This is a genomic window from Pedobacter sp. SYSU D00535, from assembly GCF_017355855.1.
Taxonomy (GTDB): domain Bacteria; phylum Bacteroidota; class Bacteroidia; order Sphingobacteriales; family Sphingobacteriaceae; genus Desertivirga.
This window is the reverse complement of record NZ_JAFEWD010000001.1, coordinates 230,686-346,028: the sequence shown is the minus strand read 5'-3', so window position 1 is coordinate 346,028 and position 115,343 is coordinate 230,686. Positions and strand designations below refer to the sequence as shown.

The window sequence follows — 115,343 nt, the reverse complement described above, 5'->3', positions numbered from 1 at the left end:
TTTCCTGCTGGGCAGGCCTTGTTTATCACGTCAGTAAAAACGGAAAAATTGAATTATTGTTAGATACCCAAGCGCAGGGTATGAATACGGCTGATATTGGAATCAAAGCTGATGAAAATATTGTGTATGTACCTACGTTTAATAAGAGGTCTGTTATTGCTTATAAATTAATCAACACCAACTAACGACAAATGAAAAAGTTCTTTATTTTAACCCTGATTTCAGCGGTATTTCTCAGTTTCAACTCTTTTGCTCAACAAGATAAAAGCAAAAGGGTAAGTCCCCCGGATAGCGTGTCGCAAAAGATTAAAAGCGGCGCTACCATCACTATCAACTATAGCAAACCTTCTGTTAAAGGCAGAAAGATAGGAACTGAGATAGCCCAGTACGGAAAAGTATGGCGTACCGGAGCCAATGAGGCAACTACATTTCAGGTGACCAAAGATGTAAAAGTAGAGGGAAAAGCACTTCCGGCGGGCAAATACAGTCTATATACTATCCCCGGGGAAAAAGAATGGGTAGTGATTTTTAATAAAAACTGGAAACAATGGGGTACTCAGTATAAGGAAGCTGACGACCAGCTTCGGGTTACTGTAGCACCTGAGAAGGCTGAGTCATTCAACGAGCAGATGCAATTCAAGATCGCGAAGCACGGAGAAGTTTCTCTGAGCTGGGGGGACGTCGAAGTGGAATTCGAAGTAAAATAAACGGATGTTCCGTGATAGAAAGGGTGCTATTATTAGTGCCCTTTTTTGTTTTTAGGGAGGTGTCCGAGGTCCTCCAGCTCCGTTTTAAGGGCCTCTGCCGAAATAATAATCTCCCACACCGATAAGGCCAGCGCCGACAGCAAGAACAGCAGACTCAGACTGAAAACGATCGCGGCTACCTGAATGTATCCTCCGAAAAGCAGCAGCATACACATCACACTACAAGCAAAGCTAGCGATACCCAATGCCTGCATGCTGCGTATCAGGTAAATCCGTCTCCGGATGTTTAATAATTGGGAAAGGATATTGGGGCTTTTGTTTTTCTGATATTGATTCTTCAGATTTCTAACCAGTCCCCCTAAATGAATAAACTTAGTGGTGTATGCAAGCAGAATAAGTGATATCGCGGGAAAAAGAATAGCCGGAGTCGTAATGGTGAACATACCTCTCCTATTTCTTTCGCTCGCTTTCGCGGATATACTCCTCTACATCACTCAACTCAAGTTCTAAGGCTTTCACAGAAATCTGAATTTCCCGGAGTGAAATAAATAGTGAAATCATTAGCAGCAACAAACTTAGACCGAATAGGTATTTTGCAATGAGTTGCTCGCCGTTATAGAGTAGCCACATGGTGAGTACACACATAAAGAAGCTTAAGATAGCACAAGCTTGCATGTTCCTCACCTGAAAAATGCGCGTACGAATATTACTTATCTGTCCCAGCAGATTCGGGTTTTGATTTTCTACGTACTGCGATTTCAGGTTCCTGATTAAACTTGCCAGGGCCAGGAACCTGTTGGTGTAAGCTAACAGCAATAACGAAATTGCCGGAAAAAGTAAGGCTGGCGTAGTAAGTGTTAGCTCCATTGGATCAGGCTATTACTACCTCTATCAATTCGGTATAAAAGTCTTCGATCGTTCTACCTATCGCCCTCACCTGTTGTGGAATCAGACTGTTCTCCGTCTGTCCGGGCACCGTGTTTACTTCTATAAAGTAAAATTTGCCTGTTTCTTCTTCCAGGATATAATCGATACGTACTACTCCCCGACAATTTAGCTTCAGATAAGCCGCTTCTACAACACGCTCTATCCGTGCTTTTTCTTCGTCACTCATTCTCCCTGGCGTAATTTCTTCGGTAACGCCGGTTGTATATTTCGCTTCAAAATCAAAAAACTCTTTTGAGCTCACAATCTCGGTAGCTGGTAGAACTTTAATGCCTTCCTTTCCCTTGTATACCCCAATGGTAAATTCACGGCCTTTCACAAATTCCTCCACTAATACCTGTGTGTCTTCTTTAAAAGCTTTTTCCAATGCTTCGGGAAGTTCTCCGGCCGACTTTACTTTGCTCATACCGATGCTGCTGCCTCCGTTATTGGGTTTTACGAAAAGAGGTAAATGAAGTGCCTGTAATACCTTTTCAGCAGTATCGGCTTCGTTGTTAAATAGTTGCATCGAGCGGGCTACATATAAGTCGGTAATGCCATCCACGATCGCTTTTGTGTATCCCTTGTTCATAGTGATAGCAGAGGTCAACGCATCGCAGGTAGTATAAGGAATACCCAGCATATCGAAGTAGCCCTGCAATTTGCCATCTTCACCCGGAGAACCGTGAAGCCCGATAAACACTGCGTTGAAGGAAACTTTCTGCCCGTTTAGGTTCAGTGAAAAGTCGTTTTTGTCCACTTCTACTTTTACCCCGGCATCATTAATGTAGTACCAGCTTTGTCTGGTGATGATGATTTTGTAGACGTCGAACTTACTACGGTCGATGTTTTGACTGATTACTTCTGCACTCTTCAATGATATAACTGATTCGCCGGTAAAACCTCCGGTTACAAGAGCTATGGTTTTCTTCATGCGGCCAAAGATAATTTATATTAAAAGTCATTTATATCTATTTGATCGATCTTTTTAAAATTCCCCTTCAGAACTCTCTCGAACTCTCCTTCACAGAGCCATTGAGCTATTGGTTCTTATATGTCGCCCCGATCAGGTTCGTAGGAAATAACTGCCCGGAATGATGAATTAAAAGCAGCAAGAATATAATGAAATGATGTTTTTTTCAGTTAAGTTTGAGGCTGATTTTGCAGAAGGGCACCATTAATGAATAAGTTTTTAGCGTACCTGCGGACAGAGACCTTCAGGAAAAACCTGATTATTGCCATTGTTTCTATCGCGGCTTTTATACTCATAATTTTCTTTAGCTTAAGATTTTATACTCGTCATGGTGAAGGAATACCTGTGCCAAAACTGAAAGGGCTGTCCGTAGAGGAAGCCATAGAAGTACTGGAGTCTGCAGGTTTACGTTACGAAATTGACTCGGTTTACCAGATGGACAAAAAGCCGGGATTGGTGATCGAACAAGATCCGGATGCCAGAACGAATGTAAAGATGGATCGTACTATCTATTTAACGATAATTACTACCAACGCTCCTGAAGTAGGTTTCCCGGACGTTTTTGAAATGACGTTTCTGGAAGCGCGAGCTGTGCTGGGAAACTATGGAATAAAAATTGGTGATACATCGTATACATCAGACATCGTAAGAGACCGGGTTCTGGAAGTAATACATCGTGGAAAACGCTTAAGTCAGGGAGATCCTATCCCGAAAGGCTCGACTATAAGCCTGGTGTTGGGTGACGGTAAAGGGGCAAGTGAGGTGGATCTGCCAAATTTGATGGGCTTAACTTTACCAGAAGCGATCTTTGCACTCAGAGGTTCTTCTCTGAAACCCGGCAGTATTAACTATGAAGGCGACATTACCGACAGTTCTACCGTTCGCGTAGTGAAACAGTATCCATCGCTTGACTCCCTAAATAAAGTGAGTATTGGCACCCCGGTCGACCTAATTCTTTCTAATGAAGCCCCTATCGAATGATATATCAGCCAGCGAGCTAAAAGAAAAATTATCAAATGGCGTTCAAGTACATATTATTGATGTGCGCGAACAGCTTGAGTTTCATACCTATAATATTGGTGGTCTGAATATACCATTGGGTACACTCGGTCAGGAACTGGAAGAGTTGGAATTCGAGAAAGAGGAAGAAATTGTAATGGTGTGCCAGCGCGGACTTCGTAGCGAAACAGCAAGACGACTGATGGCTGCGAATGGATTTATAAACGTAAGAAATCTGACAGGAGGCTTACTGGCTTACAGAAGAACAGATCTATAAAAACATTCTACATACAAAATGACTGAAAATAAAACTTCGGGACTGAGCAAGAAAACTAAATTTATCATTGCGCTGGCAGGCGTGCTTGTCATTGCTCTTGGGATTACAGCATTCAATTATTATTTAAGATATTTTGGTCCAAGTGTAACCGACAACGAAGAGTACCTGTACATTCGGACCGGTTCTACCTTTGACGACGTTTATCAAACCATCAGAGAAAAAGAGATGGTGAAGGATACGAGTGTGTTTCTATGGGCAGCGCTCAACATGGATTACCCTAAAGCTGTAAAACCGGGAAAATATAAGTTGAATCCGGGAATGAGTAACCGAAGGTTCATCAACATGTTGAAAGCGGGTAATCAGGAACCCGTACAGTTGAAGTTCAAGAACCATCGCTTGAAAGAGAATTTCGCTGGTTATATCTCTACCTTGATCGAAGCAGACTCGACTTCAATTATCAACTTGTTGGACTCGTCCGCATTTGTAAGCAAGTATGGATTTACCCCAGACAACGTGTATGCGATGTTCATCCCGAATTCTTACGAGATGTACTGGAATACTTCGGCAGAGAAGTTTTTCAAGCGGATGCATGAAGAATATGAGAAGTTTTGGACTTCTGCCCGACTGGAAAAAGCAAAAGCAATTGGGATGGAACCTACTCAGGTAAGCATTTTGGCAGCCATAGTAGATGCAGAAGCACTGCATGATGATGAGATGCCAACTATCGCGGGCTTGTATATGAACCGCTACAAACGGGGTATCAAATTACAGGCGGATCCAACCGTTATCTTTGCAAATAAAGATTTTACGATTCGCCGGGTTCTTAATCGTCATCTTACCAAAGACTCGCCTTATAATACTTATGTTTATGCCGGCTTGCCTCCGGGGCCTATCATGATGCCGAGTATCAATGCTATTGATGCTGTGCTTAACCATAAAAAGCACAACTTTATCTATATGTGCGCCAAGGAAGATTTTTCGGGATACCACAATTTTGCAGTCACTGTTAGCGAACACCAGGCAAATGCTCGCAGATTCCAACAAGCACTGAACCAACGTAATATCCGACGATAAGATGTTTAGTCACGAAACTAAAATAAGAGTCAGGTACGGTGAAACAGACCAGATGGGGTATATGTATTACGGCAACTATGCTGAGTTCTATGAAGTAGCCCGGGTGGAAATGTTGAGGAGTATTGGGATGACGTATAAAGGAATGGAGGAACAGGGGGTGATGATGCCTGTGCTGGAGATGCATTGCAAATATCTCAAACCAGCCTTGTACGACGAGGAAATTACGATTAAAACCACAATAGAAAAGAAACCGGGTGTTAGGATTCATTTCAGGTACCAGTTTTTTAATGAAAAGAATGAGTATATTCACGAAGGAGAAACTACATTGGTGTTTATTGATATGCAGAAGAACAGACCCTGCATGCCGCCGCAACAGTTTCAAGATCGCCTGAATCCTTATTTTGATTAACAAATGCTGTGGCTGCACAAACTCCTACTTAAAACTAAGCCTTATTCCATGTTTATCGACTGGAGTAAGACTGTTGTATTTCCCGGCTTCAGCCCACTCCCGCTCTATACCGTGGGGACTTTCTTTTTTCAAGAGATAAGCAAAGATTCACTGGTTAATAAAGCATCCTCTTTGGCTTATACCTGGATGTTAGCGATCTTCCCGGCCATCATCTTTATCTTTACGCTAATCCCTTACATCCCCATCGATGGCTTTCAGGATAAGCTGATGTCGATTTTGCAAATGGTGCTGCCGCATAACGCATATTTGGCGGTTGAGAGTACTTTCGAGGAGATCATCAAGAAACAAAATGGCGGATTGCTCTCCTTCGGTTTTTTCGCGGCCCTGTTTTTTGCTACCAACGGTATCAGTAATTTGATGGCTGCTTTCAATAAGTCGTCTTTAATTATTGAATCCCGCGGATGGGTGAAGCAGCGACTCGTAGCCGTTGCCTTAACCCTGGTATTGTTCTTCGCCCTTGTAACGGGCCTTGGTATCATCACCGTCGGCGAGTATGTGATCGGCCAGTTGCGAGAAGGTTTCGAGTTTAAAGACACCTTTTGGGTGGTGCTGATCAACTTCGTACGCTGGTTTATCTTGACAGCGGTTTATTTTGTTACCATCTCCGTTTTGTACCGCTATGGCCCCTCTCATGCTAAAAAGTGGAAACTATTTAGTCCGGGTGCCTGGTTGGCTACCGTACTTGCTTTGCTTACCTTTTGGGGATTTGCTTTCTACATCAACAACTTTAGTAATTTTAATAAGCTTTACGGATCTATCGGTACGCTTATCGTCATCATGATCTGGCTTTACGTTAATTCGCTTATTATCCTGATCGGATTTGAGCTTAACGCCAGTGTTGACCTTTCGAAACGAAGCATTAAGATTGTGAGGCCCCGTTTTAACTCATTCAAAAATGAAGAAACGCCCGAAAAAACACAGAAAACTATTTTTAATAAAAAAATATAACGCTGAGTTCCAGTTAGCTAAAGGCTGATTACAAAAAAATAATACACCTTTTTTGCAGAATTAAAGAGAGTTTGTACTTTTGCCCCCGGAGAGATGGCAGAGTGGTCGATTGCGGCGGTCTTGAAAACCGTTGACTGTTAAAGGTCCGGGGGTTCGAATCCCTCTCTCTCCGCTAAAAGAAAGGCGTCCTGAGAAAGGATGCCTTTCTTGCTTTGAGGCGTTCAGAAGGTTACGCTCCTGACCTTTTTGCTGATCCCAAACCTTGTATTTAATTCTACCTCTAATTGTTTCTTCATACCAAGCTTCTATATCCTCTCGAGTAGTCAAAGAATTATGAGATGTTCGTCTAAATCAGGTGTTGTTCATTTTAGTTATTTTAGTAAAATTTCGGCACCTAAACGCGATAAGATCATGGAGGAAAAAAACACGTCGTTACAAATGCACAATGTTGGTATTGTGGTAGAATCCCTTGATAACGCTATCTCTTTTTTTTCTGACATTGGTTTAAGACTCGAAGGTCGGGGAAAAGTCGAAGGAGAATGGGCAGGTCGCGTTACTGGCCTCGGCTCTCAATCAGTTGAGGTTGCTATGATGGCCACCCCCGATGGTCACAACAGACTGGAGCTTTGCCAATTTTTAAGTCCACTCACCGTCTCTGACCACCGGACTGCTCCGGTAAACGCTCTGGGTTATCTACGGGGTGATGTTCAATGTTGAAGATGTTGACGAAATGGTATCCAGGTTGAGTAAGCGTGGTGCCGAGCTTGTTGGTGAAGTTGTTCAGTACGAAGACTCGTATCGACTCTGCTACATCCGTGGAGTTGAAGGGCTTTTGATCGGCCTGGCAGAGGAACTTGGCTGATATTCAATTATTATATGTATTCAATCTGACCTTTAATGAAAATTACTTACAAATCTGACTTCATTCCTGGTACATACGATATTATCGATTTATATAGAAGTTCCGGGATTAACCGACCCGTTGATGATGTTGAACGCATCGCTAAAATGTACGCTAATTCTAACCTGATTATCACAGCCTGGCAGGATGAGAAGCTGGTAGGCGTTGCCCGTTCCCTAACAGACTTTTGCTACTGTTGTTATCTTTCTGATCTGGCAGTACGATCAGAATATCAGAAAGAAGGTATTGGGAAGCGTTTAATAACGCTTACGAAAGAGAAAATTGGAGAAGGTGCTGCCCTGATATTGTTATCAGCACCTACTGCCATGGAATATTATCCGAAAGTTGGCTTCGAGAAAATTGAGAATGGATTTATTATCAAACGAAAGAAGTAGGTCAGTGAGCTGTCTTGCCAGAGCCAGAATTTTCTCTGGATTTTACTCTGGTGCAAACAAAATCGGTAGGGTTACCTTTTTTACCCGAAGGGTATAAAAAATTAAACAACCCTTAAAATTAAACACCATGAAAAAATTATTTCAATTCGCACTTATTGCATCAGCAATCTCAATTTCAGTTAGCTCTTGTGGTTCTTCAACTAATTCTGGCAATAATACGACCGATTCGTTGGCTGCAGAAATAGATTCAGCCGCAGAGTCAAATGCCCAGGCTTTCGAGGCTCAGGCTGATACGATCGATTCGGTTGCTGATGCGAAAATAGACTCTTTGAAAGAGGGTAACTAAATTTAACAGAGTCCGGATAGAGGTTCTTTATCCGGACTTTTTAATGTCGATAATCTTCATCATGCCGCGGGTATCGACTGAAGTGCATCGCAGAATTGGAGGTGCTATTTTATAAGTTTTCTTTGATCTTATTAATTACCTCTGCATACTCTTCCTCAGTCAGGTAAACCTTTTCGTCGGGCTGCATATCAAAAGTACTCCCCCATTTTGGTGCATCTTCGTACTTCGGTACAATGTGGAAGTGGATGTGAGGCATCTTGTCTCCATACGCACCGTAATTGATCTTGCCTGGACCAAATGCAGTTTTGATGGCTTTGGCTGTCTTAGCAACATCTTTCATAAATAAATTCATTTCCTCTTCCGGCAGCTCAAAAATTTCTTCTTTGTGTGCTTTCTTATAGGCCAGCACGCTCCGACCCTTATAGCTCTGCTCTTTAAACAGGTATAGAATGGAAGCGTCTAATTCACAAATTTCAATCATTAAGTCGGTGAGGCGCTGATCCTTTGCGCAATACATACATGGATTTCCTGTACTCATAGATTCGTTTTTTAGCTAATAATTCCTTCGATTTTATCTTCACGGAAAATATCGCGTTTTCTTCCCAATTTAAAATGAGTTCAGCCATATATCTTTGTTTTTAAAAATATCTAAGCTAAAGAGGAGTTGTAGCGGGCTTAATCAATGCCGGTGAGGGGCTCGAGCGTCCCCTTTCGCTTTATGAGGTTTTTATAATCCCATTGTATTCGTCTTGATTTCTCCAGCCAGCGACGCAAATCCTCAGCATTGAGCTGTTCCAGCGACCGGTACCTTGCCTCTGCCGCCTTAAATGATCCTTCCTTTTGTAAGCCCTCCTCGCCAAAGGACTGCCCACTCCAAAACAGCAAGCGGACAGCATCTTTTAATTTGCTATAACCAACTATCGGATTCCCCTCCAAAAACCAAACTGGATGACGGTGCCAGATCTTATTTTCAGCTTCCGGTAAGCTTTGACTGATTTCATTTGCGAGCAAATCGCAAATAACCTTATCCTCCGCGGATAAGCTATTGTTGTAAGCCCTTATTTCGTTGTTCATTATACCTCTGACTAAGTTTGGTGCCCCTAAGTTACTAAGCAATAGTTCAGAATAACCGGTATAAAAGCGACAAGTTGAGGTGTGGATAGTGACAATGGAATAAAATTGCCTCCTAAAATTCAACGCTCTTAAATATATCAATCAATTAGCTGGTGCGACAGCAGCCGACTAATTTCCCAAAAATGACCTTGCCTTATCTCAAGGCGAAGCTATCGCGGGTTTTCCTGATATTATTTAAAGCCCTATCCGAAAAGATAGGCCAAATCTTCCGGCATCTACATCTGCTGTGGGGGACAAGTAAAAGTTCGGTCTCCAGTCGAACGCCAGCTCTACTTTCGTTTGCGGAATTTTGTACTCCAACCCGGTTACCGGTACAAGTGCTACAGCATCCGGCCCCTCTCCCGCAAAGAACTGAGGCCCCAATCCTATGTATAGGTTCAGACCGGGATCTGACCTGACCGCAAAATGCCGCTGTACTTGAGCGCCTAAACTCAACAGGTCGCCTTCGTAAAATACAAGAGCTGCGTCAATCGCATACTTTCGATTGAAACGATGCTTGAAATTTGGACCTACTCCGATAGGTTGTTTCCCAAGATCTACACGGAGACCAATACTGTTGGCTGAAGCAGGAGCTCTCTCCGCTCGCGCAACTGAGGCGGACTGGGGTCGTTTGGCTGGAGTCCGGGGAGCCGTTTTAGCAACAGCTCGCTTCTTAGCGGCTGCAGACGAGGTGGACGGCTTGGTTCCTGCTTTTTTTGCCGGGCTAGCTGCGATTTTTTGAGGTGTCGCCGGGCTCTTTGCTGTCCGGGGTGTTGGGGCAGCTTTCTTTTCTGTTGGATTTTTGGAGGCGACCAAAGCCGCGGGCCCGCTGGCGACTCCGCTAGTCCGACTGCTTTTTTCACTTGTAGCCACACCGGCTTTAACTTTATCTGTTTGCGCGTTCATCCTGCTGATCGCACTTAATTTAGTGGATACGCTGCCCAGTACATCATGTCTGTACTTTACCTTGAAGTTGTAGGTTGCAGCAGCGTTAGGACTAGCATTTGAACCACTACCTGCTGTAACTATTACTCTGGCTGATGGCTTAAGTGGTATCCACCGGCCCGCTTGCTGATAATAAAAAGTATTTGAGCTTTGATTGTGGAAAGTAACATGCCTTCCATTGCAAGAAACGTTTCCGGCAGCGTCACTTACCTGTGCCACCACACCGGCTTGGATATAAAGCTGTGGGTTTACATAACAACTAATAGAAACGGATTTTTCTGTCTCCTGAGCAAAAACTGTCTGCCATAGAAGAGGTAGCAGTACCAAATAAACTTTCATAAGTGTGTGTGGGTGTGTGATGCTTATTACACCGATTTAGCGAAATTGTTTGGCCACTATTTGTCGAAGTCTTCCCTTGGTCCCAGGGACAAAAGGAGAAATAACAAATTAGGTGTTGCTTTTAAACCTGACCGGAACGCACCTGTTTTTTGTCTTGCGCGGCACCGTCTTCTTACTACCTAAATTTGGATTTTTGATGTAAGAAATACCTACTACCTATACCTGATTTGAAAACTCAATCAACAACAGAAATACCCTAAAAACTTTAAGACAATGGAAACAGTAAAAAATCCGATTGGTTGGTCAGAAATCTATGTAGAAGACATGGCAAGAGCCCAAAGATTCTACGAAACAGTCCTTAATATTAAAATGGAGCCAGCACCAGTTCCACAAGGTATGGAGGCGGAAGAGGGCACGGATGAGTATTTTGAGATGGTATTCTTCCCCGGAAACATGAGCACCTTCGGTTCAAGTGGATCGCTCGTGAAATCGAACATGTTTAAGCCAGGACCGGGTGGAACTTTAAACTATTTTTCGTGTGATGACTGTGCCGAAGAAATTTCGAGAGTAGTAGCTGCCGGCGGAAAAGTGCTACAAGATAAGATGTCTATTGGAGAGTATGGATTCTGTGGAATCTGTACGGATACTGAAGGTAACCCTATAGGTTTTCATTCAATGAAATAGACCAGAACCTTGCCCTCTCCTGCTCCTTAGTAGCACGTGAGGGCAGGTACTACCCACTAGTGTTAAAAATTAAAAATACTCTTAAAATCGATTTTTGGGCGTTTCTTATCCTCCCGGATGATCTTGTTATTGCTAAGCGTAATAATGAATTTTTGGATACCGGCGCGATCTGTCTTTACCTGAAAAGTTAAATTCAAGTTTCCTTTTGTATAACTAGAATTCTCATTAAGCCCCGATTTGTCGTTCCGGGCGAACTGTAGGTCCACCATCTGCCTGCGCAGTCGCTCAAACTCAGAACGTTCCAGAGTAACGTATTGTAAGAAGGATTTTAAGGGATCATGATTGTTCACCGCTTTGGAAACCGTTTTTTGTTCCGGAGCTTTTTTACGATTCGAGAAACTGTAGATCTGGCCACCCTGTACTGGTATAGAATCTTTACCAATGAAAGAATACCCCATCAGGAACAGATTTTCCTCTGCTGTATTCATACTGGCATTTAGAGCTGCTTCCAATTGTTCGAGGGTTAGTCTTTGAGCGTTGACATGATTAAAAAGGAAGAGTGAGATCAGAAGGACTAAAAGTCTTTTCATCATAATACTTAGCTGCTACCCGGATTTATCCGAATATAGTCAGTATTCGCGTTTACGAAGAAAAGGTTACAGGCAGAAGTATTTAGGTGTTATGCTGCCTTACCTTTTCAGCCTCTTCCCTTAAAGGGAGGTAAAGATGTCTTACCATCCCGTACCCGGCTCATGGTTGGCGCCAAATGACCGATAGTTAGAGCGGCCGTGGTTGGAATGGTGCGGTACGAAACTACGGTGATGACTAACGTGTCCTTTAGTTTCGTCATGTCCTGTTGGTAGCTCGGCTTCGGTCTGATTCAAAGTCTCTTTGTTTGTTACAGCCTCTTTTTCTGTAAACTGCAACTGGTTTTTTTCTGGTGCTTCCATGGTAAATGTGTTTATGGTTACCCGCGGTGAATTAGTATAAATTTACTTAAAAACAATCGCAATAACGAGGGTTGAAAATATTTAAATAATTGAAATACAGTCCTATTTAGATATCTACATATCGTCTGCGAACATCACCTACGAGAAAAGCAGGAGAATAGACGCTTCTTTCAATATTGACGCTTTTTGCCCCTTAAATTGTCGCCTGCATACCCCTTGATTTCGTCAAAACAGTCATATGTTTGCTATGAACAATTAGTAAATGTAGCGCTATGAACAACTCGATCTATCCATGTTTAACTATCAGGAACCGGATGCAGGAAGCAGCCGATTTTTACCTCTCAACTTTTGGAGAAGGAGCTATCGCACAGACGTCTCCCTGGGCGGTCCAGTTGGAACTAAGCGGTCAAAAGTTTCTTATTCTTAATGACGGTCCTACTAGTCTTCCCAATCCCTCTGTCTCGTTCATGGTAATTTTGGAAAACCAAGAAGAAACGGAACGCTGCTGGCATAAATTGATAGAAGGAGGTTCGTCGTTGATGCCCCTCGGTAGTTATGATTGGAGCGAAAAATACGGTTGGTTGCAGGATAAATATGGCGTATCCTGGCAGCTATACACAGGAAGCAGTAGCGATGCTGTACAAAAATTCTCACCCACCTTTATGTTCTCAGGTGATGTTGCAGGAAAGGCAGCGGAAGCCGTAGACTTTTATACCGGTCTTTTCCCGAATTCAAAAGTAGTGGGTCTTTTAAATTATACTAAAGCAGATGGAGAAAATCCAGCTTTCGTAAAACACGGGCAATTTGAGCTGAATGGGTATACGATGATGGCGATGGATAGCTCGATGTCACATGGCTTCAGCTTCAACGATGCTGTTTCAATGGTAATAGAGTGTGCCAGTCAGAGTGAAATAGACCAATATTGGGAAAGTTTGAGTGCGAATGGCGGAAAAGAGGTTGCCTGTGGATGGCTTACTGATAAGTATGGAATTAGCTGGCAGGTAGTACCAAAGGTATTAGGGAAGCTGCTAAGCGATCCGCAACGTGCTCAACGGATAATGGAGCCGCTGTTGAAAATGAAAAAACTGGTTATAGCTGACCTGGAGAATGCTTGATCTGGCCGACACCTAAAGATGGCTGATTTGAACGAAGTCAGCCAGCCCCTTTTGTTCTGATTTTCTGCTGCCTCACACGTGCTATTGGTCGTTGTGTTACAACCTCCCCTGAACTGGCAGGTATTACTCATCGCCCCCACACTATGGAAGAAAACAGGCAGCAGGGCTCGAAGTTGAAATGACTTAACCCGCCAAGAGCGAAGGATATAGTATTCCGAGAATTACACCTGCAAATTCAATTGTGTTTGTTTAAGAAACTCGTCGATCTCCCTAACAATAAGCGGCTGCCTGTTTCCATCTGCAAGTTTCCTAAATTCCGATAGTATGGATATGGCTGTCCTGATATCCCGGCTCCGCTGCTGCTGTTCTTCGTCATCCAGGGAGGAAAGGTAGTTGAGCTGGTCCTTCAAAAAGCCCAACGCATCCTGTACAAGGAAGACAGCCTGCTTAGTATCGTTAGTATTAAAACTGGTAGCCGCTGCCCTGTATTTACTCACGGTATCGATTATGCCATAATTTCTCATTGGAAGTTCCAGTATCGCTTTGCGTACCACCTCCCTGGCCTCTGACGTCCGTTTTTCCTGCACCAGATTTTCAGCAAGTGTATTTAGGAGGTTCCAGCTCTGCCGCCCAATTCTTCTCGACTCAGGATCAAGATATGCCGCTTTATTGAAAGAGTTGAGTTTCAATTTGCTTTTGAAATTGGAATAGAAGACATCGGTGTTAGTTAATTCCGATTTGTCCCGCAGATCTTGCTCCTTCCGTTTAATAGGCAGGAGGCGATAAGTGTAACCCTCCAGGTAAAGATACTGGTGCAGACCTAAGTAGCTATCAGAAGATAAACCGTTGCTGAAATAGATAGGCCGCTTCCAGTTGTTATGTGCGAGAATATCTATAGCAGCCAAATCGGCCCGGGTCACGTAGTCCTTTTCCCAGGCCCACTTCATCTTGTCAGCAATCTTTGATCTGTCTTTGATCATGCCACTTGCCAGTACCTTTTCTTTGTCTACCGTTAGCTGGAAATTTTTGCTGGGAAGAAAGTTCGCTCGGCGACCGTCGTTCATTTCCACCTGATCTGCCGGGTTATCCGAGGTAAGTACTTCAAAAATGTCCTTTAGCTCGACAGAGTCAGGAATTCCGTAGTTCAGATAATAAAGCACGTCTCTTTTCCCAGCCTGATATTTCTCCTCAGGCATGGTTATAGGAAGGGGGGCAGCCGAATCCAGTTCCTTTTTTAGAGCGGTAATATAATCCGGGTCAAAGAGTAGCTGAAGATTCACCAGGCGCACATCCGTTCGAATGCCTTCCACTTGCTGAGCATACCAAAGCGGATAGGTGTCGTTGTCCGCATTGCAGAAGAGAATGGCATTGGGCGCACAGGATTGCAGGTAATTGACAGCCATATCGTGAGCAATGTAATTTCCCGAACGATCATGATCATCCCAGCCTTCCCATCCCATTACCAGTGGAACTGAAAGGCTGCTGGCTATAGCAAGTGAAATACTGGCTTTAGTCATCTTTAGTCGAGTAACTAGAGCATTTAAGGCCAGCACTCCCAAGCCGATCCAGATAGCGAAGGCATAGAACGAACCGACGTAGGCATAATCGCGTTCCCGAACTTGCAAAGGACTTTGATTAAGATATAAGACAATCGCCAGCCCAGTACAGAAGAAAAAGGCTGTTACTACCAGCGCTTCCTCTTTTCTTCTCCTAAACTGATAAATCAATCCTGCCAAGCCAAGTAAGAGCGGCAAAGCAAAAAAACTATTGTTTCCTTCGTTTTCGATAGCTGCCTGCGGCAGATTGTCATGACTCCCCAGCCTAAGTTCATCGATAGCTTTAATGCCTGTTTTCCAGTTCCCATCCGTGCCATCTCCCATTCCCTGTTCGTCGTTCTGCTTGCCAGCGAAGTTCCAGAGGAAGTATCGGAAATACATAAAGCCCATTTGATAGGTGCTGAAAAACCTGATGTTATCGCTAAAGTTAGCCTTCTCTCCTTCCGGAATATTCAACCAGTTTCTGTAGAAGTTGACATGAGCGGCATCCTCACTGTAGATCCTCGGAAAGATTGTATTGCGGTCGTAGTGATAGCTGGTCCTCTCGCCTGCTTCTTCGTACGCGGCTTTCCCCTTTCTATACAAAGTTCGTTTGTCTTTTACTTCTGTAGGCTGCGAGTCGAAGTAAGGGCCATAAAGCAATGGCGTTTCCCCGTACTGAAGCCTTCCCAGATAGCTGAACAAGGAAAAAGCGTTGTCGGGATTGCTGATGTTGATGGCCGTTTTGGCTTCTGCCCGTATCACGATCATAGCATAGGAACTGTAACCGAGTAACAGGAACGACAGGCATAGGAGGCTCAGGTTTAAACCAGGCAGCTTCCTGCGATGTGAATACAGAAGCCCGATGGTGACAGCAACTACCAGCAGCAGGATGAAAAAGAGTGCCCCGCTATGGAAGCCGAGATGCAGGGTGTTTACAAAGAAATAGTCGGACTTGAATGAAAGGAGTACCAAGTACTGAACGATACCATATTGTACGAAAGCAAGTACGAGGCATCCCAACCCAAAAGCAGCTATTGTCCCTACTGTGCTGATCTTTTTAGATCTTTTGAAATAGATGAGCAGGAAGATGGCGGGAATACTAAGTAAACTTAAGAGGTGTAGCCCTATGGAAAGTCCAATAAGGTAGGCAATAACTAAGAGCCATTTATTGGCTGAGGGTTGATCCGATACTGCATCCCATTTTAGTGCCGCCCAAAAAACGACGGCAGTACAAAGTGAAGATAAGGCATAGACTTCTGCCTCTACTGCGGAGAACCAAAAGGAGTCGGAAAAAGTGTAAGCCAGGGCCCCGGTTACGCCGGCTCCTAAAATTAGTAACTGCTCGCTACAGGAAAATGATTGCTTCTGCAGGAGCTTTCGGGCAAGTGCCGTAATAGTCCAGAAAAGAAAAAGGATGGTAAGGGCGCTGGCTAGAGCAGAAAGGAGATTCAGGAAAAAAGCTGTGCTTCTTGCATCCGCGGCAAGCAGGGAAAATAGCTTACCGATTAAAATGAACAGAGGTGCCCCGGGCTGATGCCCTACTTGAAGGCGATACGCTGCTGCAATAAACTCCCCACAATCCCAGAAACTTACACTGGGCTGAAGTGTCAAAAGGTAAACGCTAAAAGCGCAGGCGAAACAAAACCAACCGGTAAGGTTATTTAGCAGGCGAAATCTTTCCATATCCTAAATAAAAAACCAAGATAGTGGAAGGTGCTTTTCTGCTTAAGACTTTTAACGTTCGTTTAACAATTTTAACTTTTATTAAGACTTCTACTTCAACTAGTTGTAATGATGTGATGGAACAGGAGCTGTGGTTGGGCAGAGTAAAGATGAAGTAAATGTCAGCCAAATTAAGTAGCTGACACTTTTGATGGTGCTATCCTTCTAGGCGTTAAACAGATTTCCGGATAAATTTGGTAAGAATAACGATGGTATCGCCGTTAATTTTTCCTTCTACCTGTTCTGCGTTGTCGGCAACCAGTTTTATTTTCCGGACGATCGTTCCCTTAGGAGCAATGTAGTTGGTTCCTTTCACATTGAGATTTTGTGTAAGCACTACGGTGTCTCCGGATGCTAACACTACCCCGTAACTGTCTTTGTGAATTACCTTTCCTGCTTCCAGTTCTTTTTCCGCATTTGCCCAGGTAAGAAAGGATTCATCAAGGGCTGCAGCTTCCATAGCGTCCCTCGCCCATTCTTCATTAGAGAGATTGCTTAACAATTTGTAAGATAATACTTTAACTGCCGGTACCTCACTCCAGATACTACCTTCCAGGCAACGCCAGTGATGAACATCCGAATAGTCTGCTGCCTGGATTTGCGTAAAACAGGTGCTGCAAAGTACTACCTGATCTTCTATCCGGTCGTCAGTTTTAGGTGGAACTGCATAAGCGCTTAAATTTCCCTGATTGCCGCAAAGTTCGCAGGTGTTGTTGCTTCTTTCCTGAAGTTGTGTATGTAATGCCATGTACCGCAAAAATAGGGTTAATCAGGAAGGAAAACTTTCTTCTCCAATTTTTCTGTTTAAGCATCCTTCAGCTCGATCCAGACAGGAGCATGGTCACTTGTTTTTTCCCATCCCCGCACCTCTTTGTCCACTCCTGCTGCTAACAAGCGGTCTTCTAATTGAGGACTTAGTAGAAAATGATCTATTCGTAAGCCTGCATTTCGCTGGTAAGCATTTCGGAAATAATCCCAGAAGGTATAAATGGTCTCTTCAGGATAGAGCTTACGAAGAGCATCGGTCCATCCCTGATCGGTTAGTTCCTTAAATGCAGCTCTTACTTCCGGCCGGAACAGCGCATCTTCTCCCCAACGCTCGGGTTTGTACACATCCTTTTCTGTAGGCATTACATTAAAATCACCGGTTAGGATAACAGGCTCATTCAGCGAAAGTAATTCTTTTGCATGAGCTTGTAATCTACTAAACCAGCTCATCTTATAGTCGAACTTTGGTCCGGGAGCTGGGTTACCGTTTGGAAGATATAATCCGGCGATACGGATCCCATTCACATTTGCTTCAATATATCTGCTTTGTTCATCCTCATCGTCGCCGGGCAAGCCTCTCCTCACCTCCTCTATTTCCAGATTGCGGGTCAGGATAGCCACTCCGTTCCAGCTCTTCTGACCATGCCAGATGGCCTGATACCCTATTTCCCGGATTGCCTGTTCAGGGAACTTCTCCTGCGGAGCTTTCAGTTCCTGAAGGCAAACTACGTCAGGACTTGTTTCCTGTAACCAGCGAAGTAATACCGGTAAACGACCATTGATTCCATTAACGTTGTAGGTAGCTATCTTCATTTTGCTAAATCTTTTATTGTTTAATAAGCACTATTGAAGTGGCAATAGTTTTAACTGCAGTTTAAAGAAAAGCAAAAAGGAAAGATTAACCTATTTTTTTATTAGAAATGCTATTCTAATTCGCGGCATGATATTATGTCCCTCTGTTTTTTCTTATCCCGGTCCTAATCAGTTACTTGAAAAATCCTTCCTGTATTTTTTTACACATCCTATAAATGCTAATATTTTTAGCATTATTTTTGTGCTTTCTAGGGTATGGAACAGCGTAATTCAAAAAAGGAAATTATTTCAAAACTGCAACAGGAAATTCTTCATCTGGAAGGGTTTAAGCCAGCGCCAGCAGGTGTTAATAGTGTAGCAGGATTGGGGCCTGTTGAATCTGCTTTTCCCAATAAAGTCTTCCCCACAGGCGCCCTGCATGAATTCTTGAATCTGATCCCTGAGCAAAGTGCTGCTTCTGGGGGCTTTATTGCTGGCTTGCTGAAAACACTTATGCAACAAGGTAGCCTTTGTATATGGATCAGCAGCCGGCGCGTACTTTTCCCTCCCGCTTTAAAAGCCTTTGGCGTGGAACCCGATCGCATCATTTTTGTAGATCTGGCGGCCGACCGGGACGTGCTTTGGGCTATGGAGGAAGCATTGAAATGTGAAGGTTTATCCGCGGTGATCGGGGAAGTTCGGGAACTGACCTTTACACAATCGCGGCGTTTGCAGTTGGCTATAGAAAAGAGCCAGGTGACGGGTTTTGTACTCCGGAGCGATGAACGTAAGCTGGGTGCAAATGCCTGTGTTGCACGATGGAAGATTAGCCCTATATCCAGTGTATTGGAAGAGGGTATGCCCGGAGTGGGTTTTCCGCGTTGGAATGTAGAATTGCTGAAGGTTCGTAATGGTAATCCAGGGATATGGCAGATAGAATGGTCTCCGGAAGGATTTAAGCTGATCACTCAAGAGCAGGTAAGGGTTGAGCTGCCACTACAAGAACGAAAAACGGGATAATATGCAAAAGCGCTTTGTTTCAATATGGTTTCGTCATCTGCTTACAGATTGGTTTAGCCTGCGCCAGCCTGAACTGGCTCAGCTGCCTCTGGTTTTTGTTCGTCCGGAGCGTGGCAGAAAGATTATTACTGCTGTAAATGTTTCCGCCGCAGCGGAAGGAATAAGCAAAGGAATGGTGTTGGCAGATGCTAAAGCGATGGTTCCTGAGATCCAGGTGTTTGACGAGAAGCCAGGGCGGGAAGCTAAATTATTGGAGGCTTTGGGCGAATGGTGCATCCGCTATACCCCGGTGGTAGCGGTAGATCTTCCTGATGGTTTGATTCTCGACGTATCCGGCTGTGCACACCTTTGGGGAGGAGAAAAGAGCTACTTAAAAGAGATCATTAACCGACTAGGCAGTAAAGGATATCATGTACGGGTAGCTATAGCAGATACGATCGGTGCTGCCTGGGCGGTTGCGCGATTTGGGAAAGTAAGTCCTTTGGTAGAAAGCGGCAAACAAACCGAAGCACTGCTTCCCCTACCTCCTGCTGCTTTACGACTGGAGCAGGACGTGTTGCAGCGCTTGCATAAGCTGGGATTTTATCAAATCAGCAGCTTTATAGGCATCCCCCGCTCTGCTTTGCGGCGGCGCTTTGGCGAGCACTTACTGTTAAGATTAAATCAGGCGCTGGGACAGGAAGCTGAATACATAAGTCCGCTGCAGGTAGTGGAACCATACCAGGAGCGATTGCCCTGTCTGGAGCCTATTCGTACCGCTACAGGGATTGAAATTGCAGTACAGACCCTTTTGGAAACGCTCTGCAAGCGACTGCATCAAGAAGGCAAAGGTTTGAGAACGGCAGTTTTGAAATGTTACCGTGTGGATGGGCAGATCCAGCAGGTAGCTATTGGTACCAATGAGCCCAGTCATCATATCCCTCACTTGTTCAAGTTGTTTCAACTTAAAATAGCTGATATTGAACCTGCTCTTGGGATAGAACTATTTGTGATGGAAGCTCCCAAGGTAGAAGATGTATCGGTAGCGCAGGAAGCTTTGTGGGCCAGCAATACTACTGTAAATGAGCTGGAAGTAACGGAATTGCTGGATCGGCTAGCGGCTCGCATTGGTCCTGATACCATTCATAAATATTTACCTGATGAGCATTACTGGCCGGAGCGCTCTCTAAAAACAGCATCCTCCATCACTGCAAAACCCGCTATTGAATGGCGAAGCGACCGGCCCCGGCCCATGTTATTGCTAGCGCGACCCGGCCGCATTGAAGTAACTGCACCGGTTCCCGATTATCCGCCCATGTCTTTCCGCTATAAAGGGCAGCTACATTATATTAAGAAAGCCGACGGTCCTGAACGGATAGAGCGAGAATGGTGGCTGGAGGCAGGCGTGCATCGCGACTATTACCAGGTAGAGGACGAAGAAGGTCGGCGGTACTGGCTGTTCCGCTCTGGTCATTATAGTAGTGATGCCCCTGCTGAATGGTTTATTCATGGATTTTTTGCCTGAGGAAGAGAACAAATATGAGCTATGCAGAATTACAGGTCACCAGCAACTTCAGTTTTCTGAGAGGAGCTTCTCATCCCGAAGAATTGGTAGAACAGGCCCTTATTTATGGATATAAAACCATTGCCATCACCGACCGCAATACGCTGGCTGGCATTGTTCGCGCCCACGCAGCAGCAAAGGGAAAAGAGATTCGACTTATCCCGGCCTGTCGCCTTGATTTATTGGATGGCCCCAGTTTGCTGGCTTATCCTACTGATAAGAATGCGTATTCCAGGCTTTCTGCCTTGCTTAGTACAGGAAATCTGAGGGCGGAGAAAGGGGAATGTCACCTCTATAAAGCAGATGTCTATGAGTATAGTAAAGGACTGAAACTAATAGCCTTACCCCCATCCGGTTTAACCGCTGCTTTTGATTTTGAAGCGAATTTTAAACAACAATTGCAGGAGTACCGGGAGGCCTTTGGTGACAATCTTTATCTGGCAGCATGTCGCAGCTATCAGGGTGATGATCATAAAAAGCTTTATCGCTTAGCGCAGCTGGCCGGGCAGTTACAAATTCCACTGGTCGCTACCAATGATGTGCATTATCACGAACCTAATCGCCGGGAGTTGCAGGATATACTCACCTGTGTCAGAGAGAAGTGCACCATTCATACTGCAGGATTTAAACTGCATCAGAATGCCGAGCGGCACCTGAAACCGATAGATGAAATGTTACGCCTGTTCCGGCAATACCCTGATACTATTGAGCGTACCCTTGAAATTTCGGAGGCCTGCCAGTTTTCATTGGCGGAGTTGAAATATGTGTATCCCGAAGAAATTATTACCGAGGGACGTACCCCCCAGGAAGAGCTCGTTTACCTGGCCTGGAAAGGTGCTAAAGAACGCTTTGGAGATCCGATACCTGAAAAGATGGTGAAGTCCATTGAGCATGAGTTGCGTTTTATGGAGGAAATGAACTATGCATCGTATTTTCTTACTGTATACGATATCGTCCGTTTTGCCAGGGAGCAGGGAATCCTTTGCCAGGGACGGGGTTCTGCAGCCAACTCTACGGTTTGTTATTGCCTGGGCATCACCTCTGTTGATCCCACTAAGTTTGATCTTTTGTTTGAGCGCTTTATCTCTTCTGCCCGCAATGAACCGCCTGATATTGATGTGGATTTTGAGCATGAACGCCGGGAGGAAGTCATCCAGTACATCTATAATAAATACGGTCGAGATCGGGCAGCCATTGTAGCAACCGTTACTCAGCAACATCAAAAGGGGGCAATCAGAGATGTGGGGAAAGCGATGGGTTTGTCAGTGGATACAATTAACCGTCTTTCAGGTGCTATATGGGAGTTTACCGATGAGTGGTTCGAAGAGCAGCGATTGTTGGAACAGGGACTAAATCCCAGGGATCCGCATTTGCGCAAAGTACTTCAGTTAACTGCCCAAATGATGGGTTTTCCGCGTCAGCTGGGACAGCATACAGGCGGCTTTGTCATTACCCAGGGTAAACTTACTGACCTCTGCCCTATTCTGAATGCCCGCATGGAAAACCGGACCAATATCGAGTGGAATAAAGATGATATTGACGCACTGGGATTTTTAAAGATTGACGTGCTTGGCTTGGGGATGCTTACCTGTATCCGAAAAGCTTTTGATCTGGCTAAAGAGCATTATAATCAGGATTTTACGCTGGCAAATATTCCGCAAGACGATCCGGTAGTTTATGATATGATCAGCGCGGCAGACACAATAGGCGTTTTTCAGATTGAAAGCCGAGCACAACAAACTATGCTGCCCCGTCTTAAACCACAATGCTTTTACGATTTGGTGATTGAAGTAGCCATTGTTCGTCCGGGGCCCATTCAAGGCGATATGGTTCACCCCTACCTCCGTCGTCGAAATGGAGAGGAAGCAGTGGTATACCCATCGAAGGAACTGGAAGAAATCCTGGGGAAGACGCTGGGTGTGCCGTTATTTCAGGAGCAGGCCATGAAGATTGCCATTGTAGCCGCCGGTTTTACACCTGCAGAGGCTGATGAACTGCGCCGCAGCATGGCTACCTTTAAAATGAAGGGACTGGTGACACAATTTGAAAAGAAACTGGTGGATGGCATGACCGCCCGGGGATATGATGAAGAGTTTGCCCACCGGGTTTTTAAACAGCTGGAGGGATTTGGGAGTTACGGTTTCCCGGAAAGCCATGCGGCCAGTTTTGCTCTGCTGGTATATGTTTCGTCCTGGATCAAATGCTACTATCCAGATATCTTTGCCGCTTCCTTATTGAACAGTATGCCAATGGGTTTCTATCAGCCGGCTCAAGTAGTAATTGATGCAAAGAAGCATGGTGTAGAAGTCCGTCCAGCAGATATTAATCACTCCTACTGGGATAACGTGCTGGAAGAGAAATCTGGAAGTTACTTCGCTATTCGTTTAGGCTTTCGCCAGATAAAAGGGATGCGTGAGGACGATGCCGATGTGTTGGTGGCCGGAAGAGGTACAGGGTATAAAAGCATTGCTGCTTTACGCGATGCCGGTGTCCCTCATGCCGCCCTTGAACGACTGGCAGATGCCGATGCTTTTCGCTCATGCGGGCTTGACCGGCGACAGGCTTTATGGGAGGTTTCGGCCTTGCATGACCGTCCGGTAGCATTATTCGAAGGGCAGCCTTCAGCCAGCAGTCTTGAAACACAGATCAGTCTTCCGCTAATGAGTATGCCCGAACATGTAGTACATGATTATGCTACTACTGCACTGTCGCTTAAGGCCCATCCACTTAGTTTTATCCGCGAAAAGCTTCGCTTGCTGCACATTCTTTCCTCGAAAGAGATAAACGATGTAAAAGACGGCACGCTGGTGAAGGCTGCAGGTCTGGTACTGGTCCGCCAAAGACCCGGAACTGCGGGCGGAGTTTGCTTTATCACCATTGAGGATGAAACAGGCTTCACCAACCTGGTGGTATTTCAAAGTTTATTTGAAAAGTACCGTAAAGAAATTCTCGGCGCCAAGCTATTGATGGTGGAAGGAAAGCTGCAGCGCGAAGGACAGGTGATCCATGTGATTGCAAAACGATGTTTTGACCTGACCAAGTTGTTGCGAGGACTAAGCGTTACTGAAAATGAACACCTGCCCCTACTCACACTTTCACGAGCAGATGAAAAAACTCCTTTTCCGGCAGAAAACAAACGAACTCAGGTGAGGGAAAATGCCCAACCGGAAGTCTTCCCGAAAGCCAGAAATTTCAGATAGGTACCTGTAAAAAAGAAATGTCGTGTGCTAAACGTCTACTCCAATCAATATCTGAAAAAAGGCGTCGTACAAGCCTTTCAACACACTTACGTCGGTAATACAACCGTCCACCTGTAATTCAAGGAAGGGAACTTTACCATTTTCATCCTCAGTAAGGTATTGAACAATCCCGAGGCAAAGACCAGGAACCGACTGAAGCAGCTCTCTTGTGGAAGCATCTGAAAAAATTGCCTCTGCTTTCCCTTCCTGATTTGTTTTTACCACGAACTTCTCATCAAACTCACGATATCCCAGCACAGCGTCCTGCATCCCGAAGAATTTCCCCAATTCGTCAATAAACCCCTGAGGGTGAATGGAAAAACGAAAGTCAATTTGATTGTAGATGATGGAGCTATAGGTGGTTTTTTGGCGGGTGCCGTCTAATTCAAGAATCACCCGGCGTTCATTTTGTTCCAGCTCAAGACGTAAGGCAGGTAGAGGACTTAAAACCTCCAGCTCTCGCTCGACCGCTGCCCATACCGCGTCAGCGTTTTCTCTTGTGATAATTAAGGGTTGTTCCATTAAGCGTTAATTTTTCGACAATAGAACTTTGCAGAACCTTTTTAGTTTGAAGCATCAGAAGAATTTAACATTGGCATCATCTTACTCTCAAAAACAGCATTACCTGCCAACTGTTAATCATACCTAATAATACAACATCACCCTATGCTAAAAACGCTTCTGACTATACTATGTCTACATATCGCAGTGACCCTCAGGGCACAAGTTCTGATTAGTCCGCAGGACAGCACGATTAATCAACTTCCCGAAACCGTCACACCTCCTGATACTCCTCCAGCTGATACGGCTGCTGCCGCCGCTATTTCTCAAGCCAAAAAAAGCAGAGATAAAAACCCCTCAGGGATCGTTCCGGCTGTGGATCTTCGGGCTTTGGATGGACTCTTCTTAGGGATAGGATACAAATACGTGAGACCTGACAGCTCGGAAAGAGCACATTCTATCCTACAGAAGGTAGCACTTTTAAAAAACTTGAACTCAGAAGCGGTACAAGCAAAATACCAGGGCGAGTGGCTCTCTCTTTTCCGAAGCACGGATCTAATTATTAATGCCTTTGCAGATATAAAGGGCAATATCATTAATTATTTTGGCAGAGGTAACAATACCTATTTTGATCAGTCTACTGATTTCAGGCGGTTCTACCGGGTGAAGTTTTCCTTATTTCAGATTGATCCGGCATTCAGATTTAACCTTTCGAAATCCACCTCTATAGCCGTCGGTCCGTCCCTTCAGCATTTTACCTTTGATCCTGGTGATAATAACAACAGGTATATAAACAGCCCGCAAATCATTAGGGAATACGACTACCTGCAACAGGATAAAACACACGGAGGACTTGCTTTAACTTTTAATGTAGACAAACGAGACGATGTCCTGCTACCAACGAAAGGTCTTTTTTTCTCGGTACGCTTACACGGGTATGCGGGGTTGAATCAGTATTCAGGCTCATACACTCAGGCCTTTCCTAGCCTGTCCGTATATACTGCCCTCAATAAAAACCGTAGCTGGGTATTAGCCAATCGTATGGGCGCTGGCTTTACGGCTGGAGCGCCCGAATTTTACCAACAGGCTTTTCTGGGGAGCCAGGATAATCTGCTCGGATACCGAAAGTTTCGTTTTGCCGGCGATCACCTCTGGTACAATAACCTCGAAACCCGTATTACTTTATTGAACCTCGAAGGAAAACGGGTAAGTGGAAAATTTGGCTTGCTGGGCTTCTATGATGTTGGCAAGGTGTGGACTTTCCAAAGGATGCCGGGGAATTTGCATCACGGTTATGGAGGCGGGTTGTTCGTAAGTCCCATGAACCGTTTTGTTGCGCGGGCAGTAGCTGGTTTTTCAAGCGAACGGATGCAATTAACTGCAGCTATTAGCCAAAGGTTTTAAGCGTTTTAAACTGTTGATAGGACTAGACTCATCTAAAAGTTTCGGGCGGAATGTAGCAAAGATCGCTACTTCTGCGTATTGCTTCGAAACTATTCTAAGATGAGAATAACACGCACACTAATTGTCAGCACCTTCATTCTCCTTACAGTTGCATGTAAAGATGACCCAGCATCTGAACCTGAGACCCAAGTTACTGCCGCCGACCAGAGAGCAGCCGAGTCTGTGATGGAAGTTGATCGTTTTATTAATGAGCTGGAGTTTATAGCGAGGTCCATCCGGACTAATTATCCCAATCAAACTGGTATATTAAGCGGTACCACTATTACGGCTGGACGCACAGATGAAGGCAAAGAGAAGTACGATATTACTTTTAATAATTTGCTCGGGGCTGATAACAAACGCCGGACGGGAATGCTTAGCGTCGTGTTGGAGGATGCGGTTGAAAATGGGACTGTGGTCGCCGGAAAGCACGTTCATGTACGTTCAGATGATGAAACGAAGCTGTATTCAGTAGAGGGTGTGAAGTTTAAAGGTTCACTTATCTATTCAAATATTGCTGCTGCAAAAGCCACCCCGTCTATCCTGATTGATCACCTTAATGCACAAAGTTTCCTTTTGAAACCCAGTGGCGAGGAAGTTAAATTTTCTTCCACACGTAAAAGCAAGTGGTTGGCAGGAAATGCTACCACGGACATCCAGGACGACAAGTTGGAGATGAGTCAACAGGATTATTCCCTTGCTATCAAAGTGGCCTCTACTGAATTTATAGCAGGGACAAATATCAATCCGGTGATCTTGGACTACGGCTGCGCTCAGTCTTTATTTTCTCCGAAAAAAGGTGTTTTGAAAGTAGAGCATCTAACAGGAAATACCCGCAAATTAGTCTTTGGAAATGGCAATTGTTCAGATACCGCGGTTGTTCAGCCATTCAATTAGTGTATAGCTACTTCCCTTTCCCCGAAAGTGGAAGTAGCTATACTTTACTTTAGCTTGCCTGTGCCCTGCAATTGAACATCCATTGTATTCCGAACTTATCCTTACAGCTGCCGTAGTAGGCACCCCAGAACATATCCTGCAGTTCCATCTCGATTGCTCCCTCTGCAGACAAGGCATCAAATAGTCTCTTGGTTTCTTCCCGAGTGTCCGGCTCTAAATTAATGTAGACGTTGTTTCCTGCATTTACTTTAAATCCCATGGACTCGGGCGCATCAGTGCCCATCAAGACATGTCCTCCTAAAATAGGGAGCTCAATATGCATAATCAGGCTTTTGTCTTCTTCCGGCAATGGGGGCATCCCCTCCTGCGCGGGAATGTCTCCAAACCGTGCAATCTCACAGGAGAAATCACCTCCGAAAACAGATTTATAAAAGTTAAACGCCTCCTCGGTTTGGCGGGTGAAATTGAGATACGTGCTTACTCTTGCCATAGTACTTGTATTTAGAAGTTTCTATTTGCTGAGCCTGCCGGGCTCTAGCGTTCAGCAAAGTTATAGTATCGGCTTTGGTGGAGTACGGGTCAAAAACGACTTTTTGAAGGGCTGCTTCCGCCATTTTAATTACTTAGACAACCTTTAGTATGCCTCTTCGTGTTTTCTGGTAAGCCGGTACACTGCAAACATCACCAGGGCAGCCAGCACGGTAAGGATGAGGTAGCTGTAACTCAGGTTCACTCCATCTTTAGCCGGAAGTACGGCAATAATTCCATAACTGAGAAAAGAAACAATGACGTACGTAATACCGCCCGTTAATCCTCCGGCTATGCCGGCGTTCTTTGGAAAGCGACCGAGACAAAATGTAAAGTAATTATTGAAGATGTAGCCGGCTGTTACATGAATGATGAAGGCGAAAAAGACCAGCGTATACAGATTGTGAAACAAGGGCAGCAATATCATCATCGCTAAAACGAATAACATTTGCAGCACAATGTTGAAGGCCATTTTCGGAATGAAGGGTTTTCCGATGGTTGCTTTGCCAGCAAATCCCCCAACCATCCAGGCGAACCCAAGCACCAGGGAGCAATAGCCGGAAACGACAGGCGACAAATGCAAAGATTCTTCGATGATAAAGGGCCCTGTCATGTTGTATACCATAATCATACAATAAGCAATGCCCAGCATGAGAATCCCCAAACTAAAACTGGGCGTCTTGATCATCTCTACATAAATAGCTGCAATCTTTCGCAGCTGAAAGTCGGAGAAGTGTCGTAGCGTCTCTCCGCTGAAAAGGAATTCGAGTACCAATAAAACTGTAGCTAAGCCGGCCAGGAAGTAAAAGTTAGATTCCCAGCCGAAACTGGTCTGCAGGTAGCCGCCGATAAAAGGCGCAATGATAGGTCCACTGGACCAGATAATAGTGAACAGGCTTAAATAGTGTTTACGCTGTTCACCTTCGTATACATCCACAAAAAAGGCACGTTTGGCTACTACGATAGTGGCCACGGTGATACCGTGAATGATACGCATCACATATATCAGGTAGAGATTATCTGTTTCGGCAATCACTACCGAGGAAATCACAAAAATAAGCAGACAGGCAAGGCTGAGCTTGTATCGGCCAAAGCTGTCTATAATGCTACCAATAAAGAGCTGTGCTACGCCATAGCTGATAAGGAAGAGACTTAAAGTAAATTGAACATCGAGGTTACTTACTTTTAGGCTCGTAGCCATACTCGGTAGAGAAGGGATATAAATGTCGGTAGCAAAACCGGAGAGCGGTATTAATGCGAAAGCTAAGAGCGTGGCGATTCCCTGATGACGTGTTTCCAGCGGTTTTATTTTTCCAGTAGCAGATAACATATAGGGCGCAAAAGTAGGCTTTCGCTGAAAAAGCTGAAGGAGCTGGCGGAACATTGCTTTGTCATTTTACCGCAGGGTGCCACTAGGGCGTTCGTAAAAACTTTTGAAAAGCCTCAAAGGCGATTAAACGATCAAAGATTAAACGATGTCCTGCGTTATTTAAATGCACCCCATCTCCCGCTGAGAACTGGGGAAGAATTAAATTATCGGCAGTGTTGAGAAGGTGGTAGTAACTGAAGAGTTGGGGCCCGAATCTGTGGCTAAAATCCTGGTTAAGATCCTTGAGTAAATGCCGCCTGTCGGCACTCAAATTCCGGGGTTGGGTTCCGGTGATAATGTAGGCAATACGTCTTTCCCTAAGCGCATCTGCCACGCGTGAAAGATTGTCTCCAAATTCTTTTCCAGAATATCCATTGGCTATATCATTAGAGGGAAGATTGATGATTACCAGGGTGGCTCCAAGTGCGATGGCTTTAGTTACATTTCGGTCGGGATCAGCCAGGGGCCTTCCCTGTGCAGGGACAAAATCGCTGGGCATTATGTGAAAGCTCGTATAGCCGCCCTGAGCCAGGTTTACCAGCGTCATTCTCGGCGATTTGTTCTGAAGATATTTCCCAAGCAGGCTTACCCAGGAAGAATCTGAAGGAGAAGCTCCTGCTCCGGCTGCAGTAGACGAACCAAGGATGATAATCTTACCTTCTTTGTCTTTTGGATGGATAAATTCATCGCCCTTTTTACAAGACATCAAACAAAGAATAGCGAGAAAAAAAGTTATTCTGAGGGCGTATGGCTTCTGCATACTTGATGTAAACAAAAAATCAGCCAAGCCCTTTGAATCCAGCTAGAAAACAGCTGTTCAGGACGTGAAGATCCATTATTGCCCCAGTCGTTCCTTTATCCATGCATTCATCTGTACGACTTGCTGAGGATGGGAGGCTACCCAGGCTGCTGCAGTTTTATCGCTATGCTGAATGATATAATTAACAAAAGTTGGGAAATGGTCGGTCTTGCTTAGCGCTCCAAAAGTCTTCGCTTTCGACAAAAAGAAAGGGTCCGCATTTCGTTTTTCAGCAACTTCAGTAACTGCCCTGAAAATTCCCCGCAATTGCTCCTGGACTAATTTTGTTCTGGCAGCCTGATTCCCTGCGGTAGACGCTGCGTTATTCAGTGCTTGATTCAACGCAACCGTTTCCGAATCTCCCTTCACTCCCGAAGCACCTTTTAAAACCCCTCCCTTCAAAATGCTTTGCATGTTATTCCATGATTCGGCCGCAAAGGCGCCTTTCGGTTCTAGCCAAAGAAAATTACAAAGGGCGAGTAAGGCCGGCGCCCGTTTGTTTTGATGAAAGGTTACCAGCGCATACAGCCGCATAGAAGCAGCATGCCCGGGACTTAACTGCAACGACTTAATGGCTGCCTGCTCCGCTTTCGAATATTGGTGACTGCGAAAGTAAGCCAGCCCTAAGCCATAACTCAATAAGTGATTGTTTGGATCAAGGGCGAGTGCTTTTTGGTAACTTTCTATTGCTTTGGCTGCCGCACCTGTCTTATCGTATAAACCGCCCAGTAAACTATAGGAGCTACTAAGTAAATGCTGAGGGGTACGCTCTTGCTTTACTACCTGTTCGAATTCGCTGATTGCTTCTTTGCTTTTGCCAACCGTATGCAGCGAGAAGGCCAGTTTGTACCTCGCTCCTACATTTCCTGTATCCAGCGCTAAGGCGGCTCTGTATTTTTCAATCGCCGCCAGGTAATTGCGGGAATCATATAAGGTATTCGCTTCTGCCAGATGGTTGCCGTCTTGCGCAGTCGCCCCAAAGGCTATAAAAAGCCCCAACATCAACCCTAAAACCTGTTTAATTCTATCCATTTTTATCAAACGCCTAAAGATAAAAATTTGATACTTACCTTTTCTCGGGAATGCTATCCGTCGAAAGCTGCCAATATTACTACATTTGCAGCATCCTGACTTTCCTCCCGGAAGATCGAATCAACAGACAAAGATTTAATGGAAAAACATAAACAGGGATTAACGCTTATTGGATTTGCCATTGCTTTTGTTGGGGCAATTTTGTTTTCAACCAAGGCGATCATGGTGAAGCTGGCGTTTGCGCAGCTTAAAGTCGATGCACTTTCTTTACTTACCCTCCGAATGGTGTTTTCTCTTCCTTTTTACCTTATTGCTGCATTTATGATTAGTAATAAAGAAGGTAACGTACGGATGTCCGGAAAACAGTGGTTTTACCTGATTCTGCTGGGGCTCTTCGGCTATTATTTGAGCAGCTTGTTCGACTTCATAGGGCTCCAATATATTTCTGCCGGTCTTGAGCGGCTCATCCTTTTTCTTTATCCCACCTTTGTAGTTCTTATCAATGCTCTCGTCTTTAAACAGAAGATTAACCGGAATCAGCAGGTTGCATTGTTATTGACCTACACAGGTATAGGGCTCGCTTATTTCGGTGAACTAAAAGTTGACACCTCAAACCCTAACTTTCTATGGGGCAGCTTTTTGATCTTTCTTTGTGCCATCACCTACTCCATTTATATTGTAGGTAGTGGCCGCATTATAAATCAGATAGGTCCTGCTAAATTCACTGCCTATGCCATGCTATCGGCAACCGCAGGCATTTTTATTCACTTCTTGATGCGGGGAGAGTTTGAGGTGTTGCACCAAAGCAGGGATTTGTGGTGGTACGGATTTGCACTAGCTATTATTGCCACCGTGATACCGACCTTTATGTTGTCTGCTGCTATCAAAAAGATAGGCTCTAATAACGTAGCCATCATTTCCAGTATCGGGCCGGTGTCTACCATTGTCCAGGCTTATTATTTTCTGAACGAAGAAATCTTTCCTGAACAAATTGCAGGTACAGTGCTGGTGGTGATCGGAGTATTATTGTTAAGCGTTAAACGCGATAAATGACCTGCTGAACCTAAAAACAAAGTCCGGCGGCGTTTAGAGCGCTGTCGGACTTCATTAAGCGTGACGAGAGTCTTTCTTATTCATGACCTGTATCAGCTGAATCTTTGCCTGATTGATCTAGCTTGGCTATCAATTAAATCAGGAATATGAAAAAGATTAGCACAGTCGCCTCCCTGTTTATTCTCTATTTTCTTTATGCCGTTTGCTTGTTAGGTAAACGAGTAAGAGACTTCGCCAGCTTCTTATTTATGACGACGGGTAAACATCCGAGCGTTAAGCCGGGGCACTGACGGGCCCCTACAAAGCCCTAGGAGCTGTAAGTTGGATCAGGGTCTGGTGAAAAGTTATTGAACTTTTCAGGATAAGGTCCTTTATTTGCATTCTGATCCTGGGTCATGCCGGAAAACTGGCTTTTGAGTTTATCGACATAGGGCCTGGCTTTCTCCTTCCATTCAGGTGCTCTCGCTTTTAAATCATCTGCTATAGAAGTTCCGTCAGGACGCTTTTTCGTAATATAATTTACAGCTGCAGCTACCGCCGCACCCGTAACTAATAATCTAAGTAAACCCATATTTTTTCTTATAGTTTAAGACATTAAACCAAAGAAGGTGCCAAGATCCCTAAAAGGCGAAACTAATTGAACGCGCCTGGCCGACCTGAATAATTATGCTCATCCTAGCCGTGGAGCTTCTTCCATTTTAGGTAGTTTTTTTCGAAAAGTTTCTGCGGCCACACTCCGTACCACGCGTACCCTACCCGGCGCTCATTATCGATTTCCGCTAGCGTGTAACGAATAACCGCGTCGCGACCAATGAAAATAGGTTTGAAACTGTTAATATCATAAAAACGGGCCCACACTTTTGCTCCGGGATCTGTTACCACCAATCGATCTTTTCCTGTGGGTTGCGTCGCATCCTGCACGTCTTTTGTAGTGTACCCTTCAATTTTTACTTTTTCAAACCAGCTCATTGCTGCATTGATAGCCGTCTTTACTTCCGGGGATGGATCAGACAACCGCATTAAAAAGAGTACAATTCCCACCGATTCGGCGCTACTTAAGGACGCGGGCTCAAATGCGCGGGCCTTGGCTGGCTCCAGACTTTTTTCATCGTACTGCGCTGCCCAGGCTGTTAGCTTTCCATCAACCTTAACCTGGGTTTTCAATATACAGGAAACGCCTTTCTCTACTGCCGCTTTAGCCAGAGGGATATATTTCGCATTTACTGCTTCAAAATCATTTTCTTTCAGAGCGATATCCTGCAAGATGTTCAGCACATTGACCATCGCGTTATCATTAAAGGTCACCTGCCCACGGTAAAGACTTTTCGCCGGATAATACTGAGGCCAGCCACCATTGGGATATTGAGCCTTCAGAAGGTAATCAATCCCTTTTTCTGCTGCTTGCAGGTAGTTCTGGTTACCGGTCTTCTTAAATGCTTTAACCAGATATTCTATTTCACGGGTGGTAGCCTTATTGTCGAAGGTGCCGTCTTCAGAATTAACACCGGCCCTTATCTTCCCCTTCTCAGCTTCTGAAGGCGCTTTTTCGTAACTCACTTTTTTTCCACCAATCGCCTTTGGCCAGCCACCGTAGCTGCGCTGATAGATCAACATATTTTCAGCAATGGGGTCAACATTTGTTTGGGCAACAACACCAAAAGAGAGTGCCAGAAATAGGCAGCTAAAACCGAAAAGTTTTTTCATCAGAACAGGGATTTCCTCCATCACAACGTTTTTTAACAAAAACCTGTATACTGGCTCCTGCTTTTTTTTGTTCCGAAAAACATTTGCTGCAGTGATAAACTATAGGAAATCAGGAATGCTATAATTATTGATGCTTAACATGCCTGGTCATCGGTCTGAATCTATTGCTTCAATTTCAGCATCTTTTAAACTCTGTCCTTCGTTATTTTCACTGTTATTATTCAGCAGAAAAAGGATTAGCAAGCCCAGGATTACAACAGCCAGGACCAGCAACGGCCATCTGGATTTCTTCCTTTCAATATTGAGTTCAGCCATAGTATTTTAGTTTGAGTAAACAGATAACAAGTATCGTATCTCCTACTATTACAATCTTCCTGCCACCTTTCTCTTTCTATTTAATTGGTGGCGTCGCGACTGCTATAAGATTGTTACAGATTGTTTTTGGTAGAGATACCTGTCGTTATTCCCGGAACTGCATATTTGTAGCTAGAACCAAAAATGATAAACCCGAATATGAAACGTCGACTCTTTGTCCTGCCCGCAATCTTCGCCCTTTTGCTGACATCTGCCTCCGCTAAGCAAGGCGCTGGTATAACTAGAACCGAAAAGCAAGTGACCAAGTCCGCAAAGCACTATAACATAGAAGAAGCAGGCGCTGTAGGGAATGGACAAGTGTTAAATACCCAGACGATTCAAGGCGTAATTGACCGCTGTGCCAGCGAGGGAGGTGGTACAGTAGTGATACCCAAAGGGACTTTTTTAAGCGGAGCGCTGTTTCTTAAGCCGGGGGTGAATTTGGAAATTCAACAAGGCGGCGTGCTGAAAGGCTCGACAAATATCAACGACTACCCGAAGGTAAATACCCGGATTGAAGGGCATTTTGAGCCCTGGAGAACTGCCCTGATCAATGGAGATAAGGTAGATCACCTTCGAATCAGCGGCTCGGGTACACTTGATGGCAGCGGTCATCCTTTCTATAAGCTCTTTTATGAAACACGGGAAGCCGTAAAGGGGACCAAGAATCTGGATGTAGAACGTCCCCGTCTTACTTTCATACAAAACTCAAAGGATGTAAAGATTAGTGGTATTACCTTCCTGAATTCTGGTTTTTGGAATCTGCACCTGTACCGTTGTCAGAAAGTCACCGTCGAAAACTGCCGTTTTGAAGCTCCTTCAGGAAAAACGCCTAATCGGGGACCAAGCTCGGACGGGATCGACGTAGACAGCTCCCAGGATATTGTTATCAAAGGCTGTTCTTTCTCTGTTGGGGATGATTGTATCGCACTAAAAGGTTCGAAAGGTCCTTTTGCTATGCAGGATAAAGACAGTCCAGCGGTAGAACGGATACTGATCAGCGACTGCCTGTTTGAAGCCGGTGGTGGTATTGTGACCTTTGGCAGTGAGGCTACGCTGGTGCGGGATGTTAAAGTGAAGAATTGCATTACCCGCGGCCCTACGGTGTTGCGTTTAAAGCTTCGTCCCGACACCCCTCAGCAATATGAGAACATCGAGATGAGTAATATTACGATGGAAAACGGCGGAGATGTTTTTAAGGTGTCTCCCTGGACACAGTATTTTGATTTGAAGGGTCAGCCCGCACCTAAAGCCCTGGTTCGTAATATCTCCATTAGTAACGTGCGGGGAAAAGGCGCATCTATGGGAGTGATCACCGGACATCCGCAAGCTGAGATCAGGGATATTCTGGTGAAAGATGTTGATGTTGAACTAAAGACGACGGATTTTCAGCTGGGCAATGTCCAAGGCTTGCGTTTTAAAAACGTCAAAGTCAATGGAAAGGCTTTACCTGTCCCCCCTGCTAACAACTTGTCCAGCTCCAAATAAATTATTTTGAAAGCCTCCGTTAACAAGCGGAGGCTTTTTTGTGCGTGACCCAGCAGCTTCGAACTGTCACAAACTAGGACTGACTATCGTCTCCCATGAAAACGCACGCATGAAGACATTTAATTCCCTCGCCACCCTTTTATCAGCTATCCTGATTATCCTAGCAGGATGTAAGAAGGACAAGACTGAAGCAGCTCTTAATTCAGCTCCTCTACTCAAAAGCATCAGCAGGACGAGCAATGGCATTGTCAATAGATTTACAGTTAGTTACGACATCGAAGGCCGTTTAGAATCAGTAGCTAATGCAGGTGATACCGAAGGTATTTGGCTAAGCTATGATTTGCAGGGTAATATTGAGAAACTGGAGGAATTGAAGGAAGGCGTTCGGAAGGTTTATACCATCAGGTATGAGAACAACCTGCCTTCGACGGGTAAAGTAGAGCAGTTTACAAACGGAGAATTTGATTTCTTTTTCGATCTGGTATACACGGTGGAGAACCAACGAGTTACGCGAATCGTTAAGAAATATTTTGGGATGACTCAGATCAGTTCCACTATAAATTATGAGGGTAATAATGTCAAGAAGATTGAAAATCACGTTCATCTTTCACCGGTGCCTACTTTTATAAGTTACGTCTACGGCGAAAAGAGGTCGGCACTGAGCAGTAAGCCGATCAAATACATTCTCGATCCGGACGGCATCTCTTCCATCCTCTTCTCGGAAAATGAGATTTTATCAGAGACCCGGGATATGTTGGGTAGTACCAACGACCAGGAGATTAGCCGATCATACAGTTACAATAGCCTGGGATTTCCGGTCAGCTGTGCGGAGACTAGCTCAAACAGCGCGAGCAATTATACCTTCATCTATCAATAGTTTTTCTATTGTATATCAGGGGTGTAAAGGGAACTTTTGAACCTGCTGGCCAGAAGGCCGGTGGCAAGGTCGGGATTAATATCGGCAATAATTACTCCTGCTCTACCATAGCTTTCATTTACAACACAGGTCCCGTCAGGTGCAATAATAGCGCTGGCAGATTCAGGGAACCGGGACGCATAATTGGAGCTTGCGAAATATATGGTGTTCTCAAGCGCCCTCATCATCATCGCTTTTTCATAATAGGGGTTATTCTTGTTTCCCCATTCTGTCAAGCTTGGCCCCTCGGAATCGCTACCCGCGAAGTGGGGATGGAAGACAATTTTAGCTCCCCGTCGGGCTGCCCACCTCACGGTTTCTGGGTACCTGAATCCTTCATGGCAGATCACAATGCCAAACTTAAGCCCCTTGATTTCGAAGATATGGCGCGCTGTCCCTGCTTCCCAGATGTTGTCTTCCGAGGGATCGAGCTGGTTTTTGGCCTGATACCCTAACACCCGGCCGTCCTCATCAATGACAAATGCCACGTTCAGAAACTTCTGTTCATGATACCAATCCATGGGTAGCACAAGCGCTATCTGGTTTTTAGCAGCAATAAGACAGGCCTGTTTGAGGGCAGCCTGCAACTTGGCAGGGTTCCGGTCTTCTTCGCTGCAAGGCATGCCGGGATATCCGGGTAGGTAGGATTCAGGAAAACAAATGATCTCAGCTTTTTCCTTTGACGCGACCTCAACCAGTTGCGCCAGGTTTAACAAGCCATCCTCCAGAGATTTTGGGATAGGTGGAGATGCTATCGCTATTTTCATACCATTAAAATTAATAGAATAAATATAGCGACTAGCACTGATAGGAAAGGAAATTTGAACTTAAAGCTGTCGAAAGAGGCCTATAGTAAACTGAGATGAACCAGCTTCTCATTCCGTGCTTTCAGCCTGTAATTTCAGTTCCTCCTTTTTTACTGCAGGGATAGTCTGCCTTTTACTTTCAGCAGCAGGAGCTTTTTCTTCGGTCTGGTTCAGACCAGCCAATTTGGAAGTTAGTGATTGATTCTGATCGGCAAGCGTCTTAGCTTCGGTCCTCAGGCTGTCCGCTTCAGTGTTCAAATCAGTCAACTGTTTATTGAGGTCGGCAATAATTGTTTCCTTGGTGTTTAGTAGTCCGAGTAAACTGTCAGCCTTACTTTCTGCCTTTTTTGCTGCCGCTTCGCGAGTTTCAGAGACACCTTCCAGTTTCGCAAATTTAACCTCACATTCATGAAAAGCTTTTGTTCTTGTGGCCAGCATACGTTCGAGGCTGTCTGCCCTGGCAGTCAGGGTTTCGATCATTTGCTTTTTTGTTTGCGCCACTGCATTTGTTACACACAGACCAGCCAGGGCCGCTCCCACTACCAATAATTGACCTTTTTTCATTGTTGACGTTAATTTAATGTAAATCGATGATTTTCTACTAGTTATAGCAGTTTCAAGAGACAAACCGGCCGAAATTTTTATTGTTTCCACTTTTTCGAAATTGCTAATCCGGGGGCAAAACTTCCAGAGGTACTCCTCTCGGGGGGGCCGGAGCTGTGGCTACCTAATTCACAGGTCTGCTGTAGCTATTTTTAAAAGTGTCTCGTAATGTCAGAAAATAAAATTCAAATGTTAACTAAACGTATCCTTTTAATTGCTCTTGCATCCGCAACAATTGTTTCTTGCAAGAAAAACCAGCCTAAGCCAGAGAATGAGCAACAGGTGCAAGTGTTGGGCTATACGCAGACCAACCAGGCTACCTACGATAACCACTTTGTCTGGAGTAAAAATGAAGTAAAAAGCTATCCTAAACTAAACCTGAGCAATGACCTCATCCTTTTTGGACATGCTGAGGGCAGCGACATCTATCTTGCCCAGAACGGTAGCTACTGGAAAAATAACAGTAAAACCGACTTGTTTCAAACAGGAGGAATTACTACAAGTGTTGCTTATAAGTACTATAATAATACGGTGGGAGCATTGGTCAGAAAACCAGCACAGGACCCTGCGGGGATATTCGATTACAGTATAATGGAAGGAAATACCACTGTTTTTACTGTTGCCGGCAACGCGCAGAACAGGTATGAATTTAAAGACTTCCTGAAACTGGGGAACACCTATTATCTGCTTGGATATTTGAATTCCCCCAATCAGCAATCGATCATCTATTCAAGAACCGGGTCGTCTGTAACGGTGATAGTGCTTAACACAAGCCCTAATGAGAATTTCCAGCCTATTAAGTTTTCTGCAAGCAATTCTATGTTTTATATCCTTGGCTACATCAACAGGAATGGAACTCTCCATGCCGCAGTTCTTAAGCTAGATCAGGACGGCGGTAATAAGAGCATCACCGAACTTAATGTTCCCACCAATGTAGTGCTTTACGATTTGCTTGCAGAAGGTACAAACGTGCATGTCACCGGATGGGAACCGAAGGATAACTCAGGGAGCTACTATGCTTTTTATGTAAAGAACAATCAGAAGGTGTCTTTGAGCACGAAACAATCACGGGCCATGCAACTACTTAAATACAAGGATGACATTTATATCGCTGGTCTAGAGTTCGAACCAAATCAAACTTACAAACTGTGGAAGAACGGCGTGGAGTATGGCGTACTTAAAACCGCTGATAATAAGCCGATCGTTCCATTGCAGCTTTTTTTAAAGTAAGTAAAATCGCTAAAGTATCAATACCCATTTTTAGGTATTGCGTGGATTTCGAATTAGCCCTAGAATTGCAGCTTTTTAACTAACGACCATAAAACACAATGAAAAAATCTAACTCCCTTTTAGTAATCCTTCTTACGCTCACGGTAGCGCTAGCCTCTTGTAAAAAAGATGAGGACGACAACGCCACCAAAATCCTTGGTAAGTGGAAACTGAAGAAAGAAGTGGAAAAAGAGTATCTAAACAACCAATTGCTTGGCACCGACGAGTACACCTATCCTTCTGGTGCTTATGTAGAGTTTAAAAGTAACGGTACTTTAGAGTGGAATGAGGACGGTTCGGATCCGGAAACGTATAGATACAGCGTTGACGGTGACAAACTGGTGGTAACCGAAGCTGCTGATCGTCAGGAAACCTTCACTATTCAGGAACTTACTTCCTCGAAACTTACTTTTTCAGAAGTAGATGAGATCACTATCGCACCTGGTCAGGTAGAAAAAGAAGAAAACCAGTACCTCCTCGAAAAATAGGCGGAACGGCATAATATTTAGGCAATACATAAATAGGCACCTTTTGAGGTGCCTTATTTATTTGCGATAGAACTGTAAGCTGAATTTGTCATGCAACTATTACATCCCTAAACTTTCAGCCGGAGCTTGTATTTATTATGCCTATTCTCATAAGTTTTGACGTAGGATGACAAAATATCCAGCCGTCCTAAATCTTGGATTTTTGTGTCGGCTCGTCATCAGAAATGTGGTTTAACGGCTTATTTGGTTAGAGTCGCCTGGCTAATATTGATACTTCTGCTTGCAGTTGTATATTTGACCTTCAATAATACCACCAATTATAATAATGAAAAAGGCAATTCTCCTGGTCCTAATCCTCCTTCAATTATCGCCGATCTTCTCCCAGCAACGGGGGCAGAACTTTGGCCTTGGCAATAAAGAGTTTTTGTTAAATGGCAAGCCCTATTTGATTCGCGCAGCCGAGCTTCACTATCCCCGGATCCCGAGGGAATATTGGGAGCACCGCATCCAACTTAGTAAAGCGATGGGTATGAATACCATCTGTATCTATCTGTTTTGGAACTTACACGAGCAACAGCCTGATGTTTATGACTTTTCTGGTCAAAATGACGTAGCGGAATTTGTTCGGCTGGTTCAAAAGAATGGCATGTACTGTATCGTTCGACCAGGGCCCTATGTTTGTGCTGAATGGGACATGGGAGGCTTACCATGGTGGTTACTCAAGAAGAAAGATGTACAGGTTAGGTCACTCGCCGACCCCTACTTTGTGGACCGTACTAAAAAATTTCTTGCTGCTGCTGGAAAACAACTAGCCCCCTATCAGATCCAGAACGGTGGCAACATTATCATGGTTCAGGTTGAAAATGAATATGCATCCTTTGGAAGTGACCAAGCCTATATGGAGACGGTTCGCGACGCTGTAATAGAAGCTGGATTCGACAAGGTGCAGTTGTTCCGCTGCGATTGGTCGTCCAACTTCAACAAATACAAACTTGACGGGGTAGCTACTACACTCAACTTTGGTGCGGGTTCTAATATCGACAACCAGTTTAAATCGTTTCAGGAGATTTACCCTACCTCGCCTTTAATGTGCAGCGAATATTGGACCGGCTGGTTTGACCACTGGGGTAAACCGCACGAGACACGCTCGGTAAACAGTTTTATCGGCAGCTTAAAAGATATGATGGACCGCAGAATCTCATTTAGTTTATACATGGCGCATGGAGGAACATCATTCGGACAATGGGGCGGCGCCAATGCTCCACCCTATTCCGCAATGGCTACCTCTTACGATTACAATGCTCCCATTGGTGAGCAGGGAAATATCACTGAGAAGTTTTGGGCTGTGCGGAATCTATTAAAAAATTACCTGAACGAAGGTGAGGTTTTATCTGAGGTACCGGCTGAGAAAGCGGTGATTGGGATTCCCACTTTTGAGCTGAAAGAGGCGGCCGCTTTGTTTGAAAATCTTCCGGCACCAAAAAAGGTGGAGCGGATTCAACCCATGGAGGATTTTGATCAGGGTTGGGGACGGATCTTGTACCGGACAACTATCCAGCCTTCTGCAGCGAAACGGAAGATCGTGATAACAGAGCTTCACGATTGGGCCACTGTTTTTCTGTATGGGAAAGCCATCGGAAAATTAGACCGAAGAAGAGGAGATAATACGGTGGAAATCCCGATTTTGAAAGAGCCGACGAGGTTGGATATTCTGGTAGAAGCCACCGGAAGAGTAAACTACGGAAAGGCAATCATAGACCGAAAGGGGATTACCGAAAAGGTTGAAATTGTAGATGGAGATCGGAATATTGAACTGAAGAACTGGGAGGTATATAATTTTCCGGTTGACTACTCTTTTCAAAAAAAGGCCAGATTTACGACGAAGGCTGCCAACGGCCCTGCGTGGTACCGCGGCACTTTCCAGTTGCAGGAAACAGGCGATACCTTTCTGGACGTAAGCACCTGGGGAAAAGGCATGGTTTGGCTTAACGGACATAACCTGGGCAGGTTCTGGAAGATTGGTCCTCAGCAGACCCTGTTTGTTCCGGGAGTATGGCTCAAGAAGGGCAATAATGAGTTAGTAATTCTGGATTTGGAGGAGCCGTTGGGCAGAACCGTTAAGGGATTGAAGCAACCTATTCTCGACAAGATCAATCCCGATGCCTCGCTTGCCCATCGTAAAGCAGGCCAGAACCTCGATCTTTCAAAGGAAACGGCTGTAGCCACAGGTGAATTTCCGTCAGGTGATGGCTGGAAAGACGTGGTTTTCGAACAAACCGCGACCGGACGCTACTTCTGTTTCGAAGCACTCAGTGCTCAGGGGAGCAACGATCCGCTTACTACGGTGGCAGAAATGGAACTTATCGGACTTGATGGCAAACCAATTTCAGCTCTAAAATGGAAAGTAGTTTATGCGGACAGCGAGGAGACTACCGCAAGCAATAGCTCGGCGGATAAAGTCTTCGACCAACAGGAGTCAACGTTCTGGCAAAGTCAATCGTCTGGGGCAAAACCAGCGCACCCTCATCAATTCGTGCTCGACCTGGGAGAGTCTACAGTCCTTAAAGGCTTTAGATATTTACCGAGGTCGGACAAGAAAACTGCGGGAATGGTGAAAGGCTATCGCATATTTCTTAAAGCTACCCCATTTAAATTATAGTAAGAAAGAAGGCTGTTGTACTGTTGCATGCACCAGCCTTCTTTTTTCCATGAAGTGGCTCTACTCTGCTTCTTTTTGTAACAAGCTAAAGAATTCGCTCGCTGCTTCGTCTAAATTTTTCAATCTAACCTCAAAAATTTCTTCATGTTCGGCCCCGATCAGCTTGTATACATTAGGAGGATATTGCCGGAAGGCGCTTGAAATAGCCGCCTTGTCCAGCGTCTGCTGGATAAATTTCGCTTCGCGGAGAAATCTCTCTTTTTTCTGCTTGCGCAGGATAGCAAGATCCAGCGTTTTTGATTGAGCGACCAGTCCCTCTATACTTTCATAATTGGGCGTGAAAGATTGGAGTTTTTTAACAAAGGCCGAAGAAACCCAATTCAGCAGCCCGTCGCCAAACTTGTAGAAAGCCATGTCTCGGTCCACAGGAAGGGGGATAATAAACTCCTTCCCTGCCCTTTTTAGTAAGGCCCACTTCCAGTTGCCCTCATGCCGATCCCAGTCGGATATGAGAATGTCGAATAATCTCCACCGAAGATAAAGTTGCGTATCAAGTGGGACCCACCGCGTTTTCGCGAGCTTCAGCATTTCCTCTGTATCGAGCATTTTGATTGTGTCCGCATCAGCTAACGCTCTCCTGCTGTTTTGGTAACGTGTTAACATTACTGCTCTTCCTGCCATCCGGTCGTTATATTTCCCCGAGCTTGTATCATAAGGAAAGTAGTAGAGCCTTGCTTCGCTATCCGAAACTCCCAGTTTCTGCGATAAGTTCATCGCAACAAGCACCCCATACGGGTTTAGAGAGGCCGCCTGATCACGGAACATGGGGCGGAGGATGGTAAATCGCAAGAATTCAGGCAAGGCGGCTGACTGGTCCTTGTTAATAGAACGTATAGCCCAAATTCGCCCCAGTGTGTCCCTGGCTCTAACGCCTATTGTTTGCATTCCTCCACTAAACTCTATAGGAGTAAGTCCACCCTGAGCGCTATTTAAACGAAGCACTGGCAAGCGCACGGGCTGCTGCCACACATTTCGGTAGGCGGATCCTAAAATAGCTTGAACGAGCGCGTTGCGTTTGTAGAACGATCCCGGTATAACATCCATCGAATCGGCACCTGGCCTTCGCCGTGCTTCTTCTTTAGCTTCTTGCAGGCGCGTCTCATCAGAAAAAGCTCGTTCTTCCCTTGCATTAAAGATATTGGGCAGCACTAAAATAGCTAGGACAAATAAGAAGACGTTGATGAACAGTAGTGGGTGTGCTCTTAATATTTGTTTCATTTTCAAAGGCATGCTGCCCTGCTTCTGTTAACGATTGACAACAGTAAGAAGTGTTAAATAATTTTTCAAAACGTTGACCCATAAGCTGCAAAATAAAAAAAGGCCGTAGCAGAAAGCCACGACCTTACATTTCTTATAGGGAAATCTCGTTATTAACGGCGTTCGTATTCCAAGCTTGCCAGAATAAATGGACCTATTGCCTTTCCTTCATTTTGAGTCACAGTAACGTCCTTTCCACATAGATAGTAGTTCACTGTACCAGTTCTCGACTTGTCTTTTGCAGGTCCCAGGCCGGCAGAAGCACAAGACTGGAGGATGCTCAACTGTCCATTACTTTCTTGACGGATAAAATTAGTTAATAAGCCCTGGTATGCCTTTTCCGCCAGCGGCATGTACTTGCTTTTACTTAGTACACCTAACCGAATGCCCTTCAGATAGGCATAGGTGAACATAGACGAGGCGGAAGATTCAAGGTAGTTTGCCTTGTCGCATTGGTTATATACTTCTCCATCGATCGCATCTCCTTTGCCATCAGCTTTTTTCGACGCATCATATTGCAGTAGCTGATACCAGCTTCCGCTCTTTTTGTCCTGATACATTGCCAGTCCTTCCGCTACCTGATTTACAATGGCTGTTAGCGCAGGATATTGCGAGTGATCTTTCGGCATCACTTCAAGCACGTCTACCAGCGCTGCAAAGTACCAGCCCATTCCTCTGCCCCAAAATTCCGGTGAAACTCCCTTATGTGGCCCTGTTTTGCTTGCCCAGAAGGAGTTTTCATCCTCTGGCGTTGCGCTCCAGGCGTGGTAGTTTAATTTTTTCTGCGGATCATATGTGAACTTATTAATCGTGATGAATTGATGCGCAATGTCATCCCAAGACTGACGGTTATCATCTGCTCCAGCCTCCTTGCCAAAATTGGCTTGCCAGCCAGCATAGAGTGCTGGGCCCATATACAGGCCATCCAGCCACATCTGATTTGGATATTGCGCCTTGTGGAAAAATCCTCCTGCTCCCGGCTTGGAAGCGTCTATGCGGCTGTGCTTGTACTTGAGCTTGTTCCGCAGGAAGGTTGCACAATTCTTGTAGCGTTCTGCATCCGCTTTGTTCCCTTTTTTTAATTCTGTCTCATAAAGGGTAAAAAGGATTTTTCCTGCTGCCAGGTCGTCAATATTACTTTCGCCAACCCTGACAGTGTCCTGTCCCTTCAAGCAATAATCGGCGTAAGCCTTTACCAGGTTGTAATACTCCACTTTTTCAGGATACTGCTCCCAGGCCTCCAACACGCTGTAAGCTACCAGACCAGGCACGTAATCCCAGTGCGCTTTCGCCAATTCTTGTTCAGATCTATTGGTGTAAAAACTTCTCATTGCCCGGGTTTCCACCATCTTCTGAGAATAAAGATCCTGAGGTTTATTTTTCTTTAACGGTGTGGCACATGCTGCCAAACTGCAGGCTAGTATAAATAGATACTTTTTCATGTTGATCCAAAATTACCGTTTTTCCTGTCAGATTTTCTAATGTAAAAATGAAAGAGTGGGCCGCGACAGGATTGTTACAAGCTAATGTGCTGTTAGGATGAGGGTGATTTGTGTGGACTGTATTGATAATGAGCGTTTTTGTTCTGTTCGTGCCGTTAATTAAGTATATCCGAAAAAGGCTTGAGAAAATTAGGATCATCCGTTACTTTTGGATCCATGAGTTCATCCACTACTATTAATAACTTCCGTTTATATAAAGCTACAGCTAAACTTAAAAAACCTATCGCAGATGCCACCCACACGCTTCATGAGATATCATTTATTGTGCTGAGGCTACAGCTGGAGAACGGCATTATTGGCGAGTCATACCTGCTTTCATTTCAGTATTCGCCCCAGGCTATCCGCGGCGCTTTTAAAGATCTTCTTCCGGAGATAAAGGGGTACGAGGTGCATGAGACGGGAAAGGTGTTGAAAAAACTCGACAGCCTTTCTGAGTACTTCGGCAACGAGGGCATCAACCAGTGGGTAAAAGCTGCCATTAACGTAGCGATGTGGGATGCGTGGGGCAAGTATCTGAATCAGCCGGTTGGGAAATTGCTGGGCACTTATCAGGATAAATGCAGCATCTACGGAAGTGGAGGCTGGATATCCTACAGTATCGACGAGCTGGTTCAGGAGGTATCTGACTACGCCGGACGGGGATTCAAAGCTGTGAAAATCAAAGTGGGATCTCCTAACTGGAAAACCGATTTGGAGCGACTAAAAGCTGTGCGAAGTGCTGTAGGGAATGATATCAATATTATGATGGACGCCAACCAGGGGATGACCCTTCCAGCTGCTATTCAACTAGCTCGGGCGGCAAGAGAATTAGAGATTTTCTGGTTTGAGGAGCCGCTTCATCATCAGGATTTCGAAGGATACAAAACCCTGAAGCAGCAAACCGGCATTTCCCTGGCGATGGGCGAGCGGGAATACAGTACGCTTCCTTTAGTAGAACTTCTGAAACGAAATGCGCTCGATATCTGGCAGCCTGATCTTTTACGGATTGGCAGTGTCGAGGCCTGGCGGGAAAGTGCGGCTTTAGCTAACAGCTTTCATATCCCTGTTCTTCCACACTATTATAAGGATTATGATGTTCCATTGGTATGTTCAATTCCGAATGGTGTAGGTGTTGAGTCGTTCGATTGGATCGACCCGCTTATCGATAATCCCATGCTTGTAAAGGATGGTTTTGCTTATCCTCATGAAGGGCCAGGCTGGGGATTCAGTTTCATCGACGAATTTTTGACCGAAATAAAGTAGTAGATCAAGTAATAGCGCGCTGCAATTTTGGTAGAGCGCTATTCCTCCACTACAAGTGCCTTTTCAGGTACTCCAAATAAAGCGGCCAATCGCTGGGGATTGGGCCATGTCCGCCCTCGTGCATGAAATATCCCAGCGTATTTAATAATAGTGTTTTTTCTCCTGCCACTGGCATTTCACTTCTTCCTGGTCCCTGTTTTCGAAAAAGACGATACACCGGCTCGGCAGCAAGTGCAGCAAAAAACTCGCCTTTGGGATCAGACCAGTAGTCGGTGTCACCCGTTTGCAGCAACAATGCCCGTGGAGCCATCAGCGCTACCAGCATGTGAGCATCTACCGGAGAAAGATTTGGATCTTTACCGTAGCTGTGACGCTTAGGAGCGAACTGGTAGTAGTACCTGGAGGTATCCGTCATGTGGATGATACTTTCGCCATAATTCCTCCGGCTCAAAGCCGCCCCTCCTTCTCCCGAGCAGCTCGCTATTACTGCTTTAAACCGTTCATCCCGTGCACCTGCCCATAAGACTGTTTTTCCCAGTCGGGAAGTGCCTTGTAAGGCTATTCGTTTTGGGTCAACCTGCTGGTCCTGCTCGAAGTAATCCATGGCACGGCTCAAACCCCAGGCCCAGGCAGAGATAGTTCCCCATTCGTCGTCTCCAACACTTGTTGCGCCTGCTCTCAGATACTTGCTTCGGATCCCATAAGGAAGTCCCCCTTTAAAATCTGGTTCTATGTCACCGTAATAGACCATGGCTACGCCGATCCCTTCCCGCAGAAACTGTTCGATATCCACCCCGCCCTGGGCTCTAGGAGCAGGCGCCGCAACCTGTTTACCCTGACGATCCCACATAGTGCCTAGCCTGATTCCGGGATCATTAACCATCGTACTGTTGGGAACGAAGTTGATCATTAGTAGTAGCGGCGATGGTTTCTGAGTATTGGCAGGGAGGTACATCAGCAAGTCCATCTTATGGCTGGATGTATCCCGATGGAGATACACCCGCACTTGTTTGCGGAGAGCGTTTCCACCAAGCGCAGTTGTACCTGGATCAAAGATCTTGTATTGGAGACTCTGCGGTGCTGCTGGCATCTTTCCAAATTGATGGTCTTCAAACAGGCGTATAAGTTCCGGCCGCCTTTGCTCATTCCAGGCTTTTACGCTTTTTACCTTTTTGCCATTCTGCAGCCGCAATACTTCAGGCAGGATGTATGTTCCTACCGAGTCCTCCTCATAGTTCACCCGATGGCCTGCAACAACACGGCTAAGTTTTTCTTTCTGTGCGGATGAACTTGAAGGCTGAAAAAGACAGCCCGCAAGAGGGAGTATTAGTAATTTAATATAGGTCTTCATGCTTTTTTTAAAGATACCAGGCTTGTCTTCAGGTTCAAATCCGATCGAACCATTGATGGGAAGTTCATTTACTACCAATAACGCGTCAACAATTTAAATAAAAGAGGCAAGAAATGGACGAGAGGCACAAAAAAACCTGCAGCTATGGGAGTTGCAGGTTAACCTAAACCTTATCACAATTTCTGCAATATTAGACATGCTTCATGAAGAAAAGATGAATTTTGGGAGTATGCAGCATTTAAGTGTATCCGGAAACTGCAAAAAAAGCAGCAGCAGCTGTCGAGCCGCCCGTCTATACCTAAAATCATGCGATTGAACTGATACTAAAGCTTCAGAGAAGAAGACTTCGATTTTATGGATGTGCCCGGAGAGAGACTCGAACTCTCAAGAGACAATTCTCAACGGCTTCTGAGACCGCAACGTTTACCAATTTCGCCATCCGGGCATCTGTAAGCTATTACTCGATCGTTTTTCGCTTTGCAGGGACGCAAATATAAAAAAAGATGTAATATTCGTCGCTAATTTTAGAAAAACCAGAAATCCCTGGAATTGAGGTTTCTGGCTATCAATCTCAAAAAAAAAATTGAAGGAGGCGGCGCTTTTAGCATCGCGATATAGTCGCTCTTAAGCTAATTATGCGCCTTAATTCGACTTAGTCCCTAGCAGATGATTCCTGAAAAAGCTATAAAGTGCGTTCAATGACTCTGTAGATTCAGGGAGTGAATGGCCGCGTCCGTAATCTTTTAGGGTTTGGTTGGGAATCTTTTTACTGTCCAGTTTCTTTTTTAAGTGGGCCAACTGATCCTGATAGTACAATTCGTCATCTGTATTGTAGAAAAGGAGCACCGGCGCTGTCGCGGATGATTCTATGAGATGACTTGCTCCCATCGATTCCCATTTTGCCTGATTTTCCTCCAAGGGTCCCCATGCCCACGGGCACCGCACCTCTAAATTGGTGTCGCCATCGCCTTTGGTGGTGTAGATCTTAGTGAAATCAAAAACACCGGGACCAAGAGCCGCCGCCTGTACCTCATCAGAAGCCTCCAGATAAAAGCCGGCATTCTCAAATTCCGGAACGACTTTATCCCCAATGGCGAGCGCCCCTGCTGTCGATCCTCTGGAGAATCCGAAAATCCCGATCCGATCCGACAATCCTAGAGAAGTCCCGACTTTTCGCAATGTTCTAACAGCCGACTTTACTTTTCTAACAGCGTCGGGGTTGGTTTGAAAGGATTTGTAGGTATCGTTAGGCCCGTTAATAGGCTTACCTTTTCCCCAGGGACAATATTTGGGATGGTCTGCAATTGCCCAGGCCATTCCGCTTGCGGGTGCTCCCTCAAGAAATGAGTCATTAAATCCGGCAAGCGTATATTGAAGGTTTAGCCGCTGCGCTTTATTCGCATCGGTCAGCGTTTTTTTTTCGGAATCATACGTAGCGTAGCTATTACTATAGGAAAAGGATAGGATGATAGGCACAGAAACTGAAGGATTGGCCGGATATACTATATCCATCTTTAAGGTGTCTCCTTCAATGTATTGCTCCGGTGTATTGTATACTTTCGGGTCATCTTTAAAAAAGCCGACATTCCTGGCAATCCGATAACCTTCAAACAGTACATACGACAGGTTTTTCGAACAGTTGCGGTACCCGCAGAATTCTCCAGCAGCTATTGAATCGTTGATGGCCACGATGTCGGCATTGATTTTTGGCGAGACTGCATCCGCATGTCCTGAGTAATCAAGTACAATCACCCTATATCCCTGTTCGCCGAGCCAGCGGATGTCATCAACATTACTGTTCCTGCCAACCTTAGTGAAGCCCAGGTTCGTTAGATAAACAATGGTAGCATAATTACCGACAAAGTCTTTTGAAGGTCGGCGAGCTTCTTTAGCAGTGTACGTAATTTCTTGGTTAGTGGTCTTACTTAACCATTTACCACTATTCGCGCTGCCGACAGTGGTGCTGGCCAGCAGCACCAATAGAATTGAAAGAAATCTGGACATCGTTACACAATTCCCTGAGCAATCATGGCTTCTGCCACCTTAATAAAACCACTAATGTTAGCACCACGGGTATAATCTACAAAGTCGCCATCGACTCTACCATTTCTAACACAAGCCTCGTGGATCTGGTGCATAATCTGTCTGAGCCGGGAATCAACCTCATCCCTGGTCCACGATATACGTAGTGAGTTCTGAGACATCTCCAAACCAGACACTGCTACTCCTCCGGCATTCGAAGCTTTTCCCGGAGCATACAACACCCGGGCTGCGTCAAAGATGCGAACGGCTTCCAGTGTACAGGGCATATTAGCACCTTCAGCTATACAGAAACAGCCGTTCTGCACCAAAAGCAAGGCGTCAGGTGCATCCAGTTCGTTCTGAGTTGCGTTAGGAAGGGCAATGTCGCATTTGATTTTCCAGGGCTTTTCTCCTTCAAAATAATCACATCCATACTTCTTCGCGTATTCTTCGATTCGCCCTCTTCTAACATTTTTTAATTCCATAATGTAGGCGAGTTTCGCAGTATCAATACCGGCAGGGTCGTGGATAAATCCACTGGAATCAGACATGGTCACCACCTTTGCCCCTACCTGGATACATTTTTCTACAGCATATTGCGCGACATTGCCCGAGCCTGAAACCACTACTGTTTTACCACTAATTGATTCTCCTCTCGTTTTTAGCATTTCTTCCGCGAAATAGACCACCCCATAACCTGTTGCTTCCGGCCGAATAAGGCTGCCACCGTATTCAGCTGCTTTACCCGTAAGTACACCTGTAAATTCTCCCTGGATGCGTTTATATTGTCCGAAAAGAAAACCTATTTCCCTGGCTCCCACTCCTATGTCCCCTGCTGGAATATCAATATCCGCGTGAATGTGACGATATAGTTCTGTCATGAAGCTTTGGCAAAACTTCATCACTTCGTTGTCTGATTTTCCTTTTGGGTCGAAATCTGAACCGCCTTTACCCCCACCCATCGGCAAGCCCGTAAGACTATTTTTAAACACTTGTTCAAATGCGAGGAATTTCAGGATACTTTGATTGACAGAAGGATGAAAGCGAAGACCGCCTTTGTATGGTCCAATAGCGCTATTCATCTGCACCCGATAGCCCCTGTTAATTTCTATTTCTCCAGCGTCATTCATCCATGGAACACGAAAGCTGATAACCCGCTCTGGTTCTGCTATGCGTTCCAGGATTTTATGTTTTTTATATTTCGGGTTTGCTTCTATAAAAGGAATGATCGACTCGGCCACCTCTTGAACAGCCTGTAGAAACTCCGGCTCGTGAGCGTTCCGGCTTTCAATCTTTGCCATGAACTCTTTAATAAGTATATCCATCTTCAAAATTTAGTGTTGTAACTGTCCCGGGCGCTGGTTTTCCTATGGCAGGTCCGGCGCGTGAAGCGAATTTAGTACTTTAACCAAAGCATAAGAGCCTTGTTTTAGCAGTTGACTGTATTTGCTACTTAAATAATTACTGGTAGCCAGCAACTTGTAACTCGAAAAGCTAGAACAGTTTTTCCTGTAATAGACTTGTTACGTCTGTGGGGGCATAGTTAAGCTGATTCCAAAAAGACGCATAAAAAAACGCAGCCCCTTGCAATGGACTATGTTTTGAGTTGAAAATTGTAGTCGGTACTATTTCTTTTTTTTGCTAGCTTTTTTTAGAGCAGTGTCATTATCGCTGAGCTCCTGCCCAAAATCAGGCATGCCGTCTTTGGTCCATCTTAGTACCCTTGCTCTTGTATGGCGATTGGGATCGTAAAGAGGTTCTCCTTTGATGTCCTTATAATCTCTGGCATGGTAAATCATGACGTCGGTTTTACCATCCTCAGCAACGGTAAAGCTGTTGTGTCCGGGACCAAAACGGTTCAGTGCTTCGTTGCTAAAAAATACGGGTTCCGGTAACTTATGCCAGGAGGCGGGATTGAGAAGGTCCGCATCTTCCTTTGCCCAAAGCAAGCCGAGGCAATAGTTTGCATCCGTCGCGCTCGCGGAGAACGTCATAAACACCTTGCCGTTACGAATCAGCACTGCAGGAGCCTCGTTCACGCGATGTCCTTTGATTTCCCATGGATATTCAGGCTGCGAAATAACAACTTGCTTTTCGTCCAAGGTGGTTGGACTCGTCATTTTAGCTATATACAAACCAGTATTGACTACTTTATTCGAAGCTCGATCTACCCACACCATATATCGTTGTCCCTTGTGTTCAAAGACTGTCGCATCCAGGGTAAAAACGTTTGGTACACTTTTAATCTCGCCTTCTTCTTTCCATTCTCCCTGAGTAGGATTGGCTGAAGGATTGGATAAGGCGTATTTCCGAATTTTCCATTTGTCCTCTGCTGATCCCGCTGCAAAATAGATATACCACTTGCCATCTATCCGATGCAGCTCTGGTGCCCAGATGTGGTTTCCCATTGCGCCTTTTTCATGCTTTCGCCAAACTACAACTGGTTGTGCGTCTTTAATTCCATTAATCGTTTTTGAGCTGCGAATTTCGATACGATCGTATTCAGGGACGGTAGCAATAAAATAGTAAATTCCATCTGGCTCTTTCCAAACATGAGGGTCTGCCCGTTGCAGAGCCAAAGGATTGTCGAATTGATTTTTCTTCAATTTTTGTGCGCTTGCAGCGGCTCCGCTCAGGACGAATACAATCGCAAGGGTCAGCTTTAGTAGCTTAATTCCAGTCATTGGTTAATAGCGTTGATTAGTGTTTATACTGTTGATCCGAAGACCAGCCTCGAATATACAACGGAAAATTTTATCTGGTAGTGGCTAAAGCATTAACTTCATCTCCGCTACCAGCGGGAATTAATTCTTCTATAAGTCACTTTCGCTTGCAAAAAAAAATCCAAAAAGATGTTGTCCGGCAGTCGCCGTTTTAATCCAAGCTATTCAGTTTGTTAAAAGCGAGTTTTGGGAACAAGCGCGAAAGGACGTATAGCAGCTTCACCTTGCCTATTCGCATCTCTTCACGGTCCGTTTCCAACGCCTGAAGCGAAAAGAGTACGGCCTCTGCAGCGCTTATAGCGATTTTTGGAGGATTTCCTTTATGCCAGGGGGTATCAACGGCAGGTAACATTATCTCTCTCACCTGAATCGCTTGCCCTGCTAGTTGAGCTCGCAATACCTGTGTGAAGGAATGCAAAGCCGCCTTAGATGCATTGTAATAGGTATAGCGTGTCCTTGGGATATAAACTAAGCCTGTAGTAATATTTATCAGATTGGCAGTCTGGTTTTGCAGAAGTATCGGAAGAAGCAGTTTAGTTAGTCGGATGGGTGCAAGGAGGTTCGTTTCGAATTCCGCTTTTGCTTTTTCTATTGTTTCCTCATCAGTCAGGAATTCACTATAATGAACAACGGCTGCATTGTTTACGAGGATGTTTAAAGTTGGATGTTCTAACGATATCCAGTGCTGAAGTTTATGACAGTCTTCGGGAATTGAAACATCACATTGAAAAACACTGAGTGCTGGAATCAGCTCTTTGGCCGCTGCAAGCTTACCTGAATCTCGACCGCAGATTAGTACTCTATTATTTTGGGCAGTCAACTGCTTTGCCAGCTCCAGTCCATAGCCTGAAGAACCACCCGTGATTAACACGGTATTACCTGTAAGTTTCATAATCAATTTTTTTATGATACGAAACTATAGAAGGCTGGCAAACAAAACATTGACCCAGGTTAAGGCAGCCTTTTTTTGATTCGGCTAAGGGATTCCGGCTTGATGCCCAGGTATGAGGCTACCATATGTTGTTTAACTCTCTTTTCCAGCGAAGGGTGTTCCCGGACGAATTCGAGGTACCGTGTTTCAGCATCTAGCAGCAGAAGGTCCCTTTCTCTTCGTTCCTTTATAAAAAATGCTTTCTCGATAGTCTTTCTGAGAAATTTCTCCCAATTCAGACTTTCGCTACTTAGCCTTTTCCATGCAGCATAATCGAAACGCAGTATCTCTGAATCCTCCAAAGACTCGATGCTGAACCAGGAGCTTTGCTGCTGAGCCATTGCAGAGTAAGAGGCAAGAAAACTACCTTCCGGCAGGAAGTTTTTAGTAAACTCATTACCATCCCTGTCAAGGTACACGTACCGAAAAAGTCCTTTTACAACAAAACCCATTTGTCGCGGAATTTCTCCCGCTACAACAAAACGTTCCCCCCGGTTGTAGCTGCGTACTTTCGAAATGGCTAGCAGCTGCACTGCTTCTGCTTCTTCAAGCAATGTAGCCTTCATTAATAATTCTTTAAATGCCTGCATAGGTAGTAGTTCTTTAGGATAAGACCTCTACTATCAACCTGGAATCTGTTATCGACCACTAAGGTTGGTACGACTTTCCTACTGTCAGCTTATCCCCCTTCAAGCTCACTTCGAAAAGCTTTGGAACACGGATGTAGCGGCCATTCACATCTTTGTGACTGTGGATACCCATCAGGTCCTTCCCTTCTAAGGTTTTAAACAACATACCATGACCGTAATTTGGAGGAGTAATAGGCTCCTTTTCCTGTATCCAGGGGCCGTCCAGTGTCCCGCTTGTAGAGTAAGCCACTCCTTGCGTATAAACATCATGAATCCAGCTTGTCCAGATCATACCCAAACGCCCGGTGGAGGTCCGGAATAAGTAGGGGCCGTCTGTTACCTTATTGGGGATTTCTTTTCCGTCTTCGCCTTTGTCCCTGCTCCACGGTGATGCACTAGCCTTGAAAAGCAATTTTGCTGCTCCGATAGTTCCACTCAGATCCGGTTTCAACATTATCTTTTCGATGGTCCCGTCCCACGTTTGCAACCACTCGTAACAGTACACCATATACGGCTGCTTATCTTTATCGATCCATAAAGTGTTGTCAAGTGTGGCGATGTTAGCAGGCAGGTAGATGGAGTCTTGCATAGGGACATAGGGGCCTTCAGGTTTATTGCTCACCAGAATGTGACAGGCTCGCCGCTCTACGACATTTCCGCGTACCGAGTCAATCTTAACATTACGATTAGTGAATGTTCCGAAAAAATAATATTTCCCTTTATACTTATGAAGCTCCGCAGCCCAGATCATCGGCTTGGGGCCCATCCAGGAATTCGGATCAGTCTTGGCGATCTGGTACGGTCCTTCCCAGCTCTTCAGATCCTTGCTTTTCCATAGCATCCCGCCGGTACCCGTCATATAATATGTCCTACTCACGCTGTCGGCAAAAATAAATGGATCACTTAAACGGATTGAATCAAGAGGGATATTCTGGCGGACCTTAGGCTGGGCAAATAGAGGGCTTATGGATACTAACAGCATGAAATTGAGGATTGCCGTACTTAGCTTTTTCATTATTTTAGGTTTTAGCTCGTGGTTAGGAGAACAGGCGGTCTTTATAGGCACTGCTGTCTCGGGAGGTCAAGATATTAAATTGGCGGGACATACGAAATCTTTGAGCTGAAGGGCTGGTCCTAAAAAAGATGAATTCACGTGAATTTCTCGTCCTCTTCAAACGCTGCAGGTACGGTAAAGGCAATCCTTTCCTTTGTTTTAGGATGGTCAAACTCTAGGTATTCGGCATGGAGAAACAGGCGATCTGATTTCTTTCCATAGAGATCGTCCCCCAGGATAGGTCTATTGAGGCCGAGTGGATGGGCTGCATGCATCCTCAGCTGGTGAGTACGTCCGGTTATTGGGAAGAAGTGAATATACGTGTAACCTGACGCTGTTTTTTTTACCTCGAACCTTGTTTGAGCAGGCTTACCATATTCGTAACACACCATTTGCTGAGGCCGGTTGTCCAGGTCTACCCTTAGGGGGAGATTGATGATACCGGTTTGTACTGCGACTACTCCATCCAGTATCGCCAAATAACGTTTTAACACTGTCCGCCTTAAAAACTGCTTTTGAAGGTCGACATAACTGTTGTGGTTCTTGGCGATTAGGATGATTCCTGAAGTACTTTGATCCAGGCGATGCACCAGGATTGCTCCCGGATAACGGTTCTGAATCCGGGTCTGAACCGAATCTTTTACATATCTACCAGGTACAGAAAGAAATTCAGCAGGCTTGTCGACAACGATGATGTCCTCATCCTCAAATACAATCTGCAGTTCCTTCCCCAAGGCGGGATTCTCTTCCATAGGATTGTTATCAACCTCCAATCCTTCCAACATGAACCCCAAAATAGGCCCGCATTTGCTTCGACAGGCAGGATAAAACTCGCCGTGCTTTCGAATCTCGGACTTTGGTGACGCACCCCACCAGAATTCAGCCATTGCAAGGGGCTGTAAATTGTGCGAGTAGGCATATTGTAAAAGCTTTGGCGCTGCGCACTCCCCCGCTCCTGCCGGGGGCATCAGATCTAGGTCGTCAGTGAAGATGGATAGCAAAGATTTCCACTCTTTGCGAGCATTCAGAAATCGGTAGTTCTCAAACAGTAGCTGCTGCAATTTTCCTGACCGGCTTTTTCGTTCCTCCTTCAGTGCTTCAATCAGCAGTCGTTGTTGTCTAATCTCCTGATCAACGACATCCAAACGCTCTTGCCAACGTTGCGCAATCACCCGCAGGTCATACTGCTGTTTTAAGCTTTCCTGTTTCAATAGTTCCAACAACTCCTCATACTCCTCAGCTGGTAGCCGATCCTTTGCCGCAGTCCTGCGCTGCTTCCGGTCTTTCTTCGACATCCTGAGTTGTTTTTTCAGTTCGTCGATTTCCAAATTGGCTGCTTGCTCTGTTTCTGAAAATAGGGCTTTTGCAGCTAGGAAGCGCTCATCTTGTTCCAATCGCTCAATCTGGTCGTTTAAAGTCACCAGGTTCCTCATCTCCTTCAGGTATATTCCATCTTCCTGAAACACGTCGTAAACGGGTGGTACGAAATAAGGATGTTGCCTACCTTCCGCTAGTTTGCCAGAGTAGGCAGCCAGAAATCCCAGTTGATTTTCATTATTTTTGACGACCAACACCCCAAACATCTTCCCAATCACTATTCCCGCGTGATCCGGATCAAGACCAAAGTTATGCTCGTTGTCGTAATACTGGCTTAAGAACTCCTGCACCTCCAACGCCGCTAACTTCGCAACTGGATGGGCTTCGTAACAGAATGGATAAGTGAATCTTTCAGGCAAAGAATCACCAGAAATATCCTGTTTAAAACTATGTATAGCTGTTGTATCGGTCGTCATCAATTCCATCACGCGAAGTTACTGCTTTGATGAATGCCTTATTTCTAAATATTATACTAAAGGTCAGTTCGTAGGAAGCTAGTCAAAGTGCGAAAACTCTTGCTAGTCCAGAGAGGCGGAATCGAACGCTGATAGTAATGTTGCTATACGGGAAAATATAATTTGAATGTGGTACCAACGCCTACCATACTCTCAACCTCAATTCTCCCTCCCAAAGCATCAACCTGAGCCTTCACGAGGTTCAATCCTATACCCTTCCCGCCAGCTGATTCAGCATGAAACCGATTGTATAAACCAAAAAGTTTGTGTCCGAACTTGTCAAGATCTATTCCCAGTCCATTATCTTTAATTGACAGACATATTTTTCCATCAACCAGCTTTGTCATCAAATGAATACGGGTCGAACGATCTCTGCTTCGATATTTTATAGCATTAGAAAGCAAATTCGACAAGATGCTATGTAAATAAGATCGTATAGTCCTGATTTCTGGAGCTTGACTGAAGTTATAGGTAATCTCCGCTTTTGTTTCAGATATCTGGGGTTCGAGAAAGCCCATCACGCGTTTCAACTTTTCTTCAAATTTTAGAGTTTCATAGACTTTGTGCCCCGAGTCCTGCAAAGACAGAATGGTGTTAAGGTCTTTGACTATGATGTCTAAACCGTGAACTTCGTCATTAATATAACCTAGTAATTCTTTGGTTACAGAGTCTGTATGCTCGCTGGTGTCGAGTAAGGAACCCAGCCCCAGTAATTTAGAAACAGGAGCTCTCAAATTATGGGATATGATGTACGAAAACTGCCTCAGTTCGATGTTCTTTTGAATCAGATCCGCCGTCAATTGTTTCTGGCGCTCCTCCTCCTGTTTTCGCTCGGTAATATCATCGAATATACCGAGAACGCCATACACCTCATTATTTTTGTTTTTTAAAGGAATCTTAGTAGTGTCCACCCACTGAGTTTCCTCCCCTGGGCGGCTAAGGGTTTCAACGTAGTGTATTCGCGCTTGTTTTGAAGCCATTATCTCGCGATCATCTTTCTGATATTTCTGAGAATCTTCAGCTGACCAGGGAAAATCAAAGTCTGTTTTACCAACTACAGAGGCAGTATTACTAAGACCAGCGTTTTTGGCAAATACTGCGTTACAACCCAAAAAGACAGAGTTTTTGTCTTTCCAAAAAATAGATTGTGGTATAGAGTTAAGGATGTGAGAAAGCATTTCCTCATTCTTTTGGGACACCTCCTCGATCATCTTTTTTTCAGTAAGATCAATTCCTAGTCCAACGAGGCACATTTCACCGTCTACTAGTACTCGGCGTCCGGTAAAATAGTAAGGTATTCGTCTTTTTTCTTTCGTGATTAAAAATGCCTCCATATCATCCTGCCCCTTCTCGAAAACACTGGCGATTTTTTCCAGAAGCAATTCCCTTTCTTCTCCTTCGAACAATTCGGAAGGGTGTAGAAGTTCTATCTCCTTTGCTGTATATCCAGTCACTTCTTCAATGTTGGAATTCCAGTACTTGAACTTTCCCTCGCTGTTATAGAGATAGAAGATTCCGGGTAAGGTGCGCATCACAATGTCGACGAGACTTCTTGCTTTGATTACCTGTTCTTCGGCTTTTTTCCGATCAGAAATGTCAGAGACGATACCATCTACCCTAACGAGTTGCCCTTCTTTTAACACGGGTATAGCCTTCACTTCGATCCACCTGATACTACCATCACCGTGTATTATTCTGTACTCGCACTCACTCTTGTTGCCTTGTGTTAAAACGATATCTTGCTTTTCTACAAGCAATTTGTCGTCTGGATGAACTACTTCTAACCAAAGCATTGCATTTTCGGTAAAACTCTGCAAAGGATAGCCGTAAATATTAGCACAGCCTTCGGTGAGGCTGATGTACTTACCTGCTAAAATGTCTCTCGAGAAGAAGCCAACGTTAATATGCTTCAGAAGCTCCGTCATTTCCCAGTTGAAACTAGCAGTTGAATTTACTGCTTTAGCTTCTGAAATCTTACAACTACTGGGAGCGCCAGCGATAGGGTTATTTCTCATCACAAAAAAACACAAAACCACTATTTATACGGGGTGCCTGATTTTATTGTTCGTATAAAAAATCGTTTACATATTGGTCCGCGACGGCTGTTTTATCATTTATCAGCTGTTAGTACGGCGGGTCGTTTCCGAAGATTTTAAGGTAGTCCCGCTGGTGCTGCAAAGTTCAACACCCGCTATTATTTCTTTTTAGCCTGTTTAGGCAGACCGGGTTCTGTTGCCTTTGTTTGTTGTTTTCCCTTTTCGCTTTGGTAGCTCGAAACTTGTTTGTCGGATGTCGTGGTCTTTTTTGCCTTCTTTTCGTTGATCTTGCTCATAATAAGAATAGTTAAATGAATGACCGTCAGAAACCTCGATGTTCCCCAAGGAGATAAACGTGGCTACTAGTACAAGAGTTGAGCTGTGGAATTGTTTTCGAATATGGGAAAAAGGATCTTAGGCATAGGTCGCAGTATCATCCCGAATCTAGCAGCCAAGTAAGAGAAAGGTGTTTATCCTGCTTTGCCGACAAAGAAATCATTCCTATATTGCTCCGCCAATTAAAATCGAAGTCGTTTATTGTATCAGTGGGTCTGTATGAAAAATTACTTATTTCTATTTTTTATCTCTGTTTATTGCATTTCCTGTAATCGCTCTCCCGAGAAAGCGCTCTCCCGTACTGAGAAACGGGATCAAATTTTGAAAAACATCGTTCCTCCGAAAATATCGGATAATGTAATACTGTTGACCAAATTTGGTGCAGTAGGCGATTCTGTCACCGATAGTAAGCCTGCTTTCGACAAAGCTATTCAGGCTGCCAAACAACAAAACGGAGGACGGATTGTCGTGCCCGCGGGAACTTACCTTGTGAATGGTCCTATCCACCTTATCAGTAATTTATGTATTGAATTGCAAAAGGGATCTAAACTGGTTTTCGGGACGAACCCAGACGATTACCTGCCTGCGGTGCTTACTAGCTGGGAAGGAACTTTCCTTTACAATTACAGTCCATTTATTTATGGCTACCAGCTCGAAAACGTAGCCATCATTGGTGAAGGAGTAATCGATGGAAACGCTGCAGATTCATTTAGCAAGTGGACGGAGAACCAAAAAGCAGATCAGTTGCTTAGTCGTAAGATGAACCACGAAAACACCCCTATCAAAGACCGGAAGTTTGGTAAAGGTCACTACCTGCGACCTCAGCTGATTCAATTTTTCGAGTGTAAAAACATTTTGATGGAGGGTGTTACTATCAAAAACTCGCCTTTCTGGTGCGTGCATTTCCTGAAGTCAGAAAATATCACAGCTCGTAAAATGAAGTTTGAAGCTTTTAACAAGAATAACGACGGCTTCGACCCTGAATATTCCAAAAATATCCTGATCGAGGATATCAATTTCAATAACGGCGACGATAATGTAGCGATCAAAGCTGGTCGCGATCATGAAGGTCGAAGGACGGCCATTTCGTCAGAAAATATCATCATCCGTAATTGCCGCTTCAAGGGCTTGCATGGCGTCGTTATTGGTAGCGAAATGTCGGCCGGCGTGCAGAACGTATTTGTAGAAAACTGTAAAGCTTCTGGTTATTGCAAAAGGGGCATTTATCTAAAATCTAACCCCGACCGGGGCGGCTTTATCCGTGACATCTATGTAAATAATGTAACCTTTACAGATGTAGAGGATGCCTTTTTCATTACATCCTACTATCATGGCGAAGGAAAAGGTTTTGAAACTGACATCCGCAATGTATTTGTGGACAATGTGAAATTTCGAAAAGCAACGAATGCGGGGGTAGTAATTCAGGGCTATCCCTCCAAAAAGGTAAAAGACATTCACTTCTCTAATGTCACCATCGACACCGCTGCGACTGGCGTGAGTTTGAGCAATGCAGAGAATATTGTGTTCAACAACGTGATAATCGGACAGGAGGTAAAGGTGCCTTCACACGTAAAATAACCGTCAAAAAGCCTCCTGGTCCTGTATAACGATCAGGAGGTTTTTTTCAAAAGGCAATTAAAGCGGGTTAATAGTCGAAATTTGAAGCAGTCGGCCTTGCTTTTCAAACAGCTGCAGTCCCGCTTTCCGCTAGTAGTCCTCGCCCGCTCAGATCAAGCGCACCACCCTGCTCCGGGCTATCCGCTTCAATCGGGGCTAAAAAAGAACGGTGCAATCACTGCTCACCATTGCTATGCTCCTAAAACTATTTTCTACTCCCCTTCCCTAGCTTCGCAGTGTTAAAGCGCAAATTAAGTCCGATACCCAAAATAAAATCGTCTTGGGGGTAACTGGAGCGGGTTAGGTTGTAAGATCTATATAAAAACGCCCTCAGTTTCAGGGGCTCCCAACCCACTTGACACATAAACCCTGGTTCCCACAAAATCAAATGCTTATGAGTCGCTACTATTTCCAACGCTTTCTGTTCGTCATCTTCAATTTCGGCCGCATTCTGGATATCATTTAACTTCATATTAGCCAGAGCAAATCTTGAAGACAAGCCAAAGTCTAAGTGTTTACTCCTGTGCCCGATATTGGGCTGTAAGAAGAAGCGGCTGTAGGAAACTTCAGAACTAGATGTGCCATAGATATTTGTAACTTTACCTCTTCCAAAACCGCCGTAGCTCTCAAAAACCAAGTTGGGATCTTGAAGCGGAAAAAACACACCGCCTCCCACTTCTGCGAAGGATCCCTTTCCCTCGTCTTTATCGTAGTCATTTTGCCGTTCGTTAGTGCCTCTAAAATAGTTGAACATGACCGCAGTGTGCTTTCCCACAGCATAGGCTGCTTGAACTTCTCCTCCCGTGTGTCTGGAACCCGTTATTGAGTGAACCCTTAAACTTAATTCGTTTTTTTCTCGGAATAAGGGTGTGTTGTTGGAGTTTGGTGCATAGTAATAATGTGTGCAGGATGTGAAGAAATTCGACAGCAGGAATACTGACAGAATTTTTAATGCTGGTCCGATACGCATTCGTGATAAGTGTTTACGATCGCTAAGTTGCGAAAAGAGAGCGATTATACAAAGCTAAAAGACCCGTTCGACTTCATCGCGGGCGGTTTCACTTGTCTTTTCCGAATTGGGTCCGCTCGTCTTCTTGAGCCCGCCGCTGGGGATAAGGGGTAGGTAATCTGCTTAGCCGTCCGTATTAGGCACTTTGCCCTGCAGCCATCATGCAACCCTTGCATAGCCGTCCTCTAATTCTGATGATTCAACTTAAGGTTTAGGAAAAGTGTATTTAATTCTATCTTCCTAGGTAAGGCTATTTTCTTTTAAATTTGGGAAGACTGATATGGTATTTAACTACTAGAATCCGGACGAGTACAATTACTAAGACAGCGATAAGAAAACAGATATCCCTCTCCACCTGGAGTTTGCTTAACAGCAGGTAAACGGCAGCACCAAGCAGACAGGCACTGGCATAGATCTCTTTTCGGAAGATGACGGGAATTTCGTTGATCAGCGTGTCGCGAATAACACCTCCCATTACTGCGGTGAACATTCCCATCATCGCAGCTACTTCAGCACTAATTCCGAATCGTAAAGCCTTTTCGGTTCCCAGAACAGTAAAAAGGGAGATTCCAAGGGTGTCAAAGAGCAGAAAGGTTTTACGAAGTTTAAGAAGTAAATTATAAAATACGCCCGCAAGGACAATCCCGATCAGGATAACGTAGAGAAACATGAGATCTCCAATCCAGACGAGAGGATAACTGCCCAGCAAAATATCCCGAAGACTTCCACCGCCGATAGCTGTAATAAATCCAATGAATCCCGCCCCAAACCAGTCGTGCTCTTCGTTGTGTTCTGCTGCTGCCAGGGCTCCTGACATCGCAAAGAACAGCGTTCCCATTAGTTCTGTTAGATATATTATACTCATTTACTGGAAGCGATTACCGATTCTTTTTTGTACTGTTTCTGACGTGCTATTTTACCATCTCAATCAATCGTAGAACAAGCTGTGTCCGGAACTACTTTCTTACAACCTGACTTCGCCGGAAAAAATAGTAGTATAGGCCGGTAAGCGTATTAAATAAAATGAAACCGATGGTCCATAGCAGTTTTTCGGTACTTGTTAGCCAGCGGGATTGGTTCACTTCGAATAGTGCGATGACTGTCCATACAAGTGACAACAGCATTCCAAGAACAAAAAAGAGGTTTGCTCCGCCCACATGCATGATTTTCAAGGAGGCTCCGAGGAGAAGAAAAGCAACGGCTGACGTAAAAGCGATCCGGAAGGTCTTGTCCCTACTCATGTTTCAGACTTTTATATCTAAGTTAATAAAAAAGGTTTATTACTTGTGAAGCAAGGAGACCGCGGTCTTATGTATTATTCTTTTGTGGAGATAACTATAATTCCATTCAACCTTACCTTAGAATACTGTTCAAGTTCTTCCCGAGACTTCACTACCTGAATATCCTTAGCTGCTGCCGGCTCGAGGGTCTCCATCCTTTTTCTATCGGATAGTTGACCGTCAATTATAATCAGTATGCGGTAGTACTGGCTGGTGGGATCTTGTTCAAGTACCCGTTTTATGTGCTCCTCTTCGAACTTGGCAATTTTGCAACAGAGGGTTTTTGAAAGATTATTCTAGCTGGAGGGGAATCGGTTCTAACCTACTTTCAAACTCAGCTACCAGCGTGTCAAATTTTCCGTTATAGACAGTACGTGCATTCTCTAGGGTCTGATTCTTAAAAAACGTGAGAAACTTTTCCTTGCCTTCCTTTTCAATTAAAAACTCTACGAAAGCACCAGCCACCGCATAGAGAACGGGTTCTTCGAGCGTCCTTGCATTCCAGTTTCTAATAATACTAATATCCGCAACTTTACCCTTTAATACGGCCTTCGCTTTGGATAAGCGGCTTCCGGGCATTTGATCAAAATAAACAGCAGTGCCTTCATTAATCAGAATCGACTTATTTGCAATGGCATTAGTGTAATGCGAAATTATATGTGTCAACTCATGGCCCGGTGTCTGATCGGGATCTGAATGCGTGATGCAGTACTCTGGTCGCGCAAAGCCACCGGGAGAACCCGTCGTTAACTTAAGATGTTCCTTGGTATCCCAAACAAAAAAATCGACCTTTTTGGGCATTTTGCTTCGGAAAAAGGAATTGATTTTCAAGAAGCTTTGCTCCCGTTCTTTTACAAATGCCTCGATATCCCCACTGTACTGAGGGTGAAAATGAAAGACAATGTGTTCTGATTCCACCAGGCGGAATTGATTGAACGCCTCAGTATACCCAAACAAAGTCGCCCTGTTTTTTGCGTACCGCGTGGCAGTTTCCGTCGCATTGAGATCGACTGCGGCTGAGAGGTACTTTCTTGACCGAGCGGTTTCTGACAGCAGGTAATATACAGATCCAAGGTAACCTGCGGCCCATGCTTTTCTATGGCCTTTATCTTTTTCGAACACCTCATGCAGATAAGGGAGCGCTTTTGATGGTTCTGCATTGGCCGTGTACGCCCGGCCGATTAGCAACTTAAGGTCGAGGCTGTTTGGCTGACTGCTCTCCATTTTGAGCGCGTGTTGTAAAACGTAGCTATACTCTCCTGCTCCGTATTTTTTCCAAAGTTCGTCCAAGGTTTGAGCATAACTAAGGGCCGATGTGAAAATTGCGATAAAAAATAAGGAAGGTTTCATGGCTTTAGATTTAAGTATGCAATGATAAAAATGGATTTATTTTGGATTTTCGAGATGCACTTAAAAATTATTTAAAATACATCCCTGCTCCCGGAATCTTAAAAAGCTTCATCAATCAGTTCTTTGTTTACCATTGCGCCAGCCAGATTTCCGCTGGCAACCGCGTTGGCTACTGATCGCATCATGGAAGCGCTATCGCCACAGGCGTATATTCCGGGAATGTTAGTCTTTTGAAAAGGATCTACTTTAAGATGTCCAAGCTCAGTCAACTCAACACCTAAGGCTTGCGGAACGTTACTGTGCTGTTCAAATGGTATCCGCGCATACAATGCGGTCAAAGGAAATATGGAGCCGTCGTTGCAAGCCACGTGGCGGAGCTGACCGTCAGTATGAGCAATCTCCTTTATTTCCTTCTCGACGATGGCGATACTTCGTTCCTGCAGTTGATTTTTTTGTTCGGGCTTCAACGAAGAAACTCCATTGGTGAAAAGCGTAAGATCGCCGGTCCAGTTAGTGAGTAATTTTGCAAGGTCGTAGGCTAAATCTCCATTCGCAAGCATTCCTGTCTTTTCATTTTTAACCTCATAACCGTGGCAATACGGACAATGAATCACGGAAATTCCCCAGCATTCAGCGAAACCTTCTATCTTCGGCATGACGTCTTTTACTCCAGTCGCAAATAGGAGCTTTTTGGCCTTGAAGCTTTCTCCTACATCCGTGCCCACCTCGAAACCCTGCTTTGTTTTTGTTCCATTGGTTACCCTGCCCTTGCGTAGCGTTACCGTTTCATAGGCCAGGACTTGTTGTCTTGCTATTTCGGAAATTTCTACTGGCCTTTTCCCATCCTGAGTTAGAAAGTTGTGGGAATCGGGCGTTTGAATATTACAAGGTTTTCCGCTATCAATCACTAAAACCTTTCTGATAGAACGTCCAAGAGCCATTGCTGCTGAAAGGCCGGAGTAGCTTCCTCCTATTATGATGACCTCGAACTCAGTATTAATCTCCATAGGGTAAATAATTTTTAAGATATCAATGCATTCGACAGAATTTTCAAAGTTAAAAGTATTTCTTTCCAGGCACCTTTACATCTACCTCAAACACTTTTAAATCAAATTCATTTGCTGCTTGTTAACCCTGAACATTTTTTATCTCTGCTTATGTCGACAGAAAACACCACACAAACAGTAGTAGTAACCGGCGCGAGCTCAGGAATTGGCCAGGGTATCGCCATCGCTTTCGGAAAAAAGGGAGCCAACGTTATTGTAAATTATCACAGCGACGAAGAGGGAGCAACCCATACGTTAAAGCAAATCGAGCAAGCCGGAGGAAAGGGCCTTGTCTATCAGGCTGATGTATCGAAAGAAGAGGAAGTAATTTCCATGTTTGATAAAACGATAACAACATTTGGAGGATTGGATGTATTGATAAACAACGCTGGTATCCAAAAAGACAGCGATTTCTCGCACATGACACTTGATCAATGGCGAAAAGTGATCGACACCAACTTAACGGGACAGTTCCTTTGTGCACGTGAGGCCATCCGACATTTTGAAGAAAAGCAAAACGAGTCGTCTGATAAGTCCATTGGAAATATCATTTTTATAAGTTCAGTTCACGATATCATTCCCTGGGCTGGCCATGTGAATTACGCTTCGTCAAAGGGGGGGATTTTAATGTTGATGAAGTCGCTTGCTTTGGAAATGGCGCCAAAGAAAATCCGTATCAATGGCATTTCGCCTGGTGCCATTGCCACAGATATTAATGATGACGTCTGGAAAGATGAAGAGAAAAAGAAGGAGCTTCTCAAGCTAATTCCGTACAAGCGTATTGGTCAACCGGAAGATATTGCAAAGGTGGCGGTGTGGCTTGCTTCAGAGGAAAGTGACTATATCACTGGAACTACTATTTATGTAGACGGTGGTATGACCCTTTACCCTGGCTTCGTTGACAACGGATAAATAGTACTCATTTATTTTCATTCAATTAGTCAGAAGCCAAGAAACGACGAACTAAAGGTGACCCATTTAATTGCGATCACCTTTAGTAAAAATGCTTGTTTTACTGGTCCAGAGATCGGATCCAGATGAGCGCGTCTAACATCATTGGTTGGATACTGCTTTGGTGAGTACCACCGGGTATAGAAATGAGCTGTACGTTAGTTGCCCCCGCAGCGCTGAAGCGATTGAACGTTGACTGAGAGGTTTGAAAAAACACCGCCTCATCAGCTGTACCATGGTACAAACGCGTCGGCGTTTTGGGAACCCAGTTTGGAAAACTGTTCGCTGCTATTGCCTGCTTTAGGACCGTCTCTCCTGCCGAATTACTAAGTGCTGCATAAAAAGTTGGGTTGAATAGCTGCGCTGTTGCCGTGCTTAACTGACTGTTAATTTGTTCTCTGCTCCTGGCCCCGTTGAGTAAGTCGGGAATCCTTGAAGCATAGGGTTCCTGAAAAAACTGAGTTAAGGGATGGTTCCAGTTATAAGTCGTATTATACGACTGCAATAATAAGGCTAAAAAGGACGGTTCGCTATAGTTAGCTCTACTGGCAATACTGCTCAGCATTCCAGTCACATCATAGCCTCCCGCCCCAGCCGCAACGCCGCTAAGCGTCAGGTTGTGCGACGAATTGGTTTCAATTTCCTGCTGAGCAGCCATGGTTACGTAGCCTCCTTCTGAGTAGCCAGCCAGAAAAAGACGACTACTATATTGAATGTTTTCCTTTTCAAGGTAGTCTTTTACTGCTTTTAGCATATCTATTACCGTGGAAGCCGAATGTTCCGCGTCATAATAGGGATGTACAATATCTTTAGAAACTCCATAACCCAGGTAATCTGGAATAGCTGTGATAAAACCCGCAGTGGCAAACAGCTCAAAGCCAGAAAAAGTGAGTGGAAAGTTAGATGGGGCATCGGCATCAAGGAACATGGTCCCGTGCTGAGCACTTAGTAACGAAGGCGCCTTCGGTGTTCCTTTAGGGATGGCCAAAAGACCGGAAGCCTGCACCTCGCTTCCTTTATAAGTAGTTCGGTAAGCAATCCTGAAAAAGTCTACGTCGTACTGGATCGCCGCAGAAAAGTTTCCAAAGCCCGCTACTGTTGCAAACGTCTGTAACTGTGTACGAGTGTAGGAACCGGCTGGAGTTGCTGAGATTAAAACGGGGGTTTCCTCCTGAAGATCCGGTCTGTCTTTTCTACATGCGGAAGTGACCGTGATAATCAGCAATAAGAAGCTTAAGGATTTGAGTTTCATTTTCATAGGACTAAAGATAGATCACAAAAATAAGCGAGTTTAAATGAAAGAGAGGGATTATTTTTAAAAACGTGGATTAGTACTTCCGCAGAATTTTTGCATAAAAAAAGCATCCTCCTGATAGGGAGGATGCTTCAAGATTAAAATATAGTATTTTAAGCTACTGTCACATTTACCGCGTTAAGACCTTTACGGCCTTGTTCCACCTCGTACTGAACACTGTCATTCTCACGAATGTTGTCAGTTAGGCCGGAAGAATGAACAAAGATTTCACTACTACCATCAGCTGGTGTGATAAATCCGAAACCTTTAGTTTCATTAAAAAATTTTACTGTTCCTTTTTGCATTATAATAAATTTATGCTATAAAGATAGAACAATTTCTGTGACTGGCAATATTAAATCTGGTTTATTTTCAAAAGCTTGGCCCTAAGCACCACAATGCTCATAATCTTCATAACCAAAAAATGCATTGTTTACATTGGATTCGCTTTCAAGAGGTCAGGATATTTATATGGAAGCAACAGGGTCGGCTTTTGGTAACCCCGCTCCCCTGCTAGCTGACCAGAGAGCTGGGTAACGAATGTGTTGCAATAATCAGGAAGCTCTTACTTATTGTAATATTGCTGGTCGTTGTATCTTCAAATGTATTTTTTAAAAACTGGACCAATGAAGCCCTTTTTACTTTCTGTTTTATCCCTCTTGTTACTATCAGGTAGCGTCTTTTCGCAAAATAAAGTTGAGAAATGGGACGTGTTTGAACTGACTTTAGACGGACCGTCGTCTGGCAATCCGTTCATTGGTACTACTTTCAGTGCTCAGTTTAGTAACGGAGATAAAGTATATGAGCAAGAAGGCTATTACGACGGTAACGGAGTTTACAAAATCAGGTTCATGCCCGATAGAGAAGGTACCTGGACATATGTCACGAGCAGTAACAAAAAAGAACTTGATAGCAACAAAGGTAGTTTCGAGTGCTCAAAGCCTTCGGAGAAAAATCACGGTCCGGTGCGGGTACGCGCAGATTATCACTTTCAGTACGAAGACGGTACTCCATTTTATCCCTTTGGTACCACTATCTACGAGTGGCCTTTTCAGGATGCGCGAACAAAGAACCAGACCATTGAAACACTCAGGTCTAGTCCTTTTAATAAGGCTCGCTTTTTAGCGGTTCCTCCCTACAAGGAAAGATATGTAGAGGGCCCACTTAAAATAACCGTCTTCCCATTTGAGGGGACGAGTCGCAACAACTGGGATTTCTCGCGTTTTAACCCCGAATACTTCAAAAACCTTGACGAGTCAGTGCGTCAATTAAGAGAACTGGGCATTGAAGCAGACCTTATCCTCTTTCGCCCTTATGATAAAGGCAAATGGGGCTTCGATATGGCCGGGCAAGAGGTAAACAGACGTTTCGCACGGTACATGGTGGCACGTTATGCTGCTTTCCGAAATATCTGGTGGAGTCTGGCTAACGAAAACAGCTTTATCAAGAATATGGACGATAAAGACTGGGACGAGTTGTTTCAATTGGTGCAGGAAAAAGACCCTTATCATCATTTGCGCTCAATACACAATGCCGACCGGATATACGATTACACAAAGCCTTGGGTGAGCCACGTAAGTTACCAGTATTACAACGTGGTAAAAGCTCCCTATCCGACGGCCATTTTAAGAGATATCTACAAAAAACCTATTGTGAATGACGAGATCAATTACGAGGGGGACGTCGAGAGTCGTTGGGGACAATTGTCCGGAGAAGAGTTGACCTTCCGGTTCTGGAACGCCCTCATTGGTGGTGGCTATGCCACACACGGGGAGTCGTATAAAAGCAGCCCATGGATTTCTATTGGAGGGCGGTTGATTGGATCGAGCCCTGACCGTATAGCTTTTTTAAGAAAGATTGTGGAGACCGGTCCTACAACCGGATTAGAACCAATCGACCACTTCTACGAAAACAACATGGCGGGTAAAGCAGGGGAATATTACCTGGTCTACTTTGGCAAGGATAAGTTGAACAAGTGGGATTTTGTTCTTCCCAGAAGAGAACTAGCAGCAGGGGTAAAATTTAAAGTAGACGTCATCGATACCTGGAACATGACTATTACCCCTCTCAACAAGGTGTTTGAAGTGGTGCCTGTGCCGGGCAACAGATACAAGTTTATGGACAAGAATAAGTCGGCCATCAAGCTGCCAGCCAAGCCGTATATGGCGCTGCGCATTCGGAAAGTTGGGGATGGAAAGAAAGTACAAAGTGACGGTCGGCATGAACTGGAGTAGATTTGGCGGCGGTCTTTCTGAGGTGGTCAAGGGAAGCATTGATCACCCCAACTACCTATTAGCTCCAGCCACAGCACCCAGCACTCTTCTCAGGTGCTGGACTATGCCATAATTTGATTCAACAAGACTTGTTTAAGACCCTCCCACTTTTTATCCTATAGTCACTGCTCCTGCACTACCTGCGGTCGGTATAAGATGATAATATTATACATAAAAATGATATGAAAATAGAATTGTGCTGGAGAATAATATCCTAACTTGTGATTACAATTACATAACCAATTATAACAAATACATCGGAAGACAGAATTCGGATACGTTGTTTCATCTGGCATTTCAATTCCGCAAAGCCCTTTTTTTCATTCTTGTAAATACAAGGAATGGTAAGAAAGCTTTCTTTAAACTAACTTAATTAATTAACTAATAAACTTGAATGAGTATGGAACAATCTCTACTATCTTTTTACCTCGCAGCTATCGCAACTCGAAGTGAGGACATGGGTCCTTGACAACTGATTAGCTTCAAGCGCAAAAAAAGCCCCCTGGAATCTTCGTACTTCATGATCATCCAGGAGTTACAAAGGATATAAATAATAACCAATTAAGTCTAAGAAACGACAGCGATCATATAGGCGAGTCCTTGATCCTGCCATGACCACAAGAAAGGTCAACAACGAATCTTTTCAACTAATTATAAGCAATTTTATGGATTACACATTATTGAGAGCGCGCCATGTGGGGTACAAGCGCCTCCAACTGCCAGGTGGGGAAACATTTAAAAAAATGCTATTGATTACGAATCTGCTATCAGCTTCTTTGTTAGCAGGCTCGTTACCAGTATCGGCCAACCAAACTGCTCATGAAACAAAAAAAATCACCAACAAAGCCTTTCCAGTCAAAGGAATCGTAAGGGACGAGAATAATGAACCACTTCCCGGAGCAACGGTAAAAGTAAAGGGCACCAGGAATGGAGTCGTTACCGACGTTAACGGTTCGTTTACTATAAACGCTGAAACGGGTGATGTACTCGTAGTTAGTTTTATCGGTTACACGGAAACGGAAGTAAAAGTAGGAAGTCAAGGTACTGCTTTGAACGTGACACTTCGACCGAACGACCGGTCTTTGGAGGAAGTGGTCGTGGTTGGATATGGTACTACCAAAAGGCGTGATCTTACAGGATCGGTATCATCAGTAAAGCCTGAGGAAATCACAGCACGTCCAGGTCCTAACCCAATGGAATCCCTGCAGGGGCGCGTAGCAGGTCTCGATATTACCCGTTCATCAGGGCAAGCTGGCGAGGGCGTAAATATTCAGCTACGAGGAACCAGATCATTCACCGCCAACGGCAATCCCCTATTTATCATCAACGGTTTGCCAGGCGACTACGCCACATTGAACCCAAATGATATTGAATCGATCGAGGTATTGAAAGACGCTTCTTCGACCGCAGTTTACGGTTCGGCGGGAGCGAATGGGGTAATCATTATTACGACAAAAAGCGGAAAAGCAGGAAAACTAAGTATTGACTTCAACTCGTATTACGGATATAACGGTTTTTCAGTAACCCCTAAGACTCGGACTGGAGACTCCTATCTGCAAGCAAAACGTGATGCGTACCGATACCGGTGGGATGCTACAGCCAATAAATGGACAACAACCGGAGCCATTTGGCAGTCACCGGCGGATGATGAGACTATCTTTGGGGCAGCTAGATATCAAATTTTCCAGCAAGGCCAGTTCGTAGACTGGGCGGATGAATTTTTACAGAAAAGTGCGGGCACTCAGAATTATAGTTTGGCTGTTTCAGGCGGAACCGATGTAACAAGAGGCTATATCTCTTTCAATGTGACCGATGAAAATGGTCAGTACCGCGGGGATCAGTATAAGCTCTATTCTACAAGCATGCGAATGGACCATAAAATTAGAAAATGGGTATCTATCGGAGGTAATCTTCAGGCATCCTATGTGGATAGGGATAGAGCCCAAGACAAGCTGGAAAACGCCATCGTAACAGACCCTCTTGTTAGACCTTACAAAGAGGATGGTACGCTGAATACTGAGCTGGGAAACAATGTTTACAACCTTCTTCTAGACTATCAGCCAGGCGTTTATGGTAACGTCGAAAATAACACGAAGCTTTTTCTCAACCCATACATAGAACTGAGACCGGCAAAAGGGCTAACATTTTTATCACGAGCTGGAGCGCACCTTAATTATTCGAATACTTATCGCTTTGATGGTATTGGTTCCGTAAGCTACACCTATTCAAATGCCGGTATTGCCAGGGCACGCGTGAATCAGAATCGCTACTTGGGGCTACAGTGGGAGAATGTCTTAACCTATAATTTCAAAGTAGCAAACGATCACGATTTTACACTTACAGGTGTTACTTCCTGGTTTGACAATCAGAATACCAATACTGAAATGAATCAGACAAATATTACGTCCAATAATTTCAAATGGTACAAGTTTACAGGTGATCAAAATACCACATCCATTTCGTCCTATACTATGTCAAAAACTTTCGGGTTGATGGGTCGTTTGAATTACTCCTATAAGGGCAAGTACCTTTTCTCTGCCTTGGTGCGCAGGGATGGCTCGTCTGTTTTGTATTCTAAGAATAGATGGGACAACTTCCCTGCCGCCTCAGCTGCATGGAGGATCTCTGACGAAAATTTTATGGTCAGTACCAAAGAATGGTTGGATAATCTGAAGCTTCGGGCTAGCTGGGGTATTACCGGAACTGCTAAAATTGATCCTTACAGCTCTGTTTCTATCATGGAGCAGAATAATATGTCGCTGGGTGGAGTAACGCATCCTATCTATCGCAACTCGCCGTTTATTACCAACGCAGATCTGGGATGGGAAAAATCTACTGCAACTAACTTTGGTTTAGATGCTTCCGTGTTTAAAAACCGGATAGATCTTGCGCTGGACTACTATATTACAAATACGGATGGAGTTATCCATAGTGTTAATTCTCCTGCAATCTACGGAACTTACAGACCGGGGGTATATTATCAGACCAACATTAACGTGGCACAAACCAGAAATAAAGGTATCGAGCTCACACTGAATACCCGCAATATTGTTAGCCGGAACTTTGAGTGGACTTCATCAGCTGCTTTCGCTCGCAACAACGAAAAGATCCTGAAAATAACCAATGGTCAGGCCAATAATATCGCCAACGGCAATTACGTGCTTTCTATTGGAAATCCAGTAAGTTCATTCCGCAATTACAAGCTTGACGGCGTTTGGCAAATCGGTGAGGAAGCAGATGCAGCAGTATTTAACAAACGTCCGGGCGATCTGAAGGTGAATGTTCCCGGAATGACAAGGCTTGCAACCGGCGTATATATGAAAGAGGCCGCGGATGGCACTAGAACTTACTACTATAATAACCTTGCTGACGCACAACAATTCAATCCGAACTTGACGGCAGCTAATGTAAAATACACTTATAACAATAATGATTTTCAGATCTTGGGACATAACACTCCTGACTGGTCACTTGGCTTCCAAAACAACTTTAAATACAAAGGCTTTGACCTGGGCATTTTTACCTATTTCAGGTGGGGACAAATGATCAACTACAACATGATGGGATGGTATCAGCCGAACTCATTTGCGATCAATGCAAGTCCATCCAGAACAATCCCCGAACATTTTAACTACTGGACCCCTGAAAATCCGTCAAATGATTTCCCAATGATGCATCACGAGGCCACCAGTTCAACTATGATAGGCTTTTCTGGACTTAATTATGTAGATGGTTCTTTCTTCAAGATCAAAAATATAACACTCGGATACAGTTTCTCCAAAAACCTAACAAAGAAGATCGCAATGCAGAGATTGCGCCTATACGGCACTGTTACAAATCCTCTGGTTGTCGCAAAAAGTCACCTGCTAAAACAGTATGATCCGGAGATGAATGGAGAACTGGATTACCCGCTAACGAAACAAGTAGTGGTAGGATTAAACGTAACGCTCTAGCTAGCATTTTTAAAAAGGCACAAGAACTAGTAGCTGATCGGCAGATCGGTAAAGGAAGTTCAAGGACCAGAATCAATAAAAAATACAGACATGAAAATTCAAAATATAAAGAGAGTATTGTGCGGAGTCGGCTTGGTAGTTGCTTTGGGCGTCCCCTCCTGCAAACTTGACGAATATAACCCTGCTTCTTTATCAGAAGAAAATGTACTAACAGACTTTAATGGTTGGAAAGCTTATCAAGCTAACTGCTACACTGGACTTTGGGGCTCATTGATAGGTATGCCTTACGGGATGGTTTCCGAACTTGGCACTGACCTTTGGACATTCCCCTACAACAACCATAATCAGTATCGCGACCTGATGGCTTACGAGGAGTTCACGACAAATTCAGGAGTGGTAAGGAATACCTGGGATTTTGCCTGGGGTTCGATAAAGGACTGCAACAAGACGATTCAACTTTCAACTACACTTAAAGACGGCAACGCTAATGATATTAAAACCCTCGTAGCTGAAGCGCGTTTTTTAAGGGCCTACTATTATTCTGTATTGGTAACTCAGTTTGGTAATGTTCCGCTGATCCTGACAGATGATCCCGTTAAAAGTTTAAGTCCAAAACGCAGTACGATTCCTGAAATTTATGCTCAGATTATTACGGACTTAACTGCTGCGGTTCAAGATCTGCCGGTGACACCTTACGAAAACAACGGCCAGCGGGTGACGAAAAAGGCGGCGCTTGGACTTCTTGCCCGCGTGTATGCGCAGGGAGGAGGAGAAGGTCTGTCTGAAGGAGGCAAGTCTTACTGGGTGCGTGCGAAAGAAGTGGCAGACGAACTTATCAATAACAGAGGCCAGTATGGAGCTATGTTATATGATGACTTTGCAAAGGTCTTTGCAGCTGCAAATAACCGGAATAACTCAGAAGCGCTGTTCACGGCTTATGGAGTTGATCCCTATAATCCTTCGTATGATGTTTTTACAGGGAACTCCAGACCTAACCTCTACCTGCATTATTATCCGAAGTTTGATGATGCATTTGGAACTTCAGATATTTTTAGGAGAAGTGTTAACTCAAATACTTCCAATGCCTACTACGGACGTTTGAACCAGCAGTTCGTTGCCCCAACGAAATACTTGATCAATTGCTTTAATGCAACCTATGATAAGCGCTGGGAGAATACTTTCGCTACTGCCTTTACCAACTACTCAGGAGAGCAAGCGAGAGCGAGTCTTGGGACCAGCATTCCTGCTCCAGCGAACGTAACTTATAGTGCTGCCACTGTAACGCTCACTGCTGCCATGTGTACTAAATATGGTATTGATCCATCACATGTTGGAAAGAAAATTTATCCATACATAGACGTAAATGCACGCAATGCTTCCCGTAATGCTACCTGGCAGTACATTCCGAAGGTATGGCCAAAAGGGGTTACTACAGGCGCAATCACCGCCTTGCAGGAGGTGCCGAATGCTAACGTGCATCCTTATCCCCTGGCTCCTGACGAAAACCGATTCTTCGCCTATTTAAGTAAAGAGCCGCTGAGCGTGGACGATAAAAAAGCAAGGGCGTATGTAACTGTTAACATTGATGATCTGTTCGATATGTCTGATCCAAGCGGCAGCACTTATAAAGCAAACAACCCAAATAACGGCTTGACGCCAGCAAGTCTTGCCACTCTCTTCCCTGCTATGATGAAGTTTAATCATAACTTCGACGGCGCATGGCTGGGGGGCAACTTCCAGCAAAAATTGGGCAATATCATGATTATGCGTATGGCGGAGGTGTATCTAATTGCTGCAGAAGCTACCCTTCATACCAATGGAGGCGGGGCAGCCGCGGCTCAGTACTTGAATGAACTGCGCAAACGAGCTTGCCGCAATCCCGGAGACTTCAATACAGGTACCGGAATGCAGCTGACTACAGCTACGATGAACGATGTTTTTGACGAGTATGCACGTGAACTTTGCGGCGAGTTTAACCGCTGGGCTTTGCTAAAACGTAATAAGGCATTCGAAACCCGCTTACAAGCGCATAACAGAAAAGCTTTTGCAAACTTTTCACCTGCTAAACACTACAATCGTCCTATTCCATTCACCTTCCTGAATCAAATTAACAATCAGGATGAGTTTGGATCTAATGGATATTAATACTTAATAGAAGAACAATCTCCCTGGATAGTTAAAAGGCGCAACTAATAATTGCGCCTTTTTTTATCTGATTTTTTGGAAGGTTCTGCTCTGCTTACTATCTAGATTACACAGGAAGACATGGTTTGTACGGTTTTGAGCCTAATTTCCAAAACTGCCATCAAATGATTTGAAGCTAGTCTCAGGCACCCACTCTCCTATTTCGGATTATGTACCGGATGGTTCACGAGAAGTGTTAGCTCCTACTCCGATAGGCTCCACCGCTACCACTTCAATGCCGTAACCCTGCAGACCGGCTCGTTTTTTAGGATTATCACTTAACAGGCGCATTTTCGAAATACCTAAGCTGCGCAAGATCTGCGCGCCGACGCCGTAATCCCGCTGATCGGTGGGTTGCTTTCCATCACCTTGTTTTAATGTCGCTCCGTTCTCAAGTCCGATGTATCGGGATAGCTTGTTAATTAATGCATTTCCCGTGCCTTCCTGGTTCATATAAACGACAACGCCGCGACCTTCCTTTTCAATAATTTCCATCGAACGGTGAAGCGACTTATTGCAGTTGCACAAACACGAACCGAAAATATCGCCGGCAATACAGGAGCGATGAACTCTGACCAGAACCGGTTCATCCGGCCCCCATTCTCCCTTCACTAATGCAATGTGATGAACACCGCTGTCTACCTGGGTATAGGCTACCAGATCAAAGTTGCCCCAGGTAGTTGGCATTGTAACCGAAACTTCCCTTTTTATCAGCGTTTCGTGCTGAAGGCGATACTCGATAAGGTCTTTGATCGATATAATTTTGATATTTAATTCTTTCGATATTTTCAGCAGATCCGGGAGCCGGGCCATCTCTCCATCGTCCTTCATGATCTCCACAATAACGCCTGCAGGTTCCAGACCCGCCATCGCTGCCAGGTCGGTAGCTGCCTCTGTATGTCCGGCTCTTCGCAGCACTCCACCGTCCTTGGATCGTAGAGGGAAAATATGCCCGGGACGTCCTAGTTCGGCAGGTTTTGTTTCTGGATCGATCAGTGCTTGTATAGTTTTCGAACGGTCGGAAACGGAGATACCGGTTGTGCAGCCTTTCCCGATCAGATCTACAGAGATGGTGAAATTGGTTTCATGAGTGGCGGTATTAGTACCCACCATCAGGCCCAGTTCCAGCTCGTCGCAGCGCTGTTCCGTAAGTGGAACGCAAATCAGTCCTCTTCCATGAATAGCCATAAAGTTGATTACCTCTGGTGTTGCAAAACGGGCCGCAACCATAAAATCTCCTTCATTTTCACGGTCGTCATCATCCACGATAATAACCAGCTTTCCTTCTTGAATGTCCGCTATTGCCTCAGGAATGGTGTTTAAGATCTCTGCCATACGAGCAAATGTATAAATTTATTCAGCGACAGTGACTTGAGAATTTCGATTTCAGGGAAGCAAAAATAAAGGAAAGTCAGATCCTTCGTTTTCTTTCGTTTCTTTTATCATCATGGCTAGTTTCCATTTCGGGCCTATTAACGTTTATTAGTGGTAGCAACGTCATAACGTAAGGAAAAATTTACTTTCACTTTCTTGTTTTATTTTCATCTGAATTTCTATATTTGAGAAAATCGAAAGAAAACGAAACTAACCAATTATATTCCTTCTTTCTTTTTTAACGATATGCTAGCAAACCAGCGAAGAGATAAAATAATAGAACTTCTGAGGGAGGATGGCTCGGCGAAGGTGATCAATCTGGCCAAACTGTTTAAAGTTACAGAAGTAACCATCCGCCAAGACCTGGAAAAGATGGAGAAGGATGGACTACTGGTGCGCGAACATGGAGGCGCTTATCTCAAGGATATCGCCGATCAGGTGAGAAACTTCTCTCTTAGTCAGCAAGATAATCTGGATAAGAAAGAACGTATAGCGGCTAAATGTCTCGAATTTATCGAAAGCGGAGACAGCATAATACTTGACTCCGGGTCGACGACTACGGAGATAGCCAAAAAGCTGAAGGGTTTTAAAAACCTTACGGTGATCACTAATGCATTAAACATTGCAATGATGCTCGGCACCGAGCCGGGAATTGAGCTGATCGTGACTGGTGGAGAGTTTAAACCTCCTACCCTTTCGCTTACGGGCCAAAAGGCTGCTGATTTTTTTACCGGAATCAATGTACAGAAGCTGTTTCTTGCTACCGCCGGATTATCATTGAAGGCAGGGCTTACCTACCCTAGTATCAGCGACATTGTGGTAAAAAAAGCGATGATCGCCGCTGCGGAAACGACTTACCTGGTAGCTGATTCCACGAAAATAGGAAAGAGTTCGTTTGCCAGTCTTGGAGCTCTGTCTCTCATTAACTATGTGATCACCGACTCAGATATGAGTGACCGGGATAAACAGGTGTTCCAGGACAATGAAATTGAATTAATACTGGCACAATAGGCCAATTGAAAAATAAATCGAAATTATAATGAAAGAAAAGGTTAGCATAGGAGTTATTATTGGAAACCGCGACTTCTTCCCCGACAAGCTAGTATCAGAAGCACGCCTGGACATCATCGCCCAGTTCGAAAAGCTGAACCTTAACTACATCATGCTGGATGAGTTTGAAACAAAACTGGGAGGTGTAGAAACATTTAGAGATGCTCACAAATGCGCTTCGCTCTTTAAAAAACATGCCGAAGAAATAATGGGGGTGCTGGTGATACTTCCCAACTTTGGAGATGAACGGGGTGTTGCCGAAACACTCAAGCTTTCCGGACTCAACGTTCCGGTGCTTGTACAGGCCTACCCTGACGACTTGAATCAGCTGGACGTTGCGCGTCGTCGCGACTCCTGGTGCGGGAAAATTTCTGTGTGCAACAACCTCTATCAATACGGGATTAAGTACACCCTTACCGATAAACATGTTATTCACCCGAAAGACCCTGCTTTTGAGCAGGAGCTTCTCAATTTCGTTGCCGTTTGCCGCGTGGTTAGGGGACTAAGAAAAGTCAGGATCGGTGCTGTCGGCGCTCGTCCGGGAGGCTTTAATACTGTCCGCTACAGCGAGAAGATCTTGCAGCGCAACGGTATTTCCGTTACAACTGTCGACCTTTCAGAAGTCCTTGGAAGAGCCAACAAGCTAACAAAGGACGATCTCCCTGTTAAAAATCACCTCGAAAAAATATTATCGTACGCATCCAGGGGCAAGACACCCGACGATGCTTTGATTCAGATCGCCAAACTGGATGTCGTGCTGAACCAGTTTATGGAGGAGCACTACTTGGATGCCACTGCCATTCAGTGTTGGACTTCGCTGCAGCAGAATTACGGCTGTAATGTATGTACGAGCATGAGTATCATGAGCGAAAATATGCTTCCAAGCGCTTGCGAAGTAGATGTTACCGGAACGCTAAGCATGTATGCAATGCAATTGGCTTCAGGTTCTCCCAGCGCCCTGGTGGACTGGAACAACAACTATGCAGACGATGATACCAAATGCGTACTTTTTCATTGTGGTAACTGGGCTAAGTCATTCCTGCCAGACATTGAGATCAGCAACGCTCCTATTCTTGGAACTAGCGTCGGTGTAGAAAATACCTACGGCGCTTTGGACGGTCGTACGCCTGCTTCGGCCCTCACTTATGGTCGTATTAGCACAGATGACCCTAAAGGTATTATTAAAGCTTACATCGGCGAAGGGGTACTAACGGACGATCCCTTGAATACTTTCGGCAACAGAGCTGTTGCTCAAATCCCGAACCTGCAGGGTTTGATGCAATACGTTTGCCGCAACGGGTTCGAACACCACGTGGTGATGAATGCTTCTAAAACAGCCGGAATTCTCGAAGAAGCCTTGGGTAACTACATGGGATGGGAAGTGTATAACCATAACAAGTAAAATTCCCGTCGGCAGCAGACAGGAGATCTATCTCAGGGAGAGATTATATAGTTTTCATCCTATAAAACAGTTGTTATGACAGAAAAAGAACTGGCTCAGAAGTCTAACCAATATCGCCAGCGTATTCTTAAATACATCGTTGGGGCTAATGCAGGTCACACCGGTGGGAGCTTGTCCTGCATTGACATCTTGAATGTACTTTACAATCAGGTGCTAAATGTAAGTCCGCAAAATTTTACTTCTCCCGACCGCGATCGCTACATCCAAAGTAAAGGACATTGTGTAGAAGCGCTTTTTGTGGTGTTGGCGGACAAGGGATTTTTCCCGGAAGAAGATCTGAACACCCTTTGTCGCTACAAATCGCATTATATAGGCCATCCTACCCGTAAGGTCCATGGAGTAGAGCAAAACACGGGTGCATTGGGACATGGTCTGCCGATCAGTGTCGGGACTGCCCTGGCTGCTAAAATGGATGAAAAAGACTATCGGGTCTTTACCCTTCTCGGGGATGGAGAATTACCAGAAGGATCTAACTGGGAGGCTGCATTGACTGCCGCCCATTATGGGCTGGATAACCTTTGCGCCATTATTGACAAGAACAGCCTGCAAATAACGGGGCCCACGTCCGATGTGTGCAATACAGACCCTATCGACGAGAAGTTTGCAAGCTTTGGCTGGGCTGTAAAACACGTAGACGGGCACGACCTGCAGGCGCTGAAAGATAGCTTTGCTAGTTTGCCACTTGAAAAAGGCAAGCCCAGCGTCATCATCGCTCATACGGTGAAAGGTAAAGGTATTAGCTTTATGGAAAACCAATTAAGCTGGCACCATGGCGTACCCAGTCAGGAGCAATACCAGCTTGCAATAGAAGAACTAAATCAGGCAATAATTTAATAACATCAGCATATGGGAAGTCCGGTTGTAGAAAGCAAAACAGGAGCGAAAGCAAATCTGGAAGTATTTTCAGCTACTCTTCAGGAGCTCGCCGAGCAGGACAGAGATATCATCGCGGTAACCAGCGATTCCAGAGGTTCAGGCAAGCTCGTCCCCTTTGGTAAGAAGTATCCAAAGCAGATTGTAGAGATCGGCATTGCCGAGCAGAATCTGGTAGGCGTAGCAGCGGGACTGGCATCAGCTGGCAAGAAAACCTTTGCCGTGTCGCCAGCCTGTTTTTTGACAGCCAGAGCCTTAGAGCAGATTAAAAACGACGTCGCTTACTCTGATAACCCGGTGAAGCTCATTGGAATAAGTGCCGGTGTTAGTTATGGAGCTTTAGGTTCCACACATCATTCACTTCACGATTTCGCTGCGCTACGGGCCATTAATAATCTCGTCGTGGTTGCCCCCGCAGATAATTTTGAAACCGAAGAAGCGATCAAACAGGCGGCTGCAAGCAAGCAGCCGATGTACCTCCGTTTCGGTAAAAAGAATATGCCGCTGCTTACAGAAGATCCAAATAACACTTTCGAATTCGGCAAAGGAAGGATTATCTTGAAGGGAAAAGATCTTGCTTTTATCGCTACGGGAGAAACGGTTCAGCCGGCGCTGGAAGCAGCTGAAAAATTGAAAGATGAATACAATATTGAAGCGACAGTGATAAGCATGCATACCATCAAACCGCTTGACACTCAGCTTTTGCAGCAGATTGCAGAAGAAACGGAAGCGATCATCACGGTGGAAGAACATAGTGTGTACGGCGGTCTGGGTGAAGCTTGCGCTTCCTACCTGCTGGAACATGGATACAACAAACGCTTCAAAATAGTAGGGATCCCGGATGAATACACTGTAACGGGTTCACAAACAGAGATTTTTAACCATTATGGAATATCGAAAGATGGACTAGCAACAATTGCAATAAACCTATTGAGGAAGGAAAGATAGGTCTTCCTCATTCCTGAAAAACACTGAGCATTACCAATTTAACCTTTTATGAAACGATTAACCATTGCCGTGCTGATACTGGCTATACTGTCGGGCTGCTCCTCTTCAAACGGCGGAAAGGATTCCAAAAAGATTGCCATTGTTGTTTCTACGCTCAACAATCCCTGGTTCGTCTTTCTGGCCGAGACTGCTGCAAAAAAGGCAAAAGAACTGGGCTATGAGTCGAAGATTTTCGATTCCCAAAATAATACAGCTTTGGAAAGCGACCACTTTGAAAACGCCATTGCTTCCGGCTATAACGCTATCCTGTTTAACCCAACAGATGCTGCAGGATCGGTTTCCAACGTAATGAAAGCAAAAGAGGCTGGCGTCGCGGTTTTTTGCATGGACCGGGAGGTGAATTCGAAGGATGCCGCTACCTCACAAATTCTTTCAGACAGCTATTCAGCCTGCATCGAATTAGGGAAACTGTTTGTACAGTCCCTCAATAAAAAAGGCAAGTATGTGGAGCTGCTGGGCATTGTGTCCGACAATAATACCTGGAACCGCTCAAAAGGCTTCCATAGCGTGGTGGATAATTACCCCGATCTGAAGATGGTAGCTCAACAAAGTGCTGATTTTGATCGCAATAAGGCCATGGAGGTGATGGAATCCATTCTTCAGGCTCATCCCGATATTGATGGCGTTTTCTGTGGCAATGATGCAATGGCGATGGGTGCCTATCAGGCACTTGTAGCGGCAGGAAAAGCGGAGAAAGTCAAGGTAATGGGCTTTGATGGGGCCGAGGATGCTATCAATTCTATCAAGGAAGGAAAACTGACCGCCACCGCAATGCAGTTCCCTAAAACAATCGCTGAGCTGGCTGCCACTTATGCGGATGAATATTTCAAAGGCAAGACTGACTTCCCTAAAAAGCTTCCTATCCCGGTAGAAGTAGTAACCAGCGAAAACATCGATAAATACATTGCTTACGGTAAAAAAGAATAAGCCATGCACAAAGGAGTAAAATACGCACTGTTCACCGCAGCCTTTCTACTGGTCGGTTATAATTCCATCTATGTTAAAAAGCTGAGCGAAGTTAAAAAGGCAACCGAAACGAGCGAGTTTGATGCGCTGGCCTATGCTAAAAAGTTCTTGAACAAGACACTACCCGCGAATAAAGAGAAGGCTATATCGCTGGCGGAGCTCACCCAGTTGTTGAAGAGCAACCCTCGGAAGGCCTACTCCTACTCCAACGCGCAGAACGATGGCAACATCCGCTATTTCATGGTGAAGGGCGAAGGTGAGATCCTGAAGCTGGATGAAGACAATGCTTACCTGCAAGTAGCAGGCGTTGCACCGAAGGTCCTCTTGGCTACGCAGTACATTCTGGGCAATGCTGCAAGAGACGGATCCGGACTGATTTCCGTAGACGAATTTACTACGACCATGGAGATGAACACTGTCTCTGAGGAGCTAAACAAATTGATCAAGGCTGAAGTATTACCGCGCTTTAAATCAGACGCGAAGCTAGGTAGCAAAGTGTCCTTTATCGGCTCTGTTCAGTTAAATCAAGCGAAAGCCGTGCCCGACAGTCTGGAAATTATCCCACTGATCCTTAACATCGTCAACCATTAAAACCGAACATTTTGTTAGTAGCAGAAAAAATCGGAAAACGTTTTGCGGGGGTAGTCGCCCTCAACGAAGTGAGCATGGAATTGCCACCAGCTAAAGTAACGGCCATCATCGGAGAAAACGGAGCCGGCAAATCCACCCTAATGAAAATCCTTTCCGGCGTTTACCCGGAGTACGAGGGCCGGATCTTGCTGGACGGAAAAGAGGTTCGCTTCTCCAATCCAAAAGAAGCTCAGGAAAAGGGAATTGCCATCATCCACCAGGAGTTGAACCTCATCCCTGACCTCAGTATCACCGAAAATATTTTTCTCGGCCGGGAAATCACGAATGGCTGGGACATGCTCGATAAGAAAAGTATGCGGCAGAAGACACAAGAGCTGCTGAATCGCTTGAAGTTGGAGGTGAGTCCTGACACCCTGATACGCGACTTAAAGGTGGGTCAACAGCAGGTGGTCGAAATCGCGAAGGCGCTGTTAACCGATTCGCAGGTTATCATTATGGATGAGCCTACTTCTGCCATCAGCGATCACGAAGTAGAGGTCTTGTTCAGCATCATCGAAAACCTGCGTAACGATGGTAAAACAATCGTCTACATCTCACATAAACTCGACGAACTATTCCGAATAGCTGATCGATATGTAGTGCTTCGCGATGGACAGGTGACTGAAAGTGGTAGCATGGAAGGAGTCAATCACGATGCTATCATCAAAAAGATGGTCGGGAGAGAGATTAAAGCGCTGGATCGCGAACAACGCAAGTTTGGCGAAAGGGAGATCCTTCAAGTGCAAAACCTTTGCCTGGAGCTGAACAACGGGGGACGGCAGAAGGCGCTTGATAAGGTATCTTTTAGCTTGCGACAAGGCGAGATACTGGGGATCTTTGGATTGATGGGCGCGGGCAGAACAGAATTGCTCGAATGTATCCTCGGCATTCATCCTGCCGGATGTTCCGGTAACATACTTGTCAACGGTGAAGTTGTCAAGTTGAGGTCGCCGCAGGAAGCCATCAAGTCTGGTATCGTACTGGTTCCGGAAGATCGCAAGAAAGACGGATTGGTACTGGGCTTGGATGTCAAGACGAATATCAGCCTGAGCACTATACGGCGGATTCTTCAATCGGGATTCCTCAACAGAAACAGAGAAACGAAACTGGCAGAAGAGTACACGCAATCGCTTCGCATCAAAACACCCTCTCCCAACCAACAGGTAAAAAACCTGAGCGGCGGAAATCAGCAGAAGGTCGTTTTAGCTCGTTGTCTGGCTACTAATCCTAAGGTGCTTATGCTTGATGAACCGACAAGGGGTATCGACGCGAATGCCAAAAACGAGATCTACAAGTTGATCCTGGAACTTTCGCAAAGCGGGCTGGGCATTATCGTCGTATCATCGGAACTTCCCGAAATCCTTGCTGTGTCCGATCGCATCCTGGTGATGTCGGAAGGAAAGATAACAGCAGAGTTCAGCGCTGAAGAAGCAAATGAAGACAATATTTTAAAGGCGGCCATTCCAAAAACCATATAAAGAATTCCAATGAGTATTTCAAAATACCGTGCAACCCTTAGTAGATTCCAGTCCTCCATCGCCCTTTTTGTGCTCTGCCTGGCGCTGAGCATTTTATCCGATAAGTTTCTCACGGTCGATAATGGCTGGAATGTGCTTCGGCAAATCTCTGTAAATGTTTGTATTTCCGTAGGAATGACACTGGTCGTCCTTACTGCTGGCATCGACCTTTCGGTGGGTTCTGTGCTTGCCCTTAGCGGAGCAGTGGCAGCAGGCCTGTTGAAGAATGGTATAGAACTACCAGGAAATGATCTTTTTATTGGCTTTACCCTCCTGGGGACAATTGTCGCTGGTTTACTTACAGGTGGCTTCCTCGGATTTTTTAACGGGGCGGTCATCACCAAATTCAAGGTTCCGCCCTTTGTGGCCACCCTTGCTATGCTGACAATTGCCCGTGGCTTGACTATGTTGTGGACTAAAGGCTACCCAATCTCCAGTCTGGGACCAAGTTTCGGTTATATTGGAACAGGCTGGTTTTTAGGGATTCCGGTTTTAGTCTGGATCGCTGCTGTGATCATTGCGGTAGCGCTCGTCATTACGAATAAAACCTCTCTCGGCCGATACATTTATGCAATTGGTGGAAACGAAAATGCATCTCGCCTATCCGGTATTAATATTGGCAAGGTAAAAGTTATTGTCTATACCATTTCAGGGGTATTAGCTGCCCTTGGCGGGATTATGGTCACCTCGAGACTCGACTCTGCGCAACCGAATGCTGGTATCAGCTATGAGTTGGATGCCATCGCAGCCGTCGTGATTGGCGGGACCTCCCTTTCCGGCGGTCGCGGGACCATTATGGGAACGGTACTGGGCGCTGTTATCATCGGCGTATTGAACAATGGACTGGTATTGCTGGACGTATCTCCCTTCTGGCAGCAAGTGGTAAAAGGATTCGTTATCCTGTTAGCTGTAATTATTGATAAGGCAAATTCTAAAGCAGAATAAAATGAGCAAATCTTATATCCTTGCAATTGACCAGGGAACCAGCAGCACTAAGACAATTATTTTTGATGCAGATGGTCAGGTAGTCGCGAAAGCAAACGAAGCACTGCACACCTCCTACCTTGAAGGAGCGCAGGTGGAGCAGGATCCTGAGGATATTTATCAAAATGTGCTAACCTCTGTGAAAAAATGTTTGCAAGCGTTTGAAGATAAAGGCCTTTCCAGGAAGGAAATTGCTTGCTGTGGAATCTCTAATCAAAGAGAAACCTTTGTTGTATGGGATAAAGATGGAAGACCGCTATACAATGCGGTAGTTTGGCAATGCAAGAGATCTATCGACGTTTGCAAGGAGCTGAAAGAAAGAGGCCTGGAGGAGGAGATAAAGTCGAAGACTGGGCTCCTTATCGACCCTTATTTTTCCGGTTCTAAACTGATTTGGCTGAATAAACATGTGCCGAATGTGCAAGCAGCAATTGCCTCCGGTGAAGCCATGTTTGGCACTATAGACAGCTGGCTGTTGTTTAAATTAACGGCGGGAGCTCAATATCGGACGGATTATACCAACGCGTCCAGAACCTTGTTTTTCAACCTAGCCGAGTTAAGCTGGGACCGCGAACTGTTGGAGGCTTTTGGTTTAAATACCATCAGACTCCCTGAACTAAAACCTTCTGCCAGCAATTTTGGAGCCTCCACTTTTGATGGGCTTTTTGATGATCCCCTTCCAATTACCGCGATGATCGGCGATTCCCATGCGGCTACTTTTGGGGAGGGCTGCTTCGATCCGGGAACGGCAAAGGCTACGTTGGGAACGGGGTGTTCCGTGATGATGAACATCGGCGACAAGCCCACAAGTTCACAAAGTGGCATGGTGACAACCGTTTGCTGGAGTACCGCAGAACGCATTGACTACGCCATGGAAGGAGTAATTGTTTCTTGCGGATCGGTGGTGGAGTGGTTCAGGAACCAGCTAGGCCTGTTTGCAGAAAGCACGGAAACGGAAAAGATGGCGACGTCCGTGGAAGATAATAATGGCGTCTATATTGTTCCTGCTTTTAGCGGGCTCGGAGCCCCCTACTGGGATATGAGCCGAAAAGCATCAATAGAGGGTCTTACGTTCGACTGCAACCGGAATCACCTGGTCAGGGCAGCTTTGGAGACGGTGGCTTATCAGATTATGGACATTGTGACAGTGATGGAGACCGAAACCGGGATCCCAATGGAAAAGTTGATGTTGAACGGCGGCATGACTTCCAACAAATTCGTACTGAACTTCCTGGCGTCCTTATTGAATACTAACTTACTGGTAGGAACCATGCCGGATGTTTCTGCCCTTGGTGCTGCCTATCTCGCTGGTCTCTCGGGGGGAGTTTATCAGTCCATTGACGAGCTTAAGGAATTACACGCCCGCAAGTCTACTACTCAGGCTGATAAATCTATAGCCGATGTGCAAAAGTTCTACCAGGAATGGAAGACTTTTATGGAAGTAAAAGTTTAATCGCGATAGGAGAATTCAGGAGTGCAAGCCCGTACGTTACAGGTTGCACTTCTTTAAGGACTATCTGAAACGAGTTCTATCTCTTCTGCCTAAACTACTCGCCCAGCCCTTTCTACAATAATGTTACAGATGTAAAGGCCAACTCAATATCCAAACTTCTTAGCTTAGGGAATGAAACAACCAATACTTTACCTTGTCTTCTTTTTCTTGGTTAGTTCGGCTTATGCTCAGCGAGTAATGGAAAACCTCGACCGCGGAGTGGTAGCTGTACGACACGCTTCCGACTCGGTGTTCGTCAGTTGGCGTTTATTAGCTACCGAGCCCGAAAACCTTGCCTTCAATCTTTACCGAAGTACAGGCGGTGGTACGGCGGTAAAGCTAAATACGAAGCCTATTACCGGTGGAACTAACTTCATTGACACGAGGGCGGATTTAACCCAAAACATAGCGTACACGGTTAAGGCTCTTGTTAATGGAAAAGAAACAGCGGGAAGTAAACCCTTTGTTATTCCGGCAAATGCGGCAGTAGGCCAGTTCCTCAGCATCCCAATTAAAACCCCAACAGGCTACCGGCCCCATGATGCATCTGCCGGAGACCTTGATGGCGATGGTCAGTACGAACTGGTGCTTCACCAGGTAGGGAAAGGATTGGACAATTCCTTTAACGGACTAACAGATCAGCCGGTGATACAGGCATATAAGCTGGACGGAACCTTGTTATGGACCATTAATCTGGGGCGCAACATCCGCGAAGGCGAACACTATACCCAATTTATTGTGATTGATATGGATGGCGATGGTCGGGCCGAAGTGGCTATGAAGACGGCCGACGGCACCGTTGATGGGAAAGGAAAAGTGATCGGCGATTCGACGAAAGACTACCGCAGTAAGAAACCGAATACACTTGGCAAGGTGCTGGACGGCCCGGAGTTTTTTACCGTCTTTGATGGTCTGACCGGAGCGGCTCTTGCCACTACCGACTACATCCCCTCTCGCTACCCAACCGAAGGCTGGGGTGGTCCTGGCGGAAATGGCGGTAACGATAACACCGGCAACCGTGTAGACCGGTTCCTGGCCTGTGCGGCCTACCTGGATGGGAAGTTGCCCAGCGTGGTGATGTGCCGCGGATATTACGGACGCACGGTACTTGCTGCTTGGGATTACAGAAATGGAAAATTGACTTCCCGGTGGGTGTTCGATAGCAAAGACGGTAAGAATCCTTTTTCTGGGCAGGGAAACCATAATCTCAGTGTTACTGATGTAGACGACGACGGCAAAGACGAAATTGTGTATGGCTCGATGGTAGTAGATGATAATGGAAAAGGATTGTTCTCTACAGGCTTCCGCCACGGAGATGCCCTTCACGTGGGAGACCTTGACCCAAGCCGTCCTGGTTTAGAGGTATTCGGCCCGCATGAAATTGAGGATCACTCCAAGGGTGACTCAGGCTATGTAAAAGGTGCTGGCCCCGGGGTGACAATTTATGCAGCCCGGACAGGCGAAGTCTACTTTACTGGCTCTATCGATACAGATGTAGGTGCAGGTGTAGCTGAAAATATAGATCCACGCAGCCCGGGTGCAGAAATGTGGTGGTCCGGATCAGGCGGCTTACATTCTATAAAAGGCGAAAAAATCGGTCCGGTACCCACCGGCTCCTGGTTAATTTGGTGGGACGGCGACTTTACCCGTGAGACCATGGGCGGCGGCAGGATCAATAAATATAATGCAGGGACTATTTTTAGCGCCAATACCCAACGTGGAAATGGCAGAGGAAACCCAAATCTTTCAGCTGATCTTTTTGGTGATTGGCGGGAGGAGTTTGTTATGAGTGCCGGCCCTAATGAGTTGCGTATATATACTACCGTTATTCCAACTGATCACCGACTATATACGCTTATGCACGACCCGCAGTACCGTCTTAGTATAGCCTGGCAGAACGTGGCTTATAACCAGCCGCCGCATCTGAGCTTTTACCTGGGTGAGGATATGAAAGCCGCTCCCCGACCAAAGATTGTGCTACCTAATGGAAGTAAGTCGGGCAGGAAATAAGATTGTCGCCGTTGAGCACAACCAGCTTGAGAAAAACCGGTGCAGGATTCACGATCCGACACCGGTTTTTTTATTTCCTGTATAAACCCGCCCCTTTTTCCCAAAGAAAAGAGAAAAACGTACTCTCTCACTGCTCGTTACATTTTGCACTAAGCAAGTCACCTCGTCGACGAGAACAAAAAATAAAAAATAATTGCGTAGTTAAATAGCTACATTTATATTTGTAGTCAAATAGCTACATGATGAATTTGAGACGTGACGTGTTTCAGGCGATAGCAGACCCAACCAGAAGAGCAATCCTTGTATTGGTTGCTACCCAATCCATGACCGCGGGAGCGATCGCTTCTAATTTTGACACTGCCCGACCCACAGTTTCAAAGCACTTACAGATATTAACTGAATGTGAATTGCTGCAGCAAGAGCAAAGCGGCCGCGAGGTTTATTATCACTTAAACCCCAACAAAATGAAAGAGATCGCCGACTTTATCGAACCCTTCCGCAAACTGTGGGACGATCGCTTCAATAAGCTGGAAGCTCTCATGAAAAACTACCATTCAACTAAATAGAACATCATGGAACTAAAAACTAAAATCCACGCCGAAGAAGGCAAACAAGATTTGACGATCACCCGCGATTTCGATCTGCCCCTCGATCTACTTTTTAAAGCCTATGAGGAACCTGTACTTATAGAGCAATGGATGGGAACAAAAGTGCTTAAACTGGAAAATAAGAGACATGGCAGCCTCGAGTTTGAAACTACAGATCCAAAAGGAAACAAACACGGATTTCATGGCGTGATACACGAGTTTAGCCAGAATAAGAGAATCACCCGGACCTACGAAATGGAAAATACTCCTTTTCAACCATGGCTGGAGTTTATGGAGTTTGAAGCAGTAAGCGAAAATACCAGTCGCCTGCAGATGCACGTTGTGTACCGCTCTGTTGAGGAAAGAGCCGAGATACTAAAAATGCCTTTCGCGCAGGGAATAAATTGGGCCCATAATACGCTGCAGGAAGTCGTTGGTAAACTAAAGCTGGCATAACATGACAAAAACTAAAAAAATAGTCTTTTGGATAGCCACTGTCTGGCTGTCCCTTGGTATGGTTTCAACGGGTATTGTTCAAATCATCCAAATGGAGGAAGAAGTAGACCGGATGCAGGTGATGGGATATCCCTCCTATTTTCTGCTCATCATCGGTGTTTGGAAAATTCTTGGAGTGATAGCGATACTGAGTCCGAAACTTCCTTTACTGAAAGAATGGGCCTACGCTGGTTTCTTTTTCCTCATGTCGGGCGCTATATTGTCGCACCTGATAGCAGGTAGTCCCGCGACAGACTTTTTTGGACCCCTGTTATTACTGGTGCTAACGATCATTTCCTGGTATTTCCGGCCTGCTGACCGAAAAGTGGTGTTGGCATAAACAAAAGCTTATGAACCCAAAAGTAGATTGGTTTTTTGATAAACCAGGTAAGTGGCAGAACGAGTACGCTACTCTTAGAAACCTAATACTTGATTGCGGCTTAAACGAGGAGTTAAAGTGGGGCGTCCCTTGTTACACCTGTCAGGACCGCAACGTGGTATTGATCCACGGTTTTAACGACTATTGTGCCGTCCTTTTTCACAAGGGAGCCTTGTTGAAAGACGACGAACAGCTGCTTGTGCAACAAACCGAGAACGTGCAGGCAGCTCGACAGATGCGCTTTAGAAACATGTCTGAACTTTCAGAACGGGCTCCTGCCCTACGGGCCTATATCTTTGAAGCAATTGAAGTCGAAAAAGCCGGGCTTAAGGTCGAAATGAAAACAACAAAGGAGTACCCAATCCCAGACGAGTTTCAACGTGTACTGGACGAAGCGCCGGAAGTGAGAGTAGCTTTCGAAAAACTTACGCCGGGAAGGCAGCGTGGTTACCTCCTGTACTTTTCTTCCGCTAAACAATCAAAAACCCGGCAGGCTCGGGTGGAAAAATACCTCGGAAATATATTGCAGGGCAAGGGTGTTGATGATTGAGATACCTTAGAGGCCGGGGGCTTCGCCACTAGGTGTCAGATATGAGGTGGGTGTCCTACACTTGTAAAACTTCCTGTTTGCCCGATGGGCATGATTGTAGCGTCTGCTAAGCACCGACATGTGTCGAGAAAAGTAATTCCTTGATAACACTTCATTAGAGGGGGGCGTCTTACCGGAGAAAATCCTCATAACACGCACCCCTAACATTATCGCCCATGTTCCTGCAAGGAGTCTATCAATAGCTTAATGCAGGTGTTTTTCTAAGGTATTCTGTCTGCTGAATTTGCTGAAGCATGAAATCTGCGACATCGGCCCTGCCAATTTTTAAACTTAGGGAAGGCTCAAGAGTGGAGAAGCCGTGCTTGTAGTCTCTCTTGAATGCATTGGTAAAGGCAGCTGGCCGAATGATAGTCCATTCCAGATTGCTCTGTTTTATATGTTTCTCCTGCAATTCGTGATCCTGGAAAGCCTCTTTGATAAACCAGCCGAACATAATCCTTTTCCAAAAGAAATTCAGGTTTCCCCAGCTCTCTCCGCAACCCAGCGTTGTCTGGCAGATCAGCCTTTTAACACCATGTCTTTCCATCGCCTTAATAATGTGCTCTGTACCTCGGGCACGAACTTTTCCCCTTCTTCCTGCTCCCAAGGCGCAGAGCACAACATCTTGTCCTTCAATTGCCGCGCTTACAGCATCCGGCTCTAACACGTCGCCTGTAAACAAGTGTAGATTTGGCGCTTTTAAGCTTTCTAATTTTTCGGGACTGCGTGCGAATGCTGTAACCGTGTGCCCTTGGTCTAAGGCCTGTTGTGTCAGGTGGCAGCCGATTGATCCTGTTGATCCAAATATGACAACTTTCATAGTATTGTATTTAACTATTCAAAGCTAGTTGGGCCGCGGTTGCCCGAATTGTAAAAAACCGTCAATCGTATCAAATGTCTTTCTTTCTATGATAGGACGGTGTTTCTCCGGTAAATCTCCTGATGGTTTTAATAAAATGCGATTGATCGCTAAAGCCATTTTCGAATATTAGTTCCGGGGTCGCTCGTTCCCTTTCTATAAGCTCCATGTACGAGTGCTGGAACTGGATCATCCTGGCAAATTGTTTTGGGTTAACACCAATCTGATTTTTGAACTGGCGCTGAAAGGTGCGTTCGGAACAATTCGCTGCTTCCAGCACTTTTTTCATAGGTATCGTTCCTTTTTCGGCGATGATCAGTTCTACCGATTTGCGTATCCGCTGGTCCAGCTGTCGGGGATTGTTCTTAATTGAGTTTCTGAGGAAGTTCGACAGAATTGCGATGAGTTCAGCGGGCTCAGCAAAAAGTTGGAGCTTATCAAAGATAGTTTGCCCCTCCGTTTCCACAATACGACGCAGGTCGGAACAATCATCGTTCAGGTTTTGGGGATTAAGGCCGAACAGGTTTAACAAGGTCAACGGAAAAAGCTGAAAAATGACGATCAGGAAATCCCCTTCAATTACCAGCTCGATTGGCTGTATCGTTTGGCCATAGGCAAAAAATCGCGAAAGCGGTTTATTATCCGGTAGCCTGATGATGCCCTTGCTCGACTGCTGATAGATGATCCCAGGGTACCCATCGGCATAAAAGGGAAGAACGGTTTTAGCGCTGCCAGCGCTTCTAAGCACCAAGATGTTATTCACATAGCTGGACAAGTCCGCAGGAACCGGTACGATTTCAGGTTGCATTGTTAACCATCTTTAGGTATTTCTAGAAAGATAGCAGATTTTGGGTTTTGTTACATTGAAAAATCGATCTGTTCTTCCTGAATTACTCCCGGCAACTATCCAGACTAATAGCGTGTCATCGCACCTGCTCGAGGAGGATAGTTGCCAGCGTTGCCTATAGGGTAAGATCGGCAGGGATTTCATATCTTCACACAACCAAATGTACAACCATGCCTGAACTGTCGACTACTATTGATGAAGTAATAACAGCCCTGGAACAAATTATCAGTGAAAGCATCCGAACCAACAGCAGGAATGGTTATTTCGCCGCTCTGTACCTGAAAGTTACGGAAAGCGTGAAACAGGGCATTCAACGGAAGCAATTTGAAGACGGGCAGCGCATGGAACGGTTGGATGTACTTTTTGCGAATCGTTATCTGGAGGCCTATCATCAATGGAAAAGCGGTCAAGAACCAAGCGCTTCCTGGAAGCTGGCATTCGAAACGGCCGAAAAACGGTCGCCCCTGATCTTACAACACCTGTTGCTGGGCATGAGTGCCCATATTAATCTGGATCTGGGGATAGCTACGGTAGAAGAGACTGGCGACACCCCACTGGAGGACATTCATAACGACTTCGATATGATCAACACCATCATATCTTCGCTCACCTATCAGGTATTGAGCGATTTGGGCCGCGTTTCTCCCCTGCTCTCGTTACTGGGACTACACGCCGGCAATAATAACTCTGTCCTGATCCAGTTCAGCATTGACAATGCCCGGGACGGTGCCTGGTGTTTCGCCGAGGAACTGTACGAAAAAGCCGCGAGCGAGCGTCCGCAGGTGATCGAAGAGCGGGATAAGACGATACTACGCTTAGGGGAAAGCATTGTAGGACAAAGCGGCTTCTTAAAATTTACAGCATGGCTGGTGCATCTTTTTGAATGGAAAACACCGGCGAAAGTGATCAACGTGCTACGGGGCCAGAAAAAGCAGCATTTTACTGTCGGAAAAACGCTAGCATAAGGAATTGACGCGTGCGATTGCCTATCCGTCCCTAAGGGAACAGAACATCTCCTGTCGACTGTAAGATAAAAAAAGCTATCGCCCGGGGACTTGCATCGCCGACACTTAACATCCGCATGTCTTGCTGCTGGTGAAGGAAGCCAAGTCGAACGATTAAGCAAGGTCAATTATGAATACATTATTCTGCGGAAGCTCTAAGTAATTCTCGAGATCAATACCTTATCGATCCTTCTTTCGTCCATATCCACAATTTCGAGTTCAAAATCCATCCATTGGATCCTTTCGCCCGTTATGGGATAATGGTTTACCTTAGATAAAAATAACCCCGCCAGCGTCGTGAATCCCTCCGGCTCCTCCACATCTTCCAGTTGTAGATAGTCGACAAGCTCATAATACGGCAACTGCCCATCGACCAGCCATGAATTTTCATCACGCTGAATAATGCTGAAATCTTCTGTTGTTCCCATAGAGACTTCGCCGATAAGCGCATCGACGACATCAGTAACAGACAGAACTCCTTCGATGGAACCATATTCATCTACTACTACTACGAGATGGATCTTATGCTCTTTAAACTTTTCGAGCACCTTATAAGCCGCCAGGTTTTCCTGCACGTAGAAAGCCTTATCCATCAGCTTTCTTACTTCAAAATCTTCAGCTGAAGCGTTCTGAGTAAAGATTTTGTGTACGGTTATCGTTCCTAGGAGCTTATCGGGCGTCTTGTCAATCACCGGGTATACGGCATGGGGATATTCCTGTGTTTTCTTTCTGATCTGTTCGAGGTCTTCATTGATGTCAATGCAAACTAAGTCCGAGCGGTGTGTCATCAGCTCTCCTGCCCTGCGGTCGCCAAGTGCAAATACGCGTTTCACAATGTCCTGCTCAATCTCCTGAATCTCGCCAACGCTTGTACTTTCTGCGATAATCGACTTGATTTCCTCTTCACTTACGATACCATCCTTTTTTTCATTGATCCCAAACAGTCGTAAAAAGAAGTCATTAGTAGCACCCAGCAGCCAAATAAAGGGTTTGGTAGCAATAGAGACAGCATTCATCGGTCTTGCTACAAGTGAGGCAATGGTTTCGGGAAAGGTAAGACCAATTCTTTTTGGAATCAGCTCACCGAACACAATGGAAAAATAGGTCAGGATCAGTACGACCAGAAAAACAGCAACCGATTCTGAATACGGAGCTAAAAGAGCATTTCCTGCGATCAGCCTGCTCAGGTCGTTTGTTAGTTTTTCCCCGCTATACACCCCCGTTAGTATACCGATTAGTGTGATGCCTATCTGGACAGTAGAAAGGAACGTATTTGGGTTATCAGCGAGTTCAAGCGCTTTCTGTGCATTCTTATTACCTTTCTTTGCCGAGTTTTCCAGTTTGAATTTACGGGAAGAAACCAAAGCTATCTCGCTCATTGAGAAAACCCCGTTAAGTAAAATAAGAAATAGGATTATCAATATTTCCATAGGCCAAAATTAACTCAAATATCAGGGATAAGTGCTGTCTATATCTGCTTGTTACATAATCAGACAGTTTCGGAGGCAAAAAATAACGCGATAACGCAAGCTAACACTCTTTGAATTAGAGGGATAACATGTCGACAAGTGATAAGCTTATTTATGTGGTCATTCTTAAATCTGCTTGTTCGGGAAGTAGGGTGAGAGATGAAGGAATCACGAGACCGGAAGCCGTGATGAAACGTTGCAACAAAAAACGCGCTAAACCTATATATTTGATGCTTTTCCTAAAGTAGTGTGGAACAGGTGAACATGTTTGGCTTGTCGCTTCAGGAGAAGTAAAAGACCCTCTTTGTTTTGACACCATCTGCTCCAACAAATCGTCCTAAACCTAAAAAAAGAGCTATTTTGTACAATTGTCTCGCTAAAGCTATGCGTCCGTTTTTATTAAGAGCCTTACTTCCTGCCTTTGCAACTTTACTCATCGCTACTTCCACCTACTCCCAGGGTATGCGTGGAAGTATAAAAGAAGCCTCGGGACAAGGTTTGCCTAACGCCTCAATTTTTATCACGGAGCTAAACTCCGGCTCTTCCAGCAATAGTAATGGCGACTACACTTTAAAGTTAGCACCAGGGCGTTATACAATTACCGTTAGCTATGTAGGATTTAAAGCGGAGCGCTTCCAGATTGAAGTCAGACAGGAATGGATTGAACGGAATATCATCCTCCGACCACAAACCGTCCAGCTGCAGGAAGTAGCCGTAGGAAAACGAAAGGAAGACTTCGCTTATACGATTATGCGTAAGGCAATCGCGAAACGCAAATTTCATCTTTTGCAGTATAACAGTTATGAGATGACGGCCTATATCAGGGGGACGGGCGAATTGGATAAGGTGCCTTTTTTTCTGAAGAATAAAATAAAAAAGGAAGGTGTAAAGCTGGACGAGGCTTATACGACTGAATCAGTAAGCAGGATAAAATTCACGAGACCTAATAAAGTAGAGGAAAAAGTTATTTCGGTCCGAACAATCGGAAGCAATCAAGCTCCAACTGCATCGCCCGCCACGTTTATTAACCAAAGCTTTTATAGCGACCGTGTAGCGGCTTTCGTTTCCCCTCTCGCCGGCTCGGCCTTCGCTTACTATAAATTTGAATACTTGGGAAGCTTTAACGAGGGAGAGCTTTCTATCTTTAAAATCCGCGTTACTCCACGGTCGAAAGGAGATAACGTGTTTCAGGGGACAATTTATATCATCGATGATTATTGGGCAATTCATAGCCTTGATCTTTCCGCCTACCTGATGGGTTTTCCGATACACATGAAACAAAACTACTCGGAGGTGGCAAAGGCCCTCTGGATGCCTGTTACCCACCAGTATGTATTTTCGGGCAAAGCATTGGGGTTTGCGGGCGAGTACCGGTACCTGGTTTCCTGCAATAATTTTAAAGTGGAACTGAACCCGGATCTCCTTACCAGGACAGCGCTGATTGACGAGAAAGTGGAGGAGGTGCCGGTAGAGCTGACAGTAAAGGAACCTGGAAAAAAAAACAGTCTGGATATCCTGAACTCTGACGAGCCACTCACCCGGAAAGAATATCTGAAAGCACTTGAAGAGTACGAAAAAGAGCAGCTTACGCAGAATAACAAGAAACCGGAAGTGCTCAGCGACCACAGTTTTTCTATAGATAAGGAAGCTGCTAAGCGAGATTCAGCTTATTGGGATAGCATTAGGCCGCTGCCTCTTACCTTGAAAGAACAACAGGGATATAAAAGGGACGACTCTTTAGCAAAAGTTGAAGCAGTAAAACAGCTTAAGGACTCCACTTTGGCTGCCCGCGCAAAAAAAGCAAAGTTCGGTCCCAAAGATTTGCTTTTCGGCGATCGCTATCGCCTTTCAAAAAGTAGTACCGTTTCTATTAATCCAAGCATTACTCAATTCTATTATAACACAGTCGAAGGCTTTAATTTTAACCTCAGCGGAGATTTGAAAGTCCAGCTCGATAGTGTCCGATCTGTTCTATTGGAGCCCGCGGTTCGTTATGGAACTTCAAGTGAGTCATTATACGGAAAGGCTGCCCTGAGTTTTCTTAGAGGAACCAGCCACAGGTGGAGTGTTGAAGGCGGCAGCTTCGTTCAGCAGTTTAATCCTGAAAATCCCATCCATCCCTGGGTAAACACAGCCAGTACACTGCTTTATCGCCGCAATTTCATGAAGATCTTCGAAAAAAATTACGTCAATGCCGCATTTCAGTACAAGCCCTCCCCATTCTTTCAGCTGAACACCTCTCTGGAATGGGCACGACGAAATGAACTCTTTAACACCGCAAATTACAGCCTCTTTTACCGCGACAAGAGGGCCTTTACGCCCAACGCCCCGCTGAACATCGAGCGCTCAAATACTTCCTTCCCGCAACACGGTGCGCTGACTTTAGCTTTCGACTTAAGCTATCGTCCCATTCAAAAATACCGGGTAGTGAACGGCAAGAAGCGAGCGGAGCTGGAAGGTTCTCCTGAGCTTTTTCTGGGTTTCAGGAAAGGAATTGCTGACGTTCTAAACAGCGAGGTTGATTATGATCACCTCAAGGTCGGACTGAATCATTCCTTCAGTGTAGGCGCCGGGAGCGCAGTGCAATTTGAAGTGGCTGGAGGTAGTTTCCTGTCTAGCAAAAGCACTTTTTTTATGGACTATCAGCACTTCGACGGAAACCGAACCATACTTACTAGTCTGAAGCCCGCGGATTCGTTTCGTCTCCTCGATTATTATATCTACAGCACTAATAAGTTGTATGTTAGCGCACATACCTACTACAAAGCCCGCAAGTTACTTCTGACCCGGATTCCGGAGATACGATTTATGGGATTGAAAGAAAACCTCTTCGTCAGTTATCTGAAAACCTCGTCCTCGCCCCATTATTATGAGGTAGGCTATGCGCTCGACAATGTTTTCCGGGTTTTCCGGATTGAAGCTGCTGCCTCTTTCAGGGATAGAGACTTTAATGAATTGGGGCTGCGTATCGGTATTGCTACCTTGTTCCAATTTAAAAACTAAGGAAATCAGGTAAAAGAAAAAGCCTGGCCCCTCAGACCAGGTTTTTTCTTTTATTTCCATCCGCCGCCGAGCGAGCGATACAGCTCCACCATCGACTGCAGACCCTGAAGCTGGTCGTTCACCCTCGCTAATTCAGCACCCAACAAGCTCTGGCGCGCGTTCAGCACTTCAGTATAGTTAGAGCGGCCATACTTCAGCAACTCCTGGCTAAATTCCACCGACTTCTGCAAGGCGGCCAATTGATTGGTCCTCGTTGTTGTTTTCTCTTTCGATGCTTCAAAAGATGCCAGTGCGTCTGATACTTCTTGTCCCGCATTTAGCAGGGAGCGTTCGAAGTTCAGCAAGGCCTCGGTCTGCTGTGCTCTTGCTACCTCCAATCGGGTTTTGTTAATCCGTCTGTTAAAAATAGGCTGCGCTAAACCACCTACCAGGTTCCCAAAGACGGAATTGCTGCTAAAGAAGTCCGTCAGGGCAATGTTGGAAAACCCGCCATTTGCTGTAATGGTAAGTGCAGGATAGAAATAGCTTCTGGCAACATTCGTATTTTCGAAAAAGTAGCGGAAGTTATACTCCGCCTGCTGCACATCCGGACGAAGCGCTAACAGCTGGGCGGGAACACCTACCTCTAGCTGGGAAGGCAGCGTTTGTTCCGATAAACGGTTACGCCTTACAGCGCCCGGATTTCTTCCCAGCAGGATATTCAGCGCATTTTCCGTCTCGCGGATGCGAAGTCTAAGATCCGGAATAGTCACTTCTGCTGCGTATCGGCTTGCCTCACTTTGCACCACCGCCGCTCCGGTAACGAGAGCAGCTTCCTTTAGCGTTTTCATCGTTTCCACGATCTCCGTCCAGTTTTTTACAGTCTGCTCGGTGATGGCCAGTTGCTGATCCAGCGCCAGAAGCTGATAATAGTAGTTGGCAACACCACTGACGATACTTGTTTTTACCGCCCGTGCATAGGCTTCGCTACCCAAAAGAGTGGCTAAACTGGCACGCTTGCTACTTCTTAATCGTCCCCAGATGTCGGCCTCCCAGCTCGAACTCAATCCCAGCTGATAAATCCGGGTGTTGTTGAGGAACTGCCGGCCCTGTGCGTTTGACAGCCTGTTCACGGTAGCACTTGCATTCGCATTTACTGAAGGCAGGAAGGCAGCGCGGCTCTGTCTGAAGTAGGCCTCTGACTGTTCAATGCGAGTATAGGCAATCTTCAGGTCCAGATTTTTCTCAAGACCTTCCCTGATCAGCTCCTGAAGTAAAGCGTCGCCAAAAACCTGCGACCATTGCATCGCACCAATATTCGTGGTATCTGTGCTATTTACATCCCTGTAAAGGTTCTCTGTATTCAAGTCGGGCCGCTGATAATTCTTGCCGATGCGGCAAGAAGCTACCAGCAGCAGCAGGCCGCCAAATAGTAAAGCCCTGTTTATATATGTTCGGGTATTCATGATACTCTTTTTGTTTCTGATTTCTTAGTTGGAATCTATAGGCTGATCGTCCTCCACGTGAACCGGATGTGCTGGTCCGCTGATCCTCTCCTGCAATGTCTGGAAGATGACAAACAGTACCGGAATTACGAACACACCGAACACCGTACCAATCAGCATCCCTCCTACTGCTCCTGTACCGATCGACCTGTTTCCGGCAGCACCGGCACCCGCCGTTAGCATTAATGGAACCAGTCCCAAAATAAAGGCGAAAGAGGTCATCAGAATTGGCCTCAAACGAGCTTGTGCTCCCTCTAAGGCAGCATCAATAATCGGACGGCCATGACGTCGGCGTTCGAGCGCAAACTCTACAATCAGGATCGCATTTTTTGCCAAGAGTCCCACCAGCATGATCAAAGTGATCTGCAGATAGATGTTATTGGTGATCCCAAATAAAGAGGCAAAAATAAATGCTCCGGCTAGCCCGATCGGTAGTGAAAGCAGTACCGCGAACGGCAGAATGTAACTTTCATATTGTGCACTTAGCAGGAAGAACACAAACACCACTACCAGCAGGAAGATAAAGGTTGTTTGCCCTCCGGCAGATAGCTCTTCCCGTGTCATCCCCGAGAATTCGTATCCGTACCCGGCGGGAAGCGTTTGTGCCGCAACTTCTTCTACCGCCCGAATTGCATCCCCGGAACTGAATCCCGGTTTCGGTGATCCATTTACCGACATAGAGGTAAACAGGTTGAACCTGGAAATGGACTGTGGTCCATAAACCCGCTGCAGCGTAATGAATTCGCTGATCGGCGCCATGGTTCCCTGAGCATTTCGTACGTATACATTGTTTAAGCCGGAGGGGTTAGCACGGAAAGCAGGCTCTGCCTGGTACATCACCCGGTACTGTTTACCAAACTGGTTAAAGTTAGATGCGTATACACCACCATAATATCCCTGCATCGTATTAAGCACGTCGTTAACCGTCAAACCAGCCTCCTTCACCTTTGCAATGTTTACATCGATTTGAAATTGAGGGAAATTGGGGTTGAAAGAGGTGGAAGCAAATTGAATCTCCGGACGTTGATTAAGGGCGCCCAAAAAGTCGTTACTTACCTTCGTAAACTTAGCAATATCCCCGCCGCTACGATCCTGAAGCTGAAACTCAAAACCGCCTGTGGTACCAAATCCCTGAATGGTAGGCGGAGCAAAAAATATAATCTTCGCGTCTTTGATGCCCGCTGTTTTTGCAAATAGCTGCCCGATGATGGCTTGAACATCCTGACCTTTCTCTTTCCGGTCGCCCCAGTCTTTAAGCCGCATGATCACCATTCCGTAGTTACTGCCGGAACCACTGATCATGCCACGGCCGTTGATCCGAAGGATATTTTCGACTTCCGGAATCGACCGGGCAATCTTTTCAATTTCGATAGTAATTTCAGCAGTCCGTTCCGTAGAAGCTGAAGGTGGAAGACTGATATCCGACATAATTACCCCCATATCCTCATTAGGAACGAAACCTGTAGGAGTAGTTTTGTTCAGGATAAAGTAGATCCCGGCAAAAAGCGCAATACCTCCAATCGCAATCCACTTTTTGTTGATCAGGAAATTAACCGACCGTCGGTATTTACGCGTAGTGACATCAAATGCGGCGTTAAAAGCTTTATAAAAGCGCTGCAGGAAACCTTCCTTTTTATGTTCTCCGGGTTGATGAGGTTTGAGGAAGAGGGCGCAGAGTGCCGGACTCAGAGTCAGCGCGTTCACCGCCGACAGAATGATGGCGATAGCGAGCGTTAATCCAAATTGTTTATAGAAAACACCTGCCGAACCCTGGATAAAGCTGACCGGGATAAATACGGCCGCCATCACCAGTGTAATGGAGATGATGGCTCCCGAGATCTCTCCCATCGCATCTACAGTTGCCTTTCTTGCAGAGGTATAGCCATGATCCAGCTTCGCATGGACCGCCTCGACGACGACAATGGCGTCATCGACCACAATACCGATGGCAAGTACCATCGCGAAAAGCGTAAGCAAGTTGATGGTAAAGCCGAAAAGGCCCAGGAAAAAGAACGTACCGACAATGGCAACCGGCACAGCAATGGCCGGAATGAGCGTCGAGCGGAAATCCTGTAGGAAAATAAACACCACGATAAATACCAGGATAAAGGCTTCGATCAGGGTGTGGATCACTTTTTCGATGGATGCGTCCAGGAAGTCGTTGACGTTGATTAGAGGCACGTAGTGAATCCCTTTCGGGAAGGTTTTGGAAGCGTTTTCCAACACTTGCAAACCTCCTTCAATTACCTCTTTCGCGTTCGATCCCGCTGTTTGGTTGATGGCTACGCCAATAGAGGGCTTACCATTCGTGCGGGTGTTGCTGGCGTAACTTAAAGCGCCGAGTTCGACGCGTGCGATATCTTTCAGCCGAAGGATCTGCCCCTTTTCGTCGGAGCGGATCACCATATTTCCGAACTCCTCCGCACTCTTTAGACGGCCGCGGTATTTGATCACATACTGGAAGGACTGCCCTCCCTGCTCGCCAAACTGACCTGGCGCCGCTTCAATGTTTTGTTCTGCTAACGCCGCGCTAATATCCGAAGGAACCAGTTTGTAATTCGCCATCACATCCGGCCGCAGCCAAATACGCATTGAATACTCCAACTGCCCGAAAACAGTAGCGTCTCCCACACCCGTAATACGCTTGATTTGCGGAATCAGGTTGATACTGGCGTAGTTCTGCAGGAAGATCTGATCATAAGCAGGATCATCACTGTATAAGGAGAAAATCAGTACGTTACTGCTCTGCCGTTTGGTGGTGGTTACCCCTGCCCGTGTTACCTCCTGTGGAAGTAGGCTTGTAGCTCTTGACACCCGGTTCTGCACGTTTACGGCTGCTAGATCGGGGTTTGTTCCAAGCTTAAAAAATACAGTAATAGTCGCGGAACCGTCATTACCCGCGGTAGAGGTCATGTAGGTCATATCCTCTACCCCATTTATCTGCTCCTCCAGCGGAATTACCACGCTGTTCATTACCACGTCGGCATTTGCTCCCTGGTAGGAAGCGGAAACGACTACCGTTGGCGGAGCGATCTCCGGGTACTGAGAAATAGGAAGACTTATGAGACCGAGTACTCCCAGGATGACGATGATAATAGATATCACCGTAGAAAGCACCGGCCTTTCTATAAACCGTTGAAACATAATTTCTTTATTAGGATCTTTTCAATAGATGATTGTCACTCGTTACTTAAGTCGGGTAAGAACACTGTCAGCGTTGACAGGTACTGGTTTGATCTGCAGGCTGTCTCTAAGACCCGCAATTCCTTCGATTACTATTTTATCTCCGGTCCTGAGGCCTTCCTGAACCACAAAGTTCTGGCCGTCGTCTGAAGGATTTACGGTAATCGCAGCGGAAACTACTTTTGCCTCTGGTGTTAGCACGTAGACAAAGCGTTTACCCTGTATCTCATAAGTAGCTTTTTGAGGAACCAGCAGTGCACCAGGGATCGTTTCCGGAATACGGATTGTTCCTGTACCTCCGCTTCGAAGCAGTCCCAAGGGGTTGGCAAAGGTCGCCTTCAAAGTAAGTGAACCCGTTTGCGTATTCACCAGTCCGCTTGCCGCTTCGATTTTGCCCGGTTGGGAATAAAGCGTTCCATCTGGAAGGATCAACCTCACGGTCGGCATCCTTTTTAGCTTTGCCTCTAAACTTGTGCCTTCTGTATTCCGGGATAATGCAAGGATTTGCTTCTCGTTCAGCGAGAAGTAGGCGAAAACGTTGCTGACGTTCGCAACCGTAGTCAGTGGTTCAGTAATGCTGCTGTTAACCAATGCCCCAATTTTATAGGGAATGCGACCAATAACGCCGTTTGCCGGACTTTTTACATAGGCATAGCTAAGGTTGGTACGTGCATTCTGCAAAGCCGCCTGGGCTTGAGCAAGTGCAGCTCTGCTCGACTGAAGCCGGTACTGGGCAGTTTCCAGTTCGTACTTACTGATAATGTCCTTCTCGACCAGGGGACGAACTTTATTTACTTCCATTTGTGCCGTATTCACACTTGCCTGCGCTGCTCTTACATTGGCAGCAGCAGAGCGAACGTCCTGCTCAAATTGATCAGAGTTCACCTGGAAAAGGGTCTGCCCCTTCTTCACTACAGCGCCTTCGTCAACAAAGATTTTTTCAATATATCCGGTGACGCGTGGTCGAATTTCGACCGTCTGCTGTCCTTCAATAGTTACGGGAAACTCGTTATGTAATTCGGCTGTGCGGGGACTGAGTTCTATTACCTGGTAGGGTTTCACAGCATTTGGATCTGCACCCGGGCCCGCTCCTGCCGCGCCTTTTCCTTTGCAGGCGGTCATCAGGATGGGGAACAGCACTAGTAGTCCATAGGCTATGCGATGTGGCTTTTTCATTGTGTTGAGTAATTTGTATTTGGGAATTATTTTGAAGCGTTTTTTTGTATTTGCAGCAGCACCTTCTCCATCACCTGGTAATCATCCTCGCTGATATCTTGTCTCAGCTGATCGAAGGTGCTCTTCTCGATTTCCTGAATGCGGTCGAATAAGCGTCTGCAATTTTCAGTCATCACGATAAAGTTCTTTCTGCGGTCGGTTGTGTCTAGCTTGCGTTCAACCAAACCTTTCGATTCCAGGATGTCGATGGTGCGGAGGATGGCCGACTTGTCCTTACAGGTAAGATTGGCCAGATCCTGCTGGGTAAGATCACCTTCATTGTCCTTTATTGTGGCGAGAAATAGGAATTGTTCGAGGGTAAGAGGTATTTGATTTTCGGACAAGGCCTCATTCATCTTTTTCAAGATGAGTCGCCGTGTAAAACCTACCAGAAAACCGAGTGAAATATTTCTGTTGCTCATGCAATAGTTGATAAGTCAACAAAAATGAAAAAAGAATTTATTTTACGAGTTAAGAAAAGGTTAAGAGTGGCTGAAATGACAGAAAAGTAACAAATTGGGTAAACCCGGGATTATTTACAACACTTATCAGCCAGCAAAAAAAGAGGCATGGATGTCTGCAACAGACTAGGCTTTTTGGGTATAAAAATGCTTATTATAATGAAACGAAGCGCTTTCACTGGAAGAACAGGTAAAGGCTGGATAGCATTACGATAGGTCACTCCCCATTTTTCTCGGCTTATCCAAGCTACCTGCCTTTCCACTTAAATTCTATGATTGCGCCCTTTTCGGCGCTGCCTTGGGGGTCTTCCTTTGTTGGTCCTGAAGTAACCGCACTTTTGTCGGTAATGAGATAAAGCGTGGTTCCGTCCGGAGAAATAGCCAAGTCGCGATAGCGGTTATTGGATTGAAAAAGATGTTCTTCCCGGCCTTCTACTTTGCTGCCAGTCTGATCCAGTTTCATGCGAATTAATCTACCGTTCTTTAATGAGGGCATCAGCAAGGAGTATTTCCATCCTGGAATTGCATCCGATGTGTAGATCGAAAGGCTTGAGGGTGCTTCAGAGGACCACTCCGGTTTCTCCGCTCCCTGTAGTACAGCTGTAAATAGTTTGTTGAGAAACTGTGGGGAGTTCGGGTAGAAGGATCGAAGCGGGTCGCGGTATCTATTCCCTATTTTCTTCGCCTGTTCGGCCTCGCTGTTAATCAAAGGATAGCTTGTATTCCATTTACCTGGCAAACCCTCACGGTCGCTGACGCCGGCGGCGAGCCCATCATAATTGCCGTCGTTTGTACCGATAACCAGCGGATGGCCGTAGTTGGAACCTTTCTCGAGCAGGTTCAGCTCGTCATCCGAAAAAGGTCCGTGTTCTGAGGCATAGAGTCTGGGGACTCCTCCGATCAGCGCAAAAGCAAGTCCCTGAGGATTCCGGTGACCAAGTGTCCATACGGCATTTTTGAAAGGATTAGCGGCAGGAATCCAGCGGTTTTCGTCAGACTGATCCAGGTTAGCCTCTGTATTGAAACGGAGGACCTTACCCTGATAGTAGTTAATATCTTGGGCGCGGTTCGGCCTGTTTCCATTATCAAATTGTCCTGCTCCCATATCCCCGACTGTATAAAATAAATACTCCTTTCCTCCCTCATCTGCAATTAACAGGCGCCCTCCGTTATGATCATTACTACCAGGAATTGTATCACAAATTGTGACGGGCTCTGTCAATAGTTGTTTCTCAGGGTTCCAGGTGTAGCGCACCAGCTTCGTCTGAAAGTAGTTACCTCCGAAATTGGGTTTGGTCTCCAGAAGCCGATGAACGTAAGCCAGGTAGACAAAAGGCTTACCGGAAAGCAATTGAGGATGTAGCGCCATTCCCATTAAACCACCCTGCGGCCAAGGTTTCCCGCTGAACTTTCGATCACTGTTGAGATTTAGAATCTCACTTTTCTTGCCATCTTTGGGATTGATCCTACTAACGGTATAACTTTTCGCCTCCGTTATCCATAAGTAGTTGTCAGGACCGTACACAATTTCCCAGGGATCCTGCAAGCCGGCAAGGATCACGCGCTTCTCAAATTGAGCTACTGGCGATTGCGAAAAAACATGGCTAGTAAATATAAAAATGAACAAGTTGCTCGCTATAAATTTTCCTATCATGAAGATGAACAACAGCAAGTGCGGCTGGCTGTTTAGGAAATTTAATCTAAGTAACCTTTCAGTCAGAACGTGAGTCTGTCTTTGCAGCAAAATATCAAGGTAGTTCAGCTATTGGTTGCCTGCGGGCACTTTAGCATCCAAAGGCAACCATAGTTTAAAGCGGTGCACCTACAGCCAGATCGCACCGATGTCCCGGCAGTCCGTGTGCAGGATTAATATTTGTTGTTTTGTTTGCTTCTACAGGCATACGTGGCGCCTCCTGGTTCAGGGGAGCGCTATTCTGTAAAGAGGGTTGAATACCTTCGGGTATAGGAGCACCATCGGGCACTGCACAAGTATGGCCCGGCGTGCCATGAGGCGGGTTCAAGGGTCGGTCGGTGGCAGCCCGCGTTCCGGCAGGATTTGTTACAGTTCCATTTTCATTAGATTTCGACCCACAGGCTGACAAAAATATGGCAGCTAAACACATTAAGGAAACTGTTTTCATTCAAAATACTTTAAGGCATAAAGAACGGGATTCTTTCCGGAAACAGCTTTCTCGCCACTGTAATATTTGCGATAGCTGGTTCTTTTCAGGACCTTGCTTGAGGAGAAAACACCCCGGCTCTTGTGCAGAGGGTAAGCTGGCCGGTGCATCGCATCTTCAGAGACATCACCTTCAGGACCGCAGAATCTTCTCCATTTTCCGACCCTTCGCTAATTCATCCACCAGCTTGTCCAGATACCTTACCTGCTGCGTCAACGGATTTTGAATTTCTTCCACCCGGTAACCACAAATATTTCCTGTGATGAGCCCGGCGTTAGGGTTTAGGGTAGCACGCTGAAAAAACTCTTCAAAAGTGACTCTTTTGGCCACAAGCTCCTGAATCTTCTCTGGGTTGAAACCCGTTAGCCATTCTAATACCTGATCTAATTCCTGCTTCGTTCTGCCTTTCTTCTCCACCTTCGTCAGATATAAAGGATACACCGAGCCGAAGATCATTTTTGCTATACGGCTATCGTGACTATTTACATCGTTCATGGTATGTATTTACGTATAAATCTGCAAATTATATCAAGCTTTCTAGCGCTTTCTTTCAGTCTCTTCAGTTAGAAGCACACCGACCCTATTGCACAACAAGGGCACTCAAGGCTCTTGTTCTTTGGAAAATAACCAGGAGCCCGAATGTAATTGACGAATCAGCAAAAATGACTCTATTCTTTGGTCTTTAGAATTAATACCCAGTCAGTGCTCGCATCCGGAGTCACAAATTTTACTGGTTTCTCGGGCCCTTCAGCAGAAAGAGGAGCCGCTTCTATACGGCGGCCTGTCTTTGTATCGATCCAACTATTTTTCCTATAAGTTCCCTTCTCCAACTTTAAAGCAAAATGCTCTCCCTGCGGAGCGAATACGAGGTATTGTTTCCCTGGTTCAGCAAGTGCATAAACACGGAGTGTTTGATGTTCGGCCAACAGCTCATCGTTGGGCTGCATCCGCTCAAACTGCACATCTTTCCGCATTACTTCAGCAAGGATGTCGACTGCTCTCTCCGAGGCAGTAAAGGGGTTCTTATCATTAAAGGGCAGTCCTGATTCTCCCCCTGCATACAGTTCATACTCTTTGGCATGGCCGTTCCAGGTAAAGGAGGCGCCAGCGGTGGCACAAGCCCAGGCAGAACGGCGCAAGTCATCCTGAGTTGCGTTCACTCTTTCATGCCAGAAGCGACGCCAGAGGGCATTACCTTCCGACATGAAGACAGGCTTACCTTCATAACCTAAGAGGCATGCCATGTGGTGGGTCCAGGCATCTCGCCACAGATTACGCTCTTCGCTCTTTTCGGACGATGCAATCTGGTGGTTTTCGACAGCGGCAAAACTGTATTCTGGTAGATTATAATGATTCTCCCGGGGGAATTCGTCTTCGTAGGTGCGCAAATGGTTGAACACATCGTACTTCTGGAGCAAACGGGCCAAGCCCAATTCATGACTTTCCCTGTTTCCATCTACCTCCCATACAAAGTTCCAGCCGGCAAGATTTGCGTAAGGAGCGAGCCGTGCGGTCATATAACGCACAAAAAACTCTTTTTCTTCAGGTGAAAGCTTCTCCCAGGCCGGTCCTTCATTGCGACTGCCGTCCACACCAAGGAACATGTGGACGTTGATGTCGTTATTGTTGAGCCAGGACATGTGTTGTTCCATACGTCTCCAAACATCCAGGTTCATCGTGGTCGACGCTTTTCCCTCCTCGTATAGGCTAAGATTGAGGGTCTCCGGCGCGGGTCCGTCCAGGTAGTACTGTTTGAAACAGCAAAGTGAAAGCAGCCAGTTTACCTGGAGGTGGTTATAGCCATGTTCCTTGAACTTGCTATACACATTATCAACGATCCAGTTAAAGTCCTGTCCAATGGATCCATGTCCTGTTTCATAATAGGATTTAAGCCACACCGGTTCTGTGCCGTTGTAAGCAAACCATCGCGGGTTTTTGGCGTAGGCTTGCAAAACGCCTTTCCCCTCCCCTTCTCTGGTGCACGTGAAGCTTCCTCTACCGCCCTTGGTTCCATCCGACCAGCGGTAGACGTAACGCCACTGGCCGGGCTCGTCAGGCATAAAGCGGATTTTCCAGACATTACCCGTGCTCATGTTTCCAGAACCCGTACCATCCCCATCGAAAAAGCCTCTGAAATCGATTAAGCGGCCAGAGGGCGCCTGGTACTGAACCAGTAGCTCGACATCGGTAAATTTATTAGCGTAATTTTTGTTATTGCGGATAGTTGCTTCAAAGGTACGGTAACGACCCACCTTGTTGGAGGCTGCAACCTCTCCGGCGGCGGTTCTATCCGTATTCTTGACACTGATGTTGCCCGCAGGGATAGCATATCCTGCAGAAGAAATTAGCGTGACGATCCCCGCGACCATCAAGGACTTAAGGATCAAGTTTTCTTTCAATGACTGAAGGTTCATGTATGATTCAATTGGCCCCGAAAGATAGTAATTGCGCAGCTGAATCAAGAACTTAATGGAAGGTACTAGGGCCTATGAAATAAATAGGGCCTGCAATCGAACAGGCCCTATTAAACACATTAATGATCGTGATCTCCCTCTACTACATGGAGCGGAAACTTCAGTGTAAAGTCCGCTGAGCCTCCGAAACGTGCGTGATTTGCATCGTCCCAATCTGCCGCCGTTGTCTTGGATTTATCCAGTCCGTGTCGTAGTACAGCAGTTAAAGTCATAGAGCCATTGGAAGGCTTAAGGGTCGATAGACGGCCGGTAACGCCCACGTTAGCATCTTCATACACATAATCCAGCACCCCTTCCTGAGCTCCCGTGATAAAGAGCTGATGCTCGTCGGCTTCTTCCACGAACTCATCCTGCATCTCGCGCCCAGCGAAATCGTAGGCGACTATCTTTAGCCTGTAGACCGCATCAGCATGTAAGTCATAGTGACTTTTAGTTGCATTTCCATCTTGTCCAAAAATAACCTGTACGGTATCGTGGGTCTCGTGATAATGGTCCCCGTGGGCTTCCAGCTCGATAAAATTAAACACGACGCTCTTGAACTCTTCCTGTGGAACTTCCGGCTCGGGATCGTCTTTTTTACAAGCGTTGAAACTAAGAACAAGTGCAGCGGCCAAGGTAGTGGCAGCCATTCTGTACATTTTACTCATTGTCATCATTTTAAAAATTATAGGGTTAAACATGGATTGATTACTATTAAAATTTGAGGATTCCGCGGACGGTGATATTCCGCCCCTGGTCGTGAGCGTAATACCTGAACCGGTTCATATAGTCCTTATAAAGGGTGTTGCCCAAGTTGGAGATGCTGGTATTCAGAAGTACGCGGGTCTTTCCGAAAAGAAAAGAAGTGCCGGCTTCTAAACCGAGCAACTGGTAGCCGGCAGGAGGAGCGGCATAATCGCTCCCTGACTCGTAACGATTTTGGCGAGCAACCAACAGGTGTGAGAATTTGACGAAACTCTCCCGGCCAGCCCACCTATAAGCTAAGCTATTCTCGAGCCTATCCGAAGGGATCCAGGGCAGGTAGCCTTCCGTACGGAGGTCTTTTGCCCGCACAAGAGCACCCTTCAACTCGTACTCCAGCGCTTTTGTCAGGTTATAGCTCAGTCCTATATCGCCACCCGTAAGAAGTGCTTTTGTCTGGCTGTAGTAAAACTCCGGAAATACTCCACGGATACTTTGATAAAATGTTCCTGAAGGCTTCAGGTAGATGTAGTTGTCAATACGGTTGAGGAAAAGACTCAGATCAAAGCGGAGCCTGTCACTTTGATGTTCGAGGGTCGAGATCCATTTATAGCTCTTTTCACTTTCCAGTGTCTCATCGCCTATCTCATAGCTGGCAGAGCCGTGATGAAGTCCGTTGCTAAACAGCTCGCTGACGACGGGCGGCCGCCAGGCAGAAGCGAGATTAGAGCGCAAGCTCCAGCCAGGAGAAAAGTAGATGACGCCTCCCAGGCTGAACGACAGACTATGAAAGGTCCGAGTCCCCCCATATAAATTCTGGTCTTTATCATACCCAAGCGCGTCCAGGTACTTGTGGTCGTACCGGGCTCCTGCCTCCAGTTGGTAGTTGTTTTGCGAAAGTTTTCCGATATAATACACGCCCGCATTATAGGTGTCATAATTGGGGATGAGGGGAATCACCGAAGTACCTGGGGTGTTATTATTGACCTGTACCAGTCCGTTCAGCCCGACCGTGTGTTTCCACCCTCTACTATTCATGCTCTCTAGGAAGAGGTCGAGTGTCTGCGTGATGAGCGTCAGGTCGAGAGAAGGGATGCTGCTCCTTCCCCCCCGCCGGATATCATATTCCTGCCGTTTATTTTGCTGGAGCCCGTAGATGAGGTCGATGTGGCTGTTGCTGCTGAGGTGGAAATGGCTTTCTAATTTCAGCAGGCTGTGGGCGACGCGCTGACGCGGTGCGTCTACCTGGTAGCTAAAGTCCACTTCATTAAAAGGCCTCCCGTGACTGATAAGAGCTGTGATGTCAGCCGTATCTCCCACATGCGATCCGCGAAATATTCCAATTTCAGTGTTGAAATGGCTGAAATAAAGGTCGGCCTCCACTTTCTTCCGCGAATATCCCAATGCACCAGAAAAATTGAGCTCCCGTACTCCGGTATTATCGAGGTAATAGTCGGCCGTGCTGCCATTTCCCGAGGCCCTTCCTGTGCCTTGCAGGCGCCAGCCGAAACCCGGAACGTTGCCAAGTCCTCCCTCTATACGTCCCGACACCGCCCCCGCAGCTCCATTGCTCGAGCCAGTAAGGTTCAGCTCACCCTGTAGACCTCCTTGCTTTGGAAGGGCTGAAGGCTTTACCAGGATCACGCCTCCAATTGCTTCGGGCCCGAACCGGATCCCCTCTGCTCCCTTGACCACCGTGACCGACTGTGCAACAAAAGGGTCAATTTCAGGAGCATGTTCCATCCCCCATTGTTGTCCCTCCTGCCGAATGCCGTTATTTAAAATGAGGAGGCGGTTGCTGTGAAGTCCCTGTATTACCGGTTTTGTGATCGTTGCCCCGGCCTGCAACGTACTAACACCTGGTACGCTCTTCAATACATCCGCTAGCGTGCCGCCTTTTGTCTGCTCAAGTTGCTGTCCCGATACGGTCGTATTTGCGTTCACTCCTGGAGCAGCGGGTTTTCTAGCCCTTACCTCCACTTCCTGCAAGTTCAACCGAGTAGGCTGTAGTTGCAGGGTTAGCTCCAGGGGCCCGCCGATCACCAGTTCTTTCCGATAGGGCTGATATCCAAGGGCAGTCACGGTGAGTACAGCCTTTCCGCTACAGCCCCTGTTGAAACTGAAATGACCGTGCTCGTCACTAAAGGATGTTTTGTTACCTGCATCCATGCGGATAGAAGCACCAGGAACAGCTTCCCTGGAGACCGAATCGATAACGAGCCCTTCCACCGGGAAGCGGCAATCTGCCTGCTGTGCAAATGTCTGCACGGCAAGGCATACGAGGGTAATAATACTATATACCCGATACCTCATAGAATAAAAATTAAAAGCGTGAGAAAAGCGTGGTAAAACGCGTAGGCAGTTCAAAAGACGATGAGTCTGATGAACTAGGTATCACAGGGAAACCTGCGAGAAGAAGAATTAACTTACAGGGGGGCCTTTATTCGTCCAGGTATGGACGGCACGTTCGAACAAACTCTCGGTAAATGAAGCGGAAGGTGTTCGGGGCGGAATGTTAAAGACGACATCGAACGGCGGCTGTTTCGGGAAGAAGCAACGTGGCTGATGATCGCGCAAATAGTCACAAAGTTCACATTTCACATCCGCTATGTGGAACTGCGCACCAGAGGAATGATGATCATCTTTTACAGAAAACGCAGCATGATTCTCCTCTGCATGGTGGTGCAGGCACTGAATAACCTGCACCGCCGAGAATATCAGCAGCAGGAAGAATGCAGTGTATTTATGGAAACTTCTGGATAGAATCATCTGTCAATGGGACAAAAGTAGGATTCTAAGGTTAAAAAATGATTAAAAAGGGATTTTTTATGTAATCGCAAAGTTAAAAAAGCTTAGTTACATTTTTCAATGGTAGTATTTATTCCGGGAAGTTTTAGGTGCAAAGCGTTGAGCCAAGTCGGCCGTGCAACAGGGATTGCTAGTGGTAAGGTTCCAGTAGCATGACACCTTGATCTTGCGAATATATCAGATGAATTGGCAACGTAACGATAAGCAAGGGATCCTGAAACGAATTCAGGAGGACAAAGGAAGTGGCTGTGGTATAAAAAGCTATTTAAGGATTAGCCATTTTCTTTGAAACTCATTTGTGGTTATCGCAACTTAGAGTGATCATTAACCAAAGAAGCCGCTTCAAATCATGAAGCGGCTTCTTTTGATGTGCTTAGTACTAATTTTGACCGTAGCCGGTATTTTGAATTAAAGAAGATTGTCCTCCCTTGTTATTAAGAAGAATTTCACTCAGTGGGATCGGTAACAGCACGTTGTAATCCTGGAAGCCGGTAGTGACTTTATCCGCCGGACCGGTGTCTCCGTTCTTAGCGATCCGATCTTTTAGTTTACCGGTACGCACCAGTGTCATACGACGATTTTCTTCTGCAATCAATTCACGTGCACGCTCGTCAAGAATAAAATCGATGTTAATGTCTGCTGCACTTACTTTTCCGAGGTTTGGGTTGCCCTGTGTGATTCGTGCCTGTTTGAAAGCCCGATCGCGTAATTTATTGATGTCGTCGGCTGCTCCTGCATTGTTATTCTGACGGAAGCGCGCTTCGGCACGTAACAGGTAAGTTTCACCCAAACGCATTACCGGCCAGTCTTTCACTACCGCAAAGCCAAAGTCGTCGGTTGGATCATAACCGCCCCATTTAGTAGGATACGGATACCAGGTTACCAGGCTGTCAGCACGGAATGGAATGACTTTATCTCCTGTTTTTATCGTTCTTGTACTTACAGCCAGAGGAGAGTTCGCCGCTACCCGAAACCCGTCTTTATCAATGCCGATCAATGTGCTCACCCCTGGTTTGTTATAATTGGTGGTACGGCGGATATTGTAATTACTGTTACGAATATCACCTTCCAGACCTTTCCAAACTGTATACTTCATAAAGTTACTCAGACGCAGACGTCCGTTTCCACGACCGCCTAAGGAGTCTGCATTCACCATCTCCGACCAGTTATGGTACCCCGGCTGCCAAACCCGGCGTTGCTGAGGCGAGTTAATAGTTCCATTTGGTACGTTCCGATTGTATTCCATTTCGAAGGTCCAGATCGCTTCAGTATTTCCCTGCGAGTAACGCTGGTTACCAAAACGGAACATATCCCGGTAGTAATCTCCCCCCTCGCCTAAAAACTTTCCATATCTCGCTTCGATCAGTTTATACCTGGTGTTGTTGATAATGTCTGTAGACATTTGTTCGGATTTGGCAAAATAGGAATTGTCGCGCATACCCATTCGCAAATAAGCTTCTGCTGCTAACTGACGTGCAATATCCTTATTAATCCGGCTCTCCGTTGGAGCCTTGCCGGCATCAGGAAGGTTGGCTACAGCGTAGGTCAAATCTTCATCAATTACTTTATCGATGTCTACCACCTTCTGACGGGTAAGGTTAAAGGTCGGAACCGTGATAGGTTCAGTCAATAGCGGCACATCGCCCCACAAGGTGACCAGGATGTTATAGGCGTACGCCCTAAAAAAGCGAGCCTCTGCGTTTGCTGGCTTATTGTTGTCTCCTGCTGCTGCGATAATGATGTTGGCATTGTTGATGAACCGGTAACACCTTGACCACAGGTAACTAACAGCGGCATTCTCTGCATTTAAAGTGGCATACTGATAAAAGCCATTCTCTACACCCTGAGTGGCCCCGGCGCTGGTGATATCCATGCCGATCTGCCATGCCGATGTAAATCCTTGCTCTCCGCTTTGTCCCCAGAGGTCGGCGTAATTTCGGTGCAAGCCGACGAGTTGTGCTTCGATCGTAGAGTTGCTAATGTTTCCAGTACTATAATTAGAGTAGGGCCTTTCTTCCAGAAAATCTTCTTTGCAGGACGTCACTGTCATGGTTGCGCCAGCAAGAACAGCACATATATATGTTGTATATTTCATAATAAATGTCTTTAGGATTAAAAATTAACGTTAGCGCCAAATACAAAGCTTCTTACCATTGGATAGTTTAAATTGTCGTTCTCCGAGCCCCGGTTAATATCACGAGCTTCAGGATCCCACCCTATCCAGTTCGTCCAGGTGTACAGGTTACGACCACTTGCGTACACCTGAATACCACTAATTCCAATTCTCGTCATTAGCGACTTCGGTAAATCATAACTTAGCGTTACGTCTTTTAACCGGGTGAAGCTGGCATCCGAAGCGAATCGATAATTATATCTGTTTGACTGGTTATGCAAGGAACGCCACTCATTGCTTTTATTTTCAGGCGTCCAATAACCAATGACGGCAGGAGCATTCCGGCGCCCCATTTCATCTGAAGCAGCATTGATCTGTGAGTTATTTCTTAAAACACCCTGCACCGTATTGATGAAGACGTTCAGCGAGAAGTTTTTGTAAGTAAATGTATTGGTGAGCCCCCCGGTCCATTTTGGTGATGTTTGTCCAAGAATCGTCCTGTCGTTTGTGGCATCTATCTTACC

Annotated in this window: 102 protein-coding genes and 2 tRNA genes (2 of these 104 only partly in view); 48 read left to right on the top strand and 56 right to left on the bottom strand. The window is 45.5% G+C overall.

The window, feature by feature from the left end:
* Both J4N23_RS01325 and J4N23_RS01320 read left to right on the top strand, forming a co-directional pair.
* A protein-coding gene (locus J4N23_RS01325) for an ATP-binding protein (RefSeq protein WP_207425203.1) crosses the window boundary here: on the top strand, nucleotides 1-185 show its final stretch. It extends 646 nt beyond the left edge of the window; 185 of the gene's 831 nt are visible here — the last part of the coding sequence; the start codon falls outside the window, past its left edge; the stop codon is at nucleotides 183-185.
* Between the two features lie 6 nt (nucleotides 186-191).
* Entirely contained in the window at nucleotides 192-707 is a 516-nt protein-coding gene (locus tag J4N23_RS01320) for a DUF2911 domain-containing protein (RefSeq protein WP_207425202.1), read from the top strand.
* Nucleotides 708-739: 32 nt separating this feature from the next.
* Here the strand turns inward: J4N23_RS01320 and J4N23_RS01315 are convergent, their stop codons facing one another.
* The 3 genes from J4N23_RS01315 to J4N23_RS01305 are packed head-to-tail and all read right to left on the bottom strand — an operon-like array spanning nucleotide 740 to nucleotide 2,565.
* Nucleotides 740-1,150 carry a DUF2721 domain-containing protein gene (locus J4N23_RS01315; RefSeq protein WP_207425201.1) on the bottom strand — a complete coding sequence of 137 codons (411 nt, stop codon included), beginning with the start codon at nucleotides 1,148-1,150 and terminating at the stop codon, nucleotides 740-742.
* Between the two features lie 7 nt (nucleotides 1,151-1,157).
* The gene (locus J4N23_RS01310) at nucleotides 1,158-1,574 is read right to left on the bottom strand and encodes a DUF2721 domain-containing protein (RefSeq protein ID WP_207425200.1); all 417 of its coding nucleotides are present in this window, start codon (nucleotides 1,572-1,574) and stop codon (nucleotides 1,158-1,160) included.
* Nucleotides 1,575-1,578: 4 nt separating this feature from the next.
* A complete protein-coding gene (locus J4N23_RS01305) occupies nucleotides 1,579-2,565 on the bottom strand; it encodes a D-alanine--D-alanine ligase (protein ID WP_207425199.1) in 987 nt (328 codons plus the stop codon).
* Nucleotides 2,566-2,811: 246 nt separating this feature from the next.
* Here J4N23_RS01305 and J4N23_RS01300 point away from each other — a divergent pair, with 246 nt between their 5' ends.
* The 10 genes from J4N23_RS01300 (at nucleotide 2,812) to J4N23_RS01260 (ending at nucleotide 8,013) form a co-directional block, all read left to right on the top strand.
* The gene (locus tag J4N23_RS01300; RefSeq protein ID WP_207425198.1) at nucleotides 2,812-3,585 is read left to right on the top strand and encodes a PASTA domain-containing protein; all 774 of its coding nucleotides are present in this window, start codon (nucleotides 2,812-2,814) and stop codon (nucleotides 3,583-3,585) included.
* A complete protein-coding gene (locus J4N23_RS01295) occupies nucleotides 3,566-3,880 on the top strand; it encodes a rhodanese-like domain-containing protein (RefSeq protein WP_207425197.1) in 315 nt (104 codons plus the stop codon). Before J4N23_RS01300 ends, J4N23_RS01295 begins: the two co-directional genes overlap by 20 nt.
* An 18-nt stretch (nucleotides 3,881-3,898) precedes the next feature.
* Entirely contained in the window at nucleotides 3,899-4,954 is a 1,056-nt protein-coding gene (mltG, locus tag J4N23_RS01290; protein WP_207425196.1) for an endolytic transglycosylase MltG, read from the top strand.
* A gap of 1 nt (nucleotide 4,955) precedes the next feature.
* Nucleotides 4,956-5,363 carry a thioesterase family protein gene (locus J4N23_RS01285; RefSeq protein WP_207425195.1) on the top strand — a complete coding sequence of 136 codons (408 nt, stop codon included), beginning with the start codon at nucleotides 4,956-4,958 and terminating at the stop codon, nucleotides 5,361-5,363.
* 3 nt (nucleotides 5,364-5,366) lie between these two features.
* Nucleotides 5,367-6,371, top strand: coding sequence for a YihY/virulence factor BrkB family protein (locus J4N23_RS01280; protein ID WP_207425194.1), 1,005 nt, complete (start codon nucleotides 5,367-5,369; stop codon nucleotides 6,369-6,371).
* 87 nt (nucleotides 6,372-6,458) lie between these two features.
* Nucleotides 6,459-6,543, top strand: a tRNA-Ser gene (locus tag J4N23_RS01275).
* Nucleotides 6,544-6,782: 239 nt separating this feature from the next.
* A complete protein-coding gene (locus J4N23_RS01270) occupies nucleotides 6,783-7,088 on the top strand; it encodes a VOC family protein (protein WP_242689036.1) in 306 nt (101 codons plus the stop codon).
* The gene (locus J4N23_RS20890) at nucleotides 7,075-7,233 is read left to right on the top strand and encodes a hypothetical protein (RefSeq protein ID WP_242689035.1); all 159 of its coding nucleotides are present in this window, start codon (nucleotides 7,075-7,077) and stop codon (nucleotides 7,231-7,233) included. Before J4N23_RS01270 ends, J4N23_RS20890 begins: the two co-directional genes overlap by 14 nt.
* Nucleotides 7,234-7,268: 35 nt before the next feature.
* On the top strand, nucleotides 7,269-7,667 hold the full coding sequence (locus tag J4N23_RS01265; RefSeq protein WP_207425193.1) for a GNAT family N-acetyltransferase: 399 nt from the start codon (nucleotides 7,269-7,271) through the stop codon (nucleotides 7,665-7,667).
* Between the two features lie 127 nt (nucleotides 7,668-7,794).
* The gene (locus J4N23_RS01260; RefSeq protein WP_207425192.1) at nucleotides 7,795-8,013 is read left to right on the top strand and encodes a hypothetical protein; all 219 of its coding nucleotides are present in this window, start codon (nucleotides 7,795-7,797) and stop codon (nucleotides 8,011-8,013) included.
* A 109-nt stretch (nucleotides 8,014-8,122) separates the two neighbouring features.
* Here the strand turns inward: J4N23_RS01260 and J4N23_RS01255 are convergent, their stop codons facing one another.
* The 3 genes from J4N23_RS01255 to J4N23_RS01245 all read right to left on the bottom strand — a co-directional run bounded on the left by J4N23_RS01255 (nucleotide 8,123) and on the right by J4N23_RS01245 (nucleotide 10,410).
* Nucleotides 8,123-8,551: an HIT family protein gene (locus tag J4N23_RS01255; RefSeq protein WP_207425191.1), complete on the bottom strand. Its 429-nt coding sequence runs from the start codon at nucleotides 8,549-8,551 to the stop codon at nucleotides 8,123-8,125.
* 137 nt (nucleotides 8,552-8,688) lie between these two features.
* Complete coding sequence (locus J4N23_RS01250) at nucleotides 8,689-9,087, bottom strand: DUF1801 domain-containing protein (RefSeq protein WP_207425190.1); 399 nt, start codon at nucleotides 9,085-9,087, stop codon at nucleotides 8,689-8,691.
* A 234-nt stretch (nucleotides 9,088-9,321) separates the two neighbouring features.
* Nucleotides 9,322-10,410 (bottom strand): hypothetical protein, encoded by a 1,089-nt coding sequence (locus J4N23_RS01245; RefSeq protein WP_207425189.1) that lies wholly within the window; start codon nucleotides 10,408-10,410, stop codon nucleotides 9,322-9,324.
* 273 nt (nucleotides 10,411-10,683) lie between these two features.
* Between J4N23_RS01245 and J4N23_RS01240 the strand changes: the two genes are divergently transcribed.
* On the top strand, nucleotides 10,684-11,094 hold the full coding sequence (locus J4N23_RS01240) for a VOC family protein (RefSeq protein ID WP_207425188.1): 411 nt from the start codon (nucleotides 10,684-10,686) through the stop codon (nucleotides 11,092-11,094).
* Nucleotides 11,095-11,156: 62 nt separating this feature from the next.
* Here the strand turns inward: J4N23_RS01240 and J4N23_RS01235 are convergent, their stop codons facing one another.
* Nucleotides 11,157-11,687, bottom strand: coding sequence for a hypothetical protein (locus tag J4N23_RS01235; RefSeq protein ID WP_207425187.1), 531 nt, complete (start codon nucleotides 11,685-11,687; stop codon nucleotides 11,157-11,159).
* Nucleotides 11,688-11,825: 138 nt separating this feature from the next.
* Nucleotides 11,826-12,044: a hypothetical protein gene (locus J4N23_RS01230; RefSeq protein ID WP_207425186.1), complete on the bottom strand. Its 219-nt coding sequence runs from the start codon at nucleotides 12,042-12,044 to the stop codon at nucleotides 11,826-11,828.
* Between the two features lie 272 nt (nucleotides 12,045-12,316).
* Here J4N23_RS01230 and J4N23_RS01225 point away from each other — a divergent pair, with 272 nt between their 5' ends.
* Nucleotides 12,317-13,159 carry a VOC family protein gene (locus tag J4N23_RS01225; protein WP_207425185.1) on the top strand — a complete coding sequence of 281 codons (843 nt, stop codon included), beginning with the start codon at nucleotides 12,317-12,319 and terminating at the stop codon, nucleotides 13,157-13,159.
* Between the two features lie 221 nt (nucleotides 13,160-13,380).
* Here the strand turns inward: J4N23_RS01225 and J4N23_RS01220 are convergent, their stop codons facing one another.
* The 3 genes from J4N23_RS01220 to xth all read right to left on the bottom strand — a co-directional run bounded on the left by J4N23_RS01220 (nucleotide 13,381) and on the right by xth (nucleotide 18,000).
* Nucleotides 13,381-16,380 (bottom strand): DUF2723 domain-containing protein, encoded by a 3,000-nt coding sequence (locus tag J4N23_RS01220; RefSeq protein WP_207425184.1) that lies wholly within the window; start codon nucleotides 16,378-16,380, stop codon nucleotides 13,381-13,383.
* Nucleotides 16,381-16,591: 211 nt separating this feature from the next.
* Entirely contained in the window at nucleotides 16,592-17,167 is a 576-nt protein-coding gene (locus J4N23_RS01215; RefSeq protein ID WP_207425183.1) for an alkylphosphonate utilization protein, read from the bottom strand.
* Between the two features lie 56 nt (nucleotides 17,168-17,223).
* The gene (xth, locus tag J4N23_RS01210; protein WP_207425182.1) at nucleotides 17,224-18,000 is read right to left on the bottom strand and encodes an exodeoxyribonuclease III; all 777 of its coding nucleotides are present in this window, start codon (nucleotides 17,998-18,000) and stop codon (nucleotides 17,224-17,226) included.
* A 255-nt stretch (nucleotides 18,001-18,255) separates the two neighbouring features.
* Between xth and J4N23_RS01205 the strand changes: the two genes are divergently transcribed.
* Genes J4N23_RS01205 through J4N23_RS01195 form a run of 3 tightly spaced genes read left to right on the top strand, consistent with a single transcriptional unit; the run spans nucleotide 18,256 to nucleotide 23,742 of the window.
* Nucleotides 18,256-18,999 carry an ImuA family protein gene (locus tag J4N23_RS01205; RefSeq protein ID WP_207425181.1) on the top strand — a complete coding sequence of 248 codons (744 nt, stop codon included), beginning with the start codon at nucleotides 18,256-18,258 and terminating at the stop codon, nucleotides 18,997-18,999.
* Nucleotide 19,000: 1 nt separating this feature from the next.
* Nucleotides 19,001-20,503 carry a DNA polymerase Y family protein gene (locus tag J4N23_RS01200; RefSeq protein WP_207425180.1) on the top strand — a complete coding sequence of 501 codons (1,503 nt, stop codon included), beginning with the start codon at nucleotides 19,001-19,003 and terminating at the stop codon, nucleotides 20,501-20,503.
* A 14-nt stretch (nucleotides 20,504-20,517) separates the two neighbouring features.
* A complete protein-coding gene (locus J4N23_RS01195; RefSeq protein WP_207425179.1) occupies nucleotides 20,518-23,742 on the top strand; it encodes an error-prone DNA polymerase in 3,225 nt (1,074 codons plus the stop codon).
* A 27-nt stretch (nucleotides 23,743-23,769) separates the two neighbouring features.
* Here the strand turns inward: J4N23_RS01195 and J4N23_RS01190 are convergent, their stop codons facing one another.
* Nucleotides 23,770-24,303 carry a hypothetical protein gene (locus J4N23_RS01190; RefSeq protein ID WP_207425178.1) on the bottom strand — a complete coding sequence of 178 codons (534 nt, stop codon included), beginning with the start codon at nucleotides 24,301-24,303 and terminating at the stop codon, nucleotides 23,770-23,772.
* Between the two features lie 144 nt (nucleotides 24,304-24,447).
* Here J4N23_RS01190 and J4N23_RS01185 point away from each other — a divergent pair, with 144 nt between their 5' ends.
* Nucleotides 24,448-25,686, top strand: a complete 1,239-nt coding sequence (locus tag J4N23_RS01185; protein ID WP_207425177.1) for a BamA/TamA family outer membrane protein — start codon at nucleotides 24,448-24,450, stop codon at nucleotides 25,684-25,686.
* Nucleotides 25,687-25,785: 99 nt separating this feature from the next.
* Complete coding sequence (locus J4N23_RS01180; RefSeq protein ID WP_207425176.1) at nucleotides 25,786-26,622, top strand: hypothetical protein; 837 nt, start codon at nucleotides 25,786-25,788, stop codon at nucleotides 26,620-26,622.
* A gap of 49 nt (nucleotides 26,623-26,671) precedes the next feature.
* Here the strand turns inward: J4N23_RS01180 and J4N23_RS01175 are convergent, their stop codons facing one another.
* The 4 genes from J4N23_RS01175 to J4N23_RS01160 all read right to left on the bottom strand — a co-directional run bounded on the left by J4N23_RS01175 (nucleotide 26,672) and on the right by J4N23_RS01160 (nucleotide 30,350).
* Nucleotides 26,672-27,112 carry a VOC family protein gene (locus J4N23_RS01175; protein WP_207425175.1) on the bottom strand — a complete coding sequence of 147 codons (441 nt, stop codon included), beginning with the start codon at nucleotides 27,110-27,112 and terminating at the stop codon, nucleotides 26,672-26,674.
* Between the two features lie 144 nt (nucleotides 27,113-27,256).
* Nucleotides 27,257-28,534 (bottom strand): MFS transporter, encoded by a 1,278-nt coding sequence (locus J4N23_RS01170; protein ID WP_370527225.1) that lies wholly within the window; start codon nucleotides 28,532-28,534, stop codon nucleotides 27,257-27,259.
* A gap of 28 nt (nucleotides 28,535-28,562) precedes the next feature.
* Complete coding sequence (locus tag J4N23_RS01165) at nucleotides 28,563-29,225, bottom strand: SGNH/GDSL hydrolase family protein (RefSeq protein ID WP_207425174.1); 663 nt, start codon at nucleotides 29,223-29,225, stop codon at nucleotides 28,563-28,565.
* Between the two features lie 129 nt (nucleotides 29,226-29,354).
* The gene (locus tag J4N23_RS01160; protein ID WP_207425173.1) at nucleotides 29,355-30,350 is read right to left on the bottom strand and encodes a tetratricopeptide repeat protein; all 996 of its coding nucleotides are present in this window, start codon (nucleotides 30,348-30,350) and stop codon (nucleotides 29,355-29,357) included.
* Nucleotides 30,351-30,488: 138 nt separating this feature from the next.
* On the opposite strand from J4N23_RS01160, the gene J4N23_RS01155 reads away from it, so the two are divergent.
* Nucleotides 30,489-31,403, top strand: coding sequence for a DMT family transporter (locus J4N23_RS01155; RefSeq protein ID WP_207425172.1), 915 nt, complete (start codon nucleotides 30,489-30,491; stop codon nucleotides 31,401-31,403).
* 307 nt (nucleotides 31,404-31,710) lie between these two features.
* Here the strand turns inward: J4N23_RS01155 and J4N23_RS01150 are convergent, their stop codons facing one another.
* The 3 genes from J4N23_RS01150 to J4N23_RS01140 form a co-directional block, all read right to left on the bottom strand.
* Nucleotides 31,711-31,974, bottom strand: a complete 264-nt coding sequence (locus J4N23_RS01150) for a hypothetical protein (protein WP_207425171.1) — start codon at nucleotides 31,972-31,974, stop codon at nucleotides 31,711-31,713.
* Nucleotides 31,975-32,078: 104 nt separating this feature from the next.
* The gene (pelA, locus tag J4N23_RS01145; protein ID WP_242689034.1) at nucleotides 32,079-33,128 is read right to left on the bottom strand and encodes a pectate lyase; all 1,050 of its coding nucleotides are present in this window, start codon (nucleotides 33,126-33,128) and stop codon (nucleotides 32,079-32,081) included.
* 126 nt (nucleotides 33,129-33,254) lie between these two features.
* Nucleotides 33,255-33,422: a hypothetical protein gene (locus J4N23_RS01140; RefSeq protein WP_207425170.1), complete on the bottom strand. Its 168-nt coding sequence runs from the start codon at nucleotides 33,420-33,422 to the stop codon at nucleotides 33,255-33,257.
* A 198-nt stretch (nucleotides 33,423-33,620) separates the two neighbouring features.
* Between J4N23_RS01140 and J4N23_RS01135 the strand changes: the two genes are divergently transcribed.
* Nucleotides 33,621-34,949, top strand: a complete 1,329-nt coding sequence (locus J4N23_RS01135) for a glycoside hydrolase family 28 protein (protein WP_207425169.1) — start codon at nucleotides 33,621-33,623, stop codon at nucleotides 34,947-34,949.
* Between the two features lie 109 nt (nucleotides 34,950-35,058).
* Nucleotides 35,059-35,826 carry a hypothetical protein gene (locus tag J4N23_RS01130; protein WP_207425168.1) on the top strand — a complete coding sequence of 256 codons (768 nt, stop codon included), beginning with the start codon at nucleotides 35,059-35,061 and terminating at the stop codon, nucleotides 35,824-35,826.
* A gap of 5 nt (nucleotides 35,827-35,831) precedes the next feature.
* Here J4N23_RS01130 and J4N23_RS01125 read toward each other — a convergent pair whose 3' ends face one another.
* Nucleotides 35,832-36,632, bottom strand: a complete 801-nt coding sequence (locus J4N23_RS01125; RefSeq protein WP_207425167.1) for a carbon-nitrogen hydrolase family protein — start codon at nucleotides 36,630-36,632, stop codon at nucleotides 35,832-35,834.
* Between the two features lie 108 nt (nucleotides 36,633-36,740).
* A complete protein-coding gene (locus J4N23_RS01120; protein ID WP_207425166.1) occupies nucleotides 36,741-37,235 on the bottom strand; it encodes a hypothetical protein in 495 nt (164 codons plus the stop codon).
* Nucleotides 37,236-37,442: 207 nt separating this feature from the next.
* On the opposite strand from J4N23_RS01120, the gene J4N23_RS01115 reads away from it, so the two are divergent.
* The 3 genes from J4N23_RS01115 (at nucleotide 37,443) to J4N23_RS01105 (ending at nucleotide 41,690) form a co-directional block, all read left to right on the top strand.
* Nucleotides 37,443-38,504: a hypothetical protein gene (locus J4N23_RS01115; protein WP_207425165.1), complete on the top strand. Its 1,062-nt coding sequence runs from the start codon at nucleotides 37,443-37,445 to the stop codon at nucleotides 38,502-38,504.
* 98 nt (nucleotides 38,505-38,602) lie between these two features.
* Entirely contained in the window at nucleotides 38,603-39,031 is a 429-nt protein-coding gene (locus J4N23_RS01110; protein WP_207425164.1) for a lipocalin family protein, read from the top strand.
* Nucleotides 39,032-39,356: 325 nt separating this feature from the next.
* Nucleotides 39,357-41,690 (top strand): beta-galactosidase, encoded by a 2,334-nt coding sequence (locus J4N23_RS01105; protein WP_207425163.1) that lies wholly within the window; start codon nucleotides 39,357-39,359, stop codon nucleotides 41,688-41,690.
* A 60-nt stretch (nucleotides 41,691-41,750) separates the two neighbouring features.
* On the opposite strand, the gene J4N23_RS01100 is transcribed toward J4N23_RS01105, so the two are convergent.
* On the bottom strand, nucleotides 41,751-42,968 hold the full coding sequence (locus J4N23_RS01100; protein WP_207425162.1) for a hypothetical protein: 1,218 nt from the start codon (nucleotides 42,966-42,968) through the stop codon (nucleotides 41,751-41,753).
* A gap of 152 nt (nucleotides 42,969-43,120) precedes the next feature.
* Nucleotides 43,121-44,449, bottom strand: a complete 1,329-nt coding sequence (locus J4N23_RS01095; protein ID WP_207425161.1) for a glycoside hydrolase family 105 protein — start codon at nucleotides 44,447-44,449, stop codon at nucleotides 43,121-43,123.
* 216 nt (nucleotides 44,450-44,665) lie between these two features.
* Here J4N23_RS01095 and J4N23_RS01090 point away from each other — a divergent pair, with 216 nt between their 5' ends.
* Nucleotides 44,666-45,751 (top strand): mandelate racemase/muconate lactonizing enzyme family protein, encoded by a 1,086-nt coding sequence (locus J4N23_RS01090; protein ID WP_207425160.1) that lies wholly within the window; start codon nucleotides 44,666-44,668, stop codon nucleotides 45,749-45,751.
* A gap of 49 nt (nucleotides 45,752-45,800) precedes the next feature.
* On the opposite strand, the gene J4N23_RS01085 is transcribed toward J4N23_RS01090, so the two are convergent.
* The 10 genes from J4N23_RS01085 to J4N23_RS01040 all read right to left on the bottom strand — a co-directional run bounded on the left by J4N23_RS01085 (nucleotide 45,801) and on the right by J4N23_RS01040 (nucleotide 58,308).
* A complete protein-coding gene (locus tag J4N23_RS01085; RefSeq protein WP_207425159.1) occupies nucleotides 45,801-47,180 on the bottom strand; it encodes a S9 family peptidase in 1,380 nt (459 codons plus the stop codon).
* 283 nt (nucleotides 47,181-47,463) lie between these two features.
* Nucleotides 47,464-47,547 (bottom strand) — tRNA-Leu (locus J4N23_RS01080).
* Between the two features lie 197 nt (nucleotides 47,548-47,744).
* The gene (locus tag J4N23_RS01075; RefSeq protein ID WP_207425158.1) at nucleotides 47,745-49,106 is read right to left on the bottom strand and encodes a S9 family peptidase; all 1,362 of its coding nucleotides are present in this window, start codon (nucleotides 49,104-49,106) and stop codon (nucleotides 47,745-47,747) included.
* Between the two features lie 2 nt (nucleotides 49,107-49,108).
* On the bottom strand, nucleotides 49,109-50,449 hold the full coding sequence (gdhA, locus tag J4N23_RS01070; protein ID WP_207425157.1) for an NADP-specific glutamate dehydrogenase: 1,341 nt from the start codon (nucleotides 50,447-50,449) through the stop codon (nucleotides 49,109-49,111).
* A gap of 300 nt (nucleotides 50,450-50,749) precedes the next feature.
* Nucleotides 50,750-51,808 carry a family 43 glycosylhydrolase gene (locus J4N23_RS01065; protein ID WP_207425156.1) on the bottom strand — a complete coding sequence of 353 codons (1,059 nt, stop codon included), beginning with the start codon at nucleotides 51,806-51,808 and terminating at the stop codon, nucleotides 50,750-50,752.
* Between the two features lie 190 nt (nucleotides 51,809-51,998).
* Nucleotides 51,999-52,739 (bottom strand): SDR family oxidoreductase, encoded by a 741-nt coding sequence (locus J4N23_RS01060; protein ID WP_207425155.1) that lies wholly within the window; start codon nucleotides 52,737-52,739, stop codon nucleotides 51,999-52,001.
* Nucleotides 52,740-52,798: 59 nt separating this feature from the next.
* Nucleotides 52,799-53,344, bottom strand: coding sequence for a Crp/Fnr family transcriptional regulator (locus J4N23_RS01055; protein WP_207425154.1), 546 nt, complete (start codon nucleotides 53,342-53,344; stop codon nucleotides 52,799-52,801).
* A gap of 82 nt (nucleotides 53,345-53,426) precedes the next feature.
* On the bottom strand, nucleotides 53,427-54,422 hold the full coding sequence (locus tag J4N23_RS01050; protein WP_207425153.1) for a glycoside hydrolase family 43 protein: 996 nt from the start codon (nucleotides 54,420-54,422) through the stop codon (nucleotides 53,427-53,429).
* A gap of 134 nt (nucleotides 54,423-54,556) precedes the next feature.
* Nucleotides 54,557-56,254, bottom strand: coding sequence for an RluA family pseudouridine synthase (locus J4N23_RS01045; protein ID WP_207425152.1), 1,698 nt, complete (start codon nucleotides 56,252-56,254; stop codon nucleotides 54,557-54,559).
* A 143-nt stretch (nucleotides 56,255-56,397) separates the two neighbouring features.
* Nucleotides 56,398-58,308: a PAS domain S-box protein gene (locus J4N23_RS01040; RefSeq protein WP_207425151.1), complete on the bottom strand. Its 1,911-nt coding sequence runs from the start codon at nucleotides 58,306-58,308 to the stop codon at nucleotides 56,398-56,400.
* A gap of 576 nt (nucleotides 58,309-58,884) precedes the next feature.
* Between J4N23_RS01040 and J4N23_RS01035 the strand changes: the two genes are divergently transcribed.
* Nucleotides 58,885-60,243: a glycoside hydrolase family 28 protein gene (locus tag J4N23_RS01035; RefSeq protein ID WP_207425150.1), complete on the top strand. Its 1,359-nt coding sequence runs from the start codon at nucleotides 58,885-58,887 to the stop codon at nucleotides 60,241-60,243.
* A gap of 244 nt (nucleotides 60,244-60,487) precedes the next feature.
* Here J4N23_RS01035 and J4N23_RS01030 read toward each other — a convergent pair whose 3' ends face one another.
* The 5 genes from J4N23_RS01030 to J4N23_RS01010 all read right to left on the bottom strand — a co-directional run bounded on the left by J4N23_RS01030 (nucleotide 60,488) and on the right by J4N23_RS01010 (nucleotide 64,928).
* The gene (locus J4N23_RS01030) at nucleotides 60,488-61,252 is read right to left on the bottom strand and encodes a hypothetical protein (protein ID WP_207425149.1); all 765 of its coding nucleotides are present in this window, start codon (nucleotides 61,250-61,252) and stop codon (nucleotides 60,488-60,490) included.
* A gap of 289 nt (nucleotides 61,253-61,541) precedes the next feature.
* Nucleotides 61,542-62,156 (bottom strand): trimeric intracellular cation channel family protein, encoded by a 615-nt coding sequence (locus J4N23_RS01025; RefSeq protein WP_207425148.1) that lies wholly within the window; start codon nucleotides 62,154-62,156, stop codon nucleotides 61,542-61,544.
* A gap of 91 nt (nucleotides 62,157-62,247) precedes the next feature.
* Complete coding sequence (locus tag J4N23_RS01020) at nucleotides 62,248-62,532, bottom strand: hypothetical protein (protein ID WP_207425147.1); 285 nt, start codon at nucleotides 62,530-62,532, stop codon at nucleotides 62,248-62,250.
* A gap of 330 nt (nucleotides 62,533-62,862) precedes the next feature.
* Entirely contained in the window at nucleotides 62,863-63,921 is a 1,059-nt protein-coding gene (locus J4N23_RS01015; RefSeq protein WP_207425146.1) for a hypothetical protein, read from the bottom strand.
* A 98-nt stretch (nucleotides 63,922-64,019) separates the two neighbouring features.
* A complete protein-coding gene (locus tag J4N23_RS01010) occupies nucleotides 64,020-64,928 on the bottom strand; it encodes an NAD(P)/FAD-dependent oxidoreductase (protein ID WP_207425145.1) in 909 nt (302 codons plus the stop codon).
* A 150-nt stretch (nucleotides 64,929-65,078) separates the two neighbouring features.
* Here J4N23_RS01010 and J4N23_RS01005 point away from each other — a divergent pair, with 150 nt between their 5' ends.
* Nucleotides 65,079-65,879 (top strand): SDR family oxidoreductase, encoded by an 801-nt coding sequence (locus tag J4N23_RS01005; RefSeq protein WP_207425144.1) that lies wholly within the window; start codon nucleotides 65,079-65,081, stop codon nucleotides 65,877-65,879.
* Nucleotides 65,880-65,979: 100 nt separating this feature from the next.
* Here the strand turns inward: J4N23_RS01005 and J4N23_RS01000 are convergent, their stop codons facing one another.
* The gene (locus J4N23_RS01000; RefSeq protein ID WP_207425143.1) at nucleotides 65,980-67,170 is read right to left on the bottom strand and encodes a S9 family peptidase; all 1,191 of its coding nucleotides are present in this window, start codon (nucleotides 67,168-67,170) and stop codon (nucleotides 65,980-65,982) included.
* Between the two features lie 155 nt (nucleotides 67,171-67,325).
* Nucleotides 67,326-67,517, bottom strand: a complete 192-nt coding sequence (locus J4N23_RS00995) for a cold-shock protein (RefSeq protein WP_207425142.1) — start codon at nucleotides 67,515-67,517, stop codon at nucleotides 67,326-67,328.
* 321 nt (nucleotides 67,518-67,838) lie between these two features.
* Between J4N23_RS00995 and J4N23_RS00990 the strand changes: the two genes are divergently transcribed.
* The 3 genes from J4N23_RS00990 (at nucleotide 67,839) to J4N23_RS00980 (ending at nucleotide 75,583) form a co-directional block, all read left to right on the top strand.
* Nucleotides 67,839-69,446 carry a DUF5060 domain-containing protein gene (locus tag J4N23_RS00990; RefSeq protein ID WP_207425141.1) on the top strand — a complete coding sequence of 536 codons (1,608 nt, stop codon included), beginning with the start codon at nucleotides 67,839-67,841 and terminating at the stop codon, nucleotides 69,444-69,446.
* Between the two features lie 704 nt (nucleotides 69,447-70,150).
* A complete protein-coding gene (locus J4N23_RS00985; protein ID WP_242689033.1) occupies nucleotides 70,151-73,438 on the top strand; it encodes a TonB-dependent receptor in 3,288 nt (1,095 codons plus the stop codon).
* A gap of 90 nt (nucleotides 73,439-73,528) precedes the next feature.
* Complete coding sequence (locus J4N23_RS00980) at nucleotides 73,529-75,583, top strand: RagB/SusD family nutrient uptake outer membrane protein (RefSeq protein ID WP_207425140.1); 2,055 nt, start codon at nucleotides 73,529-73,531, stop codon at nucleotides 75,581-75,583.
* Between the two features lie 207 nt (nucleotides 75,584-75,790).
* Here the strand turns inward: J4N23_RS00980 and ribB are convergent, their stop codons facing one another.
* Nucleotides 75,791-76,957 carry a 3,4-dihydroxy-2-butanone-4-phosphate synthase gene (gene ribB / locus J4N23_RS00975; RefSeq protein WP_207425139.1) on the bottom strand — a complete coding sequence of 389 codons (1,167 nt, stop codon included), beginning with the start codon at nucleotides 76,955-76,957 and terminating at the stop codon, nucleotides 75,791-75,793.
* Nucleotides 76,958-77,242: 285 nt separating this feature from the next.
* On the opposite strand from ribB, the gene J4N23_RS00970 reads away from it, so the two are divergent.
* From J4N23_RS00970 to J4N23_RS00905, 14 genes are all read left to right on the top strand, one after another.
* Entirely contained in the window at nucleotides 77,243-78,007 is a 765-nt protein-coding gene (locus J4N23_RS00970) for a DeoR/GlpR family DNA-binding transcription regulator (RefSeq protein ID WP_207425138.1), read from the top strand.
* Nucleotides 78,008-78,035: 28 nt separating this feature from the next.
* The gene (locus J4N23_RS00965) at nucleotides 78,036-79,448 is read left to right on the top strand and encodes an L-fucose/L-arabinose isomerase family protein (protein ID WP_207425137.1); all 1,413 of its coding nucleotides are present in this window, start codon (nucleotides 78,036-78,038) and stop codon (nucleotides 79,446-79,448) included.
* 75 nt (nucleotides 79,449-79,523) lie between these two features.
* On the top strand, nucleotides 79,524-80,342 hold the full coding sequence (locus J4N23_RS00960) for a transketolase (protein WP_207425136.1): 819 nt from the start codon (nucleotides 79,524-79,526) through the stop codon (nucleotides 80,340-80,342).
* 12 nt (nucleotides 80,343-80,354) lie between these two features.
* A complete protein-coding gene (locus J4N23_RS00955) occupies nucleotides 80,355-81,329 on the top strand; it encodes a transketolase family protein (RefSeq protein WP_207425135.1) in 975 nt (324 codons plus the stop codon).
* A gap of 48 nt (nucleotides 81,330-81,377) precedes the next feature.
* On the top strand, nucleotides 81,378-82,316 hold the full coding sequence (locus tag J4N23_RS00950; protein ID WP_207425134.1) for a D-ribose ABC transporter substrate-binding protein: 939 nt from the start codon (nucleotides 81,378-81,380) through the stop codon (nucleotides 82,314-82,316).
* A 3-nt stretch (nucleotides 82,317-82,319) separates the two neighbouring features.
* Nucleotides 82,320-82,946 carry a DUF2291 domain-containing protein gene (locus J4N23_RS00945; protein WP_207425133.1) on the top strand — a complete coding sequence of 209 codons (627 nt, stop codon included), beginning with the start codon at nucleotides 82,320-82,322 and terminating at the stop codon, nucleotides 82,944-82,946.
* Nucleotides 82,947-82,957: 11 nt separating this feature from the next.
* Nucleotides 82,958-84,463: a sugar ABC transporter ATP-binding protein gene (locus tag J4N23_RS00940; RefSeq protein WP_207425132.1), complete on the top strand. Its 1,506-nt coding sequence runs from the start codon at nucleotides 82,958-82,960 to the stop codon at nucleotides 84,461-84,463.
* A gap of 9 nt (nucleotides 84,464-84,472) precedes the next feature.
* On the top strand, nucleotides 84,473-85,447 hold the full coding sequence (locus J4N23_RS00935; protein ID WP_207425131.1) for an ABC transporter permease: 975 nt from the start codon (nucleotides 84,473-84,475) through the stop codon (nucleotides 85,445-85,447).
* A 1-nt stretch (nucleotide 85,448) separates the two neighbouring features.
* The gene (locus tag J4N23_RS00930) at nucleotides 85,449-86,939 is read left to right on the top strand and encodes a glycerol kinase GlpK (RefSeq protein WP_207425130.1); all 1,491 of its coding nucleotides are present in this window, start codon (nucleotides 85,449-85,451) and stop codon (nucleotides 86,937-86,939) included.
* A 171-nt stretch (nucleotides 86,940-87,110) separates the two neighbouring features.
* Nucleotides 87,111-88,988, top strand: coding sequence for a rhamnogalacturonan lyase (locus J4N23_RS00925; RefSeq protein WP_207425129.1), 1,878 nt, complete (start codon nucleotides 87,111-87,113; stop codon nucleotides 88,986-88,988).
* A gap of 242 nt (nucleotides 88,989-89,230) precedes the next feature.
* On the top strand, nucleotides 89,231-89,554 hold the full coding sequence (locus tag J4N23_RS00920) for a helix-turn-helix transcriptional regulator (protein WP_207425772.1): 324 nt from the start codon (nucleotides 89,231-89,233) through the stop codon (nucleotides 89,552-89,554).
* Between the two features lie 6 nt (nucleotides 89,555-89,560).
* Entirely contained in the window at nucleotides 89,561-90,031 is a 471-nt protein-coding gene (locus tag J4N23_RS00915) for an SRPBCC domain-containing protein (protein ID WP_207425128.1), read from the top strand.
* 1 nt (nucleotide 90,032) lies between these two features.
* Nucleotides 90,033-90,410, top strand: coding sequence for a DoxX family protein (locus J4N23_RS00910; RefSeq protein ID WP_207425127.1), 378 nt, complete (start codon nucleotides 90,033-90,035; stop codon nucleotides 90,408-90,410).
* 10 nt (nucleotides 90,411-90,420) lie between these two features.
* Nucleotides 90,421-90,999 carry a YdeI family protein gene (locus J4N23_RS00905; protein ID WP_207425126.1) on the top strand — a complete coding sequence of 193 codons (579 nt, stop codon included), beginning with the start codon at nucleotides 90,421-90,423 and terminating at the stop codon, nucleotides 90,997-90,999.
* A gap of 235 nt (nucleotides 91,000-91,234) precedes the next feature.
* Here the strand turns inward: J4N23_RS00905 and J4N23_RS00900 are convergent, their stop codons facing one another.
* Nucleotides 91,235-91,858 carry an NAD(P)-dependent oxidoreductase gene (locus J4N23_RS00900; protein ID WP_207425125.1) on the bottom strand — a complete coding sequence of 208 codons (624 nt, stop codon included), beginning with the start codon at nucleotides 91,856-91,858 and terminating at the stop codon, nucleotides 91,235-91,237.
* 70 nt (nucleotides 91,859-91,928) lie between these two features.
* Nucleotides 91,929-92,705: a helix-turn-helix domain-containing protein gene (locus J4N23_RS00895; protein WP_207425124.1), complete on the bottom strand. Its 777-nt coding sequence runs from the start codon at nucleotides 92,703-92,705 to the stop codon at nucleotides 91,929-91,931.
* A 209-nt stretch (nucleotides 92,706-92,914) separates the two neighbouring features.
* On the opposite strand from J4N23_RS00895, the gene J4N23_RS00890 reads away from it, so the two are divergent.
* Nucleotides 92,915-93,709 (top strand): DUF5995 family protein, encoded by a 795-nt coding sequence (locus tag J4N23_RS00890; RefSeq protein WP_207425123.1) that lies wholly within the window; start codon nucleotides 92,915-92,917, stop codon nucleotides 93,707-93,709.
* Nucleotides 93,710-93,903: 194 nt separating this feature from the next.
* On the opposite strand, the gene J4N23_RS00885 is transcribed toward J4N23_RS00890, so the two are convergent.
* Nucleotides 93,904-95,178 carry a hemolysin family protein gene (locus J4N23_RS00885; protein WP_207425122.1) on the bottom strand — a complete coding sequence of 425 codons (1,275 nt, stop codon included), beginning with the start codon at nucleotides 95,176-95,178 and terminating at the stop codon, nucleotides 93,904-93,906.
* Between the two features lie 423 nt (nucleotides 95,179-95,601).
* Here J4N23_RS00885 and J4N23_RS00880 point away from each other — a divergent pair, with 423 nt between their 5' ends.
* A complete protein-coding gene (locus J4N23_RS00880; RefSeq protein ID WP_207425121.1) occupies nucleotides 95,602-98,220 on the top strand; it encodes a DUF5686 family protein in 2,619 nt (872 codons plus the stop codon).
* 50 nt (nucleotides 98,221-98,270) lie between these two features.
* Here J4N23_RS00880 and J4N23_RS00875 read toward each other — a convergent pair whose 3' ends face one another.
* The 10 genes from J4N23_RS00875 to J4N23_RS00830 form a co-directional block, all read right to left on the bottom strand.
* Nucleotides 98,271-99,665: an efflux transporter outer membrane subunit gene (locus J4N23_RS00875; protein ID WP_207425120.1), complete on the bottom strand. Its 1,395-nt coding sequence runs from the start codon at nucleotides 99,663-99,665 to the stop codon at nucleotides 98,271-98,273.
* 24 nt (nucleotides 99,666-99,689) lie between these two features.
* Nucleotides 99,690-102,848 (bottom strand): efflux RND transporter permease subunit, encoded by a 3,159-nt coding sequence (locus J4N23_RS00870; protein WP_207425119.1) that lies wholly within the window; start codon nucleotides 102,846-102,848, stop codon nucleotides 99,690-99,692.
* 42 nt (nucleotides 102,849-102,890) lie between these two features.
* Nucleotides 102,891-104,063 carry an efflux RND transporter periplasmic adaptor subunit gene (locus tag J4N23_RS00865; RefSeq protein WP_207425118.1) on the bottom strand — a complete coding sequence of 391 codons (1,173 nt, stop codon included), beginning with the start codon at nucleotides 104,061-104,063 and terminating at the stop codon, nucleotides 102,891-102,893.
* Between the two features lie 26 nt (nucleotides 104,064-104,089).
* On the bottom strand, nucleotides 104,090-104,524 hold the full coding sequence (locus J4N23_RS00860; RefSeq protein ID WP_207425117.1) for a MarR family winged helix-turn-helix transcriptional regulator: 435 nt from the start codon (nucleotides 104,522-104,524) through the stop codon (nucleotides 104,090-104,092).
* Between the two features lie 286 nt (nucleotides 104,525-104,810).
* A complete protein-coding gene (locus tag J4N23_RS00855; protein ID WP_207425116.1) occupies nucleotides 104,811-106,217 on the bottom strand; it encodes a PQQ-dependent sugar dehydrogenase in 1,407 nt (468 codons plus the stop codon).
* Between the two features lie 154 nt (nucleotides 106,218-106,371).
* Nucleotides 106,372-106,704 (bottom strand): hypothetical protein, encoded by a 333-nt coding sequence (locus J4N23_RS00850; protein ID WP_207425115.1) that lies wholly within the window; start codon nucleotides 106,702-106,704, stop codon nucleotides 106,372-106,374.
* A 171-nt stretch (nucleotides 106,705-106,875) separates the two neighbouring features.
* A complete protein-coding gene (locus J4N23_RS00845) occupies nucleotides 106,876-107,238 on the bottom strand; it encodes a DUF2200 domain-containing protein (protein ID WP_207425114.1) in 363 nt (120 codons plus the stop codon).
* Nucleotides 107,239-107,411: 173 nt separating this feature from the next.
* On the bottom strand, nucleotides 107,412-109,157 hold the full coding sequence (locus J4N23_RS00840) for a DUF5060 domain-containing protein (RefSeq protein WP_207425113.1): 1,746 nt from the start codon (nucleotides 109,155-109,157) through the stop codon (nucleotides 107,412-107,414).
* A gap of 119 nt (nucleotides 109,158-109,276) precedes the next feature.
* Nucleotides 109,277-109,864, bottom strand: a complete 588-nt coding sequence (locus J4N23_RS00835) for a hypothetical protein (RefSeq protein WP_207425112.1) — start codon at nucleotides 109,862-109,864, stop codon at nucleotides 109,277-109,279.
* Nucleotides 109,865-109,910: 46 nt separating this feature from the next.
* A complete protein-coding gene (locus tag J4N23_RS00830) occupies nucleotides 109,911-112,211 on the bottom strand; it encodes a TonB-dependent receptor domain-containing protein (protein WP_207425111.1) in 2,301 nt (766 codons plus the stop codon).
* A gap of 252 nt (nucleotides 112,212-112,463) precedes the next feature.
* Here J4N23_RS00830 and J4N23_RS00825 point away from each other — a divergent pair, with 252 nt between their 5' ends.
* Nucleotides 112,464-112,661: a hypothetical protein gene (locus J4N23_RS00825; RefSeq protein WP_207425110.1), complete on the top strand. Its 198-nt coding sequence runs from the start codon at nucleotides 112,464-112,466 to the stop codon at nucleotides 112,659-112,661.
* A 424-nt stretch (nucleotides 112,662-113,085) separates the two neighbouring features.
* Here the strand turns inward: J4N23_RS00825 and J4N23_RS00820 are convergent, their stop codons facing one another.
* Nucleotides 113,086-114,801, bottom strand: coding sequence for a RagB/SusD family nutrient uptake outer membrane protein (locus J4N23_RS00820; RefSeq protein WP_207425109.1), 1,716 nt, complete (start codon nucleotides 114,799-114,801; stop codon nucleotides 113,086-113,088).
* Between the two features lie 17 nt (nucleotides 114,802-114,818).
* Nucleotides 114,819-115,343 carry the 3' end of a TonB-dependent receptor gene (locus J4N23_RS00815; RefSeq protein ID WP_207425108.1) on the bottom strand. 2,790 nt of this gene lie beyond the right edge of the window, so 525 of the gene's 3,315 nt are visible here — the last part of the coding sequence; its start codon lies beyond the right edge, outside the window; it ends in the stop codon at nucleotides 114,819-114,821.

Excerpts from the sequence above, each read along its gene's own strand:
- J4N23_RS00870 (WP_207425119.1), bottom strand. The coding sequence starts at position 102,848 with ATGTTTCAACGGTTTATAGAAAGGCCGGTGCTTTCTACGGTGATATCT.
- J4N23_RS01040 (WP_207425151.1), bottom strand. The coding sequence starts at position 58,308 with ATGAGAAATAACCCTATCGCTGGCGCTCCCAGTAGTTGTAAGATTTCA.
- J4N23_RS01125 (WP_207425167.1), bottom strand. The coding sequence starts at position 36,632 with ATGAAAATAGCGATAGCATCTCCACCTATCCCAAAATCTCTGGAGGAT.
- J4N23_RS01295 (WP_207425197.1), top strand. The coding sequence starts at position 3,566 with ATGAAGCCCCTATCGAATGATATATCAGCCAGCGAGCTAAAAGAAAAA.
- gdhA (WP_207425157.1), bottom strand. The coding sequence starts at position 50,449 with ATGGATATACTTATTAAAGAGTTCATGGCAAAGATTGAAAGCCGGAAC.
- J4N23_RS01010 (WP_207425145.1), bottom strand. The coding sequence starts at position 64,928 with ATGGAGATTAATACTGAGTTCGAGGTCATCATAATAGGAGGAAGCTAC.
- J4N23_RS01285 (WP_207425195.1), top strand. The coding sequence starts at position 4,956 with ATGTTTAGTCACGAAACTAAAATAAGAGTCAGGTACGGTGAAACAGAC.
- J4N23_RS01185 (WP_207425177.1), top strand. The coding sequence starts at position 24,448 with ATGCTAAAAACGCTTCTGACTATACTATGTCTACATATCGCAGTGACC.
- J4N23_RS01315 (WP_207425201.1), bottom strand. The coding sequence starts at position 1,150 with ATGTTCACCATTACGACTCCGGCTATTCTTTTTCCCGCGATATCACTT.
- J4N23_RS01065 (WP_207425156.1), bottom strand. The coding sequence starts at position 51,808 with ATGACTGGAATTAAGCTACTAAAGCTGACCCTTGCGATTGTATTCGTC.
- J4N23_RS00950 (WP_207425134.1), top strand. The coding sequence starts at position 81,378 with ATGAAACGATTAACCATTGCCGTGCTGATACTGGCTATACTGTCGGGC.
- J4N23_RS00845 (WP_207425114.1), bottom strand. The coding sequence starts at position 107,238 with ATGAACGATGTAAATAGTCACGATAGCCGTATAGCAAAAATGATCTTC.
- J4N23_RS01220 (WP_207425184.1), bottom strand. The coding sequence starts at position 16,380 with ATGGAAAGATTTCGCCTGCTAAATAACCTTACCGGTTGGTTTTGTTTC.
- J4N23_RS00955 (WP_207425135.1), top strand. The coding sequence starts at position 80,355 with ATGGGAAGTCCGGTTGTAGAAAGCAAAACAGGAGCGAAAGCAAATCTG.
- J4N23_RS01000 (WP_207425143.1), bottom strand. The coding sequence starts at position 67,170 with ATGAAACTCAAATCCTTAAGCTTCTTATTGCTGATTATCACGGTCACT.
- J4N23_RS01075 (WP_207425158.1), bottom strand. The coding sequence starts at position 49,106 with ATGTCCAGATTTCTTTCAATTCTATTGGTGCTGCTGGCCAGCACCACT.
- J4N23_RS01215 (WP_207425183.1), bottom strand. The coding sequence starts at position 17,167 with ATGGCATTACATACACAACTTCAGGAAAGAAGCAACAACACCTGCGAA.
- J4N23_RS00825 (WP_207425110.1), top strand. The coding sequence starts at position 112,464 with ATGATCGCGCAAATAGTCACAAAGTTCACATTTCACATCCGCTATGTG.
- J4N23_RS00875 (WP_207425120.1), bottom strand. The coding sequence starts at position 99,665 with ATGAATACCCGAACATATATAAACAGGGCTTTACTATTTGGCGGCCTG.
- J4N23_RS00890 (WP_207425123.1), top strand. The coding sequence starts at position 92,915 with ATGCCTGAACTGTCGACTACTATTGATGAAGTAATAACAGCCCTGGAA.
- J4N23_RS01230 (WP_207425186.1), bottom strand. The coding sequence starts at position 12,044 with ATGGAAGCACCAGAAAAAAACCAGTTGCAGTTTACAGAAAAAGAGGCT.
- J4N23_RS01155 (WP_207425172.1), top strand. The coding sequence starts at position 30,489 with ATGGAAAAACATAAACAGGGATTAACGCTTATTGGATTTGCCATTGCT.
- J4N23_RS00970 (WP_207425138.1), top strand. The coding sequence starts at position 77,243 with ATGCTAGCAAACCAGCGAAGAGATAAAATAATAGAACTTCTGAGGGAG.
- J4N23_RS01120 (WP_207425166.1), bottom strand. The coding sequence starts at position 37,235 with ATGAAAAAAGGTCAATTATTGGTAGTGGGAGCGGCCCTGGCTGGTCTG.
- J4N23_RS01190 (WP_207425178.1), bottom strand. The coding sequence starts at position 24,303 with ATGGAACAACCCTTAATTATCACAAGAGAAAACGCTGACGCGGTATGG.
- J4N23_RS01320 (WP_207425202.1), top strand. The coding sequence starts at position 192 with ATGAAAAAGTTCTTTATTTTAACCCTGATTTCAGCGGTATTTCTCAGT.
- J4N23_RS00985 (WP_242689033.1), top strand. The coding sequence starts at position 70,151 with ATGGATTACACATTATTGAGAGCGCGCCATGTGGGGTACAAGCGCCTC.
- J4N23_RS01090 (WP_207425160.1), top strand. The coding sequence starts at position 44,666 with ATGAGTTCATCCACTACTATTAATAACTTCCGTTTATATAAAGCTACA.
- J4N23_RS20890 (WP_242689035.1), top strand. The coding sequence starts at position 7,075 with ATGTTCAATGTTGAAGATGTTGACGAAATGGTATCCAGGTTGAGTAAG.
- J4N23_RS00830 (WP_207425111.1), bottom strand. The coding sequence starts at position 112,211 with ATGAGGTATCGGGTATATAGTATTATTACCCTCGTATGCCTTGCCGTG.
- J4N23_RS01055 (WP_207425154.1), bottom strand. The coding sequence starts at position 53,344 with ATGAAGGCTACATTGCTTGAAGAAGCAGAAGCAGTGCAGCTGCTAGCC.
- J4N23_RS01015 (WP_207425146.1), bottom strand. The coding sequence starts at position 63,921 with ATGAAACCTTCCTTATTTTTTATCGCAATTTTCACATCGGCCCTTAGT.
- J4N23_RS00930 (WP_207425130.1), top strand. The coding sequence starts at position 85,449 with ATGAGCAAATCTTATATCCTTGCAATTGACCAGGGAACCAGCAGCACT.
- J4N23_RS01110 (WP_207425164.1), top strand. The coding sequence starts at position 38,603 with ATGAAAAAATCTAACTCCCTTTTAGTAATCCTTCTTACGCTCACGGTA.
- pelA (WP_242689034.1), bottom strand. The coding sequence starts at position 33,128 with ATGGAGGAAATCCCTGTTCTGATGAAAAAACTTTTCGGTTTTAGCTGC.
- J4N23_RS00850 (WP_207425115.1), bottom strand. The coding sequence starts at position 106,704 with ATGAAAACAGTTTCCTTAATGTGTTTAGCTGCCATATTTTTGTCAGCC.
- J4N23_RS00855 (WP_207425116.1), bottom strand. The coding sequence starts at position 106,217 with ATGATAGGAAAATTTATAGCGAGCAACTTGTTCATTTTTATATTTACT.
- J4N23_RS01195 (WP_207425179.1), top strand. The coding sequence starts at position 20,518 with ATGAGCTATGCAGAATTACAGGTCACCAGCAACTTCAGTTTTCTGAGA.
- J4N23_RS01180 (WP_207425176.1), top strand. The coding sequence starts at position 25,786 with ATGAGAATAACACGCACACTAATTGTCAGCACCTTCATTCTCCTTACA.
- J4N23_RS01150 (WP_207425171.1), bottom strand. The coding sequence starts at position 31,974 with ATGGGTTTACTTAGATTATTAGTTACGGGTGCGGCGGTAGCTGCAGCT.
- J4N23_RS01240 (WP_207425188.1), top strand. The coding sequence starts at position 10,684 with ATGGAAACAGTAAAAAATCCGATTGGTTGGTCAGAAATCTATGTAGAA.
- J4N23_RS00905 (WP_207425126.1), top strand. The coding sequence starts at position 90,421 with ATGAACCCAAAAGTAGATTGGTTTTTTGATAAACCAGGTAAGTGGCAG.
- J4N23_RS00915 (WP_207425128.1), top strand. The coding sequence starts at position 89,561 with ATGGAACTAAAAACTAAAATCCACGCCGAAGAAGGCAAACAAGATTTG.
- J4N23_RS00895 (WP_207425124.1), bottom strand. The coding sequence starts at position 92,705 with ATGCAACCTGAAATCGTACCGGTTCCTGCGGACTTGTCCAGCTATGTG.
- J4N23_RS01205 (WP_207425181.1), top strand. The coding sequence starts at position 18,256 with ATGGAACAGCGTAATTCAAAAAAGGAAATTATTTCAAAACTGCAACAG.
- J4N23_RS01280 (WP_207425194.1), top strand. The coding sequence starts at position 5,367 with ATGCTGTGGCTGCACAAACTCCTACTTAAAACTAAGCCTTATTCCATG.
- J4N23_RS00910 (WP_207425127.1), top strand. The coding sequence starts at position 90,033 with ATGACAAAAACTAAAAAAATAGTCTTTTGGATAGCCACTGTCTGGCTG.
- J4N23_RS01105 (WP_207425163.1), top strand. The coding sequence starts at position 39,357 with ATGAAAAAGGCAATTCTCCTGGTCCTAATCCTCCTTCAATTATCGCCG.
- J4N23_RS01050 (WP_207425153.1), bottom strand. The coding sequence starts at position 54,422 with ATGAAAAAGCTAAGTACGGCAATCCTCAATTTCATGCTGTTAGTATCC.
- ribB (WP_207425139.1), bottom strand. The coding sequence starts at position 76,957 with ATGGCAGAGATCTTAAACACCATTCCTGAGGCAATAGCGGACATTCAA.
- J4N23_RS01235 (WP_207425187.1), bottom strand. The coding sequence starts at position 11,687 with ATGATGAAAAGACTTTTAGTCCTTCTGATCTCACTCTTCCTTTTTAAT.
- J4N23_RS01310 (WP_207425200.1), bottom strand. The coding sequence starts at position 1,574 with ATGGAGCTAACACTTACTACGCCAGCCTTACTTTTTCCGGCAATTTCG.
- J4N23_RS00920 (WP_207425772.1), top strand. The coding sequence starts at position 89,231 with ATGAATTTGAGACGTGACGTGTTTCAGGCGATAGCAGACCCAACCAGA.
- J4N23_RS00935 (WP_207425131.1), top strand. The coding sequence starts at position 84,473 with ATGAGTATTTCAAAATACCGTGCAACCCTTAGTAGATTCCAGTCCTCC.
- J4N23_RS01250 (WP_207425190.1), bottom strand. The coding sequence starts at position 9,087 with ATGAACAACGAAATAAGGGCTTACAACAATAGCTTATCCGCGGAGGAT.
- J4N23_RS00995 (WP_207425142.1), bottom strand. The coding sequence starts at position 67,517 with ATGCAAAAAGGAACAGTAAAATTTTTTAATGAAACTAAAGGTTTCGGA.
- J4N23_RS00840 (WP_207425113.1), bottom strand. The coding sequence starts at position 109,157 with ATGAACCTTCAGTCATTGAAAGAAAACTTGATCCTTAAGTCCTTGATG.
- J4N23_RS01270 (WP_242689036.1), top strand. The coding sequence starts at position 6,783 with ATGGAGGAAAAAAACACGTCGTTACAAATGCACAATGTTGGTATTGTG.
- J4N23_RS01165 (WP_207425174.1), bottom strand. The coding sequence starts at position 29,225 with ATGTCTTGTAAAAAGGGCGATGAATTTATCCATCCAAAAGACAAAGAA.
- J4N23_RS01300 (WP_207425198.1), top strand. The coding sequence starts at position 2,812 with ATGAATAAGTTTTTAGCGTACCTGCGGACAGAGACCTTCAGGAAAAAC.
- J4N23_RS01305 (WP_207425199.1), bottom strand. The coding sequence starts at position 2,565 with ATGAAGAAAACCATAGCTCTTGTAACCGGAGGTTTTACCGGCGAATCA.
- xth (WP_207425182.1), bottom strand. The coding sequence starts at position 18,000 with ATGAAGATAGCTACCTACAACGTTAATGGAATCAATGGTCGTTTACCG.
- J4N23_RS01140 (WP_207425170.1), bottom strand. The coding sequence starts at position 33,422 with ATGGCTGAACTCAATATTGAAAGGAAGAAATCCAGATGGCCGTTGCTG.
- J4N23_RS01255 (WP_207425191.1), bottom strand. The coding sequence starts at position 8,551 with ATGAGTACAGGAAATCCATGTATGTATTGCGCAAAGGATCAGCGCCTC.
- J4N23_RS00925 (WP_207425129.1), top strand. The coding sequence starts at position 87,111 with ATGAAACAACCAATACTTTACCTTGTCTTCTTTTTCTTGGTTAGTTCG.
- J4N23_RS01060 (WP_207425155.1), bottom strand. The coding sequence starts at position 52,739 with ATGAAACTTACAGGTAATACCGTGTTAATCACGGGTGGTTCTTCAGGC.
- J4N23_RS01225 (WP_207425185.1), top strand. The coding sequence starts at position 12,317 with ATGAACAACTCGATCTATCCATGTTTAACTATCAGGAACCGGATGCAG.
- J4N23_RS00980 (WP_207425140.1), top strand. The coding sequence starts at position 73,529 with ATGAAAATTCAAAATATAAAGAGAGTATTGTGCGGAGTCGGCTTGGTA.
- J4N23_RS01045 (WP_207425152.1), bottom strand. The coding sequence starts at position 56,254 with ATGACGACCGATACAACAGCTATACATAGTTTTAAACAGGATATTTCT.
- J4N23_RS00865 (WP_207425118.1), bottom strand. The coding sequence starts at position 104,063 with ATGAAAAAGCCACATCGCATAGCCTATGGACTACTAGTGCTGTTCCCC.
- J4N23_RS00900 (WP_207425125.1), bottom strand. The coding sequence starts at position 91,858 with ATGAAAGTTGTCATATTTGGATCAACAGGATCAATCGGCTGCCACCTG.
- J4N23_RS00880 (WP_207425121.1), top strand. The coding sequence starts at position 95,602 with ATGCGTCCGTTTTTATTAAGAGCCTTACTTCCTGCCTTTGCAACTTTA.
- mltG (WP_207425196.1), top strand. The coding sequence starts at position 3,899 with ATGACTGAAAATAAAACTTCGGGACTGAGCAAGAAAACTAAATTTATC.
- J4N23_RS01095 (WP_207425161.1), bottom strand. The coding sequence starts at position 44,449 with ATGAAAAAGTATCTATTTATACTAGCCTGCAGTTTGGCAGCATGTGCC.
- J4N23_RS01030 (WP_207425149.1), bottom strand. The coding sequence starts at position 61,252 with ATGCGTATCGGACCAGCATTAAAAATTCTGTCAGTATTCCTGCTGTCG.
- J4N23_RS01020 (WP_207425147.1), bottom strand. The coding sequence starts at position 62,532 with ATGAGTAGGGACAAGACCTTCCGGATCGCTTTTACGTCAGCCGTTGCT.
- J4N23_RS01175 (WP_207425175.1), bottom strand. The coding sequence starts at position 27,112 with ATGGCAAGAGTAAGCACGTATCTCAATTTCACCCGCCAAACCGAGGAG.
- J4N23_RS01035 (WP_207425150.1), top strand. The coding sequence starts at position 58,885 with ATGAAAAATTACTTATTTCTATTTTTTATCTCTGTTTATTGCATTTCC.
- J4N23_RS00820 (WP_207425109.1), bottom strand. The coding sequence starts at position 114,801 with ATGAAATATACAACATATATATGTGCTGTTCTTGCTGGCGCAACCATG.
- J4N23_RS00835 (WP_207425112.1), bottom strand. The coding sequence starts at position 109,864 with ATGAGTAAAATGTACAGAATGGCTGCCACTACCTTGGCCGCTGCACTT.
- J4N23_RS01245 (WP_207425189.1), bottom strand. The coding sequence starts at position 10,410 with ATGAAAGTTTATTTGGTACTGCTACCTCTTCTATGGCAGACAGTTTTT.
- J4N23_RS01200 (WP_207425180.1), top strand. The coding sequence starts at position 19,001 with ATGCAAAAGCGCTTTGTTTCAATATGGTTTCGTCATCTGCTTACAGAT.
- J4N23_RS01160 (WP_207425173.1), bottom strand. The coding sequence starts at position 30,350 with ATGGATAGAATTAAACAGGTTTTAGGGTTGATGTTGGGGCTTTTTATA.
- J4N23_RS00960 (WP_207425136.1), top strand. The coding sequence starts at position 79,524 with ATGACAGAAAAAGAACTGGCTCAGAAGTCTAACCAATATCGCCAGCGT.
- J4N23_RS00965 (WP_207425137.1), top strand. The coding sequence starts at position 78,036 with ATGAAAGAAAAGGTTAGCATAGGAGTTATTATTGGAAACCGCGACTTC.
- J4N23_RS00945 (WP_207425133.1), top strand. The coding sequence starts at position 82,320 with ATGCACAAAGGAGTAAAATACGCACTGTTCACCGCAGCCTTTCTACTG.
- J4N23_RS00860 (WP_207425117.1), bottom strand. The coding sequence starts at position 104,524 with ATGAGCAACAGAAATATTTCACTCGGTTTTCTGGTAGGTTTTACACGG.
- J4N23_RS01260 (WP_207425192.1), top strand. The coding sequence starts at position 7,795 with ATGAAAAAATTATTTCAATTCGCACTTATTGCATCAGCAATCTCAATT.
- J4N23_RS01130 (WP_207425168.1), top strand. The coding sequence starts at position 35,059 with ATGAAGACATTTAATTCCCTCGCCACCCTTTTATCAGCTATCCTGATT.
- J4N23_RS00885 (WP_207425122.1), bottom strand. The coding sequence starts at position 95,178 with ATGGAAATATTGATAATCCTATTTCTTATTTTACTTAACGGGGTTTTC.
- J4N23_RS01265 (WP_207425193.1), top strand. The coding sequence starts at position 7,269 with ATGAAAATTACTTACAAATCTGACTTCATTCCTGGTACATACGATATT.
- J4N23_RS01170 (WP_370527225.1), bottom strand. The coding sequence starts at position 28,534 with ATGTTCCGCCAGCTCCTTCAGCTTTTTCAGCGAAAGCCTACTTTTGCG.
- J4N23_RS01135 (WP_207425169.1), top strand. The coding sequence starts at position 33,621 with ATGAAACGTCGACTCTTTGTCCTGCCCGCAATCTTCGCCCTTTTGCTG.
- J4N23_RS00990 (WP_207425141.1), top strand. The coding sequence starts at position 67,839 with ATGAAGCCCTTTTTACTTTCTGTTTTATCCCTCTTGTTACTATCAGGT.
- J4N23_RS01005 (WP_207425144.1), top strand. The coding sequence starts at position 65,079 with ATGTCGACAGAAAACACCACACAAACAGTAGTAGTAACCGGCGCGAGC.
- J4N23_RS01025 (WP_207425148.1), bottom strand. The coding sequence starts at position 62,156 with ATGAGTATAATATATCTAACAGAACTAATGGGAACGCTGTTCTTTGCG.
- J4N23_RS01115 (WP_207425165.1), top strand. The coding sequence starts at position 37,443 with ATGTCAGAAAATAAAATTCAAATGTTAACTAAACGTATCCTTTTAATT.
- J4N23_RS01100 (WP_207425162.1), bottom strand. The coding sequence starts at position 42,968 with ATGAAACAAATATTAAGAGCACACCCACTACTGTTCATCAACGTCTTC.